The sequence below is a fragment of the Pseudomonas veronii genome, assembly GCF_002028325.1.
GTDB classification, from domain to species: Bacteria; Pseudomonadota; Gammaproteobacteria; order Pseudomonadales; family Pseudomonadaceae; genus Aquipseudomonas; species Aquipseudomonas veronii.
In genome coordinates, this window is record NZ_CP018420.1 from 3,711,207 (window position 1) to 3,826,549 (window position 115,343).

The following is a 115,343-nucleotide window of genomic DNA, read 5'->3' on the forward strand; positions in this document are numbered from 1 at the left end:
TGATCAAAGCGAGCAAGAAAGCCTTTGTGCGCGGCTTTGATCGTGGCGTCAACCTGGCCCGCGAGCAGCATGCCGCTTCGCCTGCCTGCACCATCGACGACCACGAACTGATGACGAGGATCACTACGTCACTGGGGCTTGCCGTGGAAACCTGGCAGGCATTCCCAGGCACAGAAATCATGGTTGCCCGGGTGAACAAACAACGTCGCCAGCTAACCGCCTTCGCCGCGAAGATGTGGTTAGCGGCCTACCCTGCACCACTCAGTGCGGAGGATGCAGCATGACCAGCGATCACATTGACGAAAAGAAACTTGAACGTGCTATCCGCAAAATCAAGCACTGTTTGGCCCTATCGCAAAGCGCCAATGAAAACGAAGCGGCTACTGCCCTTCGTCAGGCTCAGGCCCTGATGCGCGAATACCGCTTGACCGAGACGGACGTTAAGCTCAGCGACGTCGGGGAAGTCGAGTCTCAGTTTTCGCGCAACGAGCGTCGACCAGCGTGGGACCAACAACTAAGTGCGTCTGTTGCTGCGGCTTTTAACTGCTCCTCACTGCGCGTTAGAGATTGGTGCAAAACCAAGCATCGAGTGGTGGAGCGGGCTTCATTCATCGGAGTCACACCCTCTCAGCACATTGCCCTATACGCCTACGAAGCCCTGCTCACCAAGCTAAAGCTGGCGCGCAAGCAATACGTCGCCGGAGTCCGTTCAGGCAAGTACCGCAGCTCGTATTCCGCAGAAACAGCAGGTGACCATTTTGCCCTGGCATGGGTTGCCCAGGTCTACGGAAAGCTTCTGGCATTGGTCCCACAAAGCGATGACGACCCGGACGCAAAACCTGATGGGCGTGAGCTGGTGACAGTACAGTGCCAGGACAAGGCGCTGATAGCTGAATACCTATCAAACATTGTCATCGGAAAATCACGCAAATCCTCGGACATCGAACTCGACCTTGACGCCCAGATCGCGGGCATGTTGGCAGGCAGAGAAGTTGATTTACACGCTGGCATAGCGCCGACGGGTGACGAACTCCTATCGCTGCCCGCCACCGACAAAACCTATGCGGCGGAGGCGCGATGATGGAATTCCAAAGCGAAACCCTGACCGACGAAGAGCTGGCAACCATCACTGGCTATCAGATCCCATCCAAGCAAATCCAGTGGCTAACCTGCAACCACTGGGAGTTTGTTCTGACCGGTGCCCGCCGCCCGATAGTTGGTCGAGTGTATGCCCGAATGAAACTGGCGGGCGTCAAACCCTCCGCGTCGAATCCAGCGGCTGAAACCTGGACGCTCGACCTGGCGAACGTGAGCTAATCAATGCGCCAGAAATCACCAGCAAACCGGGATCTGCCACCGCGTATGATCCGACGGAGCCACAAACGTAAGAGCGGAAAGACCTGGGTCGCGTACTACTACAACGGAAGGGACGCCGACGGCAAACGCAAAGAGATTCCCCTGGGCGGTGACCTTGACCAGGCCAAAGTGGAATGGGCCAGGCTGGAACGGCGAGCGCCCCCAAAACCCAGCCATCTGCTCGGCTCTTTGTTCGACAGGTACGTGAAAGAAATCATTCCTACCAAGGGCTTGCGTACCCAGTCTGACAACATGAAGGAACTCAAGCAGCTCAGAAAAGCATTTGAGAAGGCACCCATTGATTCGATCACACCCCAAGTGGTCGCGCAGTACCGCGACGCAAGGACCGCAAAAGTCAGGGCCAACAGGGAAATCGCTCTGCTGTCGCACATGTTCACGATCGCGCGCGAGTGGGGCCTGACAAACAACGCCAACCCGTGCTTCGGTGTGCGCCGCAACAAGGAGACACCACGAGACTATTACGCCGGCGATATTGTGTGGAATGCAGTGTACGAGGCGGCCGTACAAGAGCTGAAGGACGCTATGGATCTGGCCTACCTGACTGGCCAGCGCCCCGCGGATGTGTTGAAAGTGGCTACCACAGATTTGAACGCCGAGTTCCTGATGGTCAATCAGGGCAAGACCGCGAAGAAGCTTCGCCTACGGCTGGAAGACGAAGGCGTTCAGTCAGGGCTGAGCGCCTTTATAAATGACCTCCAAGAGCGCCGAGCTCTCTGCGGCATAAAGACATCGAGGCTGATCACAAACACATCCGGTCTTCGGATGAGCCAGCAGATGCTGCGCAATCGCTGGGATGAAGCTCGCGAGAAAGCTGCTACGAAAGCCGGCACTGAGGGAGACTCTGCCTTGGCGGTGCTGATTCGCCAGTTTCAGTTTAAGGACATCCGTCCGAAGGCCGCCAGCGAGATTGAACTGGCACATGCCAGCCGCCTCCTTGGCCATTCGACAGAAGAGATCACAAAAAAGGTTTATCGACGAGTCGGCGAAATCGTTAAACCTACTAGATGAAATAGCTCAAACAGCCTCCATTCTACCGCCAAAGACACCGTATTAATTTGACAGGTGACGTGGCCCGCGGTGATTATTCGCCTATCAACTCGGCATGGATCAAACATGAAAGCTAGAGATATTTTCACTCCAGGACGGTTTCCAAGTCATACGTTCGTAGACGACCACCTGATTGCTAAGAAAACAACTCTCGAGAACGCCCTAGATACGGGTTCGATGTTGATTTCAATTTCCGGCCCATCCAAATCCGGCAAGACCGTATTCATAGAAGAGTCAATAGGCAAGGACAAAATAATTCAAGTTACCGGAGCGGGTATCACGTCTGTCGCCGGCCTGTGGCGAAGGGTATTTGACATCCTAGGCACAGATATACCTACTTCCAAGACTCAAACCGCCGGCACCACGAACGGTTTTGCAGGAAAGGCGACTGCTTCAGGCAGCGTTATATTAGCAAAAGCAAGTGCAGAATTATCCGCCAGCCATTTATCCACAGATGCAGAGGCTGTCACCACAGATACATCAACTGATTACTTGCAGCTACTTATATCCGAGCTTGCAGACAAAGAACTTACGGTATTTATTGACGACTTCCATTATATTTCACGCGAAACACAATCTGAAATTGCTAAACAAATAAAAGAAGCTATCCGCAGCAATGTAAAATTTATCGTTGCATCAGTCCCCTATCACGCCGATGACGTAATTAGAAGCAATCCAGATTTGCGCGGACGAATTGTTTCAATTGACTTTGGTTACTGGCATCAAGACCACCTCAAAAAAATCGCAGAGAAAGGATTCTTAGCTCTCGGCGTTACGTTTGATCATTCAATGATTCAAATGTTTGCAGAGCAAGCTGCTGGCTCACCGCAATTGATGCAGTATCTGTGCCTCAATGCATGTTATGCAATCGGAGTCAGAGAACGGACTTCCGGAGCTAATTCATTGCCGATGAATAAGCCTCTTCTCGAGACCATTTGTAAGAGCACAGTTTTGTCTACCGACTACAGTTCGGTGGTAGAGAAAATGATTGACGGCCCTCGTATTAGGGGCTCTGACCGGATAAGCCACTCACTCAAAGACGGCAGTAATGGGGACGTTTATACACTCTTGATCAGGTGTCTAGCCCTCGACCCCCCACAGCTCACTCTGCGTTATGATGACTTGGTTCTGAGGGTAAAGTCTCTATGCTCATCATCACCGCCAAGCGGCTCGAGCATCACAGGCGCTTGCAGTCATATGGCAAAAATCGCGAATGATTCCGCCGGAGAAAGTATTATTGAATGGGATGGAGAAAACGACGTTTTAGACGTTAGGGACCCGTACTTACTCTTTTATATTCGTTGGGCTGAGATCTTCCAGTAACGAACATTTTATTGCTCAGAGGGTGCGGCTACCGCCCCTCTTTTTTTGGGAAAAAAACCGGAACTAGCTATCTATCGCTCTTGCGTGAATAGCCCTTGAAGTAGATGTTTCGAGTATGGAGACCACTCCAGATCCCTTAACTCAAATTCGCTACACGACACACAGAAACCATGGGGTTGCGGAACGGATACCAAAAGTTGCGGAACGCTTCCTGAATCGCAGGCATAAAAAAACCCCGTAGACTATCGATCTACGGGGCTTTTAAGAGTGGAGGCCGAGGTCGGAATCGAACCGGCGTAGGCGGATTTGCAATCCGCTGCATAACCATTTTGCTACTCGGCCTCAAACGATCAGTACCCTGGTTGCTGGCACTCACCGCATACAAACTTGAGTGGGCTATGTGAAGCGTGCCTCTACTCTAACTCATTGAATACATTGAAGTTTTTAATGCTTCATTGCGTTCGATGGGCGCCATTATGTACTCATTTGCTTTTGCCTGCAACCCCTTGATTTCAAAAAATATTCTGCCCTGGCATCAAGGGGTTGCGTGCGCGCCCTACTCTTTGATGACCTGCGATTGGTACTGCGGATCGGCCTTGATCTGCGCTTCGCTGAAGGGCAGCGGGCGGAGGTTTTTTTCGGAGAATGCGTGTGTCTGGTCCTTTGCGTATTTCGATGCAGGGTTGCTGGACAGGGAGAATGTCAGTAAGCCTTGGGCGCGGGGGCCGTTGGCGTCGAAGGTGACGATTTGCAGGTAGCTGCTGCCGCTGACCACTTCGCGTTTGCCATCGGCGCGGGGCACAGTTTGCATGGCGTTGTAGATGCCAAGCTGTTGCGGGCCGCCGTGGATTGGGGTCTGGCCGGAGACTTGTAGGTCGCCCCAGCGGCTGTTGGCGGTGAGCCCGAGTTGGCCGGCCTCGACGGTCGAGGCCAGCATGGCTTCGCGCAGGGCCTTGGCGACGGGCGCTCGCTCGATGGCCAGGCCGCGAGGGGTGGTGAGGGGTTGGGCCGGGTCGAAGGCGACACGCCAGGCGTCAGGGCTGTGCTGCAGGTGTTGCATCAGGTTGATGAAATGCACCAGGCCCAGGCCGCTGTCGAGGTTGGCGCGCTGGTCCCAGGTTTGCAGGCTGGCGCACAGCGGTTGCAGCGTGGCGGTGTCGGCGCCGAGGTGCTTGGCGCAGAATTCGAGCAAATCGGGCATCACCTGGCTGGCGAGGTAGACCTGGTTGTCCATCACCATGTTTTGCAGGTCGGCAACGCTGATCGGCCGGTTGTCCAGCGACTGCAGGCGTTGCACGGCGAAACGCGCGCGGGGGCCGAGGCCGGTGCTGTCCTGGCTGATGACCGGGGAAAAACCGGTGAGGGGCGCCTTGGGGTTGACCATCCAGGCCGAATCGTTGGAATGCTGCACGTAGTCGGTACGTTCCAGTTGCGGCAACTGGTCGGCCGCGAAGATCCCGGCTTGGGCAGCGCGCGGGTCGACGTCCCAGGCGCAGGCGCTGCGGGCACCGTCGAGCACGATCAATTGCAGGCCGGCCCGTGGGTCACTGCATTGCGCGAGTTTGGCCGCGTTGACGTTGGGCACCACCGACAGGTTCATGAACAGGCTCTGCCCCTGGTCATCCGCAGCCAGGGTATTGACCCACGGGATGCCTTGCAGGGTGTGTACCGCGGCTTGCAGCTCCTTGACGCTGCCGGCGCGATTCATCGCGTACCACTGTTGCAGCACACGGTCGTTGCCCAGGTTGGCATCGCGCAGGCTGAAGGCGTAACGGTTGTCCCAATCGAGCTTGCCAGGCCATTGCACCACCGGGCCGAATTGCGAACGGTAGACGGTATGTGCCTGCTCTTTGAGGCTGCCATCGGCTTGTTTGACCTGCACCGTCAGCGTGGTTTTATCCAGCGGGATGGATTTACCGTCCAGCAGGTAGCGCGTGGCATCCTTGGGATCGAGGGTCAGGCGATACACGGTGAAATGCTTGGACGTGTCGACGGTATGGGTCCAGGCCACATGCTGGTTAAAGCCGATATTCACCAGCGGCAAGCCCGGCAGTGCAGCGCCCATCACATCCAGCTGGCCAGGGATGGTCAGGTGCATCTCATAAAAGCGCATGCCGCCGATCCAGGGGAAATGCGGATTGGCCAGTAGCATGCCGCGCCCGTTGAATGAGCGGTCACGGCCCACGGCGACGGCGTTGCTGCCTCGGTCCAGAGTGAAACGCTGTTGATGCGCAGCGGCCAGCTCAAAGGCCTTGGCGTCGCCCAGTCGATGGGCGGTGGTGTTGGGCGGCGTGGCGCCGACAAGGGCTTCGGCGAATTGGCCGACGCCGCCTTCCACCAGCAGCCTGCGCGTCAGCTTGATCACATCCTGCGGCGTGATCGGCCGTACCCACGCCGCCTGGCACTGGGCCGGAGCGCCCTGCTCTGTCAGATAACGGTTGTAGCCGGCGACGTACCCTTCGATACGCTGCTGGATCGGTGGGCTCTGCGCCGCCCAGAACGAGGCCACCGCCTCTGGCGTATTCAGCCAGGCAAAGAACACATCGCTGGTAACGTTGTTGCGCTCCTCCAGGGTCGATTGTTCAGGGCCAAAGAACCTGGCGCGCTCTCCGCTCACCGTAACCACCTCGTTGGCCAGCAGGCACAGATTGTCCTGGGCATAGGCGTAACCGATGCCGAAGCCCAGGCCGCGCTCATCACTGGCGCGGATATGGGGCACACCGAAACTGGTGCGTCGGATGTCCGCCACCGCCTGCACCACCGCCTCGCGCGCGGATGCGGCCAGGCTCACGCCCAGCAATAGCGCCGTCACACACACCCTGGACAACCCGTTACAAATAATCACGCAGACCCCACCGTCAGATTAAACCGCCTCACAGGGCAATCACCCCAACGTAAGAACGCAAAAGCCCGCGAATAATTTAGGTACGAATGCGGCCGCGTCATTTTCTGCGCTACGAGGGTGACCAGTCCAAATGCCGATGGCCTCCGTTACACATACTGACAACCCGCACCGCCCGCAAGCGGAACACAAGCACCTGCTTTCAACACCCAAACGAGCGCCTTCATTCAAAGGCGTTCGTCGGCAAGGACTGCCTCACCGTGTGAAAGAAGGTACTCAGCATGACATCCGTCACCCTAACCTCCGGCTCGTCCCAGCAACCTGTTTACCCGCTGCTGCCCACGGCTTTAGCGACCGACGACATGGCTCCGGTCGCAGACCCGCCTACAGAGCAAGAAGTCGACAGCAATGACAACCGCCAGGCCCTCAAAACCGCATTGGCGCACAGGCGCAACCTGCAAACGCTCGCCCGCCAACTCAAACAGGCCGCCCAGTCACTGGTACCGCAAGCCAGCGCCGAAGCAGTGCTGCGCGCACTGCAAGAAACCCTGATGGACGTCGATCCAGACTCGGCGCTTCAGCATCAATCGCCGCAGAAAATCAGCCTTGAGCGTTTCATCACACACCACGGCACGTACATTCCGGCCACGCGTGAAGACCTTTTCGACATGGCCGACGCACTGATCAATCATTCGTTGTCGCACCCATTGGGCAACTTGGGCGGCGGGCTCAGTTGGGCATTGCCGCTGAGCGTGGAACACCAGCGCGTGGTGCGCGACGTCGTTGCCGACAACACCGAGAAACTGCCGGGCCTGCCCCTTTTCGACCCTCGGCGCGGAGCATTGGGGTATCTGCTGGAAGGTAATCCGCTATCCGGTACCGAGCTACAGGACCCGGCCAAGGCGTTGGAGAAACTCCTCGATACCCCCAAGGCGCAGGAGCTGGGCCAGGCGATACAGGCCAAGGTCGGCGGCATCGCGACCGATACCAGCGCAAACGACTATGTACTGAGCGCGATCCACTTGGGGCTGGACCCCGAATCCATCGAACAGCCTGGCAGAAATACCGTCGCGGGCTTCAACCTCGCTGCCGACAGTCACTGGGGCATGTCGCCAGCCAGTGTGATCAGCGCACTGGCCAAACACCTGAGCGACAGCGGCAAGACTTCCCTCGCTAGCGCGGATCTCGGCGCCAGGTTGCTGCTGGCACGGGTGGCGCCGCAATATCTGGTCAAGGATATTCCCGCCACGGTGGTGTACGGCAGCCAGGCATGGGCCAACTTGTGCATCGCCGTGGCTGCGATTGAAGCCCAGGCACCCGGCAAGGCAATGCACATGGATTTTGCCGAAGTCATGCGCCATGCCGACTCAATAGCACCGGCGGGTGAAGCGGCGCAGAAGGCCGCCTTGATCGATTGGGGCGTGGTGAACGGTTTTCTCTACGCCAAAGACGATGCGGCGTACAACAACGCAGAAATCGAGTACACCCGCGAAGCCTTCAATACCCAACACAGCGAATTGAGCGCCGCGTCCAAAGAAGTCGGCGCGACACTGCCCAGCCGCAAACAGATGGCGCTGGATCTGCTGAAAGCCACCTTCGGCGAACGCGATGACTTTGAGGATCGCGTGTTGCACATCAACTATAAATCCAACGACCCCAAGGCCCCGCGCTTCAGCCAAGCCTATTCGATGCTCGACATCACTCAGCAGGGGCTGGAAATCGACACGCATAGCTGGCTGGTCAGAGGCGCGCGCGCCGACATCGATCTTGAGGCGTTTGCGCAGTTCACCCGAAGCCCGTCTTTCAATATCCCGCAGGCGTTCGACACGGCATTTACCGACGCGCTGGACACTATCAAACAGGTAAAAAAATACTCACTCATCAGTGCCATTGACCGCCTGCCGTTGGCAGATCGAACGCGCCTCAATTATGGAAAAATCAGTTTTTTCAAGGAAAACGACTACCGCACCAGCTTGATTCCTTTCGCCCAAGACAAGCTCTTCCACACCAGCCCAAAGATCCTCGTACACAGCGAATATCAAAACAGCCATCAGACATACGAATTCGATACCACAACCGGCAGCATCTCCAAGGTTGACCCGGGCAGGATCAGCCGGCCCCACCAATACGTGTCGGACGAAGTCAACAAAATCGAAGCGTTTCATCCCAATCGTTCAACCCACAACTACGACGCCGAAGAAAAGGAACCGCAATACCCCACCTTCAACACGTTCCAAAGTCCGCGAACCCACTACATCGCCGACGCACTGATCAAGGCGTTGGGGTTTGATGAGCCTGCCGTCAAGCAATACGCCGCAGGCGAAACCCCGGACGAGGCGCGACGCGAATGGGTGAGTTCAACAACGGACGCATTATTGAACCTGATCCCCCTCCGCTCGGCCATCACCCACTTGCGCAACGGTCACTACAAGGACGGCGCGATTGACCTGGCGCTGGATATATTTGGCTTTGTGACAGCCGGGTTGGGCGCTACCGCAAAACTCGGCAAGGCAGTGACAAACGCGGGTTCAACCCTGGGTGCCTTGGCACGCGGCGGCAAAATCCTCGGGGTCACCGCACTCAACGCCTTCAACCCGTTGCGTGGCAGCGTTGACCTGGCGGTGGGTGCGGGCAGACTTGTCACGGATGGCATCAGCGCCAGCGCGCAAGGCATCCGCAAGCTGCGCGGCACGGCCAACGGCCAGTCGCTGGTCATCGCCAGCCAACGTTACGAGGCCGCCGCAACAGGCGTTTTACAGGTGGGTACGCAGCAAGTGGAAGGCTCGGCCATACGCCAATACGGTAAATGGTATGCCTTCGATTCAGACGCCATGCAGCCTTATGGGCCCGCACTCGACGCATTCACCCCTGTCCATACGCTGATGCCGCCCTCACCCACTGCCCAACACCCGGGGCGATCGGCTCGCGATCATCGCTTCAACCCGCTGAGCCGACCGTCACGTCCGCCACTCAGTCAACCGCCGGCTGGGCTGCCAGTCGAGCCGGTGCGTAAAATCGACCATTTGCCCGACGCCGAGTACGTGAGCAGCATTCGTGGCCGCCCCATCGAGGGCCATTTCACCCCCAGCAGAAAGCAGGCAACCCATGAGAAATTCGCCCAGGAAATGCGCGATTTTTATACGCACATGGCCGCAAACGGGCTGCCCCCCCGCCCCGAGTTTCCAAACATTCCCGCGCCAAAGAAAACGAGCGATGTGATTGCCGATGCTTTTCGCACGGCGCCTGGCCTGGTATTCGGCGAATCCCACAGCAGCTTGGCGGCTTTCCGAACTTTGTATGACAACGTCGATGTGTTTGTTCAAAACAAGGTAAAAAAGCTATTCGTCGAAGGCCTGGTGTACGACAAAATCATGCGCTGGAAAGACGATGGCATGGGCCGGATCGGGCTCATATACCGCCCTCCCAACCAACGCCCGACCCTGGGCGAACTGTTGAAGAAATTCGAAGACAACGGGATCGAAATCGTACCGCTTGACCATTTTTACCTGACGCGGCATAACGACGAACGCCACCTGTTCGGCGGCCCCATCAAGACGCCTGCGCAGGCCAAACGACGACTCGAAGAGTTCAACTACTACGCCACCCGCACCATCGAGCAACACGCAGGCGAGGACAAGTGGGTTGCCCTGGTAGGGCGCCATCATCTCAATACCACCCAGAATGTTCTGGGCCTCTCCGAATTGACCGGCGCCACCGGCATCGCCGTGTATGGAAGAGCCGGACGCGTTAACTACGGCGTTCGCTCGGCGGACCCACGCCCCGGCCCCTCGGGCACCCTCACCCCTGCGGATGACTTGACCGGCGACCTGCAGATTTTCGCCGGCGAAGTGTGGCCGGTGTGACGGGAACAGCAGCCAGAAGACGTCTATCCAGAGCGATTGCAATGTGACAAAGCGGATACCGACAAATTTTCTACATCCGGCACTTCATGATTTGCATCGCTCGTTCGTCTTATTAGGTAACAGCGCCATCATTTTCCTGATCAGGCTCTGATAAGGAGTTTTTTGCATGTACAACTCGCAACTGCCCACGGACGGACATTCACCGACCGCCGAGGCCGCTCATGGCAGAGGCGCCCAAGCGTTCGGCAGCGCACCTGAACAGCACGGCAATCAGCGCATCCGCCATTTGCTCAAGTGTTTTGGTTTGCGCACCAGCCTGATCCGGCTGAAGGTCATCGACGCCCTCCTCACCGCCGCCGACAACCAGCGCACCCTTGGGGTACGCGGGGTACACAGCCATTTGCTGGAGCTGGGCATCCCGTTGTCGTTTCTCAGCGTGCGCGAGGTACTCAAGCGCCTGTGCAGCGAGGGCGTGATCACCCTCAATGCCGACAAAAGCTACAGCCTCCATGAAGAGGCTGCCAAAGTACTCGAAGGCCGCGCCTGACCCACGCAGCTGAATCAGAAGTTGGGCTTGACCTTGCGCCGCATCACACCGTTGATCACGACCACGGTGACCGCCACCGCAATGGCGATGTACTGGAACGTTTTTTCGCTGATAACCCCGGTGTTCTGCAAGTAGGACAGGCCAAACATCGTCCCCAGTACGACCAGGGAAATCAGAATCGAGTATTTCAAACGTTGCTTTTGCGTCATGACGGGTTCCTGAACCTTGAGAATGTATCCACTTTGTATCGCCGAACATGCCAAATACATACCCGCTGGCGGGGATGGAATCGGGTCGGCAGGGTCTCATGTTACAGGCGATGAAAAACTTTGGCTTGCCCGTCTCCTGATTCAATCTATGAGTACCCTAGAGGATTTTGAAATGTTCCGTCGAATCACACTGCTGATTCCCTTGTTGATCATCCTGAGCATGAGCGGCTGCATCATTTTCCCACACGGTGGTGGCTGGCATGACCACCGTTACTACGGTGGCGGCCCGGGTTACTACCACCGCTGATCACACGTGCGTCTCGCTCTCCCTGCGCAGAGCGAGACCGCTCAAGCCGTCGCTTATCCACCTGCCTTCAAAGGGCGCGTTTGGCCCGCCGATCACCGCCGGCACGAAACATTTTGCACCAAGCTTCTCGCCATCCTGCGGAACACTTTCAGCCAACCCACCACGGAATGGGCAGCCCTGATGCGCAATCAGATGCTCACCTCATTGAATGTGAAGGCCCCGCCGATGCTATTTCCTCTCGTTTATTTCGCAGCCACTCATACCCACACGCCACAACCTGCCCCTCGCGATAAACCCTCGCCTTACGATCCCCCATCCGATCTGACGCCAGACGGCAGTAACCGCAGAAAACACCCGCTGCACACTAACGGCGACGTGACAATCAGTCGACTCATTGACTGGGATACATCGACCCCTGAAAAGCCGGAGATTATGAACAATTGGCTTTTAGTGGAAAGCGGTAACCATTCGGACCGTATCCATGTACGCAGTTGGCCCGGCGACAAGCTGCAAATCCTGATCAACGACAAGCCCTATTTTTTCGACATCAAAGAAAAACAGGGCCCGGAGCAGCACCTCTGGATCGAAACCCAAGGGGGCGATGACACGGTAATAATCGACGATGACGTCAAGCTTCGTGTTGACGTTGAAGGGGGCGATGGCAACGACTACATCCGGGCAGGCGGAGGCCGGAGCAGACTCTATGGCGGGAACGGCAAGGACTTCCTGCAACTGGGCAGTGGTCTCGGCTATGCCGAGGGCAATGACGGCGACGACACCATCCTTGGGGGAAGCGGCCATGCCGTGATGTATGGCAATAAGGGCATGGACCTGCTCATTGCCGGCGACGGTCCCGCCACCAAGCAGAGTTATCTGGACGGTGGCGACAACGAAGATGTACTCGTCTCAGGCAGCGGGCATACGGTTTCACATGGCGGCAATGACGATGACCTTCTTATAGGGCGCGACCGTACCACCTTCTATACAGGGAAAGGCCACGACACCATTTTGAATAATCAGCGCAAGGACCGTATCTACGCCAACGCCAGTGATCATTTCGACCGTACCCAAGGCTCGGCTTTCACCGAGGTCAAACCCAGCAACGCCGGCGAGCAGGCGTTCATCGTGAAAGACGGGCACCTGGAGTTCAAACAACGGGTAACCGACGACCTCGAATTCCTGCGCAGTTCGCCGCTAGGCCAACAGACCCTTGCCAAAATGGATGAACTCGCCGTGCTGAACGGCGGCAAAGTCACCATCGAACGAGGTGACTCGGGCAACACGTCATACATTTTCTGGAGAACTGATCAGGACGAGCTGACACCTGAGGCATACGAAGCTCTCACCCCATCGGAGCAGGGAATCATCCAAAATGGTGTGGCCGGTTTGGGCGCCAATAGTGCCCACATTTTTTATGACCCCCAGTCTACCCGGGAGCGAGCTGACGGTACCTTTACAGGGTTTCCCGTAACCGGCCTCTTTCACGAGATTGGGCATGCCTACAATGGCGCCACCGGCACGTTCCTGGCGGGTGAGAGTACCCAACGTCGGGAATCAGGCAGAACGGACGTCGTCCCGCATTTAGAACACCAAGTCGTTGGCCTGCCCAGCGATGCAGAACCTTTTGACCTCGATAACGACCCCGCCACGCCACCAAGCACCATTAATCCAAAACCCTTCACTGAGAACGGTCTGCTCGAAGAAATGGGTAAACCGCTTAGGAAAAGTTACCGATTTGATCTCAGTGCTCAGGGGGACGGTCTCTAGTACACCCTTCACACGCCAGCCGGTCAGCCATATCAACAACCTCAGCACCCAGAACGCCACGGCTGCCGAGCAGCAAAGCGCTGTGACCGAGTGGATCAACCGCAGCATGGTCCATATCCGACATATGGTCGAAGAGCGGGTGCAAAGCGGCCATGCCACTGAAACCAATACGCAAAGCCTGCTCAACGCCAATGCCTGGGTGATCGCGCTGATGAGCCGCTTCAAGGTGCAGTGATAAATTAATGAGACACTCCCGTGCAATGCATGGGAGTAGGTCTATCCTGACAGCTCCGGGTGCAGAGTTTCACCACACAGGAGGTGTTCCATGCGCGCTGTCGAGCAGTCGGTCCGCCTGGAGCGGATCAGTCAGGAACGCTTTATCCAAGCGCCTATCGAGGCTGTCTACAACTATGTAACCCAGCCCGATCGCTGGCACGAATGGCACCCGACCTCCCTCAGTGCCGACACCGGCACCACCGGTTCACTCTCCGCCGGCACGCGCTTTACCGAGGTGATCGACCTGCTGGGCGTGCGGGTGCCGATGAGTTACCGCGTGCAGATCGCCCGGCCGCCGGAAGAATTCAAGGCGGTATTCACCTCCCTGGCCGTCGACGGCTCGATTCACTACAGCCTGCACGCCTGTCGTGACGGCACGCTGTTCAAGCGCGTGTTGACCTATGAAACCGAACTGCAACTGGCCGGCTTGCACGAGCGCATGGTGGAGCTGTCCACGGTTGCGCTGGACCAGCTCAAGCAACGCTTGGAAAACCCCGCCTTCGTCGAATGAGCCAACATACCGTCGAGCTTCCGCACGGCCGCGATGCGCCTTAGTCTCGACGGCGAGCCTATCGACCCAACGACCGGACAGCCTGCAAACATCTCCGGCAACATCTTGACAAGGCAAAAGCGTAACCTCTATTGTCTGACAACCTGACTACCAAGGTTTTTTCCATGCTTGAGCTCCAGCGCCCTGACTCGCTCGTTGTACGGGTCGTCAGCGCCATCCGCGCCGAAATCGATTCTGGCCAATTGGCGCCCGAGTCGCGTTTGCCCACTGAACAGCAACTGGCTGAACAACTGAACGTCAGCCGCTCGGTGGTGCGCGAAGCGATTGCCCAACTCAAGGCCGATGGTGTGCTGACAGCCAAGCGTGGCCTGGGCTCATTTATCTCGCAAACCCCTGCGGGTACGGTGTTTCGCTTCCCGGAAAAAAACGGTCGTCGTCCGGACCTGGCGCAGATGTTCGAAGTGCGCCTGTGGATCGAAACCCAGGCCGCCTCGATCGCCGCCCAACGCCGTGATGCCGACGACCTGCAGCGCATGCAGAAGGCGCTGCGGGAAATGCACGACCAGCGCGCCGACTTCGAGGCCGCCGCCCTCGCCGATGTCGAGTTTCATCGCGCCATCGCCGAAGCCAGCAAGAATGACTACTTTGTCGCCTTCCACGACTTTCTGCGCAGCCAGTTGGCCAGTGCGCGCAAAACCGCCTGGGAAAACTCGGCGTCGCGTTTTGCCAGTGGCTCGGCCGACGCCACCCAGGAACACCAGGCGCTTTACCAGGCCATCGCCGACGGGGATGCCCAAGCGGCCGCAGCCAATGCCGAAGCGCACCTGCGCGCAGCGGCCAAACGCCTGCAACTTGAGCTGCCTGCCACGAATTGAATGATCCAAGCTTTGTGCAGCGTGCCTCAGGCACGCCATTTTTTTAACAAAAACATTAGTCTGACAACCTGATAAGCAGACTGAAATGTGCAGCCCTTAGGTACTCCAAACCATGATTTACGACTTCTGCATCATCGGCGGTGGCATCGTCGGCCTGGCCACTGCGATGGAGCTGCTCAAACGCCAGCCCAACGCCTCACTGGTGATCCTGGAAAAAGAAGCCTCGCTGGCCAAGCACCAGACCGGGCATAACAGTGGGGTGATTCACGCTGGCATCTACTACGCCCCCGGCAGCCTCAAGGCCGATCTGTGTAAACGCGGCGCCGAGGCCACCAAACGGTTTTGCCGCGAACACGGGATCAAGTTCGAGGTGTGCGGCAAGTTGCTGGTGGCCTCCACGCCCCTGGAAATGCAGCGCATGGAGGCACTTTATGCGCGCTCGCAGTTGAATGAGCTGAAGGTCGAACGCCTGGACGCCGACCAACTGCGCCAGCGCGAGCCCAACATCATCGGTCTGGGCGGCTTGTTTCTCGATGCGACCGGCATTGTCGATTACCGCGAAGTCTGCGAAACCATGGCCCAGGTAATTCGCCGACAAGGCGGTGAGATCTGCCTGGAGCGCACCGTCACCGCCATTTCGGAAGACACCGACAAGGTCACCGTCAACACCCGCGGCGAAGCCTGGCAAGCCAGGCACCTGGTGGTCTGCGCCGGCCTGCAGTCGGATCGGCTGGCGACGATGGCCGGGGTCAAGATCGACCACCAGATCATCCCCTTTCGCGGCGAATACTTCCGCCTGCCGGCCTCGAAGAACAACCTCGTCAACCACCTGATCTACCCGATTCCAGACCCGGAACTGCCGTTCCTCGGCGTGCACCTGACGCGGATGATCGACGGCAGCATCACGGTCGGCCCCAACGCCGTGCTGGGCCTGGGCCGGGAGAACTACCGCAAGTTCTCGATCAACTGGCGCGACGTGGCGCAGTACGCCAGCTTCCCCGGTTTCTGGAAAACCCTCTGGCAGAACCTGGGTTCGGGCAGCGTCGAGATGAAAAACTCACTGTTCAAGTCCGGCTACCTGGAGCAATGCCGCAAGTACTGCCCGTCGTTGAACCGCGAAGATCTGCTGCCCTACGAAGCAGGCATCCGCGCCCAGGCCGTGATGCGCGACGGCAGCCTGGTCCACGACTTTCTGTTCGCCCAGACGCCCCGCATGCTCCATGTCTGCAACGCGCCCTCACCCGCCGCCACCTCGGCGATTCCCATCGGCGAAATGATCGCCGATCGCATGTTCACACCCGGCTGACACCGCATCCCCGGCCCTTCCCGGGCCATCGCCACAAGCGTCACTTTGACAATAAATATAATGACTCAGAAGGAAGTACAGAATGACGGCAACACCGCATACCGCTGCCCCGGAAACGCCGGCACAAAGCAAAAAACGCCTGCGCAAAGTCGCCGCCGCCACGATCTTCGGATCGATGCTGGAGTGGTACGACTTTTACCTGTACGCCACCATGGCGGCCATCGTGTTCTCGAAGATCTTCTTCGACAACAGTGACCCGAAAACCGCCTCGCTCATGGCCTTTTCCACCTTCGCCATCGGCTTTATCGCCCGACCCTTCGGCGGCATTCTGTTCGGCTACCTGGGGGACAAGTTCGGCCGTAAGCAGGTGCTGGTATTGACCTTCTGCATGATGGGCGTGTGTACCACGCTGATCGGCCTGATCCCCAGCTATGCCTCCATCGGCATCTGGGCGCCGATCATCCTGGTGTTCATCCGGATCATCCAGGGCCTGGGCGCCGGGGCCGAGTTGTCGGGCGCGGCGGTCACTTCCTACGAGCACGCGTCGGAAGGCAAGCGCGGTAGCCAGGGCGCCTGGCCGGCGTTGGGCCTGAACCTGGGTCTGCTCCTGTCGTCATTGACCGTGTACCTGCTGACCATCAATGGCAACGACTTCATGCTGGCAGGCGGCTGGCGTATCCCGTTCATCTGCAGTATCGCGTTGGTGGGCGTCGGCCTGTGGGTGCGCAACAGCATTCCGGAAACCCCGGAGTTCAAGGAGCTGAGCCAGGCACCCAAGGTCGCCAAGCCTTCGCCGCTCAAAGCGCTGTTCAAGAACGATCTCAAGGGGTTGGCGGTGGTGTTCTTCGTAGCCATTGGCTACAACGCCCTGAGCTATATCTTCAAGACGTTTTCCCTGGCCTACCTGACTCAATTCAAAGGCGTCGATGTGCACGTCACGTCGCTGTCGGTGACCATTGCCAGCCTGATCGCCATCGTCGCGGTGCCGTGCTTCGGCTGGCTGTGCGACAAATGGAGCAGCAAAAAAGTGCTGGTACTCGGCGGCGTCTGCTCGCTGTTGTTTGCCTACCCGTTCCTGGCCCTGCTCGACACTGGCGACAGCCTGATGATCTACATTGCCATCGGCGTCGGCACCGGCCTGCTCGCTCCCATGATGTTCGCGCCCCAGGGCTCGTTCTTAAGCCGTCAATTCCCGACCCAGACGCGTTCCTCGGGCTTCGGCACCGGCCGCGAAATCGGTACCGCTATCGCCGGCGGCCTGGCACCGCTGGGAGCCTTGTCCCTGGTGGCCGCGTCACCGACCCACGCCACAGGCGGGGTGGTGATTATCCTCGCGATTGCGGCACTGCTGGTGGTGGTGTTCGCCTTGTGCGACCAGGGCCGTAAACACTCGACCTTCAAGAACTGAGCGAAAAACCTCGGTCGACTTCAGCGCGGGGCCAGGCCATGGCCTGTGCCCTTGCGCATGACCGACGTCAAGGCCGCTCTTCACGTAACCGGGTAGCCTAAAAATGTGAGATGAGTATTCACTCCCCCGAAGAAACCCTAGGAGCACCCGTTGAAAACCCGTCACTGCCTCGTCGTCCTCTTCCTGATCACGACGTTGACGTTACTCATGGATATACCGGTCAAGACGTGGCTGACCTCAGCGACCCTCAGTTTGCTGCTCGGCACTTGCGCGCTGGTGTACATGGCGGCGTCCTGTGTACTGGCCAGTCGCTGGTCGGTGGTGGAGAACGTGTTTGGCGGCCTGGATCGCGTCTATGAAGTACACAAGTGGTTGGGCATCTGGGCGCTGGTGTTCGCCACGTATCACTTTGTGTTCAAAGCTAACCTGGATGTGTGGAACAGCGTGCCCATCCTGGAGCTGCCCAAATACTGGACGCGCCTCGTCCGTCAACTGAGCTACGTGGCGCTGGGCCTGATCGTGCTGTTGGCGTTGAACCGCAATATTCCTTACAACGTCTGGCGCTGGTGGCACAAGTTGTCTGGCCCGCTGTTCCTGATCGTGATCCTGCACGGGCTGAGTTTCAAATCGCCGATCACCCTGACCGCGCCATCGGGCGTCTGGTTGACCTTGTGCTGCAGCCTGGGCGTCATCGGAGCCCTCTATAAATTGGTGCTTTACCCCTGGGTTGGGCGTGCCGGCGAATACCGGGTGACGGCCGTCAACCGCGCCAACGGCGCGTTGCATTTGACACTGGCGCCAATTCACAAAGGGTTTGACTTCAAGGCCGGGCAATTCGCGTTCCTGGCCATGCAGGTCAAAGGGTTGCGCGAGCCGCACCCCTTCACGATCGCCAGCGCCAACCGTGAAAACGGGCAGATTGCGTTCATGATCAGAGGGTTGGGGGATTACACCAACGCCCTGGCAGACTGCGCCAAGGTCGGCATGCGCGCCGATCTGTATGCGCCTTACGGGCGCTTCAAGCGTGCCGTGCAGGCCGAACGGGAAATCTGGATCGGCGCCGGCGTGGGTATTTCGCCGTTTATTTCCTGGCTGCAAGACCCTGCCGCCAAAGACTTCGACAGAGCCACGCTGGTCTATTGCTTCACGCCCGCGCGCGCCTTCCCGCCGGCCGAACAGGTGCAGACCATGGCCCGCTTACGAGGTGCGCAATTCGTCAGTAATGCCGGCGGCCTCGAACGCTTGGCCGACACCCTGCGCCAAGCCGTGGCCGAGACCAACCCCGACAAAGTGCATATCAGCTTCTGCGGCCCCAAAGGCTTGCTGGTCAAGGTTCGCGAGCTGATGAACGCCCACCGGATTCCACCGGCCAACCTGCACAGCGAACGGTTCGAGTTTCGCTGAAACCACAGGACGCAGGTCAACCCAGCACCTGAAGGGGGTTTGGCGGTGGACGTAAACTGGCATGATAGCGCCCATCCCACAACCTTCTCTGACTTGCGAGACGCCCCATGAAAACCCCATTGCGACTGGCCCTGCTTTCAGCCCTGTTGACCACCGGCCTGGCCCAGGCGGCCGAGCTGATCCCCATCGACGTACACCGCGACGCCAACTGCGGTTGCTGCAAGCAATGGATCCGCCATCTGGAAAGCCACGGTTTCAAGGTCAATGATCACGTTGAAGCCGATATGAGCGCGGTCAAACAACGCCTCGGCGTCGCGCCGCGCCTGGGCTCGTGCCATACCGCCGTGATCGACGGCAAGTTCGTCGAAGGTCACGTACCCGCCGAGCACGTGTTGGCGCTGCGCAAGCGCGATGATCTGCTCGGTATCGCCGCGCCGGGCATGCCCATGGGTTCGCCCGGCATGGAAATGGACGGCCACGGCGACGCCTACCAAGTCATCGGCCTGACCCGCGACGGTAAAGATGTGGTGGTAGCCGACTACCCGGCACACTGATCGATGCTGACGGGTTACCTGGGGCTGTTTTTTGCGGCATTCGGCGCCGCCACCCTCCTGCCCTTGCAATCGGAAGCCGTGCTGGTGGGCCTGCTGCTCAGCGGGCATTACAGCCTGTGGTGGCTGCTGGGCATCGCGACGCTGGGCAACGTGCTCGGCTCGCTGGTCAATTGGCTGCTGGGGCGCTCGATCGAGCACTTCAAGGCGCGGCGCTGGTTTCCGGTCAACGCCCGGCAACTGGACAAGGCGCGCCGCCACTACGAACGCTGGGGGCATTGGACGTTATTGCTCAGTTGGGTGCCGATCATCGGCGACCCGCTGACCTTGATCGCCGGGGTGATGCGCGAGCCGCTGTGGCGATTCCTGCTCCTGGTGACCTTGGCGAAAGCCGCCCGGTATGGTGCGCTGACACTACTGATCGACACACAATGGGTAGACCTTTAGCGACATAACCGCTGGTCGCCACTGTCATTTCTCACAGCTAGACCCAGGCCCGCACCTGATGTCTGCTGACCTTGCACGGCACTTTAAAAATGAGCCTACAAGGAGCACTTCCATGTCCGACGAAACTAGCGACAGCCTCCCGGTTCTTTACGCCACGCGCATCGCGGACCTCGAACCCCCACCCTACAACGACAACACTGTGCGCCCCCTGATAGATCCTCCTGCTGATGTAGGAGCTGGCATCCGCAGTATCGAAAACCGTTTGCTGATTACCTTTGAACGCTGGACGTCGCTGAGTGCCCACGACGTCTTCGAATATTACATGGCGGATAGGCGATTCCCTGTCGCGTGGGGCGAAGTGGACGATAACCAGGTTGGCCAGAACCGCTTCCAGCTCTCGGTACCACGCGAACTTGTGCCGCTGGGTATTGTGTTCCCTTGCTTTGGATTGGTCAGGCGAATAGGGAGCAACACGGTCAGTACATCAGACGAGCAAACCTGGTTTATCAAAGCAACGCGCCCTGGAGGGGTCGATCAGGACCCAGGAGAGTTTTACCACTCAGCGTTGATTCTTCATCTGCCCGCCGACTTGAGTGGCCCGGGTGCCGTACTGCACCCTGACCGCGCAAATGAAGGCGTGCTCATTACCATCGAGCATTACCCTGAGGCATTAAAGGGCGACACCATCGAGCTCTACTGGAACGGGCATTTGGTGACACATGTGCTGAGCGAGGCCCAGGCGGACGGGCTCGCGCCTATTGAGGTATTTGTCCCACCGCAGATCATTCTACTGCCAGGTGGCAGCGGCCTAGTCATCATCAGGTTCAGGGTGTATGACGTCGTACTGAACTTCTCCGGGGAACTGCAGCAGTGGTCCCAAGCGGTGCGCCTGAAAAGTGACTTGAACCCGGACTTGCTCGAACAACCTTACTTCTTGGTGGATGGCGAGGACATTTCCGATGTCAACTTCGACACACAAGCAGAAAGCCATTTCCAGATCGAAGTGGTTGTGCCCACCCGGCTTCCCAATGGCTCCGCGATCCCCACAGGCGCTCAGATCCTGGTGACCCTGCCCGGCACGCGCTTCGACGGTACGGAGATCACGGTTCAGTTACCGCCATTTGCTGCACGACCCGGTCGGTCGGCAACAACCGACGTCAGTAACAGTATTCTCAAAGACCTGATCAACGGCTCGATGCAAATCACCTACCAGTTGCAATTCCCACTGGGCACCGTCATTGGTGAGTCCCGCCGTTCGACTATCACGATTTTTGGTACCGTTTCCACCATGCCGCCCGTTGATATCGAGGAAGATGAGGGGGGATTGATCGATCCGACCGTGCCCTACCTCAAAATCAACTTCCCGGTCTACACCCCCTATAACCCGAACTTCCCCGTTACGTTACGCATGGAGGCGCAGCAAGCGGGTGGCGGCGTAGTGTTTTATGAGCAAACCCAGCAAGCCGGCACACCGCCGCCGCCTACGCGCTTCAGGATTGTCACTGCGGCCAATTTTGCGCGGTTCATCGGCCTCGGTCCTGTTGCCGTGTTTTATCGCGTCAACGACGGCGTCAACACAGTGCTGGACGCCGGCGTGCTGACAGTCCGTGAGTCCGAGCACCGGGTGGTTGAGATTGGCGAACGTATCGCCGACCTGCCGGCACCGCTGATTGACGGAGTCGACGCGAATGGCAACATCGACCCGAACGATGTGATCTTTCAGGTCGATACCACGCTGCCCTTCACTCGCTTTGCACCGGGCGACAAAGTCGTTTGGCGCTGGGTAGGCTCGGGTGTGGGCGGCAGCACTGGAGGCGAAATTGATGTGGTGGTGGCGGGACAAATTTCGTTCCCGGTGGACCGCGAATTTATCGACCTGAACAACGATGGCACGATTCGGTTTAGCTATACGCTCATACGCGGTTCGACCACGCTACGCTCCGAAATCCTTGAAGTGACTGTTGGCAAGGCGATCGGCGAATTGCCAAGGCCGGAAGTCATCGAAGCGTCGAGGCACCCCGACGAACTGCGGCCGGAGTCCGCAACAACGGGGGCAACCATTGCAATATCGTTCCTGACGATGTCGCCCAATGACAGAATCATGGCCGTGTGGAGTGGCGTGCCCGGTATCGGCACCCACGAAGAAATCAAGAACGGCAACACGTCGAAAACGGTGCATTTCGACGTGCCGAGCGATACCGTTGGGGCCAATATTCTCCCCGAAGGCCGCCTGATTGAAGTGCAGTACTTTGTGCTGCGAGGCACACGAAGAATACCGTCACCAACTCTGTTTCTGCAGTTGCTGCCCTTGACCACGTTACCGGTCCCTACTATCGAAGGTCAGGACCGGCCGGTACTGAATATCTCCCAGCTCAACGGCGAGGAGCGCACGCTGATCAATCTGTGGGCATTTATTCACCAATTCCAGCAGATGTGGCTGGAATATAGCGGCACCTATACCGGTGGTGCGTCTTACTTTGAAGCCACCTACTCCGCGAACCTGGTCACCGAAGAGGGCGCGAGACTGGGCATTATGCCGCCGACGCCAGTGGACGAGTTGCGCAAACTCGAGGACGGCTCGCACCTGACGATCAGTTTCTGGGTCAGCTTTGATCGCAGCGCCGACAGGAGCCAGGCTACCCTGTTCCGCGTGCGCGAATATATAGTTCAAGCAGTTCCCGGCACCCTGCCACATCCGGTGATCAATGGCGCATCAGGCGTCGGGCCTGACGTAACGTATGACCCGTTGCGCAATGAACACAACGTCACCGTTAGCGTTAAATATGACGGTATGACAAGCCGTCACCGTATTACGCTGAAGTGGATCTTCGCCGATTCTAGCGAAGGAGAAAGAAGCCTGAACGGCCTGGACGGCGGAGAAGTGGTGTTCAACCTGACCAGCGCTGGATTTTTGAATTACAGCGTGAACACGACCATTCAACTGATGTATTGGGTGGAGAACCCGGACTTCCCCGACCCCATTCCGTCCGAGGTGCAGACGGTGAGGGTCGACACTATTCCCATCGCAGACTTGCCTGCACCGCGGATCAACAACATCGAGGAAGGCGGTGTGATCAATCTGCAAAACATCACCGGCAATCCACTGGCAAGCGTGGCGAAATGGGCCTTGAGTGCCAAGGATCAACAAGTCTGGATGTACTGCATAGCCGGTGAAAATTCGCTGACTGTGATCGATGGTGACCTTATCGACACAACGCAAGCAGCGAACGGCCTGGTTGGAATAGCGGTATTGCGGAGCTGGTTCGCGGCGCTGGCGGATAACACCCGGATCAGGGTGGTCTTCAGGGTAGCCTTCAGCGGGGCAAACAAGGAATCGCAGATTGTCAACTTCCCGGAGACGAACTACGTCGTCAGGACACTACCTGCAATAGGTCTCGATACCTCTACGATGTTTGTGGATCTCGGAGGATGGATACTGGAAGGCTTCGGGTTCACCGATGTCGCGTATACGGGCAATATCGGTCGTGGCGCCAGCGGGGGCGTGGGAGCCCTGACGTTTAGCTCCAGTAACACATCAGTGGCCATCGTTGATAATGCCAATCGCGGACGACTGACGTTCACGGGGCCTGGGATCACAACCATTACCGTTAGAGATCAGGCGAACCAGTCAAAAAGCTACAACATCCAGGTCACCGGCTCCGGCAGGAGATGTCGTTATGTTGGGGTTGGAGACTGGAACTATATGAACAGTGTCATCGCCAGTACCGGTGGCATAATGCTCAGATACGATACGGCCTCTAGCCTGAGGGGGCGATTCAGCAACCGATTCCCTCGCAGTGAGGAGGTTTGGGTTAACGAAGGTATTCCTCCAATATCTCCATCAAGTCATTACACGGTCAATGTCGCCACTGGCGGTGGCCTTCCTCCGTATCTTAATTGGGGTACCGGCCAATTTCCGGGTTACGCGATTATCTGACCCCCCAAACGGAGTCCGTTGAAAAAACGAAAGGCGAATTTATTAACCAATAAGTTCGCCTTTTTTTTGCGCCTACGTTTAACACAGCGTTAACCTGCGTTTAATCCATTTGCGCCAGCATCCGGCGACGTCTCCGGAGTCTTACTTATGCCGTCAATCCGCACCCTTTGCATGGCCAGCTTGTTGGTGAGCGGCCCCCCTCTCGCCCTTGCTTTCGACGAAAGCCCGGCCTACGGCCCCGAGCTGCAAGGTTTCCAATACCCCTACCCGGTTGAGCATTTCAACTTCCAGTCCCAGGGCAAATCCCTGCAAATGGGCTACATGGACATCCCGGCCAGCGGCACAGCCAACGGTCGCAGCGTGGTGCTGCTGCACGGCAAGAACTTCTGCGGCGCCACATGGGAGGGTTCGATCAAGGCGCTGAGCGACGCCGGTTACCGCGTGATCGCACCCGACCAGATCGGCTTCTGCACCTCGAGCAAGCCCGACAGCTACCAGTACAGCTTCCAGCAACTGGCGATCAATACCCACCAACTGCTGGAAAAACTCGGCATTCAGAAGGTCACCCTGCTCGGCCACTCCACCGGCGGCATGCTCGCCACCCGCTACGCGCTGCTGTACCCAGAGCAAACCGAGCAACTGGCGCTGGTCAACCCGATCGGCCTGGAAGACTGGAAAGCCCTCGGCGTGCCTTATCGCAGCGTCGACCAATGGTACGAACGCGAATTGCAGGTGAGCGCCGACGGCATCCGCAGCTACGAGCGCGACACCTACTACGCCGGCCACTGGAAGCCCGAATACGAGCGCTGGGTACAGATGCTCGCCGGCATGAACAAAGGCCCCGGCCACACCCAGGTGGCATGGAACTCGGCGCTGATTTACGACATGATCTTCACCCAGCCGGTGTACTACGAATTCAAGGACCTGCAGGTGCCCACGCTGCTGCTGATCGGCACCAGCGACACCACCGCCATCGGCAAAGACCTCGCGCCGCCGGCGGTGAAGGCAAAGATCGGGCACTACGCGGTGCTGGGCAAACAGGTAGCCAAGTTGATCCCCCGCGCCACCCTGGTGGAATTCCCCGGCCTGGGTCACGCACCGCAGATGGAAGAACCGGCGCAGTTCCACAAGGCCTTGCTGCAGGGGCTCGACCACCTTTAATCCAACGTTATAAGAGGCGCCCGCGTATGTCGCTACAGATTGCAGTCATTGATGATTGGCAGGACGTCGCCCGAGATGTGGTGGACTGGTCAGCCCTGGCGGCGCTCGGCCAAGTGCATTTTCTGCATGATTACCCGGCGGATACCGCCACGATGGTCGAGCGCCTGAAAGGCTTCGACGTGATCTGCGTGATGCGCGAACGTTCGACCTTCGATAGCCCGTTGCTGCAAGGCCTGCCCAACCTCAAGCTGCTGGTGACCGGTGGCATGCGCAACGCCGCCATCGACCTTGCCGCCGCCAAAGCCCTGGGTATCCAGGTGTGCGGCACCGACAGCTATAAACACGCGGCACCGGAGCTGACGTGGGCGTTGATCATGGCGTCCACGCGCAACCTGCTGGCCGAAGCCAATTCCCTGCGCGCCGGTCACTGGCAGGTGGGCCTGGGCGGCGACCTGCATGGCCAGACTCTGGGGATCCTGGGGCTGGGCAGCATTGGCCAGAAGGTCGCGCAATTTGCCCAGGTGTTCGGGATGCGGGTGATTGCCTGGAGTGAAAACCTTACACCGCAACGCGCGGCGGAATCCGGGGTGACGTGGGTCAGCAAGCGCGACTTGTTCGCACAGGCCGATATTCTCACCATCCACCTGGTCCTCAGCGAGCGTAGCCGTGGGCTGGTGGATGCCGAGGCGCTCGGCTGGATGAAGCCGACGGCACGCCTGGTCAATACGGCACGCGGGCCGATCGTGGACGAACCGGCGCTGCTGGAGGCCTTGAGCAACGGCCGCCTGGCGGGAGCCGCGCTGGATGTGTATGCCGAGGAGCCACTGCCGGTCGATCATCCGTTGCGCCGCTTGCCAAACGTACTGGCCACTCCCCACGTCGGGTATGTCAGCGAGCAGAATTACCGGCAGTTCTATCAGCAGATGATTGCCGATATCCAGTCTTGGGCCGCGGGCACGCCCATTCGCGTGCTCGGCTGACGCACCAATTCAGCGCGCGCGCACTGCTGTGACGAGGCGCCTGCTCCCGAAACGCCCCTGAAGCGGGGCGCCAGCCCACCAACCGGACCGCGCGCCCTCGCCACGCGCTATCCACCGATCGCCAGGCGCCCACACCGTTTTCTAACGTCGCATATCGTTACAAGTTTTTTGTCCTACAAAATTTCCACATAAACCCTACAGTCTTTAGGATTTGTCCTAGACTCAAGCTCGATGGGTCCGTTCAAAAACAAAAGCCCCGCAAAAAATCGAAACTTTCAAACTCTGCCGTAGGTCAGGTTTAGGGTAAGGCGTGCATAAGCGGTTCAGACCGAATGCCCGTCCATCCAATCTATTTCAGCTAACCGTGCAACTGGCACAAGCCTTGCCAGTTTGTATAGCGCTTGTGCGTCTGGCCGCAGGAAGCGGTCTTCGGAGCTAGTGGCAGCGGGCCACCAGCCAACCAACATGTGGGAGAGAACTATGATCAGTGCCGCAGTAGAAACTCAGGGAGAGCGTTTTAGTAAATCGGCAGGGGGGCCAACATCGTTGGTCGATCTGCCCAATGCTGTGCGGCCGGTCGTGAGTCATAACCCCAATCGAAAGAAAGTCTTGTTCGTCACTTCCGAATTTGCCGACCTGGTCAAGACCGGCGGCCTAGGCGATGTTTCCGCCGCCCTGCCCCGCGCCATGGGGCACTTGCACGATGTGCGCGTGCTGATCCCCGGTTACCCGCAGGTGATGGAAAGCGACAACCCGATCCATATCATCGGCGAACTGGGTGGCCACGCCGCGCTGCCGCCATGCAAGATCGGGCGCATGGACCTCAAGGATGGCCTGGTTATCTACGTACTGATCTGCCCCGAACTGTACGAGCGCGAAGGCACGCCCTATGGCGCCAACAACGGCCGCGACTGGCCGGATAACCACATCCGCTTCGCGCGCCTGGGCCTGGCCGCTGCCGACATGGCCGCCAACCTCGCCCAGATCCACTGGTGCCCGGACCTGGTGCATGCCCACGACTGGCCCGCCGGCCTGGCCCCCGCCTATATGCACTGGCGTGGGTCACGCACACCGACCCTGTTCACCATCCACAACCTGGCATACCAGGGCGTGGTCAGCCTGGCCTCCACGCCGGAGCTGGGCATTCCGCCCCATGCGCTGCAACAGGAAGGCATGGAGTTCTACGGCAAGATGTCGTTCCTCAAGGCGGGGATGGCCTACTCCAGCCACATCACCACCGTGAGCGCCACCTACGCCCAGGAAATCACCACCCCGGAATTCGGCTGCGGCCTGGACGGCTTCCTCGCCAGCAAGACCCAGCAAGGCTTGCTCAGCGGCATTCCCAACGGCATCGATGAAAGCTGGGAAGCCTCCACCGACACGCACCTGACCCACAACTTCAATATCGGCGATTGGGAAGGCAAGGCAGTCAACGCCGCCCACGTGCGCAACCTGTTTGGCCTGCATGACTCCACCGGCCCGCTGTTCGCCGTGGTCTCGCGGCTGGTCTATCAAAAAGGCCTGGACCTGACCGAAGCGGTCGCCAGCTTTATCGTCGAGAACGGCGGCCAGATCGCGATCATCGGTCGTGGCGAGCCGGAAGAAGAACAGGCCATGCGCGAACTGGCGCTGCGTTTCCCGGGCCAGGTCGGTGTACGCATCGGCTTCAACGAAACCGACGCCCGTCGCATGTTTGCCGGCAGCGACTTCCTGCTGATGCCGTCGCGCTATGAACCGTGCGGCTTGAGCCAGATGTACGCGCAGCGCTTCGGCTCGCTGCCGGTGGCGCGCAACACCGGCGGCCTGGCGGACACCATCGAAGACGGCGTCACCGGGTTTCTGTTCAACGAGTCCACCGTGGACAGCTACCGCGAAGCCCTGAACCGTGCGTTCAAAGTGTTCGCCTACCCAGGCCTGCTCAACGCCATGCGCTGCCGGGCGATGACCCAACCGTTCAACTGGTGCCAGGCGGTCGAACCCTATGCCGAACTGTATGAACAACTGGTGGCCAAGGCGCTGGGGAAATCGACTAAATAATCAAGGGAGGTCTTCATAGATGCCGTTACGGACTCTGGAAACCTGGCCCCACGGCGCAATCATGCTGGACGCGCAACACACGCGTTTCGCCTTGTGGGCGCCAGACGCGTTTTATGTCAGCGTTGAATTGCAAGATGGCCGCTCGGTCGCCATGCTGCCCCAGGCAAATGGCTGGTTCGAAACGGAGATAAAGTGCCCCGCAGGCACGCGCTACCGCTACAACATCGATGGGGAAACGGATGTCCCCGATCCCGCATCCAGGGCCCAGGCCTCGGACGTGCATGGCTGGAGCCTGGTGGTCGACCCGCTCGCCTATGAATGGCGACACCACCCATGGCAGGGCCGCCCCTGGCATGAAGCGGTGATCTACGAGCTGCATGTCGGCGCGCTGGGCGGCTTCGCAGCCGTCGAGCAGCACCTGCCACGCCTGGCCGAACTGGGCGTTACCGCGATTGAGTTGATGCCCCTGGCGCAATTCCCCGGCGAGCGCAATTGGGGCTACGACGGCGTGTTGCCCTACGCGCCGCACGCCGCCTACGGCAGCCCCGAACAGCTCAAGCATCTGATCGACAGCGCTCATGAACACGGGCTCGCGGTCTTGCTCGACGTGGTCTACAACCACTTCGGCCCCGATGGCAACTACCTGGGCCAGTACGCCAAAGACTTCTTCCAGCAAGATGTGCATACGCCATGGGGCGCCGGCATCGACTTCGAGCGGCGTGAAGTGCGGGACTTCTTTCTGGACAACGCCCTGATGTGGCTGCTCGACTACCGCTTCGACGGCCTGCGCCTGGACGCGGTACACGCCATCGACAACCCCGGTTTCCTGCGGGAACTGGCGCACCGGGTGCGCCAGCAGGTCGACATCGGCCGTCATGTTTGGCTGGTGCTGGAAAACGAACTGAACCAGGCCAGCCTGCTGAAACACGATTTCGATGCGCAATGGAACGACGACTTCCACAACGTATTGCATGTGCTGCTGACCGGCGAAACCGATGCCTACTACAGCGACTTTGCCCAAGCGCCTACCGCCAAACTCGCACGTTGCCTCAGCGACGGCTTTGTCTACCAGGGCCACACCACGCGCCACGGGCATGCACGCGGCGAACCCAGCAGCGGCTTGCCGCCCACCGCCTTCGTCGCGTTCTTGCAGAACCACGACCAGATCGGCAACCGCGCCCTCGGCGAACGCCTGCACCAACTGTGTTCGCCCCAGGCGCTGAAGGCGGCCACTACCTTGCTACTGATGTCGCCGATGATCCCGTTGCTATTCATGGGCGATGAAGTCAACGCCAGCGAGCCATTTCTGTTTTTCACTGACCACCATGGCGAACTGGCTGAAGCGGTACGCGAAGGTCGTCGCAATGAATTCGCCGATTTCGCCGCGTTCCACGACCCCGAGCGGCGCGAGCGGATTCCCGATCCCAACGCGCTGCCGACCTTCGAGCAATCGGCGCCGTCGTTCGCCGCCAACGAACACACCGAGTTCTATCGCCACCTGCTGCGCCTGCGCCACCAGCATATCGTGCCGCACCTGCCCGGCAGCGTGGCCCTCGGTGCGCAGGTGCTGGCAGACCGCGCCGTCAGTGCGCGTTGGCGCCTGGGCAATGGCAGCCTGTTACAGATCGACCTGAACCTGAGTGCCACGGCCCTGGATCAACCCGCTGCGCAGCATGTGCTGTTCCAAACGCCGGCGCATGACCACGCGCACCTGGCGCCCTTCAGCGCACGCGTTACCCTATCCCCTGTTGGAGAGCACCCTTGAGCGAAGCGAACCTGGAAATCCTCGCCGGCCGAGCGGGCCTGGCGGTCGATTGGATCGACGCAAACGGCCGCCCGCAACGTGTCAAACCGGACGCCCTGCGCGCCGTCCTCAAAGGCCTGGGCCACCCGGCCGACAGCGATGCCGAGATTGACGCCAGCCTGCGAGACCTGGAGCAAGTGCAACAGGACAAACACCTGCCGCCCTTGCTCACCGTCGACAGTGGCGAAGGCCTGGACCTGGCGCGCTACTTCGCGCCCGACACCGTCTGCCGGGTCAGCCTCGAGGAGGGCGAAGTCCTCGAATTACGCCTCGACGGCAACGCGGTACTGCCCGGCGTGATCGCCCTCGGCTACCACCAAGTGCATATCGCCGACCAGGCCTTCACCCTGGCCGTGGCCCCTCGTCACTGCTACAGCGTCGCCGATGCCGTCGACAGTCAAACCCCACGTGCCTGGGGCCTGAGCGCCCAGTTGTACGCCCTGCGCCGCCTCGGCGACGGCGGGTTCGGCGACACCCTGGCGCTGGAACACCTGGCCCGCTCGGCCGCCGAACGCGGTGCCGACGCCCTGGCGATCAGCCCGATGCACGCGATGTTCAGCGCCGACCCCGAGCGCTACAGCCCGTACTCGCCGTCGAGCCGCCTGTTTCTCAATAGCCTGTACGCATCGCCCGGCTGCATCCTGGGTGAGCGCCAGGTGCGCAATGCCATCGAGGCCTGCGGTCTGGCCGACGAGCTGCACACCCTCGAACAACACACCCTGATCGACTGGCCCACCGCAGCCAAGGCCAAACACCGCCTGTTGCGTGCCCTGTACGACGACTTCCGCCACGGTCAACACCCGCAACACGCCGACTTCCTCAGTTTCCGCCAAGCGGGCGGTGAAGCCCTGGAGAACCACTGCCGTTTCGAAGCGGTCCAGGCCGCGCGCGCCGCCGCGGGCGAAGACCTCGACTGGCGCCATTGGCCAGAGCAATGGCGCAGCCCGCAAAGCCCGGCACTCCTGCGCTTCGCCGAGGAAAACCGCGACGACATCGGCTTTTACGCCTTCGGCCAATGGCTGATCGCGCGCTGCCTGGAACGCGCCCAACAAGCCGCCCGAGGCAGTGGCATGAGCATCGGCCTGATCGCCGACCTGGCCGTCGGCGCCGACGGTGGCGGCAGCCAGGCCTGGAGCCGCCAGGATGAATTGCTCGCCGGCCTGACCGTCGGCGCGCCGCCGGACATTCTCAACCGCGCCGGCCAGGGCTGGGGCATCTCCGCCTTCGCCCCGGAAGGCCTCAAGCGCCACGGCTTCCGTGCGTTTATCGAGATGCTGCGGGCCAATTTCGCCCATGCCGGCGGCTTGCGTATCGACCATGTGATGGGCCTGCAACGCCTGTGGGTGATGCCCATGGATGCCTCGCCCCAGGACGGCGCCTACCTGTATTACCCGGTGGACGATCTGTTGCGTCTGCTGGCGCTGGAATCGCACCGCCACCAGGCCATCGTCCTCGGCGAAGACCTCGGCACCGTGCCCGACGGCCTGCGCGACAAACTCATCGGCCGCTCGATTCTGGGCATGCGCGTGCTGCTGTTCGAACAGGGTCATGATGGCCAATTCAAGCCGATCCTCGACTGGCCGGACAACGCCCTGGCCACCACCAGCACCCACGACCTGCCAACCCTCAATGGCTGGTGGCACAGCCGCGACATCGACTGGAACGTCCAGCTCGGCCTGATCGATGCGCCCACCACGGAGCAATGGCGCGAGCACCGCCTGCGCGAACGCCAGGCACTGCGCCAGGCCTTGAGCCAGGACCCGCAGAACTTCGTCGATGAAGTGCGCAATGAAACCGACCACATGATCGACGCCAGCGTGCGCTACCTCGGCCACACCCGCGCGCCGCTGGTGCTGCTGCCGCTGGAAGATGCCTTGGGCCTCGAAGAACAAGCCAACCTGCCCGGCACCATCGACACCCACCCCAATTGGCGCCGCCGCCTGCCAGGCGAGGCGGCGAGCCTGCTCGACAATGCGGGTGCCGCGCGCCGCCTGGAACTGCTGGCGGTGGCGCGCAATCAAGCCCATGAGCGTGACCGATGAAGGCTCTGCCCCTGCGCGCCAGCCAGCGCCTGCAGTTTCATAAAGGGTTCACCCTCGATGACGCGGTGGCTCTGGTGCCGTACTTTGCCCGGCTGGGCATCAGCCATTTGTATGCCTCACCGCTGCTCAGTGCCCGCGCAGGTTCCATGCATGGCTATGACGTGGTCGCCCCCACCACCGTCAACCCGGAGCTGGGCGGCGAAGCGGCGTTGCGCCGCCTGGTGGCCGCCCTGCGCCAACACGACATGGGGCTGATCCTCGATATCGTGTCCAACCACATGGCCGTGGGCGGCGCCGACAACCCCTGGTGGCTCGACCTGCTGGAATGGGGCCGGTTGAGTCCCTACTGCGAATTCTTCGACATTCAATGGCACTCGCCCGACCCGCTGCTCAAGGGCCAATTGCTCATGCCGTTCCTCGCCAGCGACTACGGCGAAGCCCTGCAAACCGGCACGTTGACCCTGCACTTCGACGCCGCGCACGGCAGTTTTTCCGTCGAGCACTACGAACACCGCTTCCCGATCTGCCCACAAGATTACGCGACGATTCTGGGCGCCGATGAACTGCTCAAGCCCCTCGCCGACCGCTTCAGCACCCTCGCCTACCAGAGCGATGCCTACGCCGAAGCGGCCTGGCTCAAACAAGCCCTGGCCGAACGCGCCACCGACAACGCCGTGCGGCAGGCCATCGAACAGCGGCTGGGCACCTTCGACGCACGCCAGCCCGACGGGTTCCAGCGCCTGCACGGGCTGTTGGAGCAACAGGCCTATCGCCTGGCCAGTTGGCGCACCGCGGCGGACGATATCAACTGGCGGCGCTTCTTCGATGTCAACGATCTGGGCGGCCTGCGCGTAGAACGCAGTGCCGTGTTCGAAGCCACCCACGGCAAGATCTTCGAGTTGATCAGCCAGGGGCTGGTCGATGGCCTGCGCATCGACCATATCGACGGGCTGGCCGACCCACGCGGGTATTGCCGCAAGCTGCGGCGGCGGGTCGATACGCTGTCGCCCGAGCGTCACCTGCCAATTTTCGTCGAAAAAATCCTCGGCGAAGGCGAAACCCTGCGCGAGGACTGGCAGGTGGACGGCACCACCGGCTACGAATTCATGAACCAGCTGTCGCTGCTGCAACACCGCCCGCAAGGCTTCGCAACGCTGGCCGAGCTGTGGACCCGGCACAGCGAACGGCCGTCGGCCTTTATCGAAGAAGCCTGGCTGGCGCGCCGGCAGATCCTCAACGGTTCTCTTGCCGGCGACTTCGAAAGCGTGGCCCAGGCCCTGCTGCAAGTGGCCCGCGACGACGTGATGAGCCGCGACCTGACCCTCGGCGCGATCCGCCGCGCCCTGCAGGAACTGATCGTGCATTTCCCGGTGTACCGCACCTACATCAGCGCCTGTGGCCGCAGCGAACGCGACGACACGTTTTTCCTGCAAGCCCTGGCGGGCGCGCGCAGCACCTTGAGCGAAGGCGACTGGCCGGTGCTGGACAACCTGGAAAAATGGTTGGGCGGCCAACCGTGGCGCAATCGCCCGCTCGGCCGCGAGCGCAAGCTGCTCAAGCACGCCTGCGTGCGCTTCCAGCAATTGACCTCGCCGGCCGCCGCCAAAGCCGTGGAAGACACCGCGTTCTATCGCTCGGCGGTGTTGCTGTCGCGCAACGACGTGGGCTTCAGTACCGAACAGTTCAGCGCACCGCTGGCCGATTTTCACGCGGCCAATCAGCACCGCTTGCAGGCGTTCCCCGACAACCTGCTGGCCACCGCCACCCACGACCACAAACGCGGTGAAGACAGCCGCGCCCGCCTCGCCGTGTTGAGTGAGTGCGCAGGGTGGTATGCCGAACAGGTGACGCATTGGCGCCGCCTCGCCGCGCCGTTGCGCAACGACGCCAGCAGCCCATCGGCAGGCGATGAGTTGATCCTCTATCAGGTACTGCTCGGCAGTTGGCCGCTGGACCTGCACCTGGACGACCGGCCGGCACTCGAAGCCTATCAACAACGCCTCTGGCAATGGCAACAAAAGGCCCTGCGCGAAGCCAAGTTGCAGAGCAGTTGGAGCGCGCCCAACGAGGCTTACGAACAGGGCGTGGAAACGTTTCTCACGCGCCTGCTGCTCAGCGACGCAGGCCGCGCACTGCGCACCGCCATCGGCGCCGCCGCCCAAGCGATTGCCCCCGCTGGCGCGCTCAATGGGCTGGCGCAATCCTTGCTTCGAGTCACAGTGCCGGGTGTGCCGGACCTGTACCAGGGCAATGAGTTCTGGGACTTCAGCCTGGTCGACCCGGACAACCGCCGCCCGGTGGATTTCAACGCACGGCAGCACGCGCTGGCTACCCCACCGGACATCGGCAAGCTGTTGTTCAACTGGCGGGACGGGCGTATCAAACAAGCCTTGATCGCCCAGGTGCTGGCCTTGCGCAAGGCCCATCCTGAACTGTTCCATCGGGGCAGCTACACGCCCCTGGACGTGGTCGGTCGACATGCCGAGCACGTGGTCGCGTTCTGCCGCGAATACCAGGGCAAACGCGCACTGGTGGTGGTGCCGCGCTGGCCCTATCGCCTGCTGGAAAACGGTGTGCATCCCCAGGTCAATGCGCGGGTTTGGGGCGATACCCGAGTGAAATTACCGTTCGCCGCGCCAACCGAAAACTGGAAGGGACTTTTTCATACACGCGCAGTCACACCAGACAAGGAGCTGTTGATCAGCACTGCGCTGGGGGATTTCCCGGTCAACGTCTTTATCGATCCTGATGATCAATCAAGCTGAAATTTTCTGCGAGGAACATTGTGATGAGTACTGAAGACAAACGTGTTCGCGAATTCGCGTATCAGATCTGGGAATCGGAGGGCAAGCCGCAAGGTCAGGATGCGCGCCATTGGGAAATGGCCCGCAAGTTGGCAGAAGCCGAAGCACTGACACCCAGCAAGCCCAAACCCGCCGCCAAACCGAAAACCGCGCCCAAGCCGGCAGCAAAAGCCAAGCCGCCGGCAGCGGCCGCAGGCAAACCGGCCGCGCCAGCGGCTAAAAAGCCGGCGGCCACAAAGAAGCCCAAGCCGTAAGCCCTGTGCCGTCATGAACCTCCGGCCGGCAACCCCGGCCGGAGGTCAGCCACTTGCCCGATTATTAGCTGACCCCTCGTCAGCAGGGCTACGTTCGGCCCAAAAAAAGACCCATGCAGGAGCAACACAATGAGCAAAGCCGATAAAAAACAGGCCCCCCCGGCCCACGAACCATCGCGGATTCGCGAAGGTTTGCCCTTCCCCCTGGGGGCGACCTGGGACGGCCTGGGTGTCAACTTTGCCCTGTTCTCGGCCAACGCTACCAAAGTCGAGTTATGCCTGTTCGACGACGCTGGCGTGGTCGAGCTGGAACGTATCGAACTCCCCGAATACACCGATGAAATCTTCCACGGCTACTTGCCCGACGCCCACCCCGGGCTGATTTACGGCTACCGTGTGTACGGCGCGTATGACCCGGCCAACGGCCACCGTTTCAACCACCACAAATTGCTGATCGACCCCTACGCCAAACAGCTGGTGGGCGAGCTCAAATGGTCCGAGGCGCTGTTTGGCTACACCATCGGCCACCCCGACGACGACCTCAGTTTCGACGAACGCGACAGTGCGCCCTTCGTGCCCAAGTGCAAGGTCATCGACCCGGCGCACACCTGGGGCGACGACCAACCGGTGCGCGTGCCATGGGACCGCACAATCATTTATGAAACCCACCTGCGCGGCATCAGCATGCGTCACCCCTCGGTCGGCGAGGCCGTGCGCGGCACCTGCGCCGGGCTGATGGAAGACGATCTGCTCAAGCACATCCGCCAGTTGGGTATTTCTTCCGTGGAACTGTTGCCGGTACACGCCTTTGTCAACGACCAGCATTTGCTGGAAAAAGGCATGACCAACTACTGGGGCTACAACAGCATCGCCTTCTTCGCCCCGGACCCGCGCTACCTGGCCAGCGGCAAGATCGCCGAGTTCAAGGAGATGGTCGCGCACCTGCACGAAGCCAAGCTGGAAGTGATTCTCGACGTGGTCTACAACCACACCGCCGAAGGCAACGAGCGCGGCCCGACCCTGTCCATGCGCGGCATCGACAACGCTTCCTACTACCGCCTGATGCCGGACGACAAGCGCTTCTATATCAACGACTCCGGCACCGGCAACACCCTCGACCTGAGCCACCCGTGCGTGCTGCAGATGGTCACCGACTCCCTGCGTTACTGGGCCACCGAGATGCACGTCGACGGTTTCCGCTTCGACCTGGCGACCATCCTCGGCCGTTATCGTGACGGGTTCGACGAGCGCCACAGTTTCCTCGTCGCCTGCCGTCAAGACCCGGTGCTGCGCCAGTTGAAACTCATCGCCGAACCCTGGGACTGCGGCCCCGGCGGCTATCAGGTGGGCAACTTCCCGCCGGGCTGGGTGGAATGGAACGACCGCTTCCGCGACACCGTGCGCGCCTTCTGGAAAGGCGATGACGGCCAGCTGGCGGACTTCGCCGGGCGCATGACCGCATCCGGCGAGATGTTCAACCACCGTGGCCGCCGGCCTTACAGCTCAGTGAACTTCATCACCGCCCACGACGGTTTCACCCTGCATGACCTGGTGTCGTACAACGACAAGCACAACGAAGCCAACGACGAAAACAATCAGGACGGCAGCAACAACAACCTGTCCTGGAACCATGGCGTCGAAGGCCCCACCGACGACCCGGAAATCAACGCCCTGCGCCTGCGCCAGATGCGCAACTTCTTCGCCACCCTGCTGCTCGCCCAAGGCACGCCGATGCTGGTGGCCGGGGATGAGTTCGCGCGCACCCAGCACGGCAACAACAACGCCTACTGCCAGGACAGCGAGATCGGCTGGGTCAACTGGGAGCTGGACGATGACGGCAAGGCGCTGCTCAAGTTCGTCAAGCGCGTGATCAAACTGCGCATGACGTACCCGATCCTGCGCCGTGGCCGCTTCCTGGTGGGCGACTACAACGAAGACATCGGCGTGAAGGACGTCACCTGGCTCGCGCCGGATGGCAACGAGATGAGCACCGAGCAGTGGGAAGACAGTCACGGCCGTTGCCTGGGCATGCTGATGGATGGCCGCGCCCAGGAGACCGGGATTCGCCGTCCGGGTGGCGATGCCACGTTGTTGCTGGTGGTCAACGCCCATCACGACTTGGTCAATTTCCGCCTGCCCCCCGTGCCGGAAGGCCAGTTCTGGACCTGCATGCTCGACACCCATGACACGACGATACGCGGGCAGGAACGCTTTGATTTCCACCATGAGTACGCGGTCACCGGGCGCTCGCTGCTGCTGTTTGAACTGCAGCACGACGAAGAGGTGTGACATGGGCCTGCATGGATTCCTTCAAGGCTACCAAGGCTATGCGGACACGCAGGCCCTGGGCGCGGCCTTGAAGGCGCTGCAGGCCGAGGGGCTGGACCGCCTGCCGCTCCCCGGCAGCGGCCAGACCCTCGAACGGTTCAGCCGCTTGGCCCAGGTCGCCGGACACGACCTGCGCTTGTGCAAGTTGTTCGAAGGTCACACCGATGCCTTGGCGATCATTGCCGAGCTGCGCAGCCCCTTGCCGCCGGAGGGCAGCCTCTGGGGCATGTGGGCGGCAGAACCGCCGACGGCCAGGGTGCGGGCGCGGCGCAACGGCCATCGTCTGGTGCTGCAGGGGCGTAAAGCCTGGTGTTCGGGAGCGACGGTGGTCAGCCATGGGTTGTTGACGGCCTGGGACGAGGAGGATCGCCAGCAATTGGTCGCAGTGGAGATGGGCCAGCCCGGCATCTGCGTGACCGATGAGGGGTGGCAGGCGGTAGGCATGGCGGCCACCGGCAGTGTCGATGTCCTGTTCGAGGCGGCCAGCGGGATTGGCATCGGCAGGCCCGGCGACTACCTCGCCCGCCCCGGCTTCTGGCAAGGCGCCGTCGGTATCGCAGCGTGCTGGTATGGCGCGGCGCAACGCCTGGCTGAAGTGCTGCGCGAGCAGTGCAACAGGCGTGCGGAACCGCATGCCCTGGCCCACCTCGGCGCGGTCGACAGCGCGTTGAACAGTGCCGCCTGCGTGCTGCGTGCCAGTGCGCGGCAGATCGACCGCGCCCCGCTGGCCGATGCCAGGCAACTGGCCCAACAGGTACGCGCGTCTCTCGAAGACACGGTTGAACAGGTCATGCGCCACGTCGGTCGCGCCGCCGGTGCGGGGCCTTTTTGCAAAGATCCGCACTTTGCCCAACTGATGGCGGACCTGCCGGTGTATGTACGTCAAAGCCATGCCGAGCGTGACCTGGCCGCCCTCGGTGAACAGGTTGCCGCCGAGCCACCTGGGAGGTGGCAGTTATGAAAGCCAATCCGATCGTGGGCCAGGGCACGTCGCTGCATCAGTGGCAGACCTCGTCCCACATGGCTGAACTGGCGCCGATCAGCGTCGAACAGTTGGTACCCGAAGGGCATCGCGCAGTGATCATCGCACCGCACCCGGACGATGAAGTGCTGGGCTGCGGCGGCCTGTTGCAAGGCTTGGCCGCGCTGGGTCGGGCGATCCAGTTGATCTCCGTCACCGATGGCAGCGCCAGTCACCCCGGTTCGCGGCGCTGGTCGGTGGAGCGCCTCAGCGTGGTGCGCCCGCAGGAGTCGGCCCAGGCCTTGCACCGCCTCGGCTTGCCGCTGCACCGGTTGAAGTGGCTGCGCGCCGGGTTTACCGACAGCCAGGTCGCCGCCCGCGAAGCGCAGTTGGCCGCGTTCATTGAGCGCCACCTCAAACCCAGGGACGTGGTGTTCACCACCTGGCGCGAAGACGGCCACTGCGACCATGAAGCCGTCGGCCGCGCCAGTGCCAGTGCCGCACTGGCGGTCGGCGCGACCCTGTACGAGTTGCCCGTGTGGACCTGGCACTGGGCAACCCCGGAAGACAGTCAGGTACCGTGGCATCGCGCGCGCAAACTCCCGCTGAGTTGCCAAGTCGTCGCGCGCAAGCGCCATGCCATCCACGCGTTCGCCAGCCAATTGGAGGGCGATCCGCAGATCGGCTTGCCGCCGGTGCTGGCACCGTATGTCGTCGAGCGTTTGCTGCAGCCTTTTGAAGTGGTGTTTGTATGAGCGTAGCGACACCGTATTTTGATCGGCTGTTCGCCGACAACGATGACCCCTGGGCCTTCCGTCAACGCTGGTACGAGCGGCGCAAGCGCGCGCTGACCTTGGCGCTGTTGACCCGCCCGCGTTACGCCGCGATTTTTGAGCCCGGCTGCGCCAATGGTGAACTGAGCGTCGAACTGGCGCCGCGTTGTGACCGCCTGGTGTGCTGCGATACCGCGGCCGCGGCAGTGGCCCTGGCCAAGACACGTCTGATGGGATTTCCCCATGCCCAGGTGCAGCAGAGTCGCCTGCCCGCACAGTGGCCTGACGGCCGCTTCGACCTGATCGTGCTGAGCGAGCTGTGTTACTACCTCGACGCCGATGACCTCACCCGCCTGATCGACTGCGCCCTCGCCGCGCTGAGCGACGACGGTCAACTGCTGGCCTGTCACTGGCGCGCGCCGATCGACGGCTGCCCGCAAACCGCCGCCCAAGTGCATGCGCTGCTCGAGCAACGGCTGGCCATGCCGTGTGTTGCGCGGCACCACGACAGTGACTTCCTGCTCGACCTCTGGAGCCGCGACGGTACATCGGTCGCCACCCATGAGGGCCTGCGTTGAGCGGCCTGAAACGGGCCCGTTAAAAAAAATCGAAGTTACAAGATGTGAAAGCAGCGAATCCTTGTCTATGCTGAGGACGCCTTGCCGGCAATCCAGGATTGAAATGCCGAGCAATCGCTGCAGCGGAGCCTGCGGCGACTAAAAAGAGCGTCGTCCCGTCCACGGGCTACGACCCAGCATCAATTGACAAGGACGTGCCCGCCATGAAACCCGCCTCCCTCAGCGAAAGCCGCCGCGGTCCAGCGCAGATCTGGAACAGTGCCCCGCAGTTGGCGCAAATCCCCGCCATTCATCCTCACTCGCTGGTGCCTGCGGGTGCGCGGGTGGTCATCATCGCGCCCCACCCCGGCGATGAAGTGTTGGCCTGTGGCGGTTTGCTGCAACGGCTGAGCACCCTCGAACACCCGATGCTGTTGATTTCCATCACCGACGGCAGCGCCAGCCACCCCGGCTCGAATGTCTGGCCGGCGAGGCGCTTGAGCGTGGTGCGGCCCCAGGAAAGCGTCGAAGCGCTGCGCCGGCTGGGCATGCCGCTGCACAGCCTGAAGTGGATTCGCGGCGGCTTTCGCGATGACGCGCTGGCCGCCAGCGAACACCCCATGAGCCAACTCATCGCCCGATATCTACAGCCCGGCGATGTGGTCTTCAGCACCTGGCGCAACGACGGCAACGCCGACCACGACGCCGTCGGCCGTGCCAGCGCCAAGGCATGCAGCCTGGTCGGGGCGCGTCTGTATGAGCTGCCGATCTGGGCCTGGCATTGGACGGCGCGGGAAGGTTCGATGATCCCCTGGCAGCGTGCGCGCAAGGTGCGCCTCGACACCTGGAGCGTGGCGCGCAAGCTGCATGCGGCCCATGCCTATGCCAGCCAACTGGCCGGAGACCCGGAGATCGGGCTCGCGCCGATGCTCGCCCAGGTGTTGCTGGAGCGGATGCGCGAGCCCTATGAGATCGTGTTCGTCTAGAAGCCCACTCGTCTATACCTGTTATTTCTGACAGTAGCGGCCCGTTTGATGTGCGACTAAGGTGCAAAAAACCTGCACTGCTTAAGGCGCAGTCGAGAAAGCCATGCCAACCCTTTGCATTGGCCGATGTTTTCAGAATCGGGTAACCGGTACTCCCTGATCCGTATCGTTCGTTGTTGCCATGGTCCGAACGCACCTGCTTGTCCAGGTGCCGGGAGATGTTCCCTTCGAACGAGGACGGGTCATGCGCGCACCAACATCTTCTTTGTTGTACCTGGGCATCAGCTCAATCATCGCCGTGACGGCGTGGCCACTCCCCTCTTATGGCGCATGCACGATCAACAACAGCGCCGGCGACGACATCTCCACCTGCGACAGTGCCTCGGCACCGGGGTTTACCGACACCGGTGGCAACAACACCCTGAATATCAGCGGCAGCGGCGCCATCAACGGCAATGTCACCTTTGGTGCGGGTAACGACCTGGTGGACGTGAACGGGCCGACGGCGGCGCTCAACGGTGCGCTGAACCAAGGCGACGGCGCGAATATTTTCCGCCTGAACCTGGGCACCGTCAGCGGTTCGGTCACCCAAGGCGCAGGCGCGGATGTGGTACAGATCACCGGTGGGCAGGCGGGTGCAATAAGCCAAGGCGGCGGCATCGACAGCTTTGCCATGAGCGGCGGCACCATCGCTTCCCTGGCCCAGGGCGATGGCCTGGACACCTTCAACATGAGCGGCGGGGTCATCACCGGGGCGTTTGAAGATGGCGACCAAGCCACGATGAGAAGCGGCACCATTGGCCGGGTCGATATGAAGCTCGATAACAACGTGTTCGACATGCAAGGCGGCACCATCCTGGGCAATCTGGTCACCGGGTTCGGCAATGACCATATTCTCGTCTCGGGCACCAGTTACATCGGCGGCAACATCAGCACCAGCGGCGGCGATGACTTGATTGAAGTCAGCGGCGGCACGGTCAACGGGCAAATCCTCGCCAGTTTCGGCAAGGACCAGTTGATCTGGCACGATGGCGGCAAGGTCAACGGTTTGATCGTCATGGGCGCCGACGACGACACCGCGCTGCTGAAAAACCTCAACGAAACGTCGCTGTCCTCCAACCCCTTGGTGGATGGTGGCCTGGGTAACGACACGCTCACATTCGACAACACCCAGACCGACGTCCCCGCACGCTATACCGGCTGGGAACAGGTGCTGCTGGATAACGGCTCGGACCTCAAGCTGGGCGGTGCCTTCGTGCTGGGCGACAGCGCAACCGGCAGCGGCATCATGAGCCTCGACGGTTCGAGCAAATTGACTGTCACCAACGGTTCGATCGACCCCTTTACCGCCGGCCAATCCGTCACCTTGAACAACGGCGGCCTGATCGACATGACCACCGGCAGTACCAGCGCCACCGACACCCTGACGGTGAACGGGAACTACAACGGCAACACTGGCCGACTCGCCTTGCAAAGCGTCTTGGGCAACGACGGCTCACCCAGCGATTTGCTGGTGATCGGCACGGGCCAGATCAGCGGCACTACCGCTATCAGCGTGACCAATCTCGCCGGGCCGGGGGCCGAAACCGTGCAGGACGGCATCCAGGTGGTCCGCGCAATCAACGGCGCCAGCGGCGCCGGCACCCAGTTCACCCTGGCAAACCGGGTTTCCGCAGGCGCCTTCGACTACTACCTGTTCAAAGGGGGCGACAACGCGGGCACGGGCGAAAACTACTACCTGCGCTCTTCAGTGCCGGTGGCGCCGCTGCCGGGCCCGGTGACGCCGCTCCCCGAACCGGTGGTGGGCACCCCTGAACTGCCGACCAATCCGGGCCTCACGCCGATCCCGATCTATCGCCCGGAAGTACCGATCTACGCGGTGTTGTTTCCTGCCGCGCAACAAATCGTACAGGCCATGCTCGGCACCTATCACGAACGCATGGGCGATCAGCGCCAACAACAGCAGACCGGTGCGTTTCCTGCCGGTTGGGGGCGTGTGTATGGCAACAGCAGCCGCCAGAGCTTTGCCGGCACGGTGAGCCCGACGCTGGACAGTTCGATCTCCGCCTTCCAGATCGGTACCGACGTGTACGCGAGCGCTACCGCCAACGGCGCGGTGCAGCGAGTCGGCTTCTTCGTCGGCCACAGCCGCTTGAAAGGTGACGTGAAAGGCTTCAACGGCGGCTGGCAAGACAAGGCCGCTGGCAACACCACCTTGCGCGGTGACAGCCTGGGCGTTTACTGGACACTGATCGGCGCCAACCAGGCCTACCTCGATCTGGTGCTGATGGGCACCCGTTTCGATGGCAATAACGAATCGGACCGTGGGGTGAAGATGAAAACCCGCGGGCATAACGTCGCCGCATCCGTCGAGGTCGGCAGGCCGTTCCAGATGACCGCCGATTGGGTGGTTGAGCCCCAGGCTCAACTGATCCTGAGCCGAACCAAACTGGACAGTCAGAACGATGGCATCTCCGACGTGGCCTACAACGCCGACACCAACGTCACCACGCGCCTGGGCATACGCCTGCGCGGCGACTATCAGGTCCGTGGCCTGCCGTTGCAGCCCTACGCGCGGGCCAATATCTGGCACACCGCCGCCGGGCAGAACACCGTCACCTTTAACCATGTGACAGACATCGACACCGAACAGAAATCCACCACCCTGGGCCTGAGTCTGGGCGCCACGCTGGAGGTGGCCAAGGGCGTCAGCCTGTACAGCGAAGTCGGCTATAACCGCAACCTGGACAGCCAGATGCTCAACGGCCGACAAGGCACCGTGGGCCTGCGAATGGAATTCTGACGGCGATTTTTTTCGCGGTGCCGTCGATTTGAGCGCCAGCCCATTGGCACCCGCTAGCCCACGCAGCGGCGGATGATTTCGCGCTGGGAGGGTGATCTGTCCCCCCGACAGATGTGAAAAATTTGTTAAGTAATTCTCCCCCAAGTCTTTTTTGCGCGGATTCAATCTGCCACACTCACGCGAATAATTATCAATACGTTTATTATTCGCCATGGATGGCGCTCGGGGGAGGCTCAGATTCATGTCCGCTCAACAACCTGTCGGTACGCGTTTTTCACCCAGTCTATTGGCATTGGCCATCTGCCTCGGCGGCACCCAGACAACGCTGGCGGCCGATACCGAAAAGGCCGCGGCACCGCTTGAACTGGGCGCCACCGAGATCAGCGGCCAGGCACTCGGCGAGACCACCGAAGGCACCCAGTCCTACACCACCGGTGCTATGGCCACAGCCACCAAGTTGCCGCTGACCATGCGCGAAACCCCGCAGGCCGTGACCGTGATCACCCGCCAGCGCATGGACGACCAGGCCATGACCAGCGTCAACGATGTGGTCAAGAACACCCCCGGCCTGTTCCTCAGCCAGTCCAGCGGCCCCGGCCGGCAGACCTACAGTTCGCGCGGCTTCGACATCGACAACATGATGTTCGATGGTCTACCCAGCGCCTACTCGGGCTACGCCAACAGCGTGCAGCCCAACCTGGCGATGTTCGACCGGGTCGAAGTGATCCGCGGCGCGACCGGCCTGGTCACCGGCGCCGGCAACCCTTCGGCGGCGATCAACTTCGTGCGCAAGCGCCCCACCGCTACGCCGCAGGTGTCGATCACCGGCGCGGCCGGCAGTTGGGATGACTATCGCATGGAGCTCGATGCTTCCAGCGCCTTGAACGACAGCGGCACCCTGCGCGGCCGCGTCGTCGGCTCGTACCGCGACGCCAACAGCTTCCGCGACAACGAAACCAGCGACCACGGCCTGTTCTACGCGATCAGCGAAGCCGACCTCAGCGAAGACACCACTGCCACCCTCGGTTTCTCCCGGCAGGAAGACCAGACCAACTTCTTCTGGGGCGGCCTGCCCATCGGCACCGATGGCCATCACCTGAACCTGCCCCGCTCCACCAACCCCGGCAGCGACTGGGAAAACAAGGAGCTGACGATCAACACTGTATTCGGCGACGTCCAGCACCGCTTCGACAATGGCTGGAAACTCAACGTCGCCGGCTCCGCGTCGCAGTTGGACGGCGTGTTCACCGGCAGTTACCAATCGCGCTACCAGACCGAGCTGGCGCGCACCGCCTACCAGTCGCATCAGGACGACAAACAGTACGCCTTCGACACCTTCGCCAGCGGCCCGGTCGACGCCTTCGGCCGCACCCACGAAGTGGTGGTCGGCACCAGCAAACGCATCTACGACGCCACCTCCAAGGAATACAGCCCTTACGACACCAATTACCCGCTCAACGGCGCCAAACCCGACTTCCAACGCAACGGCAAAACCCACACCCTCACCACCCAGGACGGCGTCTACCTGACCACGCGCCTCAACCTGGCCGACCCGCTCAAGGTGATCCTCGGCGCACGCTTGGACTGGTACGACTATGACGACCGCCAAAGCCAGGACGGCGACTACAAAGTCACCCGCAACCTGACGCGCTACGCCGGGGTGATCTACGACCTCGACGAGCACCACTCGGTCTACGCCAGCTACACCGACATCTTCAACCCGCAAAGCAGCAAGGACCTCTCGGGCAAGGTGCTGGAACCGATCGTGGGCGAAAACTACGAAGTCGGCATCAAGGGCGAATATTTCAACGGTGCGCTCAACGCCAGCCTGGCGGTGTTCCAGATCGACCAGAAAAACCGCGCCACCACCGCCGCCACCCAGGCCGGTTGCCCGGTGCTCACCTGCTACGCAGCCGCCGGCCTGGTGCGCAGCCAGGGCATCGACCTGGAACTGCAAGGCGCCCTCACCGAAAACTGGCAAGTCGGCGGCGGCTTCACCTACACCCGCGCGCATTTCATCAAGGACAGCGACCCGGCCAATGACAACCAGCGCTTCAGCTCCGATACACCGGAGCGCCTGTTCAAACTCACCACGTCCTACCGCTTCCAGGGCCCGCTGGAAAAACTGCGCATCGGTGGCAACGTCTACTGGCAGAGCCGCATGTACAACGACATCGCCCTCACCAACGGCAGCTATCGCCTGGAGCAAGGCAGCTACGCGGTGGCGGACGTGATGGCCGGTTACCAAGTGAACCAGCACCTGGACCTGCAAGTGAACGCCAACAACATCTTCGACCGCACCTACTACTCGGCGATCGGCAACAGCACGATCTGGGGCTCCACCGACACCTACGGCAACCCGCGCAGCTTTGGAGTAACGGCGAAGTACAGTTTCTGACGCTGATGAGGCCGCTCGGGTAGCCGTTCTCGATCTTCAGGCAGGCGCAAAAGACGCACGAACGCGGGTTTCATCCGTGCTCTGCGAACTGCTGAGCTGACCGGCTTCATTGAGCACCTTCAACGCGCCATCGGCCTCCACCGTAAAGCCGTATTTCGTGCCGGCCAAATCCGGATAAGTCGCCGCCAGCGTTGACTGGAATGTCTTGAACGTGGCGTTCAGCACGCTTTGCGCGCCTTTGGCGATCTCGATGATCCGAGGAAGCGCTCGTGATGCGGAGCGGCCGACCCACGTATCGATAGCCTCCAGCGACTGCATTGGTTCAGCGTCTGCGCTGGGATGGTAGACAGCCGCCGGGCCGGCGCTGGCCACGGCGTCCTTCGCGAGGTCCGTCAGAGGCTAGGCCACGAGTATCTGGTCGGCAGGCGTAAGGTGGTATTGGCGGGCGGGATATAGGTAGAACTGAGGGTAAGTACCATTTCATCGGTCCATGATTGAGTGGTTCACAGCGGTTATCGACGTCAAGGGGGCAAACTTTAGGACATGGATTGTCTTCCCCCCTCAAGCCCCTTTATCCTCGACCCTCCCCGCCAGAACCCGGAACCGCCATGGACCTCACCACCCTCGTCCTCTTCCTACCCGCCTGCTTCGCCCTGAACATGGCACCCGGTCCCAACAACCTGCTGTCCGTCAGCAACGCCACGCGCTACGGCTACCGCACTGCCTGCCTCGCCGGCATCGGCCGCCTGCTCGCCTTCGCCGGCATGATCGCCCTCGCCTCCGCCGGGTTGGCGGTGGTGCTGCAAACGTCGGAGTTGTTGTTCTACGCGATCAAGATCGTCGGTGCGGCGTATCTGTTCTATCTGGCGTTGCAACTGTGGCGGGCCGATCCGCAGGCGCAGAGCGAATCGATTACGGCCAAGGTAGGAACATGGGCGTTGGCGCGTCAGGAGTTTCTGGTAGCCGCGGGCAACCCGAAAGCCATCCTGATCTTCACCGCCTTTCTCCCGCAATTCGTGGTGCCCGGCCAGCCCATCACCCCACAGTTCGCCCTGCTCGGCGCACTGTTCCTGGTGCTGGAATGGATCGCCATCAGCCTCTACGCCTATATGGGCCTGCACATGCGCCGCTGGTTCGCCGAGCCACGGGGCAAGCGGTTGTTCAATCGCTGCTGCGCGGGGCTGTTGTCTGCGGCGGCGACGGTGTTGCTGATGGCGCGGCGGGCTTGAATGGCGTTCTCAAAGCGGCGGGATGCGCGCGGTGTTGCCTGTCGGCCTCATGGGTTGCTCTTCAAACACCAACACCGCGTTTTCGGGACGAATAAGCAGCAAGCCACGTTCAGGCCCTACTGAGTCGAGGTCTAGCCCCGCGCCTTTGTGCCTAAACATCCGTTTACAACAGCAATAGCCAAATGCCACCATTCGCTCATCTACGATTTGCTACAAGGACGTCGCGTGAGCCACAACTTCAAGTTCTTGACCCTGCCCCACCGCTCCGGCGAGGTCGCCAACATCTTTATCCACGGCTACTCAGCCGGCCACGATATAGAAGACCGGTGCGCGCTGAGCAAATGTATCCCGTCATCCCTCCACGAGTGCATCAACATCTTTGCGTTCTGGCCTTCCGGTCATTGGAGCCAGTTCGATAAGTTATCCAGCAGTAGCGTGGCGGCAATGGCTCGGTTGAACATCTTCGCGGGTACCGCGGCAGCAGTGGCCGATCGCGCCGTCCACTTCAACACCAGCCGCAAGCGCGCCACCGCCATGGGCAAGACACTGCTCTCGCAACTTGAGGGCTACCTGCTCAAACATCACCCCTACGTGTCGAAGGTCAATCTGGTCGGGCACTCGCTCGGCGGGCGGGTCGTCGTGAGTGCGCTACTCGATCTACTCGACAGGCCAACTGATCACGATCTTGAAATTGGCGATGTGTTGTTGATGGCGGCGGCGGCCGAATTGTCGGGAGACGAGGCTCGAGCCATCCGCAAGCGCACAAACTGCAGGCTGTACAATGCTTACTCAAAAGATGACGACGTTCTGCGGTTGAATATGGGCGAAAGCAGCGCGGGTCGCCAGCCAATCGGTAACTGCAAAAACGTTCGGATGGAGTCCTTCGGTCATACAGACTATTGGCCGCGTCTGGAGCAAGTACTCAGGGCATCAGGCTTCCATGGCTACAAAAGTGGCCTGCCGGCGTCGAATCAGCCCCAACTGATCATCAAGAATCCCGATCCGGTCGTGACCGACCATTTCATTTATGACCTGCTCGAACTGACCAGCGATCGAATCCGCAATCAAGTCGCCAAGCACCTGCGTAGCAGCAGTTGGACGACCCTTGAGACCGACCATTCACTGTATCTGCTGACCAAGGAATTCCAACTACTGGGCGGCCACTGCTTGGCCAACCTGGCGCGTAGACGCGGTCTCAAGTATCTACAGATCCTGCTCATGCTGACAGAACACTACGACTTGGTAGACGAGTTGCACGATTGTGCTCGGGTGATTGAGATGGAGGGGTTGCTCATCAGCAAATGCTTCCACTCTTCTTTCGGTGAGGGTCATGTACTCGCGTCAAAACACGACATTGCCCAGCATTTGGAGGTCATGTCCGAGAAAGCTTACTTTGAGCAGGTCGATGCGTTGGCGGCAAGCCTGACCGTTACGTCTTACTTCTCGACCCCTAGCGCACCGGCCCCTGTGTATCGCAAGGCGCACTCAACGCTGACCAGTAAGAACAAGGAGTTAACGCTGGCATCTGCAACGCGACTGCCCTCCCTCACTCATCTGGTTTCGACCGAGCGCATCAAGGCGGCGGTTACGAACCTGAAAAGTGCAGTCAAGCCCGGCTACTCGGCCTTGATTCCCGCGGTTGCGATTCTCTTCTATGCGCGCTTGAAGCTGAATAACGAAGGGCTGCTCTAACCCTAGCGTGCTCAATGGCTGTGCCTCGCCCTCGACACCTCAAACTGTTATTTGAGTACCGCGAAGTGCAGATCATTAATCATTGAGGGGATTGGGAATGACTGGCAGGGCATACGCGGTCAGGCAAGGAGGCCTTAAAACTAAAGAATGGTGGGCGACAGCCGACAACCTGAGCGTGCGAAGGGGGATTTTAGAAGCCCAACCAAGTATCAGACAAGCAAAGTACGCAGGATCGCGATGGGATTTCAAACTGGAAGATCAGCAACTCACGCGACGGACATGGATGCTCAATCGACGCTTTCCGGATCATTCCGGGGTACGGCCTTTAGTGCAGACCCGACAAACATATTCTAAAAACCAACACAACCCACATAAGGCCGCACATGATTATTGTCGTAATAGCCGGAATTATTTTAGCCGTCGTTATGTTCAAGCTATTGCTTCCACTTTTAGGGGAAATGGTAGGCGTGATAATCGGCGGGCTGCTGCTACTTGGCGCAATCGCTTTGTGCGTAGCTTTTCCACCGATCATTATTCTTTTTTTAATCATCGGGTTCATTATTGCCGGCAATAAAAAAACGAAGGACAAGCAATGAGCGTAACGACAGAGAAGGAACTAGCCGACGCGGTAAACCGCAATGAAGACACCATCGTGATTGAAGGCGATCTTGCAAAAAAAACCATTCGGATAAAGGCTACCGGCACGGTTGCATGGGCTGTGGCCATTGGTTCTATATGCATAGTCTTTTATGGCGTCATAGCCACCGTCGGTACGGGTGGTGTTGCCACACCGGTTGCTGGCTTCGCAGCGGTTGCCGGGTCAGGCGGAGCCCTCAGCGTTCTAGGGGCCGCAGCAACTTCGGCGGCTATATCCATGGCCGTTTCGGTGAGAAGCCTTAGTGTCTTAAAAAAGTTAAGAGGCAACTATAAGATAGTGAGTAAGTCGGACAACAAAGTCACGCTTAAGCGCAGCTAAAACAGTGCTTCGCGGTTAGCCCCGGCATCTCACCCAGAACGACCAATTCCGAGCCAATAAATTTATTGCTCGGCGGTCGAATACAATTCATGTTCGGTACTTCGCCAGCTGCTGCGCAGCATTCTATTAGCACTCGAATGAGTTTGGATTCGGGTGTTGCTCACTATTTGCTTAATGCAAACAGCATCGCGCGAGTACCCGCAAGGATCAGCTAACGCCAGCACCTACATCCGATGCTGTTCCAGCAGGAAGTCCACGAACAACCGCACCCGCGCCGGCATTGCCGAGCCACCCACGAACACCGCGTGAATCGGTTCCTCGTCGCCGGGGTTCCAGGCTTCCAGCAGCGGTATCAGATCGCCACGCTGCAGGTCCTCGCTCACGCTGAACTCACCGATACGCGCAATGCCGGCACCTACTCGCGCGAGTTGGGCCAGCGCTTCGCCACTGCTGCATTCGATGTTGCCGCTGACCTTCAGGGAAAACGCTTTTCCGTCGCGGATGAATGGCCAGTTGGGTTCGGCACGTCGGAAGTTGAAGCGTAGGCAGTTGTGCCGCAGTAGATCCTCCGGTTCCAGGGGGATGCCGTGGCGCTGCAGATACGCGGGCGATGCCACCACTACCTGGCCGGTGGCGCCGATCCTGCGTGCGGTCAGCGGGCTGTCGGGCAGATAACCAAAACGTACCGCCACATCGGCCTGGCCGCCGAGAATGTCGACCACTTCGTCGCCGAGGGTGAGGTCGACGACGATGTTCGGGTAGCGCGCGCTGAATGCCGCCACCAAGGGCACGATGGCCAGCCGCCCATGACCAAGCGCGGCGCTGACGCGCAATCGCCCCCTTGGGACGCCCTGGTCGGCGATGGCTTCTTCGACCTCGGCCATGTCGGCCAGGATGCGCCGGGCACCGCGCAGGAACGCCTCACCCTCGGCGGTGAAGGTGAGCGATCGGGTGGTGCGCAACAGCAGCCGAGTGCCAAGACGCTGTTCAGTACGGGCGATGATCCGACTGACCGCCGAGGGTGTCAGCCCCAATGTCCGCGCGGCGGCCGACAGGCTGCCTTCCTGCGCCACGCTGACGAACACGCCCATTTCACCCGATCTGCCGTTGAAGTCCATTTGTGCCCCTTACGCAAAGGTGATTGCCAAAAATGCTATCTACCGCCTGGAAAGACTGAATCGTAGCATTGGCGGCATAGATAAGGAGCCTTCCATGCGTATCAATCCACCACTTGTCGCACTCGCCATGGGTGCCTTTGGCATCGGCGTTACCGAGTTCGCCCCCATGGGCATGTTGCCGAGCATCGCGGCGGATCTCGGTGTTTCCATTCCCGCCGCAGGTCTGTTGGTCAGTGCATACGCCCTGGGCGTACTGCTCGGCGCGCCGCTGATGACCCTGACCACCGGCAGGATTCCACGGCGCTATCTGCTGATCGGACTCATGGCGATTTTCACCCTGGGGAATCTGATGTCAGCCCTGGCGACCGATTACTACAGCCTCATGGTCGCCAGGGTGGTGACCTCACTGAACCACGGCGCGTTCTTTGGCGTCGGCGCCATCGTCGCCGCCAGCGTGGTTGCCCCGCAGAAACGTGCCGGAGCGGTTGCGGCCATGTTCATGGGCCTGACCCTGGCGACCATCGGCGGTGTGCCACTGGCCGCCTGGTTCGGCGAACTGTTCGGCTGGCGCAGCGCATTCTGGGGTATTACCGGCCTCGGTGTGGTGGCCATGGCTGCGTTATGGTTCGCCCTGCCCAACCTGCCGGCGCCGCAAAGCGGCGGTGTACTGGCCGAAATTCGGGTATTGGGCCGTGGCCCGGTGCTGGGGGCGTTGGCCCTCACTGTCGTCGGCTCGGGGGCAATGTTTACCGTCTTCACCTACATCGCGCCGATCCTCAGCAGCGAGACCCACGCGTCCACCGCCTACATCACCGCCATGCTGGTGCTGTTCGGTGTGGGGTTGACGCTGGGCAACGTGTGGGGCGGCAAGGCCGCCGACCGCTCGATAGATCGCACCCTGATCGTTTCGCTGAGCGTGCTCATTCTCGTCTTGCTCGCGTTCACCGTACTGATGCGTTGGCCGCTGCCGGCCGCCGTTGCCATCCTGATATGGGGTATCGCCAGCTTCGCCCTGGTGCCGCCGCTGCAGATGCGCGTCATGGAAGCGGCCAAGGACGCGCCCAATCTGGCCTCGGCGGTGAACATCGGTGCCTTCAACTTAGGCAACGCGATTGGTGCGGCGCTGGGCGGAGCGGTGATCAATGCCGGGCTGGGTTATCCGGCGATTTCCCTGGCCGGAGCAGCAATGGCGGGGCTGGGGCTGCTGATGGTGTTGGCTTTTGCCTGGCGTTCCAGAACGCTCGCAACTGCGGTGGTGTGACGTGCGCGCTGTCACAGCCCAACGGTTCAGGATGAACCGCTTTCGGTACCGCGCCCTTGCGTAATCACTGGCCAGATCATCCCCCGGTGCCTTCCGGCAGCTTGGCAATCACCTTGATCTCGAACTGGTAACCATACAGCCACGTGACACCCACGCCGGTCAGCGTCGGGTGTGGCGCCCGGCCCCAGAACTCCGGCACAACCTTCCAGATCGTCTCGAACGTCGACTCGGGATCGACGATGAAGACGGTGACGTCAATCACATCGTCGAAGGTGCAACCGGCAGCGACCAGGATTGCATTCAGGTTGGTGAACGCGCGTCGGACCTGGGCCTCCAGATCGGGTTCGGGCGAGCCATCTTCGCGACTGCCGACTTGCCCCGACACGAATAAAAAACCATTGGACTTGATCGCCGGCGAATAGCGATTGCGCTCGTAAAGCGCCTGGCGTCCAGGTGGAAAAACAACATCACGCTGCGTCATAGGTGCCTCCATCAATGGGTCAAAGCCGACCCGGAACTAACGATGCAGAGACTGTATGGACTTGTACCTGGGCGATAAACACGCAACCTTAGCCAGCACTGTTTGTAAAATCCAAACAATCCAATCGAGAGCGGGGGTTAGCAATGGACCGTTTTGATGCGATGCAGGCGTTTGCTCGCGTGGTGGAAACTGGCAGCTTCACCAAAGCGGCCGAAACACTGCACATGAGCAAGACCACCGTGACACAACTGGTACAGCAGTTGGAGGCACGGTTGCGGGTTAAATTGCTTAACCGCACCACGCGCAAAGTCAACGTCACGGCCGACGGTGCAGTCTATTACGAGCGAGTGTTACGGCTGCTGGCCGACATGGACGACGCCGAGACCAGCCTGTCCGGCGCCTCGACACTGCCCAGGGGGCGATTGCGAGTGGATGTGCCAAGCCCGCTGGCCAGCATGATTCTAGTCCCCGCATTGCCCGAGTTTTACCTGCGCTACCCGGACATCCAGATCGACATGGGCGTCAGCGACCGGATCGTGGATATGATCGGTGAGAACATCGATTGCGTGGTGCGCGGCGGCGAGATAAAGGATCAGTCGCTGATGGCCCGGAAGGTTGGCGACCTCCAGCTTGGCGTTTTCGCCGCACCGAGCTACCTGGCCCGCGTCGGTATCCCCGCGCATCCGCGGGAGCTGGAAGATTCGCAACACCGTATCGTCGGCTTCTTGTGGGCGCGCACCGGTAAAGCCCTGCCCTACTCCATGCGCAACCACGCTGAGAGCCTCCAGGTCAAAGGCCGCTATGCGCTGGCAGTCGACGATGGCAACGCCTACCTCGCGGCCGGCCTGGCCGGGCTGGGTGTGCTTTGGCTGCCCAAGTACATGTCCACGACCTACGAAGCACGCGGCGAATTGGTGCCCCTGTTCAAGGACTGGCGTCTCGATCCGATGCCGATCTACGTGGCATTTCCACCGAACCGGCATATCAGCATCAAGGTGCGCGTGTTCATCGATTGGGTCGCGCAGCTGATGGCGCAGCATGCGCCTGTTGATGAGCGACGTGATTCGTGACTGTGGCGTTGGGGCAGACGTTTTGGTCATCTGCGTATTCTTCGTCCTTGGAGGTCTGCTTGAGAAAGTCGTAGGCATTCCTGGCCCCATCATGCTGATTCTGGCTGCTGTACCCTTTAAATACGTCCGCGTTCTGCCCAAAAAACTGGAAAAGGCGCAAACGCTTTCTACAAGTTGGTGTCCGCCGCCTTCATCTGACCGGTAATGATCGGCTTGGGCGTGCTATATGTTCCATTGGATAGCATCGTAAAAGTCTTTTCCATCGGCTATGTACTAGTCTGCGTATTCGCGATGATGAACCAACATTCTGCCCTACCAAGGTACGAGTTCTAGGATAACGCATCCATCCGTCCCGCTCTCCCCAGGGAGTCCAGGATCCGCCGGCAAACCTTTGATGATATCATGCGGATTGGACATGAGCCCCATTAAACCTCCTTTACCTCCTGCGCCCGCCCCTGTACACGCCTCCAAGAGACTACCCGCTGCGCCGGCGCCAGGTGTTCTCCACGTTCCAGTATCACCGGAAAGTCCAGGCGCCTCTGAGATTGGATTAGCGTCAGGAAATCGACATGCCACACTGAGCCCCCCTCCCGCGCCCCCCGTTCTTATTTCAGAGCGTTTTGAAAACTCAAAAGAAGTCCCTGTACCCCCTGAACCTCCAGCGGCCATCATACCGCTCTGACTGCCATATATTGGATTACGCGATGCGGTGGCTGTATCAGTGGTGGTAATACTGGTATCACCTCCATTTTCGCCTTTTTTTCCACCGGGATTACCGGTAGCACCTCCCATGCCTCCCTTACCTCCCGCACCAACATTAATCTTGATGGCCAGGACTTGGTTATCCATTGACGGCGGATAGAAGTTGCACGTTTTGACTGCACCACTCCCACCGCCGCCACCGGAGGACAAATTTGGTTCGAGCATATTGGCGTACATGCTCCCGGAATCGGTGCCAGTGCCAAAACCAGGGTCACCACCAGAACCACCACCTCCACCGCCAACCATCGTGACCTGTATGCTGTGAATCGTTCCAAAAGCAGGAGCGGTGTATTCGTAGGTGCCAGCCGTTTTGTAAACCATTTTTTCAAGCGCAAAAGCAGAGGTGGTAACACCAATCAAGATCACACCACAGAGGAGCACAGTTTTACCGTTTGACTTGACCATAAGAGTTATCACCTTTGATTAATAGCAAATACCCAACGATATTCATGGAGGTCAATTCACTAATAAACCGCCCATTTTCTCAGAAACTTCGTAATCCAGAGTAGGGTTAAACACCCGGCAGATAACCTGTGATAAATGACAGTTTTTAATACGAAATTGGAATAACTCGTAATCATCTGCGCGGTGTTCTGCTGCGGATTTCCCTCACCACAGGACAAGCGGATATCCACGTAGTGCTGCACGAGGCGGCGCCATCTCCCTGATCTAAACTCCACACACCCATTCACCGTGGAGACCGAACATGAACAACAAAAACACCCTGTGCCTCTGGTACAACGGCACCGCCCTGGACGCTGCGACGTTTTATGCCAAGACCTTCCCGGACAGTGCGGTGAAGGCGTTACACCGCGCGCCGGGGGATTATCCCGCAGGTAAACAGGGCGACATTCTGACCGTCGAGTTCACCGTGCTGGGCATCCCGTGTCTCGGCCTGAATGGCGGTCCGGCATTCCCGCACACCGAGGCGTTTTCCTTTCAGGTGGCTACCGATGACCAGGCCGAGACTGATCGGCTGTGGAACGCCATCATCGACAACGGTGGCCAGGCCAGTGCCTGCGGTTGGTGCAAGGACAAGTGGGGCCTGTCGTGGCAGATCACGCCGCGTGTGTTGTCGGCCGCCGTGACCCATGCCGACCCGGCGACGGCCAAGCGAGCCTTCGAGGCGATGATGACCATGACCAAGATCGACATTGCCGCGATTGAGGCCGCAGTGGCTAATCCCTGACCGACAACGATCGTTTCACCGCCCAGGCACTGTTCAAGTGCCTGGGCCGTGCAACCTGCCGGTAACTACGCAGGGCTTGACACATTTACTCACACCCCCTGAAGATGGAGCCCTCATTCAGGGTGTGTCAGCTCATGCTTGCAACGTCTTTCGTTAACCTTTCCGTCATTGGCTTGATCGCCAAGGCGCAAGGTTGCGTTGCGCGCGCCCTCAAATCGAAGAAACAGTCGCTCATGTGACCGGGGCGCGCTGTCCCGTCAGATGAGCTGACAGGACATTGAGCGCGACGGACACCCTGCCCTTGCACAATTCCTTCTGCCCTTCTGACGGTGACTTAATCGGTCAATCATCAGGAGAGAGTGCATGTCAGCGTTTCAAGGTATCTGGGTTCCCGTGGTCACGCCGTTTCAGGACGGCGCCATCGACTTTATCGGCTTGCGCCGGCTGGTTGAGCATCTGCTGGAAAAGCACGTGGCCGGGATCATGGTCTGCACCACCACGGGCGAAGCCGCGGCGTTGAGCCGCCAGGAACAACTGGCGGTGCTGGATGCGGTGTTGCAGTGGGTGCCGGCGCACCGCGTGGTGATGGGCCTGGCGGGATATAACCAGATTGAACTGTTGCAGTTCCAGGGCGAAATCCTCAAACGCCCGGTGGCCGGGCTGTTGGTGCCGGCGCCCAGCTATATCCGTCCGTCCCAGAGCGGCCTTGAAGCGTTCTTCCGCACGGTGGCCGATGCCTCCGGTGTGCCGATCATTCTCTATGACATTCCCTATCGCACCGGCGCGACCTTCGAACAGGCCACGCTGCTGAACATCGTCGCCCATCCACGCATCGTCGCGGTCAAGGACTGTGGCGGCAACCTGGGCAATACCCTGGCGCTGCTGGCCAGTGGGGCGGTGGATGTGCTGTGTGGCGAGGACATCCAGATCTTTAACGCGTTGTGCCTTGGCGCCAGTGGGGCGATCGCAGCGTCGGCACATGTACACACCGAGCGGTTCGTGGCGCTGTGGCAGCAGGTGCGGGATAACCAGTTGAGCGAGGCGCGGCAGACGTTTTTCCAGTTGCTGCCGTTGATCGATACGTTGTTTATGGAGCCCAACCCGGCACCGGTCAAGGCGGCGCTGGCCGTGCAGGGGCTGATCGGCAGTGAATTACGCGCACCGATGCAGCGGGCCGGCGATGCCACCGTCAGCCGTCTGCAAGCGTTGCTGTGAAGCCGGTTGATTGAGTGTCCCGCGCCACCTGCAACCGGTGTAACGTGATGTTGCGCACCTGCTGCTTGCTCAGTTCGATATGCCGCTTGAGCAGCTGCTGCGCCTCTTCACCGCGCCGTTGCAGGATAGCGTCGAGTATCTGCGCGTGTTCTTCGTAGGTCGCCGCGATCCGCGATGCCTGGGTAAAGTCGAGCCGGCGGATGATGCGGATTTTTTCCGTAATGGCGTAGTGCATGCGCGCCATTTCGCGGTTGCCGGTGGCTTCCACCAGGGCGCAGTGAAAGCGCTCGTCCAGCGCGGACACCTCCTGGGTGTCCTGCTGGCGTTCGCCCTCCTCCACCTGCCAGATCGCCTGTAACCCTTGCAACAGCGCAGGGCGCGGTTCATCCATCAGGCATAAACGGTTGACCGCCGCCAGTTCCAGAATGATCCGCAGGTCATACAGCTCTTCGAAGTAGGTGAAGTCGAACGGTTTCACCTGCCAGCCACTGCGGAAGTACACCTCCAGGTAACCTTCCTTCTCCAGACGATAGAGCGCCTGACGCACCGGGGTGCGGCTGACGTTCATGCGCTCGGCCACTTCGCCTTCGCTGAAGCGGTCGCCCGGCAGCAGGCGAAAGTCGAAGATATCCGCCTTGAGCTGCGCGTAGATGCGTTCGGCCAGGCTGTCGGGGCGCGCCTTGGGATTTTTCAGGGTTGAGCCCGGCATGCTTAGCCCCGGCTCGCGATAAAGGCGCGCCAGCCGCCGAATTCGGTGATGTCGAGCGCATCGGCCAGGGCCCAGGGTTCGCAGATAAAGCCTTTGACGCTGCGCCCGTCGGTCAGGCTCAGGTTGCCGATGCCCAGCGGTGCGGGGACTTCGGCGACGAACTCGCCAAAGCGGGCGATGGGCATGTCCCACAGCTCGACGATGATCGAGCGGCCACTGTCCGCCCTGGCCAGCCCCGGCTTGGGCGGCACGGTGCCCGGTAGCGCGTAGAGTCGATAGCTGTCGGCGGTCAGTGTTTGCTCCACCAGCACCGCATTGCGCGTGGTCAGTTGGAAATTCAGCGGCATGCCGCTCAGGTGCGCGCCGACCACCGCCAGGCGCACACTGCCGGGCGCGGGGGTTGGTGCGGCCGGTGCGGGCAACTCGCGCGCGGTGGCGCCCAGCGGCAGGCCGAGGCCGGCTTGCCAGCGCTTGCCCAAGTGGGCCAGGGCCGTGTCGTGCCAGGCCGGCGCCAACAAGGTGATGCCGCTGGGCAAGCCATCTGCGCGCAAGCCGGCGGGCAGCGCCAGCGCGCACAGGTCCGCCAGGTTGGTGAAGTTGGTGTAATAGCCGAATTGCGAGTTGTAGCGCACCGGCTCCAGCGCCATCTCGGCCTGGGTGCGAATCGTCGGCGAGGTCGGCACCAGCAATGCGTCGAAGCCTGCCAGCGTGTCGTTGATGCGCCGGCTCAGGTCGGCGCGCAGGTATTCGGCTTTGTAGGCGTCGCAGGCGCTGTACTCAAGCCCGTTTTCGACGATGCCGCGCACCACCGGGTTGATCGCGTCCGGCTGCTGTTCAAGCATGCTGTGCAGGGCGACCGTGCGCTCGGCGACCCATGGGCCGAAATACAACTGGTCCGCCAGCGCCTTGAACGGGCTGAAATCCACCGGGGTGATCTGCGCACCCAACGCCTTGAAGCGCTCGACGGCCTGCTCGAATACGGCCTGGTTCTGGGTATCGCCGAAGAACTCCAGGGTCGCCGGAATGGCGAGTTTGATCGCACGCCCCACCGCCACCGGCGCGGTATGGGGGTTGGCGCGGGAATAGGCGTCACTCGCGTCGTAGCCTTCGGCCACTTGCGCCACGGATTCGGCGTCTTCCACGGTCAGGGCAAACACCGAGATGCAATCCACCGTGCGGCACGCAGGCACCAGGCCGGTATTGGACAGGCGGCCTTTGCTGGGTTTTAACCCGACGATATTGTTGAACCCCGCCGGCACCCGACCGGAGCCGGCAGTGTCGGTACCCAGGGAGAACGCCACCAAACCCCGGGCGACCACCGAGGCGGAACCGGAGCTGGAACCGCCGCTGACATACGCCGGATTGAAGCTGTTGGCCACCGCGCCATACGGCGAGCGTGTGCCCACCAGGCCGGTGGCGAACTGATCGAGGTTGGTCTTGCCCATCAGGATCGCACCGGCCGCACGCAGCTTGGCGACGACGCTCGCATCCGACGCCGGGGCGTAGGCAAATTCCGGACACGCCGCCGTGGTCTCCCAACCGGCCGCGTCGATGTTGTCCTTGATCGCAAACGGCACGCCATACAACGGCAACTGGGTCATATCGCCACCGACCGCCGCCAGCCGCTCGCTCAATTGCGCCAACTGCGCCGTCAGTTGTTCAGGTCGCGCGCGGGCGATCCAGGCGTTGTCGGCGGCGGCGTGTTGCGCGGCCAGGGTCAGCACGATGTCCGGGGTGATCGTCCCGTTGCGATAGGCCTCACGCCATTCGCCGAGGGTCCAGCCGATAACGCTCTGCATAAGGGTCTCCATCTTGTATCCAAGTTTGGATTTGTTTCTAGCAAACCCCAGGCCAGCTGCGCACACCCAACGATTGCGCGGGTTCGCGCCCAGGCGGCGCGGCAAGACTGCCCACCGATGGCGCACCGAGCCTTCGCTCATGCGCCAAAAAAAGACAGCCGGCCGACCGCGCAGTTGCGACCCGTGCAATAGCGGCCTATGTTCCAAGCCACGCTTTGCCGTTTGCTGTCCCCCCACCCTACACCCAGGTGACGACATGCCCACGCTTGCCCGCCCCGCCGTGCTTGAACTGATCGGCAACACTCCGCTGGTGCGGATCAGCCGCTTCGACACCGGCCCCTGCACGCTGTTTCTCAAACTCGAATCGCAAAACCCCGGCGGCTCGATCAAGGATCGCATCGGCCTGGCCATGATCGACGCCGCCGAGCGCGACGGCCGCCTGCGCGTCGGCGGCACGATTGTCGAAGCCACCGCCGGCAACACCGGGCTGGGCCTGGCGCTGGTGGGCCGGGCGAAAGGCTACCGGGTGGTGCTGGTGGTGCCCGACAAGATGTCCACCGAAAAGGTGCTGCACCTCAAGGCCATGGGCGCCGAAGTGCATATCACCCGCTCCGATGTCGGCAAGGGCCACCCCGAGTACTATCAGGACGTCGCTGCGCGCCTGGCCAAGGACATCCCGGGCTCGTTCTTCGCCGACCAGTTCAATAACCCGGCCAACCCGCTCGCCCACGAAACCAGCACCGCGCCGGAGCTCTGGGCGCAGACCGAGCATGACCTCGACGCGATTGTGGTCGGCGTCGGTTCGGCCGGCACGCTCACCGGGCTGACGCGCTTCTTCAAGCGGGTGCAGCCGGCGCTGGAGATGGTGCTGGCCGACCCCGTCGGTTCGGTGATGGCCGAATACAGCCGCAGCGGCACCCTGGTCACCCCGGGTTCCTGGGCGGTGGAAGGCATCGGCGAAGACTTCGTCCCCTCGATTGCCGACCTGTCCAGCGTGCGCCACGCCTACTCCATCAGCGATGAAGAGAGCTTCGACCACGCCCGCCAGTTGCTCAAGGCCGAAGGCATTCTCGGCGGCTCGTCCACCGGCACCCTGCTCGCCGCAGCCTTGCGCTATTGCCGCGCACAGACCGCGCCCAAGCGCGTGGTCAGCTTCGTCTGCGACACTGGCACGCGTTACCTGTCGAAGGTCTACAACGACCAATGGATGAGCGACGCGGGCTTGCTGCACTACAAGCACTACGGCGACCTGCGCGACCTGATCGCCCGGCGCTTTGAAGACGGCCGCGTGATCAGCGTCAGCCCCGACGACACCCTGCTCACCGCCTTCCAGCGCATGCGCCTGGCCGATGTCTCGCAATTGCCGGTGCTGGTGAATGGCCAGGCACTGGTGGGTGTGATCGACGAATCCGACATCCTGCTGGGCCTGCACCACGACGCCGCGGACTTTTCCATGATCGTCGCCAGCGCCATGACCGAAACCCTGCACACCCTCGACCCCAGCGCCAGCCTCGCCGAGTTGCAGGCGGAGCTGGATCGCGGCCTGGTCGCCATCATCGCCGATGCGTCGGGCTTCCATGGCCTGATCACCCGTGTCGACCTGCTCAATCACCTGCGGAGATCCCTTGCATGAGTCAGCCCGATAAAAGCGCGTTTGCCACCCGTGTGATCCACGCCGGGCAATCGCCCGACCCGACCACCGGCGCGCTGATGCCGCCGATCTACGCCAATTCCACCTACCGGCAAGACAGCCCCGGCGTACACAAGGGCTTCGACTATGGCCGCTCCCACAACCCCACGCGGTTCGCCCTGGAGCGCTGCGTGGCCGACCTGGAAGGCGGCCGCCAGGCGTTTGCCTTTGCCTCGGGGCTGGCGGCGATTTCCACCGTGCTGGAGTTGCTGGATGCCGGCAGCCATGTCGTCTCCGGCAACGACCTGTATGGCGGCACCTTCCGCCTGTTCGACAAGGTGCGCCAACGCAGCGCCGGGCACCGTTTCAGTTTTGTCGATTTGAGCGATGTGCAAGCGTTTGAAGCCGCGTTGCAGGACGACACGCGCATGGTCTGGGTCGAGACGCCCAGCAACCCGCTGCTGAGCCTGACCGACCTCAGCGCCATCGCGCGCATCTGCCGCGCCCGCGGCATCCTCTGCGTGGCCGACAACACCTTCGCCAGCCCGTGGATTCAGCGCCCGCTGGAGCTGGGTTGCGACATCGTGGTGCATTCCACCACCAAATACCTCAATGGCCACTCCGACGTGATCGGCGGCATCGCAATTGTCGGTGACAACCCCGAACTGGCCGAGCGCCTGGGCTTCCTGCAGAACTCGGTCGGCGCCATCGCCGGGCCGTTCGACGCCTTCCTGACCCTGCGCGGCGTGAAAACCCTGGCCCTGCGCATGGAGCGCCATTGCAGCAATGCACTGGACCTGGCGAGCTGGCTCGAACACCAACCGCAGGTGGCGCGGGTTCACTACCCGGGCCTGGTCTCGCACCCCCAGCACGCCCTGGCACGCCGGCAGATGCGCGGGTTTGGCGGGATGATTTCGGTGGTATTGAACAGCGACCTGGCCGGCGCCAGGCGTTTCCTGGAACACGTCAAACTCTTCGCCCTGGCCGAAAGCCTCGGCGGCGTGGAAAGCCTGATCGAACACCCGGCGATCATGACCCATGCCAGCATCCCGGCAGCGACGCGGGCGCAATTGGGCATTGGCGATGGGTTGGTGCGGTTGTCGGTGGGGGTTGAAGATGTGGAGGACTTGCGCGCAGACCTCGCGCAAGCCTTGGCCTATATCTAATGTGGGAGGGGCGGTGCGACGATTCGACTTGCCCCCGATAGCGGTGGGCCAGTCTCCTGATTCAGTGACTGACAGATTGCTATCGGGGGCAAGTCGAATCGTCGCACCGCCCCTCCCACACTGGATGCTGCGTCAGGCAGACGTGACGTTGGCCCGCGCGCTGTGCAGTTTTTTATAGCTCTCGATCAAGCGCAGATGCCGGTCCAGCCCTTCCAGCTTCATGCTGGTCGGCGTCAATCCATAAAAGCGCACACTGCCGTTGACCGAGCCGATCACCGCATCCATCCGCTCGTTACCGAACATCCGCCGGAAGTTGGCCTCGTAGTCCGCCAATTCCAGGTCTTCATCCAGTTCCATCTCCAGCACCGCGTTCACCGCCTGGTAGAACAGGCCGCGCTCGACGGTGTTGTCGTTGTACTGCAGGAACATTTCCACCGCTTCCTTCGCTTCCTCGTATTGCTGCAGGGCGAGGTAGATCAGCAGCTTCAATTCGAGGATGGTCAGTTGGCCCCAGGCGGTGTTGTCGTCGAACTCGATACCGATCAAGGTGGTGATATCGGTGTAGTCGTCCAGTTCGCTTTCCACCAGGCGTTCGGCCAGGGCCTTGAGCTGCGCGTCATCCAGGCGATGCAGGTTGAGGATGTCGGCACGGAAAAACAGCGCTTTGTTGGTGTTGTCCCAGATCAGGTCGTCCACCGGATAGATTTCCGAGTAGTCCGGCACCAGGATGCGGCAGGCGGTGGCACCGAGGTGCTCATACACCGCCATGTACGATTCCTTGCCCATGTTCTCGAGAATGCCGAACAGCGTCGCGGCTTCTTCGGCGTTGGAGTTTTCGCCCTGGCCGGAGAAGTCCCACTCGACAAATTCGTAATCCGAGCGGGCACTGAAGAAGCGCCACGAGACCACGCCGCTGGAGTCGATAAAGTGCTCGACGAAGTTGTTCGGCTCGGTCACCGCGTGACCTTCGAACGTCGGCTGCGGCAGATCGTTCAGGCCTTCGAAACTGCGGCCTTGGAGCAATTCAGTCAGGCTGCGTTCCAGCGCCACTTCCAGGCTCGGGTGCGCGCCGAACGAGGCAAACACACCGCCGGTACGCGGGTTCATCAAGGTCACGCACATCACCGGGAACTCGCCGCCCAGCGAGGCATCCTTGACCAGCACCGGGAAGCCCTGGGCTTCCAGCCCCTGGATCCCGGCCAGAATACTCGGGTACTTGGCCAGCACGTCAGCCGGCACATCCGGCAGGGCGAATTCACCTTCGATGATTTCACGCTTGACCGCCCGCTCGAAGATCTCCGACAGGCACTGCACCTGGGCTTCGGCGAGGGTGTTGCCGGCGCTCATGCCATTGCTCAGGTACAGGTTTTCGATCAGGTTGGACGGAAAATACACCACCTCGCCGTCCGACTGGCGCACAAACGGCAGTGCCACAATCCCGCGGTCTTCATTGCCCGAGTTGGTGTCGAACAGGTGCGAGCCACGCAACTCGCCGTCGCGGTTGTAGATGTTCAGGCAGTAGGCGTCGAGGATTTCCGCTGGCAGTTCATCCTTGCGCCCAGGCTGGAACCAGCGCTCGTCCGGGTAATGCACGAACGGCGCATTGGCCAGTTCTTCGCCCCAGAACTGATCGTTATAGAAGAAGTTGCAGTTGAGGCGCTCGATGAACTCGCCCAACGCCGAGGCCAAAGCGCTTTCCTTGGTCGCGCCCTTGCCGTTGGTGAAGCACATCGGCGAATGGGCATCGCGGATATGCAGCGACCACACGTTCGGCACGATATTGCGCCACGAGGCGATCTCGATCTTCATGCCCAGGCCGGCCAGGATGCCCGACATGTTGGCGATGGTCTGCTCCAGCGGCAGGTCCTTGCCCACGATGTAGGTGCCCGCCTCGGAAGTGGAATTGGGCATCAACAGGGCCTGGGCGTCGGCGTCGAGGTTTTCCACCTCTTCGATCACGAACTCAGGGCCGGCCTGTACCACTTTCTTCACCGTGCAACGGTCAATAGAGCGCAAGATGCCTTGGCGATCCTTGTCGGAGATATCTGCCGGCAACTCCACCTGGATCTTGAAAATCTGGTTGTAGCGGTTTTCCGGGTCGACAATGTTGTTCTGCGACAACCGGATATTGTCCGTGGGGATATTGCGTGTCTCGCAGTACAACTTCACGAAGTACGCCGCACACAATGCCGACGAAGCCAGGAAGTAATCGAATGGCCCCGGCGCCGACCCGTCGCCTTTATAGCGAATCGGTTGATCGGCGATCACCGTGAAGTCATCGAACTTGGCTTCAAGTCGAAGGTTGTCGAGAAAGTTAACCTTAATTTCCATACGGGATTACCAAAATAGCGAACTTCAAATTGGCCGCCATTATCCGGTATTTGCGTTTGAAGTCTTGTGCTTTCGCGTTTCGGCCGCCGACTGACAGGACTGAATACCTGATTTAGACCGCTGCAATGTTGCTGTTTGAGATTGTCAGACAATCGGTCTTCAACTTATCTGAATACTTGCCGATGTCCTAAAGGCAATTCTGGGAGTAGTCGAATGCGCAATAACCAACCCGTGACACAGCGCGAGATTTCGCTCGCGCCTTCGCAGAAGCTCATCTCCGCAACCGATGTTAAAGGGATGATCACTTACTGCAACGATGCTTTTGTCGATATCAGCGGTTTTGAACGCGCCGAGCTGATCGGCGCCCCGCAGAATATCGTGCGCCATCCCGACGTCCCGTCAGCCGTTTTTTCCCATATGTGGTGCGCGCTCAAGCAAGGCCTGCCGTGGATGGGTATCGTCAAGAATCGCTCGAAAAACGGCGACCATTATTGGGTCAATGCTTACGTCACACCGATCTTCGAAGGCAGCCGCGTGGTGGGCTTCGAGTCGGTACGGGTCAAGCCGAGCGCCGATGAGATTCGACGTGCCCAGGCGCTTTACCGGCGTTTGAGCCAGGACAAATCGGCGGTTTCGCGCCGGGACAGTTGGCTGTCGACGTTATTCGACAGCGTGCCCTACGTCGCCACCGGGCTTGCCGGCGCCGTGGGCGGGCTGTTCCTCAGTGCGCCGCTGGCCATGGCCGTGGCGGTAGCCGTTGCGGTACCCGTGAGCATGATCGGCGCGCAGGTGCGTCGGCGTGCAACGTTACGCTTGCTTTCGGGCGTCGAACCGTCGACCTCGGATGCGCTGATTGCGCAGATGTACAGCGATGAACACGGCCCCCAGGGCCGCCTGGAAACCGCGTTCCTCAGCCAGAACGCCCGGTTGAAGACCTGCCTCACCCGCCTGCAGGACAGTGCCGAGCAGCTCAACGCGCTGGCCGGGCAATCCAACCGACTGGCCACGGCCAGCTCGACCGGCCTTGACCGTCAACGCGTCGAAACCGAGCAGGTCTCGGCCGCCGTCAACCAGATGGCCGCAACCACCCAGGAAGTCGCCAGCCATGTGCAGCGCACCGCGGATGCCACCCAGCAAGCCAACGTGCTGACCGGGCGTGGCCGCGAGGTGGCCCGCGATACCCGCGAAGCCATCGAGCGCCTCTCCGCCGTGGTCGGCGAAACCGGTGTCACCGTGGCGCAGTTGGCCCGCGACAGCGACGAAATCGGCACTGTCGTCGACGTGATCAAAGGCATCGCCGACCAGACCAACCTGCTCGCCCTCAACGCCGCGATCGAGGCGGCGCGTGCCGGGGATATGGGCCGCGGCTTTGCCGTAGTCGCCGACGAAGTCCGCCAATTGGCGCAACGCACGTCGCACTCCACCACCCAGATCCATGACTTGATCACCAAGCTCCAGGCGTCGTCCAGCAACGCTGTACAAAGCATGGAACACGGCCAGCGCCAGGCGCAGGAAGGCGTGGCCCGGGTACTTGAGGCCGACCAGGCGCTGGTCGGCATCAGCGAAGCGGTGTCCCACATCACCGAGATGACCACCCAGATCGCCGCCGCCACCGAAGAACAAAGCGCGGTGGCCGAAGAGATCAGTCGCAACATCACCACCATCGCCGAACTGGCCGACCAGACGTCGGTCCAGGCCCATCAATCCGCGGACCTGAGCAAGGAACTGACCCACACCGCGTCCACCCAATACGCACTGGTTGAACGTTTCAACCGCTGACGGCGGATAGGCACGCGCCCATTCTCCACATGCCGCAGGCAGCTGGAGGATGGGCGCCTTCGGCCGACCTCGCCTCAACTCACCCCCAACTCCACCACCCCCGCATTCAACCGCACCGGCCATACCCGCAAGCGCTGCTGCGGTGCCTCCAGGCATTGGCCGTCCGCCAGACGGTAATGCTGTTTGTAGATCGGCGCAGCCACCACCAGATCGCCCTTGATACTGCCGACCAGCCCGCGGCCGATCACGTTCGCGCCGGATTCCGGGTCATGGTTGTCGATGGCGTAGAGGGTCTGGTCCGGCGCGTCCGGCAGGTAGAACAGCGCGACTTGTGCGCCGTCGTACCACACCACCACGCCGGAATTGTTCACCAGGTCGCTTTCGCTGCACACGCTTTTCCAGGTGGCAAGGTTACGCAAAGTGTTGGACTGGCTCATCAGGCAAGCTCCTCGATGACGGGAATCAGGTTGAGTTCGGCGGCCATGATCGGCCGGCGCTGGCCGCGTTCGTGGACAAAATGGATGTCCGGATCCGGGCGTTTGTCGTTGACGAAGGTGCGGAAGCGTTTGAGTTTTTCCGGGTCTTTGAGGGCGTTGGCCCATTCGCATTCGTACCGGTCGACCACCAGTTGCATTTGCGCTTCGAGTTCGGCGCCCAGGCCCAGGCTGTCGTCGAGGATCACGTCCTTGAGGAAATCCAGGCCGCCTTCCAGGCTTTCACGCCACACCGAGGTGCGTTGCAATTTGTCGGCCGTGCGGATGTAGAACATCAGGAAGCGGTCGATGTAGCGGATCAGCGTGGCGTCATCCAGGTCGGTCGCGAACAGCTCGGCGTGGCGTGGGCGCATGCCGCCGTTACCGGCGATGTAGAGGTTCCAGCCCTTCTCGGTGGCGATCACACCGACGTCTTTGCTTTGCGCTTCGGCGCATTCGCGGGTGCAGCCGGACACCGCGAACTTGAGCTTGTGCGGCGAACGCAGGCCCTTGTAGCGGTCCTCGATCAGCAGCGCCATTTTCACGCTGTCCTGCACGCCGTAGCGGCACCAGGTACTGCCGACGCACGACTTCACCGTGCGCGTGGATTTGCCGTAGGCGTGCCCGGTTTCAAACCCGGCGTCGATCAGCTCGGCCCAGATGTCCGGCAACTCATGCAGTTGCGCGCCAAACAGGTCGATACGCTGGCCGCCGGTGATCTTGGTGTAGAGCTGGTATTTCTGCGCGACCACACCGATGGCGATGAGTTTTTCTGCGGTGATTTCGCCGCCCGGAATACGCGGCACCACCGAATAGGTGCCGTTCTTCTGCATATTGGCCATGAACGTGTCGTTGGTGTCCTGCAACGGCACCAGCGAGGCGTCCATGATCGGTTGGTTCCAGCACGACGCCAGGATCGAGCCCACCGCCGGTTTGCATACATCGCAACCGGTGTGGCCACGGCCGTGCTTGGCCAGCAACTCTTCGAAGGTGATCACCCCTTCCACGCGTACCAGCGCATACAACTCCTGACGGGTGTAGGCGAAGTGTTCGCACAGGCTCTTGTCGACGCTGACGCCACGGGCGACCAGTTCATGCTCGAACACCTGCTTGAGCAAACCGGCGCAGCCGCCGCAACCGGTGCAGGCCTTGGTCTGCGCCTTGAGCAGGCCGAGGTCGGCGCAACCGCTGTCGATGGCCGCGCAAATCGAACCTTTGGTGACGTTATGGCAGGAGCAGACGGTGGCCGACTCCGGCAACGCGCCAGGGCCGAGACTTGGTGCGCCGGCGGACGATGGCAAGATCAGGCCGGCCGGTTCGGACGGCAACGCAATGCCGTTCTGCATGTACTGCAGCAAGGTGTCGTAATAGCTGTTGTCGCCGACCAGCACCGCGCCGATCACCTGCTTGCCGCTGGCGTCCACCACCAGGCGCCGGTAGCTGGCGCTGGCCTCGTCGATGAACTGGTAGCTGCGCGCACCGGGGGTGTGTGCATGGGCGTCGCCGATGGACCCCACGTCCACCCCCAGCAGTTTGAGTTTGGTCGACATGTCCGCGCCGACAAAGGGCTCGGAGGTCTGCCCGCACAACAGGGCGGCCACCCCTCGGGCCATCTGGTAACCCGGCGCGACCAGGCCGAACAGGCTGCCGTTCCACGACGCACACTCGCCGATCGCGTAGATGTCCGGGTCGCTGCTCAGGCATTCATCGTTGATCACCACCCCGCCGCGCGGGCCGATCTCCAGGCCGGCCTGGCGGGCCAGTGCGTCCTGGGCGCGGATGCCAGCGGAGAACACGATCAGGTCGGTTTCCAGAAATTCGTCATTGGCAAAGTTCATGCGATAGCGGTACTGCTCGCCCGCGCTGATCGATTGAGTGGCGCGGGACAAATGCACGCCCACGCCCAGGCGCTCGATCTGCGCCTTGAGCGCCAGCCCGCCGAAGTCATCCAGTTGCACCGGCATCAAGCGCGGCGCGAACTCCACCACATGGGCTTCAAGGCCCAGGCTTTTCAGGGCGTTGGCGGCTTCCAGGCCGAGCAGGCCACCGCCGACCACCACGCCACGCCGCGCATTCGCGGCGGCGCCACGGATGGCATCGAGGTCTTCAAGGGTACGGTAGACCAGCCGCGAATCGCCTTGCGCGCCGTCGATCGGCGGCACAAACGGGTAAGAGCCGGTTGCCAGGACCAATTTGTCATACGCCACGCTGCCTGTGGCGGTGATCACCTCACGGCGGGCGCGGTCGATTTCCAGTACCGGCGCCCCCAGGTGCAGGGTCACGCCCGGCGTCTGGTACAGCGAAGCGTGCGACAACGCCAGCGACTCGGCATCACGGCCAGTGAAGTATTCGGACAAATGCACGCGGTCATAGGCACGCATCGGCTCTTCGCTGAACACATGCAGGCGATAGTGCTCCAGGGCGCCGCGCTCGATCAGTTGCGCCACACAATGATGGCCGACCATGCCATTGCCGACGACGATCAGGGTTTTCAGCTGTTTCAGACTGGCGAGAGTGGAATTCATATCAAGCACCCGACAAAGCTCATCACGGTTTAAAAAGCAAAAAAAAACGCCTGAAACCTTGCGGTTCCAGGCGCCTTTGCCTGTTCTGATGCGGGGTCGATCCGGACGTCTTCGCCGGTTCTACCGCTGGTGCCCATGACCTGTATGGCCTGTCGATCGTCGTTGACCGAGGTGGGTTGTACAGAGTGCTTGCAGGCTCTGTGCCAACCAGCCGCCATGCCCGTCGCAAAGGCTGCAAAGGGTGCTCAACCCTGCCAGACACCGCTGGTTGTGCCTCCAACTGGTGCGCTCCGGCGTCATAAAAGTGCATTTCTGCGCGTGACGGGCCCGCGCTGGGGGCAACCAGGCCCGTCACAGCGGCGTGTGAAAAACCTGGCGCGTGACTTGCTAGGAATACGCATACCAAGCAGTCAACGCAGACTGCCACTCACGACAAAGGCGCCGTGTAATCCCCGTTTCCAACGGAGGGTTGCAGGGCGTTTTTTTATGGGCGGCAGAAATGATCCGAGGGTTACCGATGGCAAACCAAAGTGTACGCAGCGTGTGTCCTTATTGTGGCGTGGGCTGCGGCATCGTCATGCAGGTCGAGCACAACCGCGTGGTCAAGGTGATCGGCGACAAGGCCCACCCCACCAACGCCGGCCGGCTCTGCACCAAAGGCACCACCTGCGGGCAAGCCATCGCCGAGTCCGGCCGCATGGAAAACGCCTACCTGCGCCAGGCGCGGGAGCATGACCCGGTGCGGATCGGCATGGACAAGGCCATCAGCGAGACCGCCGGCCGCTTGCGCGCCATCCTCGACCGCGATGGCCCGGACGCCCTGGCGTTCTACGTGTCCGGGCAGATGTCGCTGGAAGCCCAGTACCTGATCAACAAATTGGCCAAGGGCTTTGTGCGGACCGCGCATATCGAATCCAACTCACGCCTGTGCATGGCCAGCGCCGGCAGCGGCTACAAACTCTCCCTCGGTGCCGACGGGCCGCCCGGCTCGTATGAAGACTTCGACCGCGCCGACCTGTTCTTCGTGATCGGCGCCAACATGGCCGACTGTCACCCGATCCTGTTCCTGCGCATGATGGACCGGGTCAAGGCCGGCGCCAGACTGATCGTGGTCGACCCGCGGCGCAGCGCCACGGCCGACAAGGCCAACCTGTTCCTGCCGATCAAACCGGGCACCGACCTCGCGCTGCTCAACGGTTTGCTGCACCTGCTGGTGAAAAACGGGCACACCGACCCGGCCTTTATCGCCGCGTTCACCGAAGGCTGGGAGGCCATGCCCGGCTTTCTGGAAGACTACCCGCCGCAGCGGGTCGCCGAACTGACCGGCCTGGCCGAAGCCGACATCCGCCAAGCCGCCGACTGGATCGGCCAGGCCGCCGAGTGGATGAGCTGCTGGACCATGGGCCTCAACCAAAGCACCCACGGCACCTGGAACACCAACGCGCTGTGCAACCTGCACCTGGCCACCGGCGCGATCTGCCGCCCCGGCAGCGGGCCGTTCTCCCTGACCGGGCAACCCAACGCCATGGGCGGTCGTGAAATGGGCTACATGGGCCCCGGCCTGCCTGGGCAGCGCTCGGTGCTGGTCGACGCCGACCGCGCATTTATCGAAGCACTGTGGAACCTGCCCGTCGACAGCCTGCCGCGCCAGGCCGGCAGTGGCACCGTGGGCATGTTCGAACAAATGGCGGCCGGGCAGATCAAAGCCTGCTGGATCATCTGCACCAATCCGGTGGCCAGCGCGCCCAATCGCCAGACCGTGATCAAGGCGCTGCAAAGCGCCGAACTGGTGATCACCCAGGATGCGTTCCTCGATACCGAGACCAATCGCTACGCCGACATCCTCTTGCCCGGCGCGCTGTGGGCCGAAGCCGAAGGGGTGATGATCAACTCCGAGCGCAACCTGACCCTGATGCAAAAAGCCGTGGAGCCACCCGGCGAGTCGCTGGCCGACTGGCAGATCATCGCCAGGGTCGCGTGCGAAATGGGCTTCGCCGACGCCTTCACCTATGCGTCCGCCGCCGAGGTGTTCGACGAGATCAAGCGCGCCTGGAACCCCGCCACCGGCTACGACATCCGCGGCGCCAGCCATGCGCGCCTGCGCGAACGACCGCTGCAATGGCCGTGCGCGTCGATTGAGGCCGCAGAGCGCAACCCGATCCGCTACCTGAATAACGGCATCAACCAGCCCCTCAAGACCGACGCCGACGGCCGCCAGCCGACGATCGTTTTCGCCACCGAACACGGCAAAGCCCGGTTTTTCCCACGCCCGCACCTGTCCCCGGCGGAAATGCCCGATGAAGCGTTCCCGTTCGTGCTCAACACCGGCCGCCTGCAACACCAGTGGCACACCCTGACCAAGACCGGCAAGGTCGCCACGCTGAACAAACTCAACCCCGGCCCTTTCGTGGAAATCCACCCCGATGACGCCGCCAGCCTGGGCATCAAGCACAAAGACCCGGTCGAGGTGCGCTCACGACGCGGCCGCGCCGTGCTGCCCGCAGTGATCAGCGACCGTGTGCGGGCGGGCAACTGTTTTGCGCCGTTTCACTGGAACGATGTGTTCGGCGACAACCTGGCGATCAACGCCGTGACCCATGACGCGGTCGACCCGATTTCGCTGCAGCCCGAGTTCAAGTTCTGTGCGGTCGCCCTGCAACGGGTCGAACTGATCGAGCACCAGTTCCTCGATGTATCGGCACCGGCCGCCCACCCCGTATCCCCCTTAACAGAGGAACTCGCCATGTCGCGCCTCGACGCCTTCGCCGACCTGGTCGGCATCCGCAACCTGCCGTCGCCGTCATTGAGCGACAATGAGCGCACCTACCTCGCCGGTTTTCTCAGTGGCCTGCAATCCAGTGCTGCGCGCCAGGCCAGCGGTGTTCCGACGCTGCCGGCGAATGCGCCCGTGGCCAGGGACGCGCGGCTGTGGCTGGACGGCCTGTTGGGCGGTTTGTTCAGCCGCACCGAGGCCAGCGCCGTGGCACTGGCGCCCGCTGCCGACACCCCGGCCGTCACCTTGCTGTGGGCCTCGCAAACCGGCAACGCCGAAGCCTTGGCCGAGCGCTTTGCCCAACGCCTGCGCGCCGGCGGCATCGCGGTGGAACTGAGCGCAATGGCGGACTTCCCCGCGAGCAAACTGGCGCACACGCAGAACCTCGCGCTGATCAGCAGCACCTTCGGCGACGGCGACCCGCCGGACAACGGCGAAGGTTTCTGGCACAGCCTGACCCTCGCCGAAACCCGCCTGGAGTCGCTGCGCTTCGCGGTACTGGCGTTGGGCGATCCCAACTACGACCAGTTCTGCCAGCACGGCAAACAACTCGACCGGCGCCTGCTCGAATTGGGCGCCACGCGCTTGCTGGAGCGCGTCGACTGCGATACCGAATTCGAAGAGCGCGCCGATGCCTGGTTCACGCAGTTCCTACACACCCTCAACCCGGCAACGCCCGTCGCGCTCGCCACGCCGAGCGGCAAACCCAAGCCTCATGCGTCACGGTTGCTGCTCAACCTGCACCTGAACCAGCAAAGCCCGTACAAGGAAACCCGCCAGTTCTCCCTGGACCTGGCGGACTCCGCGCTGACCTACGAAGCCGGCGACGCCCTGGGAGTGATGCCACGCAACTGCCCGGAACTGGTCAGCGAGTTGCTCGAGCTGACGCGCCTGGGTTCCAGCACCTTCGTAAACATCGACAGACTCGGCGACGTGCCGCTGCACCAGGCCCTGACCGAGCACTTTGAAATTGCCCGGCCCAACAGCGAGACCCTGGCCTTCATTGCCGCACGCAGCGCCAAGCCAGGCCTGAAACACCTGCTCGAACCTGAGCGCAAAGCCGAACTGAAAGACTGGCTGTGGGGCCGGCAACTGGCGGACGTGCTGCACGAATACCCCATCGACTGCTCTGCGGACGAACTGCTCGGCACGCTCAAGCGCCTGCAACCGCGCTTGTATTCGATCGCGTCCAGCGCCAAGGCGTACCCGCGTGAAGTCCACCTCACCGTGGCGGCCGTGCGCTACGGCAAGCGCAAGGGCGTGTCGTCCACCTTCCTCGCCGACCGTGCCGGCAACGGCGAAGTGCCGGTGTTCGTGCAGCCCTCCAAGCACTTCCGGCTTCCCGCCGACGGTGATGTGCCGATCATCATGATCGGCCCCGGCACCGGCGTGGCGCCCTTCCGCGCGTTTTTGCAGGAACGTCGGGCCCTGGGGCATCAGGGCCGCAACTGGCTGTTTTTCGGTGAGCAACATGCGGCGAGCGATTTTTACTACCAGGATGAACTGCAGGGCATGCAGCGCGACGGTTTGCTCAGCCACCTGAGCCTGGCGTTTTCCCGCGACCAGGCGCAGAAGATCTACGTGCAGGATCGCATCCGCGAACACGGCGCCGAGCTGTGGCGCTGGCTGCAGGAAGGTGCGCAGTTGTATATCTGTGGGGATGCCAGCCACATGGCCAAGGATGTCGACCAGGCCCTGCGCCAGGTTGCCCATCGCCACGGCGGGCTGGGCGTCGAGAGCGCCGTCGATTACTGGCGGCGGATGAGTGAGCAGAAGCGTTACTTGCGCGATGTCTACTGAGCCGTGACAGAACGGTCACGCCGCGTCAGTGTCGGCGTGACCGATGACTTCAGCGCTGAAATCCCGCTGGCCATTCCATGCTCATGGGCGATGGACCTCAATGACCAAGCCCTCGTCCTCACTCGGCACACAGAAGTGGCGGGTGATCAGTTCGAACTCGGCATCGGTCGCGGCAAAGTCATGCTCACCCTGGGCATTGCGAGCATGCAGGCGGCTGCGGCAGGTGTCGTCATCCAGCTCCAGATAGTGCAGGCGATGTTCCACCTGTGCGGCCTGGGCCAGGCCACGCAACCACTCGCGACTGGCCAGGGTGTTCGCCGGGAAGTCCAGCACCACGTTGACGCCCGACTGCAGCAGATCGATCACCAGCGGCCCCAGGACCCCGCGAATGCGTTGGGCGCAGCGCACGTAATCGGCCACCGCGAGTATTTCACCGGGATAGAGTTGTGCCAGCCACAGGTCTTCGCTGAGCAAGATGGCGGCGTGTTCACTGACGAGCGCCTTGGCAAGCGTCGACTTGCCCGAGGCGATCTTGCCGCACAGCAGGTGCAGGGTGGGCATAAGGAAAGGCTCCGTTTTCGCTGTCGAAGGATGTTTGAAATACGCGTAGAACGCTTACATTGCCACATGGTTGGCGCAAGCGGTTTCGCTCCCGTCAGCCCTCATTCTGCAACTGCGCCTCAAGCCAGGCCAACAGCGCCATCACCTCGGGGCGGTTGCCGCCGCCCTGCTGTCGATAGACCGAGAGCGCCTGCGGTAAATGCACGCTCTCGACACACGGCCTTACCAGCGCCCCGCTTTCAATCAGCCGGCTCGCGGTGCGCCGCCAGCCCATGGCGATCCCATGCCCTTCGACAGCGGCCTGGAGCATCAGCGGGTAGCTGTCGAACGTGGCGCTGCGCGCGTCGCTGGCCAGCGTCTGACCTAACACCTGCAACCAGCTGTCCCACTCCATCAAATGGGGCGGCTCGGAGCTGTGGTGCAAAAACGTACAGGGCTGCAGCTCGCTGAGGTGCAGCGGTCGTTCCGCACTCAGGTAAGCCGGGCTGCACACCGGGAACACCTCGTCGGCGGCAGAGAACATCAACGCATGCGGCCCGCTGGCGCGCCGCGTGCTTTGCAGGGCCACATCGAAGTGGTCATTGAATTCGGCGAGTGGCCGGGTAGACGTCACCACTTGGATTTCGATGGCCGGGTATTGCTGGTGGAAGCTCGACAGCCGCGGCATCAGCCAGTAAAACGCTTCGCATAACTGACAGAGCAGGACCACACGGTTGCGCTGGGGCGTCGCACGCAGAGCGGCGGCCTTCTCGCTGATGCTGAGCAGTGCCTGGCTGACCACCTGCGCCAGTTCACGCCCCTCTTGCGTGAGAAACACCGCGCGATTGCGCCGGCAGAACAGCTTCACCCCGACGTTGTCCTCAAGCCCGCGGATCTGCCGACTGACGGCGGCCTGGGTGATGTGCAGCTCATCGGCGGCCCTGGAGAAACTCTCCAGGCGCGCCGCCGCCTCGAAGGGCAACAAGCTGGCGAGCGGCGGTAAGGTCTTGCCGAACATATTCATAATCTGAAGTTATGCGTTCAGGGCCGAGAACTCGTTTGTAGCACAGCATCGGGGTTATGCACCATGCAGGCACGGCCTCATGGATAAGCCTGATGACCGCTGCACACTCCTCAACATTCGCCGGTGTCGGGCGGCGTGTTCATAACCGTTCGCATCATCCTCACAGGAGATTCATCGATGACCATCGCGCGTGACGCCATTGCATTACCCGACACCTTTTATTTTCACGGCCAGGCCGTGCGCTGGGGGCACATCGGCACGGCGGGACCGGCGCTGGTGATGGTTCACGGCACGCCCCTCTCGTCCCAGGTCTGGCGGCGTATTGCGCCGTTGTTCGCGCAACGGTGTCGCGTGTTCTATTACGACCTGCTCGGCTACGGCCAGTCGGAAAAAGCCCCCGGCCAGGACGTCTCCCTCGGCATGCAAAACACCCTGCTCACGGCGCTGCTCAAGCATTGGCAGCTGGACCGCCCGCACGTGCTCGCCCACGATTTCGGCGGTGCCACGGCGCTGCGCGCCCATCTGCTGGATGGCTGCAACTACGCCAGCCTGACCTTGGTCGATCCCGTCGCGATGGCGCCCTGGGGCTCCCCGTTGATCTAGCACGTGCGCCTGCACGAATCGGCGTTCAGCGAAGCACCGGCATATATCCACGAGGCAATTGTGCGCGCCTACATCCAAGGTGCCGCCTTCAAGCCACTGCCAGCCGACGTACTGCAAACCTATGTCGCACCGTGGACCGGCGAAACAGGCCAGATGGCCTTTTATCGACAGATCGCACAGATGGATCAACGCTACACCGACGCGATCGAACAGCGACTCGCCGAGATCCGCTGCCCGGTGACGCTGCTGTGGGGCGAGGAAGATCAGTGGCTCGCCGTGGCGCAAGGCGATGCACTCGCGAGCCGGCTGGCGGAGCCGACCTGCATTCGCGTCCCGCACGCGGGGCATCTGGTGCAGGAAGACGCACCGGAAGCCATCGTTGCCGCGCTGATGAAGGTGCTGTTCGGCTGAATTAAACATATTGACATGATTGCCTAAGGCAACAATATAATTGCCCAAGGCAACTATTAGAGCGCACATCATGTCCACTCCCCTGCTTGTGCAGCGCGCCGGTATCGTGCGCGGCTTCAACCGTTTCTATACGCACCAGATCGGCGTGCTGCAGGAACACCTGCTGCAAAGCGACTTCTCCCTCACCGAAATCCGGGTGATGTACGAACTGTCCTCGCGTGGCGACCTGACCAGCGCCGACTTGTGTCAGATGCTCAGTCTCGACGCGGGTTATTTGAGCCGGTTGATCAGCGGGCTAGAGAAGAAGGGCTTGATCCAGAAAGTCCGCTCGATCACCGATGCGCGCGCGGTGCAACTGCACCTCAGCGACCTCGGCCGGTCAGTCCTGGCTCCGCTGGAAGAGAAAACCCAGCAAGAAGTCATGGCCTTATTGAGTGCCTTGCCCGAGCCGCAACAACAGCAATTGACCGCAGCCATGCAGCGCATTCAGACGTTGCTGCAAGGCAGCGCGCCGAGCTACGTATTGCGTGACCCACAACCCGGCGATATGGGCCTGGTGGTGCAGCAGCAATCGGCACTGTATGCGCGAGAATACCAATGGAATTGGGAGTTCGAAGCGTTGGTGGCGGAGATTGTCGCCAAGTACCTGCGCGAGTTCGACCCGACCCGTGAGCGCTGCTGGATCGCGGAGAAAGACGGCGCGGTGGTGGGCTCAGTGTTCGTCGTGCGCCATGACGACAGCACCGCTAAGTTGCGCATGCTCTACGTCGACGCGAGTGCGCGGGGCCTGGGCATCGGCCAGCGTCTGGTGGACGAATGCCTGCGCTTTGCCCGACATGCCGGGTACACGCGCATGATGCTGTGGACCATGAGCGCCCTCACCGACGCACGCAGGCTCTACCAGAAAGCCGGTTTTGAGCTGGTTGAAGAAGAGCCCACCCTCAGTTTCGGCAAGCCATTGGTCAGCCAGACCTGGGCGCGTGCGTTGTGATGCGGGGCTGGCACGACTCAAGCCCCGCCTGGTTTACAGATCGGTGATTTCCTTGTGGCGCGGCACGAGCGTCTTCATCACGCTCCAGGCCACCAGGTACGCCAGCGCACAGATCGCGAACATGATCATGTAGCCGGTGTGGATATCGCCGATGGACTTGTAATAATCGAACACCCAGCCGCCGACCTTGGTCATCACCACCCCGCCCAGGCCACCGGCCATGCCGCCGATACCGACCACCGAGGCCACGGTTTTCTGCGGGAACATGTCGGACACGGTAGTGAAGATATTGCACGACCACGCCTGGTGCGCCGACGCTCCCACGCCGATCAGCAACACCGGCACCCAGAAGCTGATGTAGCCCAACGGTTGCGCCAGCAGCACCACCAGCGGGAACAGCGCGATGACCAACATGGCTTTCATGCGGCCGTCGTAGGGCGCATCACCACGCGCCATGAAGTAGCTGGGGAACCAGCCGCCGCCGATGCTGCCGACCATGGTCATGCTGTACAGCACCGCCAGCGGCATGACGATATCGGCGCCTTTCATGCCGTACTGCGCCGACAGGTAAGTCGGCAGCCAGAACAGGAAAAACCACCACACGCCGTCAGTCATGAACTTGCCGAAGGCAAAGGCCCAGGTCTGGCGATAGGTCAGCAGCTTGAACCATGAGACTTTTTGCGACACCGCGCCTGCAGCCTGCGCGGTGAACGGCTGGACCGTCTGATCGCTGCGGATGTAGGCCAGCTCCTCGGCCGACAGGCGTTTTTGCTGATCGGGCTTTTCATACAGCGCGGCCCACACCGCGACCCAGATGAAGCCGAGCATGCCGATGATCATGAACGCCGCTTCCCAACCCCACACCCCGGCGATCAGCGGCACACAGATCGGCGCCAGGATCGCGCCGACGTTGGCGCCCGAGTTGAAAATGCCGGTGGCCAGCGAGCGTTCTTTCTTGGGGAAGTACTCGGCGGTGGCCTTGATCGCAATCGGGAAGTTGCCCGCCTCGCCGATCGCCAGTACCGCACGGGACAGCATAAAGCCCGCGATCGACACCGGAATCACCGCCAGGCCAATCGCGCCGCTCACGGCCGCGATCCCCTCACCCATCGGCACCGCGAACGCATGCATGATGGCGCCGGTGGACCAGATGCCGATTGCCACGACATAGGCCGCCTTGGTGCCGATCTTGTCGACGAACCGCCCGGCGAACAGCATGGAAATCGCATAAACAAACTGGAACACCGCCGCAATGTTCGCGTAATCGGTGTTGCTCCAGCCAAATTGCGTGGACAACTGTGGCGCCAACAGGCTGAGCACCTGGCGGTCGAGGTAGTTGACGGTGGTGGCGAAGAACAGCATCGCGCAGATGGTCCAGCGATAGTTGCCTACCGCTTGGCCCACGCGATGGGCGTTGATGGGCTCGTTCAAGTTCATGGCATCACTTTTTATTTTTGTTAGATAAGACATATGTAACGTCATATGTCGTCGTACAACTGTGACTTTTATAGCGGGCGCCCTCTGCGCTGTCAATCTGAAAGATTGCCGTTTATCTGGGGGTTATGCGGATACAGCGCTGGCCATGAAAACCCTAGTTGTAGGATGACACGCCAAATCGCCAAGTTCGGCGCCTCACTGAGGACGTCGTCGAGCACGCCGCATTCCCTGTGTGAGAGGGAGCGCAAAAACACGTTCAGGAAGTGGCTGTCTCGTAAAGGCGAATCTTCCGACATTAATCACCGAGACCAAATCTTTACTCTTCGGGCTTTCGCGCCTAGGAGTAAAAGGAATGGCTTCCAGCGTATTACCGAGCGTTTTCTTCGACCATCGTCGGCACACGCTCACTGTTTGCGATGTTGACGAGTCGCTCGACGTCCTGGCCTTCGAGGGCACAGAAGGCCTGAGCCAACCATTCAACTATGCTGTGGAATTCACCAGCACCGACGGCGACATTGCCGCTGAAAAGATGCTCGGCCAAAACGCCTGCTTCAGTCTGTACGGGGCGCCGCAGCCTCCGCCCTTTCGCGGCCTGAGCGTGCCCTCGAGCGAACCGCTGCGTGTCTTGCACGGCGTGGTTACCGGCTTCAAACGCCTGTCCGGCTCCGTTGATGAAGCCCGCTACGAAATCACTCTGCAACCGCGCCTGGCCCTGCTTGGGCGAGGCCGCCAGTTCCGCATTTATCAACACCAATCTGTCCCGCAGATCGTCGAAAGCATCCTGCGCAGCCGCCACGACTTTGAAGGCCAGGACTTCCTCTTCAAGCTGGTGCGCGAATACCCCAGGCGCGAACAGGTCATGCAATATGGCGAAAGCGACCTGGCCTTTATCTCGCACTTATTGGCCGATGTGGGCATCTGGTATCGCTTCACCCACGATGAGCGGTTGAACATCGACGTGGTGGAATTTCACGACGACCAGCGTCATTACACGTTCGATGTCGAGCTGGCCTACCGTCCGCAATCCGGGCTCAGCAGCGGCGGAAAAGACAGCACGTGGGGCCTGCAATCGAGCCACCACGTGGTGGAAAAACGCGTCAACATCCGCACCTACCATCACCGCGTGGCCAACGCTCACCTGAATGGCGAGATCGACCAAACGCGTGGCGCCAGCGGTACCTACGGCGAGGCTTATCACTACGCCGAAGCGTACACGGGGATAGGCGACCGATACGCCCATGACGAAGACCTGCAAAGCGAAAGTGGCTACTTCTATGCTCGCCTGCGTCACGAGCGTTACCTCAACGGCCAGACCCGACTCAGCGGCGTCAGCAGTAGCGCCGCCCTGGCGCCCGGCCAGGTCCTGAACATCTCCGGCGGCGCGCCGCAGGCCTTTGCTCCCGGCGCGGTGATCACGCAACTGACCACCCACGCCGCCCGCGATCGCAGTTTTGAAATCAACTTTGAAGCCATTCCCTACTCGGAAACCGTGTGCTTTCGCCCAGCACTGCCGCCAAAACCTCGGATCGCCGGCACCGTCCCGGCCCGCGTCACCAGCCCGCAGGAGCACGACCCCTACGGCCACATCGACATCGAAGGCCGCTACAAGGTCAATTTCCTGTTCGACCGCGACACCTGGAAACCCGGCGAAGAAAGCCTCTGGCTCCGCCTGGCCAGGCCCTACGCCGGCGACACCCACGGCTTGCACCTGCCGTTGATCCCCGGCACCGAAGTGGCGATCGCCTTTGAACAAGGCGACCCCGACCGGCCCTACATCGCCCATGCCCTGCACGACAGCCAGCATCCTGACCATGTGACCTTGCGCAACTACAAACGCAACGTCTTGCGCACCCCCGCCAATAACAAATTGCGCATGGACGACACGCGAGGGCAAGAGCACGTGAAGCTCAGTACTGAGCACAGCGGTAAGAGCCAGCTCAACCTGGGGCATTTGGTTGATGCCAAGCGCGAACCGCGAGGCCAGGGCGCGGAGTTGCGGACCGATGGGCATGCCGCCATTCGTGCCGGCAGTGGGATCTTGATCAGTGCCGACGCACAACCCAAGGCTCAGGGACACATGCTGGAAATGAGCGCCGCGCTGGGCCGGTTGCAACAGGCGAGTGACCAGTTGGAAGGATTATCGACCGATGCCCAGGCCGCCAACGCAGGTCCAGCGGATGTGCAAGCGCAACTAAAATTGATGCGAGACCAGCTCGATCAACTCAAGGCCTCGGTCGTATTGCTCAGCGCCCCCCAAGGCGTTGCCGTCACCAGCGGCCAACACCTGCAATTGGCCGCTCAGGACAACCTGATGATCAACGCCGGAGCCGAGGCGGATATCAGTGTGGTCAAGCGCCTGTTCATCGGCGTGGGACAAGGGGTAAGCCTGTTCGTGCGCAAGCTGGGCATCCAATTGATCGCCAACCAGGGCCCGGTAAAGATCCAGGCACAAAACGACGCGCTGCAACTGATGGCCCGCCATGGTTTGGAGATCATCAGCAGCGAAGATGAAATCCGTATCGTCGCGAAGCAGAAAATCACCCTCAATGCCGGCGGCAGCTACATCACCCTCGATGCGAGCAGCATCGAGTCAGGGACCCTGGGCGACTACCTGATCAAATCGGCGTACTTCGAAGCCCTCGGTCCAGCCAGCCAGAAAGCCGCAGATCCGGAGTACCCACAAAGCCTGTTCAAACAAGCGTTGCGGTTCAACGTGCCGCAAACCCCCAATGCCCCTGATCAAGGCTGGGCAGGCATGCCCTACACGCTCTACGCCGATGGTGCAGTGCTCAATCACGGCGTATTGGACAAGTCCGGGCAAGTGTCGATCGACCACGCGGTCGTGACGCAGCAGTACCGAATGGTGTTGGCCAACGGGGTGAGCTACCAGATCCCGGTGCCTACTGACTATCGCAATGCCGAACAAGCACACCTGGCCAATGGCGGCATGCACAACCACCTCTCGCGAGCCGACACCGAGGTGAGCCAACCCACATCGCACACGGATCACCGTGCCCTGTATGCCGCCGTGATCAATGACCAGGAAGGGAAAACTTCATGACTGAACCCGATATCGTCGCCCCCGTCGCCCTGCAACACACACAGCAGGTGACCTGCTCCGCGCCCTGGTACGTGCCGAACACCGAGTACCCTCCTGCGAAAGCCACCTATAAGCCGCTGATCAACGGTGAAGAAGCCTTCGAGGCCGTGCATCTGGCTATCGCCCAAGCCACTAAAACCATCGACATCATCTGCTGGGGGTTTCAACCGTCGATGTACTTTATCCGCGATGGCAGTGCCCCAAGCATTGGCGAACTGCTGATGACCAAAGCCGGGAAAGGGATCGAGGTTCGGGTGCTCGGTTGGGAGATGCCGTTCAATGCTGCGGGCGCAGGGGGCGAGGCCAACCTTCCCGGTAAAGGACCGCTTCGTATCAAGGATCGGGCGATGCAGAGCTCCACCGCTGACCAATATACCGAAGATCGGAAATGGTTTTCCCGATGTGCATTCGCCGATCACTTAGCGCCCGCGATCCGAGTGGCTCGTAATGTGCCGGTGTTTGTCGGCCGCGGTTTCAGCATGTATGAACGGGCTGAAATTGCCTATCAGGCCAAATACAAAAGCCTCGACCCACAGCTCAGCCTCAGCACGTTGGGCGTGCTGGCCAGCACTGCGACCCACCATCAGAAGACCGTCCTGATCGACTATGAACAGACAGACCGCGCCGTTGGTTTTGTCATGGGCCACAACATGCTCGACGAGTACTGGGACACCGACAAGCACTCAGCACTGAACCGCACCGAGGGCAGCAAGCCTGCACCCAATCGCGGGCCGCGTGGCAACACACCACGCCAGGATATTTCCAGCCAGATCAGCGGGCCGATTCTAGAGCACCTGCACCATAACTTCGCCACTGCCTGGCGCAAGGAAACCGGTGAAGACCTGCTCGCATCGCGCAAAGCGATGGCGGTGGCCCCCCAACTGCAATGCGCCCCCGGCGTCACCCGCCAGCTGGCCCAAATCGTGCGTACCCAGGCACAAGACGGCAAGCGCGATATCGAAAAGATCTACCTGAAGGCGGTCAACAACGCGACCCAATTCATCTACATCGAGAACCAGTACTTTCGCTGGCCGCCATTGGCCGAGGCGATCAAAGCGGCGGCCGAAGTCCAAACCGGCGCTGGGCGTGATCCGGGTCTGCATGGAAATTTACACCTGTTTGTAATCACCAATGCCAGCCCAGACGGCGTGGGGCCGGGGAGCTTGAACACCCAGCGCATGCTCGAAAGCCTCGGACGCGGCGATACCATTCCTGAAATCACCAAGTTGCAGCGCATTGAACAGGCCAAAGCCCAAGCCAACGCGCAGACGCCGACCTTGGCTGAACTGCTTGAGCGACAAGCCTTGCTCACGTTGACCAGCCTGACCGACGCACTGGGGGGTGGCGAGATAAGCGATAAGGCCGGTGAAGCCCAACGGGACGCCGCCAGAAACAATGCGTCTCGACAGACAGCTCTCAAAGCCCAGATCGCGGCGATTGAGCAAAGCACGCTTGAACCAGAGTCGCGCCCAGGCCTGAAAATCCACGTGTGCTCACTGGTCGCGCCTGATTCGCCGGCGGGGCAGCAGTGGATGCCGGTGTACATCCATTCCAAGCTGATGATCGTCAATGACGTGTTCACCACCCACGGCTCGGCGAATATCAACACGCGCAGCATGCAGGTGGATAGCGAGCTGAACATTGCGCATGAATGGATGAGTGTGACGCGGGCGTTGCGGCGCAGGTTGTGGGATCTGCATACGAATGGGAGGGGGGCGCAGGATGATGTCGCGAAAGCATTCAAGGCTTGGCAGAAGATCATCAATAAGAACAAAGATCGCCAATCGCAAAAACTGACGCCATACGCTCCGATCGTCGAGTTTTACTACGACGAAAAGACCCTTCAGGACCTCGACTGATGCGCGGATTCCTATTGCTGACAAGCCTGCTGCTGGCCGCCTGCGATAACGGCAGCGCCCCTACTCACCCGACCCAGGACACTTTCGTGAACCCACTGACCGAGATCAAAGCCAAGCTGGCCTTTACCTGTGTACACGAGCAAATTCCTTCGCCGTCCGCCGAGGCCGATGAGCTGTTCCAATACGCTCGCTGGCTCCAGAAAAACAACCTGCTCAAGCAGGACAAAAGCGTCGACGCCGAGATCGAGCGCCTGTACCGGATTGCTGCCGAGAATGGCCATTACAAAGCCAACATCAACCTGCAAAACGGCACCATGCGCGGCCACTTCACGCTCAGTGGCGACGAACACCTGCGCCTGAGTCAGCAACTGATCGACGCGAATGTGGCGACGGGGTACTACTTTATCGGCCTCTTTCTGAAAAGCGGCTCGGCTGGGCTGAAGCAGGATACGGCCATGTCATTGCGTTACTTTCGTAAGGCCGCCGATCAGGGCAGCGCGCAAGCCCAATACGAAGTGGGGGACATACTGGCGCCGATTGACATCGCGCCGGACGTTGCTCGGCAAATGCGCCGCTGTGCAGCAGAACAGGGCAATGGTAAGGCCGCTGGCGCTCTGGGCGTAAACCTTCAAAGCAATGATCAGTACCAGGAGGCACTTGAGGCATTTCAATTGGGCGTGATGGCGGGTGATGAAACCTCTGCGGGTTGGTTGGAAGATGGCTTCCGTGGTCCTCCTCCCTCCGATAAATTGGACTACCTCGGCCAGCAGGAGGACCTTGAGCGCGCCGAACGCTATGAAAAAATCTGGCGAATTCTCGCAAACTACTCCTATGCCGCCCCCAAAGTCCCCGAAATCAACGACATCCTCCCCTTACCTCCCGCCAAACTCCCCACCTGGGACGGCAAGCTGCAATGGCTGGAAGCACGCCTGGCCAATGTCCCACCAGAAAAGCCCAGCGAAGCACTGATCCAGCAGTTGGCCAAAGCCAAACTCCTTGAACCGGCAACCGGCAGACCCACGCCCGACTCCCCCGCGTTCATCAAGGCCGACTACCCCGAACCGACCTGCACCAGCGGCCAGGCCTGCCCCCAGACTGGCTATTGGCGGGCATTCAGCCTGAGTCGCGATGTTTACGCGCGGTTCAACGATGGCGTGATCCGCCGTTTCGAGAAGAACGAGATCATGCCCACCCTGCAGGTTGAGAGTCACAAGCCGCGTTTTTTGCTGCCCGACATCATCACAGTCAATGAGGAAAGCATCGAATGGCGGCTGTTGGGGTGAGGCATCTTTCGCGTCGGCGACAAGACAACCGGCGGCGGTATAGCTCTATCGGTCGCGTCGACATTATTAGGGTGGAAAGATCGTGAAGGACCTTGACTGATGCGCAGACGCCTATTGCTGACAAGCCTGCTGCTGGCTGCCTGCGATAACGGCAGCGCCCCTACTCACCCTACTCAGGACCCTGCCGTGAACCCACTGACCGAGATTAAAGCCAAGCTGGCCTTTACCTGTGTACACGAGCAAATTCCTTCGCCGTCCGCCGAGGCCGATGAGCTGTTCCAATACGCTCGCTGGCTCCAGAAAAACAACCTGCTCAAGCAGGACAAAAGCGTCGACGCCGAGATCGAGCGCCTGTACCGGATTGCTGCTGAGAATGGCCATTACAAAGCCAACATCAACCTGCAAAACGGCACCATGCGCGGCCACTTCACGCTCAGTGGTGCCGAACACCTGCGCCTGAGTCAGCAACTGATCGACGTGAATGTGGCAACGGGGTACTACTTTATCGGCCTCTTTCTGAAAAGCGGTTCGGCTGGGCTAAAACAGGACCCGGAAATGGCTCTGCGCTACTTCCGCAAGGCTTCTGATCAGGGGAGTGCCCTGGCCCAAGCCTTTGTAGGCGACAAGCTGGCACCCATTAATATCGCCCCTGACATTGCTCGACAAATGCGGCGCTGTGCCGCTGAGCAGGGGCACGGTGATGCAGCTGGCGCCCTCGGCATCAACCTAAAAAATATGGGGCTCTTCCAGCAGGCACTCGAAGTGTTACAGATGGGGGTGGCTGCCGGCGACGAAAGTTCGGCCTCTCGTTTGGGCAAAGGCTTTCGTGGCCCTCAGCCTGATGACCAGTTGTACTACATTGGTCAACAGGAAGACCTTGAGCGCGCCGAACGCTATGAGAAAATCTGGCGAATTCTCGCAAACTACTCCTATGCTGCCCCCAAAGTCCCCGAAATCAACGACATCCTCCCCTTACCTCCCGCCAAACTCCCCACCTGGGACGGCAAACTGCAATGGCTGGAAGCACGCCTGGCCAACGTCCCACCAGAAAAGCCCAGCGAAGCGCTGATCCAGCAGTTGGCCAAAGCCAAACTCCTTGAACCTGCAACCGGCAGACCCACGCCCGCCTCTCCCGCGGCCGTTAAGCCGCGGTTTTTGCCGCCCGACATCATCACAGTCAATGAGCAAAACATCGAATGGCGGCTGTTGGGATGAGGTTCCATGCCTCGAATCAACTAAGGGCACCCGCCCACACTTGAGCCAGGTACCGGGAGAATGGGCGCGCCGCGCCTCAAACGCTCATTTTCTGCGTAAGGCTGCCGATAGCCTGTCATCACCCTGACAAGCGGCGACGCCCTGCGGGAATCAATGCCAAATACCTTCGCCCCGATCATTCGTAACCTTTCCCAACGCACCAGCCTGTCGATGGCGCGCACGTCGTTGTTCCAGTGCGTGGTGCTGCTCGCCTGTGTGTTTGCTGCGGCCAGCTATTCGCTGGTGTACCTCGCCCAGGAACTGAACCGATTCGAAGACAGCGAAAGCGCCTTCTACACGCGCAAGGCGGTGCAGTCCCTGGAAAAATCCCAGCGCCTGACCGTCAAGGATTACGCATTCTGGGGCGATGCCTACAAACACCTGCACGTTTCCGTGGACACGGATTGGGCCTATACCCGCGAAAACGTCGGGCCCACGCTGTTTCATGATTTCGGTTTCCAAGGCGTGTTTGTCGTCAACGACCTGGACCGCACGGTATACGCGTTGGTCGAGGGCAAGCTGCAACCGATTGAGCTGACCGAATGGCTCGACCAGCCCGTCGCGGCGCTACTCGAACAAGCGCGCGCAGGCGCCGCGACGGACACACCGGTCACGACGTTCATTAACGTGCGCGGCAACCCCACGCTGGTGGCGGCAGCGGCAATAACGCCCGGCACGGACCCCAGCGTGATCGCCGATGACCGAAAAGCCTCGGTATTGCTCTTCATCAACATCCTCGACAGCGCCAAGCTGACCGAAATCGGCAACGACTTTGGCGTCGATCACCTGCACATCGCCACACCCGATGAAATCGGCAAGACCTTGTTGTTCGCCCTTGGTGAGAACGGTGCCGCCGGCAGCCTGCACTGGCACCCCGAGCGGCCCGGTATGCGTTTGATGGCTGTCGGTTTGCCGCTGCTGGGCCTGGCGGCGTTGCTGGTGTGCCTGATGACCTGGCTGATTGTGCGCCGCACCACGGCGGACGCCCAGGCCCTCGACAGCAGCCACACCTCGCTGCAAGACAGTCAAAACGCGCTGGCCACCAGCGAAGCACGCTTTCGCGATGTGGTGGAAGCCAGTTCGGACTGGGTCTGGGAAATCGACGGCGAGTGGCGTTTCACCTACCTGTCGGAGCGCTTCGAAAGCGTCACCGGCCTGGACCGCCAGGCCTGGATCGGCGCCACGCTGTACGACCTGCTGGACACCGATGCCGGCGCCCTTTCTCAGTGGCTGACCACGCCCGGGCGGCTCGCGGATATCAGCCTGCAGTGTCGCTACGTCGACGCCCGGGGACGGGAGCGCACCACCCGGCTGTCGGCGCGCGAGATGCCCTGCGGCGGGTTTCGCGGCACGGCCACTGACGTCACCGAAGAAGTCGAGGCGCGTCGCCGCATCGAGTTCCTGTCCCAGCACGACGCCCTCACCGGGCTGCCCAATCGCACGCGCCTGCAAGCGTTTCTGGACGGTAAACTCAAAGCCTTGCCCACCCTCACCCACCCTTTGGTCATGCTCAGCCTGGACCTGGATCGGTTCAAACCGGTCAATGACTTGCTCGGGCATGCCGCCGGCGACCGGGTGCTCAATGAGGTATCGAGCCGCCTCTCTGATTGCGTGCGCCACGGTGACCTGGTCGCTCGGGTCGGCGGCGATGAATTTGTACTGATCCTGATCGATGCCGGCGCCCAGGACGAAGTCGAAGCCCTGTGCCGGCGCTTGATCGAGTCCGTCGAGCGGGTGATCAGGGTCGACGAGCAGGACGTGTTCATCAGCGCGAGTATCGGCATCGCCCTCGCGCCCAATGACGCCAACGGCGTCACCGAGTTACTGCGCTACGCCGATATTGCCTTGTACGAAGCCAAGGCCGCCGGGCGCAATACCTGGCGTTTTTACTCCGGCGAAATGAACGCGCGGATCATCGAACGGCGCCGCCTGGAAAGCGACCTGCGGTTTGCGATCAAGCACGCAGAGCTGCGTCTGCACTTTCAACCGCGCTACCGCATCAGCGACGGGCAAATGGTCGGCGCCGAAGCGCTGGTGCGCTGGCAACACCCGGAGCGTGGCCTGATCGCACCGGACACGTTCATCCCGATTGCCGAGGAATCGGGGTTGATCCTCTCGCTGAGCGACTGGGTGCTGGAAACCGCCTGCGCGTGCGCCGCGCAGTGGCCGGATGAGCTGTTTGTGTCGGTAAACCTGTCACCCACCGAATTCAAGCGCGGCAACCTGGTGGAGCGCGTGCGGTACGCCCTGAATAAGTCCGGCATCGAGCCAACGCGCATGGAGCTGGAAATCACCGAGAGCGTGATGCTTGAAGATGCCGTCGGCGCGCTTGAAGTCATGCACACCCTCAAGCACCTGGGTATCCGCATCGCCATGGATGACTTCGGCACCGGCTACTCGTCACTGAGCTATTTGCGCGCGTTCCCGTTCGACGGGTTGAAAATCGACCGCAGTTTCTTGAACCGGCTGGAGGACAGCGCCGATGACAAGGCCATTGTGCAGGCGATTGTCGGCCTGGGACGCGCCCTGTCGCTGACAGTCACCGCGGAAGGAATCGAAACCGCCGAACACCTGGCACTGCTCAAGGCGGTGGCCTGTGACGAAGGCCAAGGCTACTTCCTCAGCCGACCGCTGGACATCGACGCCTTCAACGGCCTGCTGGACGTGTGCGCGAGCACCCCGCCGTGTTAGCGCTCGACAGCGCCTTGCGCTAGCGGAAGAAATGACTCGGCGTCTTGCCGAACTGTTTCTTGAACATACTGGTAAAGGCGCTCGGGCTTTCATAGCCCAGCTCAAATGCCACATCGATGATCTTCTCGCCCACGGCTATGCGCTCCAGCGCCAGCAGCAACCGCGCTTGCTGGCGCCACTGGCCGAAGGTCAGGCCGGTTTCCCGGCGGAACAGGCGCTGGATGGTGGTCTGGTCCAGACCCAGGCGCTCGCTCCAATCCGCCACGGTCGAGGCATCGCCCGGGTCGTCCTGCAACGCCAGGCAAATCCGGCGGATGCGCGGGTCTGCAGGCTGGGGCAAGGACAACGGCAAGGCCGGCAATAGCGCCAGTTCGTCGAGGATCAGGTGCATGATCCGCGCGTCGCGCGAATCCTCGGCATACGGCGGCTTCAAGCTGACCGATGCCTTGATCAGTTCGCTGAGCAGCGGTGAAATGCTGACGGCCTTGGTTTCGCTCGGCAGGTTCGGAAAACTCGCGGGGCGAACAAACACACTGCGCATTTTCAACGCCCCGACGCAGCGCAGCGAATGCACATGCCCACTGGGCATCCAGAAGCCGCGATTGGGTGGCACCGTCCACTGATTCTGCGCCGAATGCACCACCATCACGCCTTCGGTGGCGTACAGCAGTTGATGCTTCTCGTGGCTATGGTCGGGGATCACCCAGCTCTCCGGATAGTCGGTGGCCGAGCTGATGACGGCCCACTCGCCCTCATCGATATCCCGCAGAAATTTATCCAGTGTTTTGATGGCTTCGCCTCTTTTGCGATGTTTGCTGCCCGAATTTCGCGAGACAGGCGTTTTCGACAAATCTAGCATAAACGCCGAGTTCATCCATGGAGCGGCGGTTTAAATCATCGCTGCCCGTCCCCGTCGTTCACTGCCTTGTATGGAATGCCTGCATGTCGACCTTGACCGCGTCTCCCGCTGCCACCTCCAGCCCGCCCCAAGTCAGCCCCTTGGTCATGCGCGTCCTCGGCGCCTGCGCCCTGGCGCATTTGATCAATGACCTGATCCAGGCCGTGCTGCCCTCGATCTACCCAATGCTCAAGGCCAACTATGGGCTGAGCTTCACCCAGGTCGGCCTGATCACCCTGACCTTCCAACTGACCGCCTCCCTGCTGCAACCGTGGATCGGCTACCACACCGACCGCCACCCCAAACCCTGGCTGTTGCCGGCGGGCATGGTGTGTACTTTGATCGGCATCCTGATGCTGGCGTTTGTCGGCACGTTCCCGGCGATCCTGCTGGCGTCGGCGCTGATCGGCGTCGGCTCCTCGACCTTCCACCCGGAAACGTCGCGGGTGGCCCGCCTGGCTTCCGGCGGGCGCTACGGCCTGGCGCAATCGACCTTCCAGGTCGGCGGTAACGCTGGCAGCGCGTTCGGCCCACTGCTGGCGGCGGCGATCGTCATTCCCTACGGCCAGGGGCATATCGCCTGGTTCGGCCTGTTTGCGGTGTTCGCGATCCTGGTGCTGTATGGCTTGAGCCGCTGGTACCGCAACCACCTCAATTTGTTCAAGCTCAAGCAAGGCAGCAAAGCCACCCACGGCCTGTCGAAAGGCCGCGTGACCTTTGCCTTGGTGGTGCTGGCCTTGCTGGTGTTTTCCAAGTACTTCTACATGTCCAGCCTGACCAGCTATTTCACCTTCTATCTGATCGAGAAATTCAACCTGTCGGTCGCCAGTTCCCAGCTTTACCTGTTCCTGTTCCTCGGCGCCGTGGCTGCAGGCACCTTCTTTGGCGGGCCGATCGGCGACCGGATCGGACGCAAGACCGTCATCTGGTTCTCCATCCTCGGCGCGGCGCCGTTCACCCTGGCCCTGCCGTATGTCGACCTGTTCTGGACCGCGATGCTCAGCGTGGTGATCGGTTTCATCCTGGCGTCGGCGTTCTCCGCCATCGTCGTCTTCGCCCAGGAGCTGGTGCCAGGCAATGTCGGGATGATCGCCGGCGTGTTCTTTGGCCTGATGTTCGGCTTCAGCGGTATCGGCGCGGCATTGCTGGGGTTGCTCGCGGACAGCCATGGCATCGAGTACGTTTACACGCTGTGCTCGTTCCTGCCGTTGCTGGGGGTTCTGACGATTCTGTTGCCGTCGACCAAAGGCGTTTGATCGGTTGAGCCTGCCGGGGCATCCGGCGGCTCGATCGCACGGGGCCGGCGCCTACAGCTAGCGCTTGAGGACGCCGGTGCCCTTCATATCATTTTCAACACGAGCATCGCGCCCAACCCGATCAGACACGCCACGCCCACCCCATAGGCCAGCGTGCGCCAGGGCTGGCACGCCATCAGGTACATGAGCGTGTGTGCCACCCGCGCCAGGGTAAAAACCCCGAACAGCACTCCCGTGGCTACCGAAGCGGTGCCCGCCACGACACACAGCCCGCCGAGGACAAAAAACAGCGGAATGTTTTCCTGGTCATTGGCCCACGCCCTGGCGGCACGGCCGACTTGCGGCAGTTCGTCTGGCTGCGGCGCACGGTTGAAGAAAGCCGCATCTTCGGGATTAGTGAATGCCCGCGCGCGCAGGCGGAAGAAGCCCTGATAGCAGGAAATCGCCAGCATCTTCAGGCACAGCATCAACACGCACAGTGCGTAGACACGCAATAGCTCATTCATCCCGCAACCCCGTGATGACGATATAGAGCAGCGGCCCCACCGAAACGAACAGCGCCGTCAGCACCCAGTAAGGCAGCACCGACGCCACCGACCGCCCTCGCCGCCGGGCGTCGCGGTACATCCACACACAAGCCAGCAGCGCCATCAGGTACAGGTCGATCACCACTTGCGCGGTGTCCGGGCGTGACAGCAATTGCCGGCCAAACGCCAGCAGCGACTGCTCCGCGGTCAGCATCGTTATCAGCGTATACAGCGAAAACCCGAGCAAACCGGCCAGGGCGATAAAGGGTCTGTGCATGGTCTCTTCCTTGAAGTGATCGAGGCCCACGATAGTGATAAGGTTCAGCCCCTCGCAATGACCTCGGAGGTCATGGTCACGCCATGGACAATCCTGCTACCGCCAGCGAACACTTGCGCCGGCTACGCCGCCAGGCACAGTTGAGCCAGCTCGACCTGGCCCTGATCACCGGAGTCTCGCAGCGTCATCTCAGTTGCCTGGAAACCGGCCGCGCCAAGCCGAGCCCCGGCACCCTGCACAATCTGCTGAGCGCGCTGCAGGTGCCCCTCGACCAGTGCAACCGCGTATTCCTCGCCGCCGGCTTTGCCCCGCGTTATGCCGCCACCCCCCTCGCCTCGCCGGCCATGGCGGCCATTCGCGAAGCGGTCAGCCATGTGCTGCACGCCAACAACCCCGCCCCGGCGATTCTGCTCGGCAGTGAGTGGCAGGTGCTGACGGCCAACACCAGCACTGCCGTGCTCTTTGGCTTGGTCGGGATCGACCCGGGCGCCGCCGATGGCGTGAACCTGCTGAGCACCCTGCTGCAATCGGGCGGCCTGGGCGATCACCTGATCAACGCCGAAGAGATCCGCACCCTCGCCTGGCAACGGGCAACCCGCGAGGCCTTGACCAACCCATCGTTGGCGGCGCTGCTGGCCAGCCTGCCGGTGCCCGCCCACACCGAACTGCCCAGCGACATGCCGCCACTGGTGTTGACCCGCGTGCGCTCGACCCAGGGCGAGCTGAACTTTCTATCGACCTTCACCACCTTCGGCATGCCCCAGGACATTACCCTCACCTCGCTGCGGATCGAGCATCTGATTCCCGCCGACGACTTCACATGGCAGGTCATGCGCAGCGCTTTCGAAGGTTATGCGGCGCTGGTTTTGTGAAATATCTGTCCGTAGACTGCCGCCATACCCCCACTTGAAGGCGGCGAAAAAAACCTGATGCAAGTTACCGAAGTCTCCATTGCCCAATTGCGCGCGGCGCTTGAGTCCGGCCAGACCACGGCCGTCGAACTGGTCCAGGCTTATCTGGCGCGGATCGACGCCTACGACGGCGCGCAGACCGCGACCGCGCTGAATGCCGTGGTGGTGCGCAACCCCGCGGCCCTGGACGAAGCCGAGGCGTCCGATGCGCGCCGGGCCAAGGGCGCAACGCTGGGACCGCTCGACGGCATTCCCTATACCGCCAAGGACAGTTACCTGATCAAGGGCCTCACGGCGGCGTCCGGCAGTCCGGCGTTCGCCAAACTGGTTGCCCAGCGCGACGCCTTCAGCATCGAACGGCTGCGGGCCGGAGGTGCCATCTGCCTGGGCAAGACCAACATGCCGCCGATGGCCAATGGCGGCATGCAGCGTGGCGTGTATGGCCGCGCGGAAAGCCCGTATAACGCCGCCTACCTGACGGCACCGTTTGCCTCCGGCTCGTCCAACGGCGCCGGCACCGCGACTGCCGCGAGCTTCGCGGCATTCGGTCTGGCGGAAGAAACCTGGTCGAGCGGGCGTGGCCCGGCGTCCAACAACGGCCTGTGTGCCTATACCCCGTCCCGTGGGGTGATTTCGGTGCGCGGCAACTGGCCGCTGACCCCCACCATGGACGTGGTGGTGCCTTATGCGCGCACCATGGCCGACCTGCTGGAAGTACTCGACGTGGTGGTCGCCGAAGACCCCGACACCCGCGGCGACCTGTGGCGCCTGCAACCTTGGGTGCCCATCCCCAGCGTCGCTTCGGTGCGCCCGGCGGCTTACGCTGAACTGGCCGCGACCGCCGCATCCCTCGCCGGCAAACGCTTTGGCGTACCGCGCATGTACATCAACGCCGACCCCGACGCCGGCACCAGCGAGAAACCCGGCATCGGTGGCCCGACCGGGCAAAAGATCATCACCCGCGCCAGCGTCATCGCCCTGTGGCAAGCCGCGCGCCAGGCCCTCGAAGCGGCCGGCGCCGAAGTCATCGAAGTGGACTTCCCCCTGGTGTCCAACTGCGAAGGCGACCGCCCGGGCGCACCGACGGTGTTTACCCGTGGCCTGGTGTCCAAGGAGTTCCTCCACGATGAGTTGTGGGAACTGTCCGCATGGGCCTTCGATGACTTCCTGCGCGCCAATAACGACCCGAACCTGAACCGCCTGGCGGATGTCGACGGGCCGAAGATTTTCCCCCATGACCCCGGCACCTTGCCCAACCGTGAAGACGAACTGGCCGCCGGCATGGACGAATACGTGCGGATGGCCCAACGCGGGATCACCCCGTGGAACCAGATCAGCACCCTGCCCGACGGCCTGCGCGGCCTCGAACAGACCCGACGCATCGACCTCGAAGACTGGATGGATAAGCTCGGCCTCGATGCCGTGATCTTCCCCACCGTCGCCGACGTCGGCCCTGCCGATGCCGATGTGAACGAAGCGTCCGCCGACATCGCCTGGAGCAATGGCGTGTGGGTGGCCAACGGCAACCTTGCCATCCGCCACTTGGGCGTGCCGACCGTTACCGTGCCGATGGGCGTGATGGCGGATATCGGCATGCCGGTCGGGCTGACCTTTGCCGGGCGCGCCTACGATGACTCCAGGTTGCTGCAGCTGGCGTCAGCGTATGAAGCCACCGGCAGCAAACGCCTGATTCCGCCGCGCACGCCGGCGCTCACGCCACGCTGACGCGCGGTCCAACGGTGGGAGCCACCGCTCCCACCTGGTTGCGCTGCTCACTCAGGCAACGAGAGGCACGGCAATCAACAGGATCGCCGTGCCATGGGCGAGCGTCGCGGCCAACACACCATGACGCATGCGCAACAACGCGCAGGCCAGCCCTTCGATCAGGGTAAACAGCAACACCGGCCAGCCCAATTGAGTGACGCTCAGGGCCAGGAACGCATGACAGGCCGCGAACGCCACGCCGCTGATCAAGGCCGCCCGCAGCGGCGTCAGTTGTTGTTCCAGATACCCCTGCAGATAACCGCGAAACAACACCTCTTCCAACGCATTGGCGCCATAGGCCAATACCACCATGCCTGGCAGCCACACCCAGTAATCGTGGATCGCTTGCGTATCCACGCCCTGGTAAAGCCGCAGCGGTACGCCGATCAGGCAGCCCACCGCCAGGCCCCTCGCCAGTCCGACGGCGCAATTGCCCTTGGACCACAAGACCAGCCGCGACAAGTCCGGCGCTACCCACGCGAGCCCGGCAACCAGCAACAGCGATAGACCGCCCAGCGCCGCCAGCACAAAGGTGTTGGCGGTGAATGCAATCTGCACATCGTCACTGAGCGCCCACATGCGCAACGGCGTCATCGCATCGCGCATCAGCACAAACGCCGCCAACAGAATCAGGATGCGGACCGCCGTCATCGACCTGGGTGTGAGCGCGAACCACGCGCCGAACAGCAGCAGGCCTGGCGTCAAATGGATGCTGTAGTTAACCAGTGCCACCATGCCTTGAGTAATCATAAGCCGGCGTTTCGACGCTGCCACTCATCCACCATATCGCCCAGGGTTTTGGCCGTATCGTTGCGAATCCAGGCCATGAATGCGCGGTCGAACTTAAACCCCGGGCCGCAGTGTTCGAGCATGAAACGGCGCACGTTCTGGGTGTTTTTGTAGCGCGGGGTGATCGGGGTGCTGCGGGTGATGGGGTCGCTGTGCCAATTAAAGTCCATGTTTTCTCACAAGGCGGTTTGTTGTTTTCGCCGTAGCATAGCGATGTGCCATTTAAGCAGGAAGTGCCGGATAGCGTCACCACGCCACCACCTTGCGTACCGCCAGCAAGGCCTCGCGCAGCGCCGTCATGTCCACCGAGCCCAACGCCAGGCGCAGCGCATGCGGTACATGGGCCGATACGGCAAACGGTTCGGCGGTGGACACGGCGATATTTTCGCGCTGCAAGGTCATGGCGATCTGATCGGCGCGGGCCTCTTCCGCCAGGGGCAACCAGAGAAAATACGACGAAGGATGGCTGATGTACGTCAGCCCCTTCAGCACCTGCGCCGCCAATGCCTGGCGTGCCCGGGCATCCTGGCGTTTCTGTGCTTCCAGTTGAGCCACCGTGCCGTCGTCGAGCCAGGCCACGGCAATCGCGCTCATTACCCCCGGCACATTCCAGGTCGTGGCCATGATGCTGCGTTCCAGGGCCTTCACCCACGCCGCCGGGGCTGACACAAAGCCGACCCGCAGGCCGGTGGCGACGCTTTTCGAAAAGCCGCCGACATACACCGTGCGTTCCGGCGCGAGGGTCGCCAACGGCGGTGGCGCGTGTTCTGCCAGAAATGCGTAGGCCGCGTCCTCGACGATCATCAGGTTGTGCTGACGGGCGATGGCTACCAACTGCTCGCGCTGCTCCAGGCTCATCACCCAACCCAGCGGGTTATGCACGGTCGGCATGCTATACACCGCGCGGACCGGATGCTTGCGACACAGGCTGTGCAGATGATCGAGGTCGGGGCCGCTGGCGGTGAGCGGGATCGCCAGCATTTCCAGGTGCAGGGTCTCGGCCAGCACCTTGAAGCCTGAATAGGTCAGCGCGTCGACGGCAATCACATCCCCCGGTTTGAGCAGCGCCATCAGCGTCACGGCCAACCCATGTTGCGCGCCGCTGACCAGCAGCACCTGATCGGCCTCGACCGTCAGCCCTCGACTCAGCAGATGGCGCGCCACCGCCGCGCGTTCATGCTGGCGCCCGGCGTGGGGCTGGTAACGCAGTAACGCTTGCAGATCGCCCGACAGCGCCAGTTGACGCAATGCCGTGCGCAGCAGCTCGGCCTGGCCCGGCAATGACGGGTAATTGAAATTCAGATCCAGCATGCCCGGTGCCACGCTCATCTGCCCACTGCCCTGCCCCGGCGGCAGCGAGATCTCGCGCACGAAGGTGCCGCGACCGGTTTCACCGCTGACCAGGCCCATCGCCGCCAGCTCGCTGTACACGCGGCTCGCGGTGACCAGCGCGAGGCCGTGGCGCGCGGCCAATTGCCGATGGGTGGGCAGACGCTCGCCGGGCGACAGCCTGCCGCTGCGGATGTCCTCGGCGAAGGTGTCGACCAGGTTTTTGTAACGGGCGCGGGGCATGGGCGATGTATCCATGACAATTTTTTGATTGTCTTAATCTTCCTGCCTAGCATGGCCCGCACGCAACCTCTCCTTTTTTCGGGCCCCCTTCATGGAACAGACCTCACCGCTCAATCCCCTGGCCAACAGCACCCAGGGTTGGATCAATGGCTTTATCGGCGTGGTGATTTTCAGCGGTTCGTTGCCGGCGACGCGTCTGGCGGTGATGGAATTCGAACCGGTGTTCCTCACCCTGCTGCGCGCCACCCTGGCCGGCGTGTTGGCGTTGTGCCTGTTGGTTTTTTTCAAGGAAAAACGCCCAACACGCGCGCAATGGCTGCCCCTGGTAATCGTCGCCCTCGGCGTGGTCATCGGCTTCCCCTTGCTGACGGCGCTGGCCCTGCAATACGTGACGTCCGCGCACTCCATCGTGTTTATCGGCCTGTTGCCGCTGGCCACGGCGCTCTTTGGCGTACTGCGCGGCGGTGAGCGGCCACGCCCGGTGTTCTGGTTGTTTTCGATCCTGGGCAGCGCGCTGGTGATGGGGTATGCCGTCGCCCAGGGCCTGAGCGCCGCCCCGGCCGGTGACCTGCTGATGCTGTTGGCGGTGCTGGTGTGCGGCCTGGGTTACGCCGAGGGCGCCAAGCTGTCGCGCAGCCTGGGCGGCTGGCAAGTGATCTGCTGGGCGCTGGTGGTGTCGTTGCCGGTGGCGCTGCCGTTGAGCCTGATGCTCGCGCCGCCGACCTTCACCGGCATCAGCCTGCCGGCGTGGCTGAGCCTGGGCTATGTGGCGCTGTTCAGCATGTTGATCGGGTTTGTGTTCTGGTACCGCGGGCTGGCCCAAGGCGGCATCGCCGCGGTCGGCCAGTTGCAGTTGCTGCAACCGTTCTTCGGCCTGGCGCTGGCGGCGGGCCTGCTGCATGAGCAGGTCAGCCTGGGCATGGTGCTGGTGACAGTCGCGGTGATCGGCTGTGTGGCCGGAGCCAAGCGGTTTGCGCGCTAGCGTCTGCGGCGATGGCATTATTCCCATCCGGCGCGCGTCCTGTTAAACAGGACAGTCCCCTCCCAGAACAATAAGGACTTGGCATGCACACCCCGTCACTGCAAGACACCACCGCCCCCGAAGGCATCTGCTACGGCTGCGGCGGCAGCAACCCCCACGGCCTGCATATCAAGAGCCGCTGGGATGCCGACGGCGTTCACGTGGTCGCCGAGCACCAACCGGAAGCGAAATACAGCGGCTGGCCGGATCTGGTCTACGGCGGCCTGATCGCCATGCTGGTGGACTGCCACTCGAACTGGACCGCCATGGCCTACCACTACCGCGCCGAACAACGCGAACCCGGCAGCCTGCCGCGTATCGACTGCGTGACCGGGCATCTCGGGATCAAATTCATCAAGCCCACGCCCCTGGGTGTCACGCTGACCTTGCGTGCCCGGGTCGAGGGCGATGTGGGGCGTAAAAGCCGCGTGGTCTGCGAGGTATACGCCGGCGATGTGCTCACGGCGATCGGCGATTCGGTGTTCGTGCGCGTCGATACCGGGCAACTGGCCGCCGCCGCCCACGCTCGCAACGCGTGATCCTGGTCTACATTGACTGGCACCGCTAATCGAGGACTGCACCGATGACTCGTCTCACCGCGAAAGACTTCGCCCCCGAACTGCTGGAGCTCTACGACGGCTACGCCCACGGCAAGATCAACCGCCGCGAGTTTCTCGACCGCGCCGCACTGTTCACCTTCGGCGGGCTCACCGCGTCGGCGCTGCTCGCCGCCCTGAGCCCCAACTATGCGCTGGCCGAGCAAGTGAAATTCACCGACCCGGACATCGTCGCGGACTACATCACCTACCCTTCGCCCAAGGGCAACGGCACGGTGCGCGGCTATCTGGTGCGCCCGGCCAAGACCACCGGCAAAGTCCCCGCCGTGGTCGTGGTGCATGAAAACCGCGGCCTCAACCCGTATATCGAAGACGTCGCCCGCCGCCTGGCCAAGGCCGGCTTTATCGCCCTCGCGCCGGATGGCCTGACATCCGTGGGTGGCTACCCCGGCAACGATGAAAAAGGCGTAGCGCTGCAACAAAAAGTCGACCCGACCAAGCTGATGAACGACTTCTTCGCCGCCATCGAGTGGCTGATGCACCACGACAACAGCACCGGCAAAGTCGGGATTACCGGCTTCTGCTATGGCGGCGGCGTGGTCAATGCAGCAGCCGTGGCCTACCCGGAACTGGGCGCCGCCGTGTCATTTTACGGGCGGCAGCCAGAGGCCAAGGACGTGCCGCGCATCAAGGCACCGATCATGCTGCATTACGGCGAACTGGATACGCGGATCAACGAAGGCTGGCCGGCCTATGAAAAGGCCCTGAAGGCCGCGGGCACTACCTATCAAGCGTATATCTACAAGGGCGCCAACCACGGTTTTCACAACGACTCGACGCCGCGTTATGACGAGGCGGCGGCGAACCTGGCGTGGCAGCGCACGCTGGGGTGGTTCAACAAATACCTGGCCTGACCGCCTCTGAATGTGTAGAGGTTAGCCGCCGACAACTGTTTCATTTTGCTTCTTGATGAAAATTTCAGCCCTGCGCCGCCATCACCGTCAGCCAGGCCTTGAACGCCAGCATCGCCGAGGTTTCGGCGCGTGACTGCAGGCGCGTCAACCAATAGCTGCCGGTGCTGATGCCCACGTTGAAGGGCTGGCGGATCGCATCACTTTCCAGTTGTCGCGAGAACATCAGCGCCGGGGCCAACGCCACGCCGACGCCCTGCAGCGCTGCTTCCATCATCGCCAACGATGAGTCAAACACGATGCTGCGCGGCACCAGGGTGTCGGCAGGCAGCCCGGCGGCCTGGAACCACAGGTTCCACTCATCGGCGCGATAGGAGCGTAGCACTGTGTGCTTCAACAGCTCGGCCGGCGTGTGTAACTGCTCGGCGATTGACGGCACGCAGAGCACCGTCAGCGGCGCTTCGAACAATGGGCAGGCGTCGGTGCCATGCCAGGCCCCGGCGCCGAAACGGATCGCGTAATCCAGGCCTTCGGCGGCGACATCGACACGGTTGTTGTGCGTCGACAGGCGCAGGTCGATAAACGGGTAGCGGTGCTGGAAGTCCGCCAGCCGCGGCAGCAGCCAGCCCACCGCAAAAGTGCCGACCGCGCCGACGCTGAGCACTTCGCGGTAGTGCCCGCCTTCGAACTGGCCCAGGGTGTGGGCAATGCGGTCGAAGGATTCGCGCAGCACCGGCAACAACGTCTCGCCTTCGCGGGTCAGCATCAGGCCACGCGGCAGGCGTTTGAACAGGGTGACGTTCAGTTGCGCCTCCAGGCTCTTGACCTGGTGGCTGACCGCCGCCTGGGTGACACATAACTCAATGGCGGCCCGCGTAAAACTCAGGTGCCGGGCGGAGGCCTCGAATGCGCGCAGGGCATTGAGAGGCAGATGGGAACGCAGCATGCTTGCCCCTAATTTTTCTAATGGCTGGTGCGAAATATCATCGTTTGCCCAGGCCCGGCGAACTGTCTACCTTTGGCACGCCCGCGCAGGCTGTTCATTCAATCGATCATACTCATGGAAGCGATATCATGCCCCAACAAGCGGTATTTGGAGTGCGTCATTTAACGGCGCTGGCAATGTTTCTCGGCGCAGGCCAGTGCCTGGCCGCCACCGACCTGCAGGCCGTGGTAGACGCCAGCGTCAAACCGCTGATGCAGCAACAGGCCATTCCCGGCCTGGCGGTGGCGGTGGTGCAGAACGGCAAGGTGCAATACTTTAACTACGGCATGGCATCGAAAGAAGCGCAGCAACCGGTCAACCAAAACACCTTGTTCGAAATCGGCTCAGTGAGCAAAACCTTCACCGCAACCTTGGGCGGTTACGCCCAGGCCATCGGCAAGCTCACGCTGTCGGACAAGGCCAGCCAATACTGGCCTGCGTTGGCCGGCAGCGCCTTTGACCGCATCAGCCTGCTGCAACTGGCGACCTACACCCCCGGCGGCCTGCCGCTGCAGTTTCCGGATGCCGCCGACAACGCCGACGCCATGCTCGGCTACTTCCAGCGCTGGAAACCCAGCTACGCCCCAGGCGCGCAACGTCTCTATTCCAACCCGAGCATCGGCCTGTTTGGCTACCTCGCGGCGCGAAGCCTGGGCCAGCCGTTCAATGTCGCCATGGAGCACACCCTGCTGCCCAAGCTGGGGTTGAGCAACACCCACCTCAGCGTGCCCACCGCGCAATCCGGCGAGTACGCCCAAGGCTACGACAAGCAGCAGAAACCCGTCCGTGTAAGCCCTGGCGCACTGGACAACGAAGCCTACGGCATCAAGACCAGCACCCACGACCTGGCGCGCTATGTGATCGCCAACCTGCACCCGCAAACCCTGGAAAAGCCGCTGCAACAAGCCATCGCCAGTACCCACGCCGGTTATTACCGCGTGAACGGCATGACCCAGGGCCTGGGCTGGGAGTACTACCCCTACCCCATCGCCCTGCAAGCGCTGATTGACGGCAACTCGACACCGATGGCCATGGAACCTAACCGCCCCGATTGGCTGGCGACGCCGCAAGCGCAACCGGCCAACGTGCTGTACAACAAAACCGGCTCAACCGCAGGTTTTGGCGCGTATGTGGCGTATGTGCCAAGCAAGGACATGGGCGTGGTGATCCTGGCGAACAAGAACTATCCGAATGCCGAGCGGGTCAAGGTCGCCCATGCGATCCTGAGCGCGCTGGATCACTGAGCAAGGTGGGAGCCAGGCTCCCACATCGTGAGGTCTACATCCCCAGCCAGTGCGGCAGCGCCAGCGAGATGAACGGCAGGTAGGTGACCATGATCAGGAACACCAACAGGATCATCAGCCACGGCATCGCCGCACGAATGGTCTGCCCCAGCGTCAAGCCGGTCACCGCCGAGGTCACGAACAGGTTCAAGCCCACCGGCGGGTGGACCAGGCCGATTTCCATATTCACCACCATCACGATCCCCAAGTGAATCGGATCGATGCCCAGCTTCATCGCGATCGGAAAGAAGATCGGCGCCAGGATCAACACGATCGCCGACGGCTCCATGAAACTGCCGGCGATCAGCAAGACCACGTTGACCATGATCAGGAAGCCAATCGGCGTGAGCCCTTCGGACAGCACCCAGGCGGTGATTTCCTGGGGGATCTGTTCGGTGGTCAACACATGGGCGAAGAGCATCGCATTGGCGATGATAAACATCAGCATGATCGCCAGCCGCCCGGACTCCAGCAGCACCTTGGGACAGTCGCGCAGACTCATGTCCTTGTAGACGAACAGCGCGACAAACGCCGAGTACACCGCTGCCACCGCCGCGGCTTCGGTCGGGGTGAACATCCCGCTGTAGATGCCGCCGAGGATGATCACCAGCAGCAGCAAGCCCCAGAACGCACGGCGCGCGCAGGCCAGCCACTCGCGAAAGCTCGCCCGTGGCTGCGCCGGCAGCTTCTTGATGCGCGCCACGATATAGATCGCGACCATCAGCATCAGGCCCAGCAGCAGCCCCGGGATCACCCCGGCCATGAACAACTTGCCGACCGACGTTTCCGTGGCGGCCGAATACACCACCATCACGATCGACGGCGGAATCAGGATGCCCAGGGTGCCGGCGTTGCAGATGATGCCCGCGCCGAACGCCTTCGGGTAACCGGAGCGCACCATCCCGGCCACCGCAATCGAACCGACGGCCGCCACCGTGGCCGGTGACGAACCGGACAGCGCGGCAAACAACATGCACGCCAACACCGCCGCAATCGCCAGGCCGCCACGGATATGTCCGACACACGCATTGGCGAAGTCGATCAGCCGCTGCGCCACGCCGCCGGTGGTCATGAACGCACCGGACAGCAGGAAGAACGGAATCGCCAGGAAGGTATAGGCATCCGAGGTTTCGAACAGCTTGATCGCCAGGGAACTCACCGAGTCCTGGCTGAACATCAGGATCGACACCGCGCCAGACAATCCGAGGGAAATCGCGACGGGCACGCCGAGGAACATGAACACAAACAACAGCAGAAACAGACAGAGCACGGCCATCAGTGACGCTCCTCATGGCCGCCGGCCAATTTGCTCGCCTCACCGGCCTCGTCGGCCAGCCCCAACCCGACCTGGCGGTGGGTGAACAGGCGATAGAAAATTTCCAGGTAGCGGATAAACACCAGGGCAAAACCGACCGGCACGATGAGCACGATGTCGCCGACATCGATGCCGAACTGGTCGAGGTCTTCGGCGCCGATGTGTGCTGTCATCACCGCACTCACCCACCTGTAACTGGCGACCATGAACAGCCCGGCGTAGGCCAGGCAGCACAGGCAGGCAAGCATCCCAAGCAAGCGCTGCACCCGGCGTCCGGTCAGCTTGACCAGCGCATCCACCCCAAGGTGGCCGGCGGTACGCACGCCGTAGGAAATGCCGAAGAAAATCAGCCAGCCGAACATGGCCTTGGTCAGCGCCACGCTCCAGGTCATGTCCTGGGCCCAAGTCATGGCGCCGTCGCCCAGGGCGTTGAAAAAATGGCTGCTCCAGGCCCACTGGTCGGCCAGGGCAAAGAACAGCGTGTAGATGTTGTTGAGCATGACGTAGACGAATGTCACCAGGGTCATGGCGGCCAGCAGGAAGGCAATGACGCCTTCCTCCAGGTGCTCCCAGACGCGCCTGAGCGTTTGCATGGCAAAACCTCGCGAAGCGGGAATAGGTTTCAGAGTGGAAACCGGATCAACCTGTGGGAGGGATCTCGGTATGCCCCGGCATTACAGGTTGGACGCATCCGCCGCCTTGATCAGGTCAGCCCCGATCTCGCCTTCGAACATCTGCCAGACCGGGCGCATGGCTTCGCGCCATTGCTGGCGTTGCGCGGGGGTCAGTTCGATGATTTCGCTGGTCTTGGCGTCGACGATCTTCTGTTTGGCCGACTGGTTCAGCGCCTCGGCCTGCTTGTTCACCTCAACGGTGACCTCGGCCATGATCTGCTCCAGGGTGCTGCGCACATCCGCTGGCAGGCCGTTCCAGAACTTCGCGTTGGTGATCACCATGTAGTCGATCAGGCCATGGTTGGACTCGGTGAAGTACTTCTGCACCTCGTTGACCTTCTGGCTTTCATAGTTCGACCAGGTGTTTTCGGTGCCGTTGACCGTACCGGTCTGCAAGCCCTGGTAGACCTCGGCAAAGCTCATCTTGCGCGGGTTGGCGCGGATCGCCTTGAACTGTTCTTCAAGCACGCTGGAGGCTTGCACGCGGAACTTCAGGCCACGGGCGTCCTTGGGTTCGTGCAGGGCTTTGTTGGCCGACAACTGCTTGAGACCGTTGTGCCAATAGGCCAGGCCGAGGATGTTCTTGTTCTGCATCGAGGTCAGTAACTGCTTGCCTTGGGCGGCCTGGAAGCGGTCGACGGCGGCCAGGTCGTTGAACAGGAACGGCAGGTCATAGATCTGCACCTGTCTGGTGTATTGCTCGAACTTGGCCAGGGACGGCGCGAGCATCTGCACATCGCCCAACAGCAGCGCTTCCATTTCCTTGCCATCGCCGAACAGCGACGAGTTCGGGTACACCTCGACCTTGACCACGCCCGGCAGGCGTTCTTCGGCAAGTTTCTTGAACAGCAACGCGCCCTGGCCTTTGGGCGTGTTTTCGGCGACCACATGGGCGAACTTGATCACAATCGGGTCCGCCGCCTGGGCCAGGCCCACGACGAACAAGGTGGCGGCGCAGAACAGCGCCCGGGAGAGCTTGAGCATGGGAAATCACCTTCTTATTGTTGTGTTGTAGGGCAAGGTGCCTGATATGGCGCGTGTAGTGAATTTCGAATTTTTGATACCTGCGTTCGGCCTAGATGAACGCCAACCCGAACGAAAATGCAGATCCTCTCTCGCCTCTGGCTTCGGCTGCGGTCAGCGCTGGGCGGCGAGCAGCCGTTGTGCGCGCAACAGAACCGGGGCATCCACCATCTGCCCATCGATCTGATACGCGCCTGCCCCGTGGGCTCCGCCCGCCACCACGCGCTTGGCCCAGGCAAGGTCTGCGGCGCTGGGTGCCAAGGCCGCATGGATCACCGCCACCTGCCGGGGATGGATGCACAGCGCGCCGGCAAAGCCCATTTCATAGGCATGCCGGATCGAGCGACGCAGGCCTTCGGGGTCGTCGATGGACGGGTGGACGCCGTCCAGCGGGGCCACCAGGCCGGCGGCGCGGGAATGCACGATCAGCGCTAGGCGCGCCTGGTCCAGGGCAAAGTCAGCCGCTGGCGAAGGGCTGCTCAAATTCAAGTCGAGCGCCAGGTCCAGGCCGCCGAACGACAGGCGCTCCACCTGCCGCGCATGGGCAATCGCGGCCACCGCCAGCAGGCCCTTGGCGCTTTCGATAATCGGCCAGATCCGTTTGCCGGCGGCGGCCACCACCGCGACCTGGGCGGCACTTTCGACTTTCGGCAGCAGCACGCCCGCCACGTTTGCATGGGCGTTGCAGAACGCCACATCGTCAGCGTGTTCGGCGTGCTCCGGCGCGTTGATCCGCACCCACACCCGGGCGTCGGAGTGGGCGCGCAAAAACGCGCCAAGGTTCTCCCGCGCCTGCCGCTTGAGCGGCTCTTCCACTGCGTCTTCAAAATCCACAATCACCGCGTCGGCACCGCTGGCCAGCGCTTTGGAAAACCGCTCCGGGCGGCTGCCGGGAACGAACAGGGCTGAACGAACTACAGGCGTTGGCATCACCACACTCCTTGTCAGATAACGCCGCGCGCGCGCAGGTCGTCGATGGTTTCGCCCGAATAACCGAGCTGATCGAGAATGCCCTGGCTGTGCTCGCCTAACGCGGGCACCGCATCCATGCGCGGGCTGAATGCCGTATTGCGCGCTGGCGGCAACAGCGCTGGCAGCGGACCGGCCGGGCTCGCGACTTCGCGCCAGCTGTCACGAGCCTTGAGTTGCGGGTGGTCCCACACGCCGTGCATATCGTTGACGCGGGCACTGGCGATCTGCGCATGTTCCAGGCGCTGGATGACGGCCTCGGCGTCGAGTCGGGCGAAGCTGTCGACGATGATCCGGCGCAGCGCCTCGCGGTTGGCCGAGCGCTTGAAGTTGGCGCAGAAGCGCTCGTCCGTGGCCAACGCCGGGGTGAGCAGCACCTTGTCGCAGAACGCCGCCCATTCGCGCTCGTTCTGCAAGCCGAGCATCACCGTACCGCCGTCGCCGGTGGGAAACGGTCCGTAGGGATAAATCGTCGAATGCGCCGCCCCGGCACGCGGCGGTGGCGGTGCTCCGTCGAAGGCGTAGTACATCGGGTAGCCCATCCACTCCACCAGGCTTTCCAGCATGCTCACGTCGATACGGCTGCCCTCGCCGGTCTTGCCGCGCAACAACAGCGCCGAGAGGATGCCGCTGTAGGCGTACATGCCGGCGGCGATGTCGGCGATGGAGCAACCGGCCTTGGCCATCTGGTCGTCAGCGGGCCCGCCGGTCACCGACAGAAAGCCGCCCTCGCTCTGGATCAACAGGTCATAAGCCTTCTTTTGCGCGTAGGGCCCGCCTTCGCCATAGCCGGAAATATCGCAGACGATCAAGCGCGGGAAGCGCGCATGCAGTGTCTCGAACGACAGGCCCATGCGCGCCGCCGCACCGGGTGCGAGGTTCTGCACCAGTACATCGGCGTCGGCGAGCAAGCTGTCGAGAATGGCGCCCGCCGCGTCTTGCTTGAGGTCCAGGGTCAGGCTTTCCTTGGAGCGGTTGGTCCACACGAAATGCGACGCCAGGCCGCGCACGCGTTCGTCATAGCCACGGGCGAAGTCACCGCTGCCGGGGCGTTCGATCTTGATCACACGCGCGCCGAGATCGGCCAATTGGCGTGTGCAAAAGGGTGCGGCAATCGCATGTTCCAGGCTGACAACGGTGATACCGTCCAGCGGTCGTTGATTAGCAGTCATGACGATTCCTCAAAGCCAGTGGGCCATGGACGGGGTGTTGCGCAACTGCCAGACCTTGGCGATCAACGCGTCGGCCTCGACCGGGGTGCGTGCGCCGCTGAACTGGCTGAGGCGCAGGAATTTATCCGCCAGCTCGGCGCGGCTGAGGCTGTTGCCGGGGTCGCCCTTGGGCTCGTCAATAGCGCCGTGCAGCGTGCGGCCATCCTCGGTGGTGACGGTGACGCGGCCCAGCCAACGCTGCGGATAGGCGTCGTCGACTTCGCGATCGAGGGTCATGCTGACCTTGTCGCGAAAGGCCGAGACGGCGGGATCGCTCAGTGCCAACGTGTGGAACTCAACCAGCCCGGCCTTGCCATGCACGGCGATCAGGCCCAGCACGGTGCCCATGGAGAACTTGGCCTGGTGAACAGTGGCTGGCGTAGTGACGCGCCCCAGCACATCGATGGCGCCCTGATGCACGCGGGTCTGCACCTTGGCGATCGCGGCGGCATCGAGGCCTTCACGCTGCATCAACTGCAGCAGCGCATCGGCGGCAGGATGGGTGTGGCGACACGAGGCATGGAACTTGAACGAGGTTTCCAGCAGCGCCCAGCGCCGGCCGAGGTCGGCGGACAGCTTGTGCGGTTTGGCATCGCTGGACATTCCGGCTGCCAGGCCCTGGTCGCCTTCGAGGATATTGCGCGCGCCCGTCAGCCCGTCCGCCGTCAGGTACGCGGCGAGCAAGCCATCCGCCGCCGCCTTGGCCGTGTGCAATTGCTTGGAGTCGGCGGCATCGCGCAAAAACTCCCACAGCCCGGCAGCCTGGGTGCCGGCGCTGCCGAGCAGGTTGATGAATTGCTCCTGATCGAACCCCAGCAATTTGCCCACGGCCACCGCCGCCGCCAAGGTGCCGACGGTCGCGGTGGTGTGGAAGATGCGGTAGTGGGAGCGGCCCATGAATTCGCCGATGCGAATTCCGGCTTCATAACCGGCCACCGCGGCCAGCAGCAGTTCACGGCCGGATTTGCCGAGGTCCTGGGCCGCCGCCAGGGCCGCGGGAAAGACCACCGTCGCCGGGTGCAGCACCGAGCTGTTGTGCAGGTCATCCTGCTCCACCAGGTGCGACGAGGCGCCGTTGACCAACGCGGCGAAATACGCGCTGCTGCTGCGGCCATTGACGATCACCTGCGCCGGGCCGCTGCTCGGCCCCATTTTCCGCGCGTAGCGTTCAAATAGCGGGATCGGGTGCGCGCCCTGGCTGGCCAGCGCCGACGCCAGCCAATCGAGAAAAAGGTCTTCGGTGCGCGCCAGCACCGGTTCGGGCAACTGCGCATAGGTCAATTCGGCGAGGAACCGACACAGGGCTTGGGTATGGCTCATGTTCAGGCCCTCAGAAACTGCGTGGCAGCTCGAGCAAGTGCTCGGCCACGTAGGACAGGATCAGGTTGGTGGAGATCGGCGCCACCTGGTACAGGCGGGTCTCGCGGAATTTGCGTTCCACGTCGTACTCGCAGGCAAAACCAAAGCCGCCGTGGGTTTGCAGGCACGCATTGGCCGCCTCCCAGGACGCCTTGGCCGCCAGGTACTTGGCCATGTTCGCGCTGGCCCCGGCAGGCGCGCCACGGTCGTATTCCTCGCAGGCACGCCAGCGCATCAGGTCGGCCGCTTCGATTTCGATATGCGCTTCGGCAATCGGGAACTGCACGCCCTGGTTCTGCCCGATGGGCCGGCCGAACACCACACGGTCGCGGGCATAGGCGCTGGCCTTTTCGATAAACCAGCGGCCATCGCCGATACACTCGGCGGCGATCAGGGTGCGCTCGGCATTCAGGCCGTCGAGGATGTACTTGAAGCCCTTGCCCTCTTCGCCGATCAGGCTGTCCAGAGGCAGCTCGAGGTTGTCGAAGAACAGCTCGTTGGTTTCGTGGTTGACCATGTTGGCGATGGGTTGCACGGTCAGGCCGTTGCCGATCGCCTCGCGCAGGTCCACGAGGAAGATCGACATGCCTTCGGACTTTTTCTTCACGTCGGCCAGCGGCGTGGTGCGCGCCAGCAGGATCATCAGGTCGGAATGCTGCACCCGCGAGATCCAGACTTTCTGGCCGTTGATTACGTACTTGTCGCCGCGCTTGATCGCGGTGGTCTTGATCCTGGTGGTGTCGGTGCCGGTGCTGGGCTCGGTGACGCCCATCGATTGCAGTCGCAATTCGCCGCTGGCCAGTTTGGGCAGGTAGAAGCGTTTTTGCGCGGCGCTGCCGTGGCGCAGCAGGGTGAACATGTTGTACATCTGGCCGTGGACGGTGCCGGAGTTACCGCCGCAACGGTTGACCTCTTCAAGGATCACCGACGCTTCAGCCAGGCCGAGGCCGGAGCCGCCGTACTCTTCCGGGATCATCGCCGACAGCCAGCCGGCAGCGGTCAAGGCCTTGACGAAGGCATCGGGGAACGCTTTTTCTTCGTCGATCCGACGCCAGTACGCCGCATCGAATTCGGCGCACAAGGCGCGCACGCCCGCGCGGATGGCATTGAGTGCTTCATTGTCATTCGGGTTCATTAACGGCTCTCCGCCTGTTGTTCTGGTGTTATTCGAAATGCACACGGGCCTGCTGGGCCACGCCATCGTGATTACCGGCCCACAGTTCTGCCACGCCGGCTTGGCTGATACGCCCGGCGACTTCAAACGGTTGCGCAGCGATCAGCGGGCGCACGCCGCGATAGTCGAAACGGCGCACCGTGGCGCTGGGATGGGCCCGACAAAAGGCGCGCAGGCTCAACGTGGCAATCAACGGCCCATGCACCACCAGGCCCGAATAGCCTTCCGTGCCGGTGACGTAGGGATAGTCGTAGTGAATGCGGTGGCCGTTGAAAGTCACGGCGCTGTAGCGGAACAGCAGGGTCGGCGTCGGCTCGATCACTTCGCACCACTCACCCGCCGCCAGCGCCGCGCCGTTGCCCGGCTTGGGTGGGGTCGGTTCGCGGTAGACGATGTCTTGTTCTTCGCGGATCGCCAGGCGGCCGTCCTGGGTGTAGTCATGGCGCACGGTGACAAACAGCAACGCACCGGTGCGGCCGGTCTTTTCTTCGACCTGGGTGATGGTCGACACACGGCTGGCCGCCTCGCCGGCGCGCAGCGGATGCAAGAACTCGAGACGCCCACCGGCCCACATGCGATTGCGGTTATCCGCCGGCGGCAGGAAGCCGCCACGGGCCGGGTGGCCGTCGGTGCCCAGGGCCGATTCCGGCAGCGGGTCCTGGAAGAAACACCATTGCCACAACAGCGGCACCGCCGCGCCGTGTTCGGGCACGGGCTCGCCGAATGTCGCGGCGATGCGTGTGAGCAGGTTGTGGCTCAGGTGGTCGTGGGCCGTTTCGTTTCGGCCGATCCAATCAGTGGCGCTCATCGGGTGCAGGTCCTCGGGCTGTGAATGTGTGCCCCGGATCATGCAAGCGCCCGACCGTTCTGAGAATTTGCATTTCAATAAGCCAGCGTTCGGCTATGCTGAACGCCACGCATTGATGGGCAACGGGCTTGCTTCGGTTGGTTGGCATTTTCATCGCCGGCACACTGTCAGCGCAGGCAAGCCCCGCACCGCCGTTGCACCGAACAGCCCTGTCCACCCCGGAGCCGCCATGCACTTCGATCTCGCCGACCTGCGCCTGTTTATCCATATCGCCGAATCACCCAGCCTGACCCAGGGCGCCAAGCGCGCCTTCCTCTCGCCGGCGGCTGCGAGTGCGCGCATCAAGGCCCTGGAAGGCCAGTTGGAAACACGTCTGTTGTACCGCGACAGCCGCGGCGTGGAGATCACCCCGGCAGGCGAGCGGCTGCTGCACCATGCGCGGCTGATCATGCGTCAGGTGGACTACCTGAAAAGTGAGTTCACCCAATACGGCGTCGACTCTGCCGGACATATCCGCATCTTCGCCAACACCACGGCGGTCACTGAGTTTCTTCCCGAAGTGTTGGCCGGTTTCCTCTCCCAGCGGCCCGGTGTCACTGTCGACCTGCAGGAGCGCCTGTCCCGCGATATCGTGCGCGGCGTGCTCGATGGCACCAGCGACATGGGCATCATCGCCGGTCCCGTGGAAGCCGCGGGCCTGCAGGTGCTGCACTTCAGCACCGATAAACTGGTATTGATGGTGCCCGTGGGCCACCCCTTGGCGGACCAACCCTCGGTGACGCTGGAACAGACCCTCGCCTACCAGCACATCGGCCTGCACGAAGGCAGCACCTTGCTGAGCTTCCTGCGCGAGCACGTCGAGCGGGTCGGCAAGCAGTTGTCGCTGCGCATCCAAATGTCGAGTTTCGAGGCGATCTGCCGGATGGTCGAGGCGGGCGTGGGCATTGGCATCATCCCGGAATCCGCCGCCTTGCGGCACAGCCGGACCATGCAGTTGGTGGCGGTGAAACTGAATGAGCCATGGGCGATTCGCGAGCGCAGTATCCTGGTGCGCGAGCTGGAAGCGCTGCCGGGGACCATTCGTGCCCTGATCGCGACCTTGATGCCACAAAGCGCCTAGACTCCAGAGTCACCTTGCCAGAGGAGACTGCCCATGCAACTCGAAGGTTCCTGCCATTGCGGCGCTGTGACGTTCAGCCTGACCAGTGCCCACCCCTACCCTTACCAGCGCTGCTATTGCTCGATTTGCCGCAAGACCCAGGGTGGCGGCGGTTACGCGATCAACCTCGCGGGCGACAGCAACAGCCTGAAAGTGCGCGGGCGCAAGCTGATCTCGATCTACCACGCCAGGCTCAAGCCCGAAGGCGCCAGCCGCGCCCATGCCAGCAGCGCCGAGCGGCATTTCTGTTCACAATGCGGCAGCGCGCTATGGCTGTTCAGCCCGCAATGGCCGGAGTTGATCCATCCGTTTGCCTCAGCCATCGACACACCGTTGCCGGTGCCGCCGCAGCACACGCACCTGATGCTCGGTTCCAAGGCGCCCTGGGTCGAAGTCAGCGTGCGCAAGGGCGACCTGCAGTTCGATGAATACCCGGAGGAATCGATCGCGCAATGGCATGAGCGGTTGGGGTTGGTGCGTTAACAGTCTTTGACAGTTTTCCGACAAAGCTTGCAAAGATTGTCGGACAGCCCTTCCCTAGCATTCGAGCATCCAAACAGCCATCTGGGTGCTCTTCATGTTTCGCACATTGCGCGGTATTCCGCTGCTGGGCTGCCTGCTCGGCAGTATCGGTTGCCATGGCCAACCGCCTGCCCCGCCGCCGATCCCCAAGGGCGACTACAACGCGATCATTCGCTATCTACAAACCCGCATTCCGTGGGAGATGGCCCGGGAGCAGGTGCCCGGGCTGTCCATCGCCCTGGTCAATGGCCAGGAGTTGATCTGGGCCAGTGGTTTCGGCGTGGCCGACAAGGCCCGGGGCGTACCGGTGACGCCGAATACGGCGTTTCGCGCTGGCGCGATCTCCAAGCTCCTCACCGCCGCCGCCGCGCTGCAGCTGGTGGAACAACAGCAACTGGCGCTTGACGCACCGATCCAGCAAACCTTGCGCGAGTTCTATGTGCGCTCGCGCTTCCATGACGAGCAGGCCGACGCCGACCGCGCCATCACCCTGCGCCGCTTGCTCAGTCATCAGTCGGGCTTGCCCAGCGAACACCTGCGCGGCCTGCGCAACACCTTCGCCATGGGCCAGATGCCAATGCGTATGTCGGGCGTGTGGCTGAGCACCCCGCCGGGTTCGCAGGTGGCCTACTCGAATCTCGGCTATGCGCTGGTGGGCGCGGCTATCGAACGCAGTAGCGGCAAGGCATTCGAGACCCAGTTGCAAAACAGCCTGTTCAAACCGTTGAAGATGAACCAATCGAGTTTTGTCGGCGTCGGCGCACACGTTGCCCACCGCGCGCTCGGCTATCAGGACGGCAGCGCCAGCACCGACGCCCAGGTGCGCGACCTCGCCGCCAGCGGCTTGTGGACCAGCCCCAAGGACCTCAGCCGCTACGTACAGATGCTGTTCGCCCAAGGCCTCTACAACGACACCCGCGTAATGGACCGCGCCTCCATCGAGCAGATGTTTACCCAACAAAATATCGGCAACGTGCTGGACTTCGACTGCCAGATGGGCCTGGGCTGGTTTCTCTCGCCCTGTGGCGACAAGCCGGTCAGCCCCGGCATACGCACGTTCCAGCACAGCGGCGGGGGCGACGATTTTGCCGCGCAGGTGACGGTGCTGCCGGACCAGCAGTTGGCAGTGATCATCATGGCCAACGACAGCAACGCCGAAGACATGGTGGTCGCGCTGAGCACCGACACCCTGCGCCTGATGCTCCAGGCGCAAACCGGCGCGCCGGTATGCGCCGACGACTGCCAGGCGCCCAAGCACGGGGGTAAGTTGCGCCAGGTGCCCGCCGCCATCGACCGTAAGCGCCTGGCCGGGTTCTACGCCACGGCCTGGGGCGTATTCCGGATCAGGGATACCCCTACGCGATTGTCCGGTGAGTTGGCCGGATACACCTTCGAACTGCTGCGCGATGAAGACGGCTGGTTGCGCGCGCAGCAAAAAGTCCTGGGGTTCTGGCTCAAGGATCTCGGCGGGCTGGGCCGCGTGCAACTGGACGTGGTGACGGTGCAAGGCCGGCAGATACTCACCGCGCGCAGTCACGGCCAGCGGGTGGCCGTGGGCGAACGCATCGACCCACCGCCCCTGCCACTGGCCTGGGCCGACACCGTCGGCACCTATCAAGTGCTCAGCACCCACGAACCCGACGCGCCACTCAGCGGCATCAGCGTGCGCCTGGAAGAAGGCTTCCTGGTGATTCGCGGCCAACTGCACGACGAGCCGCTGACCGATTACATCCTGCTGCCCGTGGACAACGCCCATGCCGTGCTTGCCGGCAACGGCTATGGCCTGGGCGACACCGTCAGCCGCCAGGTCAACGGCCTCAGTGCCTCGGGCTACGCCTTCAAACGCACGCACGCGCCCCGTAAACCCTTGATTTTATAACCACGGATGAACCTCCTTATGCGCTCGAAACACCTTTGCCTGTCCATCACCTCAGTGTGCCTGTTGGCAGGCGCCGACACGGTGCTGGCACAGGACTGGGCATACAGCTTGAAAGCCGGCGTAGCCAGCATGCCCCGGTATAGCGGCAGCGATGAACGCAGGACCGAACCGCTGCTCGGCGGCGCCATCGTCAGCCCCTGGGGGATTTTCCTCGACTCCGACAAGGGCCTGGGCTGGCGTTATAAAGACGATGCCCTGAGCTTCAGCGCATACGTCGGCGCGAGCGCCTCACGCATGGACAAAAACGAACGCCTGCGCGCCGGCTCGAAACGGCTCAAGGGCATGGGCGAAATCAAATCACGCACGCAATTGGGCGTGAGTGCCAGCTATAACTTGGGCGGCGTGATTGTCGGCGCCACCTTGGAACATGCACTCAAGGAAGATGATCACAAAGACAGCGGCAAGGCATTTACCCATCTGGAACTGAGCGTTGGCACCAACCTGTATGACGGGCGCTATGGCGTGATCGACGCCAGCCTCAGCAGCCACTTTGGAGACCGTGACTACCTGCAGACCTGGTATGGCGTGACCACCGGCCAGGCGGCACAGAGCCGCTTCAAGGCCTACAACGCGGACGGGGGCAATATCAGCAACGGCATGAGCCTGACATGGAGCGTGCCGATCAGTGAGCACACCCAGTTCTCGACCTTGCTGGATGTGCAGTACCTGGCGAATGAAGCGGGCAACAGCCCGATCGTGGAGCGGCGGTTGCAGACATCGGTGATGGGTTCGCTGAAGTACAGCTTCTGATCCGACAACCCGATTGAAACGACAGAAGGAGCCAACCGTGGCGAGGGCGCTTGCTGCGGTTGACTGCACAGCGGTCTCCGGTTTTTTAACCATTACCCCCAAAAAGCCTTATTCGGTATACGCCCAACTCATCCGAAACGACGCCCCGCCCCACTCCGAATCGAATACCTGGACCTGCCCGCCATGCCATTGGCAAACCCGCTGCACCAGCGCCAGGCCGAGGCCGAAGCCGCCGGTGCGGCGGTCGCGGCTGGCGTCGAGGCGAATGAACGGCTGGAAGATCTTCGCCCGGCCTTCCTCGGGGATGCCGGGGCCGTCATCGCACACCCGCACTTCATAACCACTGCCGAACTTGACCAGCGACACTTCCACGCGGCGCTCGGCGTAACGAATGGCGTTGCGCAGCAGGTTGATCACCGCACGGGCCATGAAGCGCGGTTCGATCTGGATAAAATCGACTTCACAGGTACGCAAGGACAACTGCACGCCTTCCGCCTCGGCCTCCAGGGCCACGCTGCCGATCACACTGTCGAGCCAGCTGTGGGCCTCGATATTTTCCTGCGTGACCTGGGTGGCGCCGCGCTCCAGGCTGGCGTAGGTCAACAATTCCGAGACCATTTCCTCCAACTCGCC

At 61.7% G+C, this 115,343-nt stretch carries 91 protein-coding genes, 1 tRNA gene and 3 pseudogenes (2 of these 95 cut by a window edge); 64 read left to right on the top strand and 31 right to left on the bottom strand.

Annotated features, from left to right (window positions below; genetic code table 11):
* The 5 genes from PverR02_RS16910 to PverR02_RS16930 form a co-directional block, all read left to right on the top strand.
* Positions 1 to 284, top strand: the 3' portion of a protein-coding gene (locus PverR02_RS16910) for a hypothetical protein (protein ID WP_065908170.1). 67 nt of this gene lie to the left of the window's left edge; the window shows 284 of its 351 coding nt (coding positions 68-351); its start codon lies beyond the left edge, outside the window; the stop codon is at positions 282 to 284.
* Complete coding sequence (locus PverR02_RS16915; RefSeq protein WP_079443957.1) at positions 281 to 1,081, top strand: DUF2786 domain-containing protein; 801 nt, start codon at positions 281 to 283, stop codon at positions 1,079 to 1,081. The genes PverR02_RS16910 and PverR02_RS16915 overlap by 4 nt, the downstream gene beginning before the upstream one ends.
* On the top strand, positions 1,081 to 1,317 hold the full coding sequence (locus tag PverR02_RS16920) for a DUF4224 domain-containing protein (protein WP_079443958.1): 237 nt from the start codon (positions 1,081 to 1,083) through the stop codon (positions 1,315 to 1,317). Before PverR02_RS16915 ends, PverR02_RS16920 begins: the two co-directional genes overlap by 1 nt.
* Positions 1,318 to 1,320: 3 nt before the next feature.
* On the top strand, positions 1,321 to 2,385 hold the full coding sequence (locus tag PverR02_RS16925) for a tyrosine-type recombinase/integrase (protein ID WP_079443959.1): 1,065 nt from the start codon (positions 1,321 to 1,323) through the stop codon (positions 2,383 to 2,385).
* Positions 2,386 to 2,490: 105 nt separating this feature from the next.
* Positions 2,491 to 3,747 carry an ATP-binding protein gene (locus PverR02_RS16930; protein ID WP_079443960.1) on the top strand — a complete coding sequence of 419 codons (1,257 nt, stop codon included), beginning with the start codon at positions 2,491 to 2,493 and terminating at the stop codon, positions 3,745 to 3,747.
* A 268-nt stretch (positions 3,748 to 4,015) separates the two neighbouring features.
* Here PverR02_RS16930 and PverR02_RS16935 read toward each other — a convergent pair.
* Positions 4,016 to 4,089: transfer RNA gene (locus PverR02_RS16935), tRNA-Cys, on the bottom strand.
* A gap of 214 nt (positions 4,090 to 4,303) precedes the next feature.
* Entirely contained in the window at positions 4,304 to 6,592 is a 2,289-nt protein-coding gene (pvdQ, locus tag PverR02_RS16940; RefSeq protein ID WP_079443961.1) for a bifunctional acylase PvdQ, read from the bottom strand.
* Between the two features lie 278 nt (positions 6,593 to 6,870).
* Between pvdQ and PverR02_RS16945 the strand changes: the two genes are divergently transcribed.
* Both PverR02_RS16945 and PverR02_RS16950 read left to right on the top strand, forming a co-directional pair.
* Positions 6,871 to 10,452, top strand: coding sequence for a membrane-targeted effector domain-containing toxin (locus PverR02_RS16945; protein ID WP_079443962.1), 3,582 nt, complete (start codon positions 6,871 to 6,873; stop codon positions 10,450 to 10,452).
* 166 nt (positions 10,453 to 10,618) lie between these two features.
* Complete coding sequence (locus tag PverR02_RS16950; protein ID WP_017846378.1) at positions 10,619 to 10,999, top strand: hypothetical protein; 381 nt, start codon at positions 10,619 to 10,621, stop codon at positions 10,997 to 10,999.
* Positions 11,000 to 11,013: 14 nt separating this feature from the next.
* Here PverR02_RS16950 and PverR02_RS16955 read toward each other — a convergent pair whose 3' ends face one another.
* Complete coding sequence (locus PverR02_RS16955; protein WP_017846379.1) at positions 11,014 to 11,208, bottom strand: hypothetical protein; 195 nt, start codon at positions 11,206 to 11,208, stop codon at positions 11,014 to 11,016.
* 172 nt (positions 11,209 to 11,380) lie between these two features.
* Between PverR02_RS16955 and PverR02_RS32895 the strand changes: the two genes are divergently transcribed.
* The 25 genes and pseudogenes from PverR02_RS32895 to PverR02_RS17075 all read left to right on the top strand — a co-directional run bounded on the left by PverR02_RS32895 (position 11,381) and on the right by PverR02_RS17075 (position 45,885).
* Complete coding sequence (locus PverR02_RS32895) at positions 11,381 to 11,515, top strand: hypothetical protein (protein ID WP_017846380.1); 135 nt, start codon at positions 11,381 to 11,383, stop codon at positions 11,513 to 11,515.
* A 6-nt stretch (positions 11,516 to 11,521) separates the two neighbouring features.
* Entirely contained in the window at positions 11,522 to 13,282 is a 1,761-nt protein-coding gene (locus tag PverR02_RS16960) for a M91 family zinc metallopeptidase (protein WP_227778663.1), read from the top strand.
* Positions 13,283 to 13,304: 22 nt separating this feature from the next.
* Positions 13,305 to 13,517 (top strand): annotated as a pseudogene (locus PverR02_RS16965) (methyl-accepting chemotaxis protein); the annotation flags it as partial.
* A gap of 90 nt (positions 13,518 to 13,607) precedes the next feature.
* On the top strand, positions 13,608 to 14,069 hold the full coding sequence (locus tag PverR02_RS16970) for an SRPBCC family protein (RefSeq protein WP_017846383.1): 462 nt from the start codon (positions 13,608 to 13,610) through the stop codon (positions 14,067 to 14,069).
* A gap of 164 nt (positions 14,070 to 14,233) precedes the next feature.
* A complete protein-coding gene (locus PverR02_RS16975) occupies positions 14,234 to 14,944 on the top strand; it encodes a FadR/GntR family transcriptional regulator (RefSeq protein ID WP_046383587.1) in 711 nt (236 codons plus the stop codon).
* Positions 14,945 to 15,056: 112 nt separating this feature from the next.
* Positions 15,057 to 16,250, top strand: a complete 1,194-nt coding sequence (gene lhgO / locus PverR02_RS16980) for an L-2-hydroxyglutarate oxidase (protein WP_017846385.1) — start codon at positions 15,057 to 15,059, stop codon at positions 16,248 to 16,250.
* A gap of 82 nt (positions 16,251 to 16,332) precedes the next feature.
* Entirely contained in the window at positions 16,333 to 17,658 is a 1,326-nt protein-coding gene (locus tag PverR02_RS16985) for an MFS transporter (RefSeq protein ID WP_046383588.1), read from the top strand.
* 150 nt (positions 17,659 to 17,808) lie between these two features.
* Positions 17,809 to 19,062 carry a ferredoxin reductase family protein gene (locus PverR02_RS16990; RefSeq protein ID WP_079443964.1) on the top strand — a complete coding sequence of 418 codons (1,254 nt, stop codon included), beginning with the start codon at positions 17,809 to 17,811 and terminating at the stop codon, positions 19,060 to 19,062.
* A 107-nt stretch (positions 19,063 to 19,169) separates the two neighbouring features.
* Entirely contained in the window at positions 19,170 to 19,616 is a 447-nt protein-coding gene (locus PverR02_RS16995; protein WP_046383590.1) for a DUF411 domain-containing protein, read from the top strand.
* Positions 19,617 to 19,619: 3 nt separating this feature from the next.
* On the top strand, positions 19,620 to 20,060 hold the full coding sequence (locus PverR02_RS17000) for a YqaA family protein (RefSeq protein ID WP_079443965.1): 441 nt from the start codon (positions 19,620 to 19,622) through the stop codon (positions 20,058 to 20,060).
* 112 nt (positions 20,061 to 20,172) lie between these two features.
* A complete protein-coding gene (locus tag PverR02_RS17005; protein ID WP_079443966.1) occupies positions 20,173 to 23,997 on the top strand; it encodes an Ig-like domain-containing protein in 3,825 nt (1,274 codons plus the stop codon).
* 147 nt (positions 23,998 to 24,144) lie between these two features.
* Positions 24,145 to 25,158, top strand: coding sequence for an alpha/beta fold hydrolase (locus PverR02_RS17010; protein WP_079443967.1), 1,014 nt, complete (start codon positions 24,145 to 24,147; stop codon positions 25,156 to 25,158).
* 26 nt (positions 25,159 to 25,184) lie between these two features.
* Entirely contained in the window at positions 25,185 to 26,138 is a 954-nt protein-coding gene (locus PverR02_RS17015) for a D-2-hydroxyacid dehydrogenase family protein (RefSeq protein ID WP_079443968.1), read from the top strand.
* 480 nt (positions 26,139 to 26,618) lie between these two features.
* A complete protein-coding gene (glgA, locus tag PverR02_RS17020) occupies positions 26,619 to 28,175 on the top strand; it encodes a glycogen synthase GlgA (protein ID WP_079443969.1) in 1,557 nt (518 codons plus the stop codon).
* A gap of 19 nt (positions 28,176 to 28,194) precedes the next feature.
* The gene (gene treZ, locus PverR02_RS17025; RefSeq protein WP_079443970.1) at positions 28,195 to 29,940 is read left to right on the top strand and encodes a malto-oligosyltrehalose trehalohydrolase; all 1,746 of its coding nucleotides are present in this window, start codon (positions 28,195 to 28,197) and stop codon (positions 29,938 to 29,940) included.
* Positions 29,937 to 32,021 (top strand): 4-alpha-glucanotransferase, encoded by a 2,085-nt coding sequence (gene malQ / locus PverR02_RS17030; RefSeq protein WP_057004598.1) that lies wholly within the window; start codon positions 29,937 to 29,939, stop codon positions 32,019 to 32,021. Before treZ ends, malQ begins: the two co-directional genes overlap by 4 nt.
* Positions 32,018 to 34,786 carry a malto-oligosyltrehalose synthase gene (locus PverR02_RS17035; RefSeq protein ID WP_079443971.1) on the top strand — a complete coding sequence of 923 codons (2,769 nt, stop codon included), beginning with the start codon at positions 32,018 to 32,020 and terminating at the stop codon, positions 34,784 to 34,786. Before malQ ends, PverR02_RS17035 begins: the two co-directional genes overlap by 4 nt.
* A 23-nt stretch (positions 34,787 to 34,809) precedes the next feature.
* Positions 34,810 to 35,079 (top strand): DUF2934 domain-containing protein, encoded by a 270-nt coding sequence (locus PverR02_RS17040; protein WP_079443972.1) that lies wholly within the window; start codon positions 34,810 to 34,812, stop codon positions 35,077 to 35,079.
* A 129-nt stretch (positions 35,080 to 35,208) separates the two neighbouring features.
* Entirely contained in the window at positions 35,209 to 37,368 is a 2,160-nt protein-coding gene (gene glgX, locus PverR02_RS17045; RefSeq protein WP_046383598.1) for a glycogen debranching protein GlgX, read from the top strand.
* 1 nt (position 37,369) lies between these two features.
* Entirely contained in the window at positions 37,370 to 38,368 is a 999-nt protein-coding gene (locus PverR02_RS17050; RefSeq protein WP_079443973.1) for an acyl-CoA dehydrogenase family protein, read from the top strand.
* Positions 38,365 to 39,123: a PIG-L deacetylase family protein gene (locus PverR02_RS17055; protein ID WP_017846399.1), complete on the top strand. Its 759-nt coding sequence runs from the start codon at positions 38,365 to 38,367 to the stop codon at positions 39,121 to 39,123. The genes PverR02_RS17050 and PverR02_RS17055 overlap by 4 nt, the downstream gene beginning before the upstream one ends.
* Positions 39,120 to 39,719, top strand: a complete 600-nt coding sequence (locus PverR02_RS17060; RefSeq protein WP_046383600.1) for an SAM-dependent methyltransferase — start codon at positions 39,120 to 39,122, stop codon at positions 39,717 to 39,719. The genes PverR02_RS17055 and PverR02_RS17060 overlap by 4 nt, the downstream gene beginning before the upstream one ends.
* Before the next feature lie 203 nt (positions 39,720 to 39,922).
* Positions 39,923 to 40,684, top strand: a complete 762-nt coding sequence (locus tag PverR02_RS17065; protein ID WP_017846401.1) for a PIG-L deacetylase family protein — start codon at positions 39,923 to 39,925, stop codon at positions 40,682 to 40,684.
* 244 nt (positions 40,685 to 40,928) lie between these two features.
* Positions 40,929 to 43,487: an autotransporter family protein gene (locus PverR02_RS17070; protein WP_079443974.1), complete on the top strand. Its 2,559-nt coding sequence runs from the start codon at positions 40,929 to 40,931 to the stop codon at positions 43,485 to 43,487.
* A gap of 241 nt (positions 43,488 to 43,728) precedes the next feature.
* Positions 43,729 to 45,885, top strand: coding sequence for a TonB-dependent siderophore receptor (locus tag PverR02_RS17075; protein WP_079443975.1), 2,157 nt, complete (start codon positions 43,729 to 43,731; stop codon positions 45,883 to 45,885).
* Positions 45,886 to 45,921: 36 nt separating this feature from the next.
* Here PverR02_RS17075 and PverR02_RS17080 read toward each other — a convergent pair whose 3' ends face one another.
* Entirely contained in the window at positions 45,922 to 46,203 is a 282-nt protein-coding gene (locus tag PverR02_RS17080; RefSeq protein ID WP_152032022.1) for a hypothetical protein, read from the bottom strand.
* Positions 46,204 to 46,493: 290 nt separating this feature from the next.
* On the opposite strand from PverR02_RS17080, the gene PverR02_RS17085 reads away from it, so the two are divergent.
* From PverR02_RS17085 to PverR02_RS17100, 4 genes are all read left to right on the top strand, one after another.
* Positions 46,494 to 47,114, top strand: coding sequence for a LysE family translocator (locus tag PverR02_RS17085; protein WP_079443977.1), 621 nt, complete (start codon positions 46,494 to 46,496; stop codon positions 47,112 to 47,114).
* Positions 47,115 to 47,339: 225 nt separating this feature from the next.
* Positions 47,340 to 48,806 carry a DUF726 domain-containing protein gene (locus PverR02_RS17090; protein ID WP_057004607.1) on the top strand — a complete coding sequence of 489 codons (1,467 nt, stop codon included), beginning with the start codon at positions 47,340 to 47,342 and terminating at the stop codon, positions 48,804 to 48,806.
* Positions 48,807 to 49,189: 383 nt separating this feature from the next.
* Positions 49,190 to 49,402 (top strand): hypothetical protein, encoded by a 213-nt coding sequence (locus tag PverR02_RS17095; RefSeq protein ID WP_046486048.1) that lies wholly within the window; start codon positions 49,190 to 49,192, stop codon positions 49,400 to 49,402.
* Positions 49,399 to 49,782, top strand: a complete 384-nt coding sequence (locus tag PverR02_RS17100; protein WP_017846408.1) for a hypothetical protein — start codon at positions 49,399 to 49,401, stop codon at positions 49,780 to 49,782. The genes PverR02_RS17095 and PverR02_RS17100 overlap by 4 nt, the downstream gene beginning before the upstream one ends.
* A 224-nt stretch (positions 49,783 to 50,006) precedes the next feature.
* On the opposite strand, the gene PverR02_RS17105 is transcribed toward PverR02_RS17100, so the two are convergent.
* The gene (locus PverR02_RS17105; protein ID WP_017846409.1) at positions 50,007 to 50,900 is read right to left on the bottom strand and encodes a LysR family transcriptional regulator; all 894 of its coding nucleotides are present in this window, start codon (positions 50,898 to 50,900) and stop codon (positions 50,007 to 50,009) included.
* A gap of 94 nt (positions 50,901 to 50,994) precedes the next feature.
* On the opposite strand from PverR02_RS17105, the gene PverR02_RS17110 reads away from it, so the two are divergent.
* On the top strand, positions 50,995 to 52,161 hold the full coding sequence (locus tag PverR02_RS17110) for an MFS transporter (protein WP_079443978.1): 1,167 nt from the start codon (positions 50,995 to 50,997) through the stop codon (positions 52,159 to 52,161).
* Between the two features lie 76 nt (positions 52,162 to 52,237).
* On the opposite strand, the gene PverR02_RS17115 is transcribed toward PverR02_RS17110, so the two are convergent.
* On the bottom strand, positions 52,238 to 52,642 hold the full coding sequence (locus PverR02_RS17115; RefSeq protein ID WP_079443979.1) for a RidA family protein: 405 nt from the start codon (positions 52,640 to 52,642) through the stop codon (positions 52,238 to 52,240).
* Between the two features lie 143 nt (positions 52,643 to 52,785).
* Here PverR02_RS17115 and PverR02_RS17120 point away from each other — a divergent pair, with 143 nt between their 5' ends.
* A complete protein-coding gene (locus PverR02_RS17120) occupies positions 52,786 to 53,712 on the top strand; it encodes a LysR family transcriptional regulator (protein ID WP_079443980.1) in 927 nt (308 codons plus the stop codon).
* Positions 53,693 to 53,917, top strand: a complete 225-nt coding sequence (locus PverR02_RS17125) for a 2-hydroxycarboxylate transporter family protein (RefSeq protein WP_227778665.1) — start codon at positions 53,693 to 53,695, stop codon at positions 53,915 to 53,917. The genes PverR02_RS17120 and PverR02_RS17125 overlap by 20 nt, the downstream gene beginning before the upstream one ends.
* A gap of 107 nt (positions 53,918 to 54,024) precedes the next feature.
* On the opposite strand, the gene PverR02_RS31885 is transcribed toward PverR02_RS17125, so the two are convergent.
* On the bottom strand, positions 54,025 to 54,879 hold the full coding sequence (locus PverR02_RS31885; protein ID WP_128191365.1) for a hypothetical protein: 855 nt from the start codon (positions 54,877 to 54,879) through the stop codon (positions 54,025 to 54,027).
* A 301-nt stretch (positions 54,880 to 55,180) separates the two neighbouring features.
* Here PverR02_RS31885 and PverR02_RS17130 point away from each other — a divergent pair, with 301 nt between their 5' ends.
* Together PverR02_RS17130 and dapA are read left to right on the top strand one after the other, a co-directional pair.
* Entirely contained in the window at positions 55,181 to 55,663 is a 483-nt protein-coding gene (locus PverR02_RS17130) for a VOC family protein (protein WP_017846413.1), read from the top strand.
* Positions 55,664 to 56,026: 363 nt separating this feature from the next.
* Positions 56,027 to 56,878 (top strand): 4-hydroxy-tetrahydrodipicolinate synthase, encoded by an 852-nt coding sequence (gene dapA / locus PverR02_RS17135; protein ID WP_079443981.1) that lies wholly within the window; start codon positions 56,027 to 56,029, stop codon positions 56,876 to 56,878.
* Here dapA and PverR02_RS17140 read toward each other — a convergent pair.
* On the bottom strand, positions 56,853 to 57,587 hold the full coding sequence (locus tag PverR02_RS17140; protein WP_057004611.1) for a GntR family transcriptional regulator: 735 nt from the start codon (positions 57,585 to 57,587) through the stop codon (positions 56,853 to 56,855). The genes dapA and PverR02_RS17140 overlap by 26 nt on opposite strands.
* A 2-nt stretch (positions 57,588 to 57,589) precedes the next feature.
* Complete coding sequence (gene atzF / locus PverR02_RS17145) at positions 57,590 to 59,386, bottom strand: allophanate hydrolase (RefSeq protein ID WP_079443982.1); 1,797 nt, start codon at positions 59,384 to 59,386, stop codon at positions 57,590 to 57,592.
* A 256-nt stretch (positions 59,387 to 59,642) separates the two neighbouring features.
* Here atzF and PverR02_RS17150 point away from each other — a divergent pair, with 256 nt between their 5' ends.
* On the top strand, positions 59,643 to 61,019 hold the full coding sequence (locus PverR02_RS17150) for a pyridoxal-phosphate dependent enzyme (RefSeq protein WP_057004613.1): 1,377 nt from the start codon (positions 59,643 to 59,645) through the stop codon (positions 61,017 to 61,019).
* Complete coding sequence (locus PverR02_RS17155; RefSeq protein ID WP_079443983.1) at positions 61,016 to 62,182, top strand: cystathionine gamma-synthase; 1,167 nt, start codon at positions 61,016 to 61,018, stop codon at positions 62,180 to 62,182. Before PverR02_RS17150 ends, PverR02_RS17155 begins: the two co-directional genes overlap by 4 nt.
* A gap of 132 nt (positions 62,183 to 62,314) precedes the next feature.
* On the opposite strand, the gene PverR02_RS17160 is transcribed toward PverR02_RS17155, so the two are convergent.
* The gene (locus tag PverR02_RS17160; protein ID WP_046491033.1) at positions 62,315 to 64,513 is read right to left on the bottom strand and encodes an OsmC domain/YcaO domain-containing protein; all 2,199 of its coding nucleotides are present in this window, start codon (positions 64,511 to 64,513) and stop codon (positions 62,315 to 62,317) included.
* A gap of 297 nt (positions 64,514 to 64,810) precedes the next feature.
* On the opposite strand from PverR02_RS17160, the pseudogene PverR02_RS33245 reads away from it, so the two are divergent.
* Positions 64,811 to 64,999 (top strand): annotated as a pseudogene (locus PverR02_RS33245) (PAS domain-containing protein); the annotation flags it as partial.
* A gap of 252 nt (positions 65,000 to 65,251) precedes the next feature.
* Positions 65,252 to 66,292, top strand: a complete 1,041-nt coding sequence (locus tag PverR02_RS17165) for a methyl-accepting chemotaxis protein (protein WP_411221045.1) — start codon at positions 65,252 to 65,254, stop codon at positions 66,290 to 66,292.
* Positions 66,293 to 66,366: 74 nt separating this feature from the next.
* Here PverR02_RS17165 and nirD read toward each other — a convergent pair whose 3' ends face one another.
* Positions 66,367 to 66,729: a nitrite reductase small subunit NirD gene (gene nirD / locus PverR02_RS17170; RefSeq protein ID WP_017846422.1), complete on the bottom strand. Its 363-nt coding sequence runs from the start codon at positions 66,727 to 66,729 to the stop codon at positions 66,367 to 66,369.
* The gene (nirB, locus tag PverR02_RS17175; protein ID WP_079443984.1) at positions 66,729 to 69,290 is read right to left on the bottom strand and encodes a nitrite reductase large subunit NirB; all 2,562 of its coding nucleotides are present in this window, start codon (positions 69,288 to 69,290) and stop codon (positions 66,729 to 66,731) included. The genes nirD and nirB overlap by 1 nt, the downstream gene beginning before the upstream one ends.
* A 517-nt stretch (positions 69,291 to 69,807) precedes the next feature.
* Here nirB and PverR02_RS17180 point away from each other — a divergent pair.
* Positions 69,808 to 73,863, top strand: a complete 4,056-nt coding sequence (locus PverR02_RS17180) for a bifunctional nitrate reductase/sulfite reductase flavoprotein subunit alpha (protein WP_079443985.1) — start codon at positions 69,808 to 69,810, stop codon at positions 73,861 to 73,863.
* Positions 73,864 to 73,944: 81 nt separating this feature from the next.
* Here PverR02_RS17180 and PverR02_RS17185 read toward each other — a convergent pair whose 3' ends face one another.
* Positions 73,945 to 74,424, bottom strand: coding sequence for an AAA family ATPase (locus PverR02_RS17185; RefSeq protein ID WP_046383619.1), 480 nt, complete (start codon positions 74,422 to 74,424; stop codon positions 73,945 to 73,947).
* 94 nt (positions 74,425 to 74,518) lie between these two features.
* Entirely contained in the window at positions 74,519 to 75,427 is a 909-nt protein-coding gene (locus tag PverR02_RS17190; protein ID WP_079443986.1) for a LysR substrate-binding domain-containing protein, read from the bottom strand.
* Between the two features lie 177 nt (positions 75,428 to 75,604).
* Here PverR02_RS17190 and PverR02_RS17195 point away from each other — a divergent pair.
* Together PverR02_RS17195 and PverR02_RS17200 are read left to right on the top strand one after the other, a co-directional pair.
* Positions 75,605 to 76,441, top strand: a pseudogene (locus tag PverR02_RS17195) (alpha/beta fold hydrolase).
* A gap of 70 nt (positions 76,442 to 76,511) precedes the next feature.
* Complete coding sequence (locus PverR02_RS17200) at positions 76,512 to 77,432, top strand: bifunctional helix-turn-helix transcriptional regulator/GNAT family N-acetyltransferase (protein ID WP_079443987.1); 921 nt, start codon at positions 76,512 to 76,514, stop codon at positions 77,430 to 77,432.
* Between the two features lie 33 nt (positions 77,433 to 77,465).
* Here the strand turns inward: PverR02_RS17200 and PverR02_RS17205 are convergent, their stop codons facing one another.
* Positions 77,466 to 78,869 carry an MFS transporter gene (locus PverR02_RS17205; RefSeq protein WP_079443988.1) on the bottom strand — a complete coding sequence of 468 codons (1,404 nt, stop codon included), beginning with the start codon at positions 78,867 to 78,869 and terminating at the stop codon, positions 77,466 to 77,468.
* A 352-nt stretch (positions 78,870 to 79,221) separates the two neighbouring features.
* Between PverR02_RS17205 and PverR02_RS17210 the strand changes: the two genes are divergently transcribed.
* The 5 genes from PverR02_RS17210 (at position 79,222) to PverR02_RS17230 (ending at position 89,056) form a co-directional block, all read left to right on the top strand.
* Positions 79,222 to 81,930 (top strand): type VI secretion system Vgr family protein, encoded by a 2,709-nt coding sequence (locus tag PverR02_RS17210; RefSeq protein ID WP_079443989.1) that lies wholly within the window; start codon positions 79,222 to 79,224, stop codon positions 81,928 to 81,930.
* Entirely contained in the window at positions 81,927 to 83,828 is a 1,902-nt protein-coding gene (locus PverR02_RS17215) for a phospholipase D-like domain-containing protein (RefSeq protein ID WP_079443990.1), read from the top strand. Before PverR02_RS17210 ends, PverR02_RS17215 begins: the two co-directional genes overlap by 4 nt.
* Before the next feature lie 86 nt (positions 83,829 to 83,914).
* Positions 83,915 to 85,111, top strand: a complete 1,197-nt coding sequence (locus tag PverR02_RS17220) for an SEL1-like repeat protein (RefSeq protein ID WP_321572479.1) — start codon at positions 83,915 to 83,917, stop codon at positions 85,109 to 85,111.
* Between the two features lie 99 nt (positions 85,112 to 85,210).
* Positions 85,211 to 86,326: an SEL1-like repeat protein gene (locus PverR02_RS17225; RefSeq protein WP_079443992.1), complete on the top strand. Its 1,116-nt coding sequence runs from the start codon at positions 85,211 to 85,213 to the stop codon at positions 86,324 to 86,326.
* A 153-nt stretch (positions 86,327 to 86,479) separates the two neighbouring features.
* Complete coding sequence (locus PverR02_RS17230; RefSeq protein WP_079443993.1) at positions 86,480 to 89,056, top strand: bifunctional diguanylate cyclase/phosphodiesterase; 2,577 nt, start codon at positions 86,480 to 86,482, stop codon at positions 89,054 to 89,056.
* Positions 89,057 to 89,075: 19 nt separating this feature from the next.
* On the opposite strand, the gene PverR02_RS17235 is transcribed toward PverR02_RS17230, so the two are convergent.
* Entirely contained in the window at positions 89,076 to 89,915 is an 840-nt protein-coding gene (locus PverR02_RS17235) for an AraC family transcriptional regulator (RefSeq protein WP_017846438.1), read from the bottom strand.
* 83 nt (positions 89,916 to 89,998) lie between these two features.
* On the opposite strand from PverR02_RS17235, the gene PverR02_RS17240 reads away from it, so the two are divergent.
* Entirely contained in the window at positions 89,999 to 91,210 is a 1,212-nt protein-coding gene (locus PverR02_RS17240; protein WP_046383630.1) for an MFS transporter, read from the top strand.
* Positions 91,211 to 91,293: 83 nt separating this feature from the next.
* On the opposite strand, the gene PverR02_RS17245 is transcribed toward PverR02_RS17240, so the two are convergent.
* Both PverR02_RS17245 and PverR02_RS17250 read right to left on the bottom strand, forming a co-directional pair.
* On the bottom strand, positions 91,294 to 91,716 hold the full coding sequence (locus PverR02_RS17245) for an MAPEG family protein (protein WP_079443994.1): 423 nt from the start codon (positions 91,714 to 91,716) through the stop codon (positions 91,294 to 91,296).
* Positions 91,709 to 92,014, bottom strand: a complete 306-nt coding sequence (locus PverR02_RS17250; RefSeq protein ID WP_017846441.1) for a DUF2834 domain-containing protein — start codon at positions 92,012 to 92,014, stop codon at positions 91,709 to 91,711. The genes PverR02_RS17245 and PverR02_RS17250 overlap by 8 nt, the downstream gene beginning before the upstream one ends.
* A gap of 83 nt (positions 92,015 to 92,097) precedes the next feature.
* On the opposite strand from PverR02_RS17250, the gene PverR02_RS17255 reads away from it, so the two are divergent.
* Positions 92,098 to 92,886 carry a helix-turn-helix domain-containing protein gene (locus PverR02_RS17255; protein ID WP_079443995.1) on the top strand — a complete coding sequence of 263 codons (789 nt, stop codon included), beginning with the start codon at positions 92,098 to 92,100 and terminating at the stop codon, positions 92,884 to 92,886.
* Positions 92,887 to 92,940: 54 nt separating this feature from the next.
* Positions 92,941 to 94,650 carry an amidase gene (locus PverR02_RS17260; RefSeq protein ID WP_162231536.1) on the top strand — a complete coding sequence of 570 codons (1,710 nt, stop codon included), beginning with the start codon at positions 92,941 to 92,943 and terminating at the stop codon, positions 94,648 to 94,650.
* Between the two features lie 51 nt (positions 94,651 to 94,701).
* Here PverR02_RS17260 and PverR02_RS17265 read toward each other — a convergent pair whose 3' ends face one another.
* The 3 genes from PverR02_RS17265 to PverR02_RS17275 all read right to left on the bottom strand — a co-directional run bounded on the left by PverR02_RS17265 (position 94,702) and on the right by PverR02_RS17275 (position 97,050).
* Positions 94,702 to 95,439, bottom strand: coding sequence for a CPBP family intramembrane glutamic endopeptidase (locus PverR02_RS17265; protein ID WP_079443996.1), 738 nt, complete (start codon positions 95,437 to 95,439; stop codon positions 94,702 to 94,704).
* Positions 95,436 to 95,648 carry a DUF6434 domain-containing protein gene (locus tag PverR02_RS17270; protein WP_046383635.1) on the bottom strand — a complete coding sequence of 71 codons (213 nt, stop codon included), beginning with the start codon at positions 95,646 to 95,648 and terminating at the stop codon, positions 95,436 to 95,438. The genes PverR02_RS17265 and PverR02_RS17270 overlap by 4 nt, the downstream gene beginning before the upstream one ends.
* A 76-nt stretch (positions 95,649 to 95,724) precedes the next feature.
* A complete protein-coding gene (locus PverR02_RS17275) occupies positions 95,725 to 97,050 on the bottom strand; it encodes an aminotransferase-like domain-containing protein (protein WP_079443997.1) in 1,326 nt (441 codons plus the stop codon).
* A gap of 91 nt (positions 97,051 to 97,141) precedes the next feature.
* Here PverR02_RS17275 and PverR02_RS17280 point away from each other — a divergent pair, with 91 nt between their 5' ends.
* From PverR02_RS17280 to yghX, 3 genes are all read left to right on the top strand, one after another.
* Positions 97,142 to 98,032 carry a DMT family transporter gene (locus PverR02_RS17280; RefSeq protein WP_079443998.1) on the top strand — a complete coding sequence of 297 codons (891 nt, stop codon included), beginning with the start codon at positions 97,142 to 97,144 and terminating at the stop codon, positions 98,030 to 98,032.
* An 83-nt stretch (positions 98,033 to 98,115) separates the two neighbouring features.
* Entirely contained in the window at positions 98,116 to 98,610 is a 495-nt protein-coding gene (locus PverR02_RS17285; RefSeq protein ID WP_079443999.1) for a PaaI family thioesterase, read from the top strand.
* A 44-nt stretch (positions 98,611 to 98,654) separates the two neighbouring features.
* Positions 98,655 to 99,542, top strand: a complete 888-nt coding sequence (yghX, locus tag PverR02_RS17290; protein ID WP_079444000.1) for a YghX family hydrolase — start codon at positions 98,655 to 98,657, stop codon at positions 99,540 to 99,542.
* A 64-nt stretch (positions 99,543 to 99,606) separates the two neighbouring features.
* Here the strand turns inward: yghX and PverR02_RS17295 are convergent, their stop codons facing one another.
* Positions 99,607 to 100,485, bottom strand: a complete 879-nt coding sequence (locus PverR02_RS17295) for a LysR family transcriptional regulator (protein ID WP_046383640.1) — start codon at positions 100,483 to 100,485, stop codon at positions 99,607 to 99,609.
* A gap of 128 nt (positions 100,486 to 100,613) precedes the next feature.
* On the opposite strand from PverR02_RS17295, the gene ampC reads away from it, so the two are divergent.
* The gene (ampC, locus tag PverR02_RS17300) at positions 100,614 to 101,768 is read left to right on the top strand and encodes a class C beta-lactamase (protein ID WP_079444001.1); all 1,155 of its coding nucleotides are present in this window, start codon (positions 100,614 to 100,616) and stop codon (positions 101,766 to 101,768) included.
* A gap of 34 nt (positions 101,769 to 101,802) precedes the next feature.
* Here ampC and dctM read toward each other — a convergent pair whose 3' ends face one another.
* The 8 genes from dctM to PverR02_RS17340 form a co-directional block, all read right to left on the bottom strand.
* Entirely contained in the window at positions 101,803 to 103,083 is a 1,281-nt protein-coding gene (dctM, locus tag PverR02_RS17305) for a C4-dicarboxylate TRAP transporter large permease protein DctM (RefSeq protein ID WP_017846452.1), read from the bottom strand.
* Positions 103,083 to 103,715 (bottom strand): TRAP transporter small permease, encoded by a 633-nt coding sequence (locus tag PverR02_RS17310; protein WP_079444002.1) that lies wholly within the window; start codon positions 103,713 to 103,715, stop codon positions 103,083 to 103,085. The genes dctM and PverR02_RS17310 overlap by 1 nt, the downstream gene beginning before the upstream one ends.
* Before the next feature lie 81 nt (positions 103,716 to 103,796).
* On the bottom strand, positions 103,797 to 104,780 hold the full coding sequence (locus PverR02_RS17315) for a TRAP transporter substrate-binding protein (RefSeq protein ID WP_079444003.1): 984 nt from the start codon (positions 104,778 to 104,780) through the stop codon (positions 103,797 to 103,799).
* 153 nt (positions 104,781 to 104,933) lie between these two features.
* Entirely contained in the window at positions 104,934 to 105,749 is an 816-nt protein-coding gene (locus tag PverR02_RS17320) for an HpcH/HpaI aldolase/citrate lyase family protein (protein ID WP_079444004.1), read from the bottom strand.
* 14 nt (positions 105,750 to 105,763) lie between these two features.
* A complete protein-coding gene (locus PverR02_RS17325; protein ID WP_079444005.1) occupies positions 105,764 to 106,960 on the bottom strand; it encodes a CaiB/BaiF CoA transferase family protein in 1,197 nt (398 codons plus the stop codon).
* Positions 106,961 to 106,969: 9 nt separating this feature from the next.
* On the bottom strand, positions 106,970 to 108,319 hold the full coding sequence (locus tag PverR02_RS17330) for an MmgE/PrpD family protein (protein ID WP_079444006.1): 1,350 nt from the start codon (positions 108,317 to 108,319) through the stop codon (positions 106,970 to 106,972).
* A 10-nt stretch (positions 108,320 to 108,329) separates the two neighbouring features.
* The gene (locus PverR02_RS17335; protein WP_057004641.1) at positions 108,330 to 109,493 is read right to left on the bottom strand and encodes an acyl-CoA dehydrogenase family protein; all 1,164 of its coding nucleotides are present in this window, start codon (positions 109,491 to 109,493) and stop codon (positions 108,330 to 108,332) included.
* 28 nt (positions 109,494 to 109,521) lie between these two features.
* The gene (locus PverR02_RS17340; protein WP_079444007.1) at positions 109,522 to 110,340 is read right to left on the bottom strand and encodes an FAS1-like dehydratase domain-containing protein; all 819 of its coding nucleotides are present in this window, start codon (positions 110,338 to 110,340) and stop codon (positions 109,522 to 109,524) included.
* Between the two features lie 229 nt (positions 110,341 to 110,569).
* On the opposite strand from PverR02_RS17340, the gene PverR02_RS17345 reads away from it, so the two are divergent.
* The 4 genes from PverR02_RS17345 to PverR02_RS17360 all read left to right on the top strand — a co-directional run bounded on the left by PverR02_RS17345 (position 110,570) and on the right by PverR02_RS17360 (position 114,710).
* A complete protein-coding gene (locus tag PverR02_RS17345) occupies positions 110,570 to 111,460 on the top strand; it encodes a LysR family transcriptional regulator (RefSeq protein ID WP_079444008.1) in 891 nt (296 codons plus the stop codon).
* A 33-nt stretch (positions 111,461 to 111,493) separates the two neighbouring features.
* Positions 111,494 to 111,982: a GFA family protein gene (locus tag PverR02_RS17350; RefSeq protein ID WP_079444009.1), complete on the top strand. Its 489-nt coding sequence runs from the start codon at positions 111,494 to 111,496 to the stop codon at positions 111,980 to 111,982.
* A 94-nt stretch (positions 111,983 to 112,076) separates the two neighbouring features.
* A complete protein-coding gene (locus tag PverR02_RS17355) occupies positions 112,077 to 113,900 on the top strand; it encodes a serine hydrolase domain-containing protein (protein ID WP_079444010.1) in 1,824 nt (607 codons plus the stop codon).
* An 18-nt stretch (positions 113,901 to 113,918) separates the two neighbouring features.
* Positions 113,919 to 114,710, top strand: a complete 792-nt coding sequence (locus tag PverR02_RS17360; RefSeq protein WP_079444011.1) for a MipA/OmpV family protein — start codon at positions 113,919 to 113,921, stop codon at positions 114,708 to 114,710.
* A 108-nt stretch (positions 114,711 to 114,818) separates the two neighbouring features.
* Here the strand turns inward: PverR02_RS17360 and PverR02_RS17365 are convergent, their stop codons facing one another.
* Positions 114,819 to 115,343, bottom strand: the end of a protein-coding gene (locus PverR02_RS17365; protein ID WP_079444012.1) for an ATP-binding protein. Its footprint extends 750 nt past the window's final position; the window shows 525 of its 1,275 coding nt (coding positions 751-1,275); the start codon falls outside the window, past its right edge — the gene reads right to left on this strand; the stop codon is at positions 114,819 to 114,821.

Coding starts and splice junctions, on each gene's coding strand:
- PverR02_RS17325 (WP_079444005.1), bottom strand. CDS start 106,960: ATGACTGCTAATCAACGACCGCTGGACGGTATCACCGTTGTCAGCCTG.
- treZ (WP_079443970.1), top strand. CDS start 28,195: ATGCCGTTACGGACTCTGGAAACCTGGCCCCACGGCGCAATCATGCTG.
- PverR02_RS17100 (WP_017846408.1), top strand. CDS start 49,399: ATGAGCGTAACGACAGAGAAGGAACTAGCCGACGCGGTAAACCGCAAT.
- ampC (WP_079444001.1), top strand. CDS start 100,614: ATGCCCCAACAAGCGGTATTTGGAGTGCGTCATTTAACGGCGCTGGCA.
- PverR02_RS17070 (WP_079443974.1), top strand. CDS start 40,929: ATGCGCGCACCAACATCTTCTTTGTTGTACCTGGGCATCAGCTCAATC.
- PverR02_RS17240 (WP_046383630.1), top strand. CDS start 89,999: ATGTCGACCTTGACCGCGTCTCCCGCTGCCACCTCCAGCCCGCCCCAA.
- PverR02_RS17210 (WP_079443989.1), top strand. CDS start 79,222: ATGGCTTCCAGCGTATTACCGAGCGTTTTCTTCGACCATCGTCGGCAC.
- PverR02_RS16985 (WP_046383588.1), top strand. CDS start 16,333: ATGACGGCAACACCGCATACCGCTGCCCCGGAAACGCCGGCACAAAGC.
- PverR02_RS17040 (WP_079443972.1), top strand. CDS start 34,810: ATGAGTACTGAAGACAAACGTGTTCGCGAATTCGCGTATCAGATCTGG.
- nirD (WP_017846422.1), bottom strand. CDS start 66,729: ATGAGCCAGTCCAACACTTTGCGTAACCTTGCCACCTGGAAAAGCGTG.
- PverR02_RS17250 (WP_017846441.1), bottom strand. CDS start 92,014: ATGCACAGACCCTTTATCGCCCTGGCCGGTTTGCTCGGGTTTTCGCTG.
- PverR02_RS17050 (WP_079443973.1), top strand. CDS start 37,370: ATGGGCCTGCATGGATTCCTTCAAGGCTACCAAGGCTATGCGGACACG.
- PverR02_RS17110 (WP_079443978.1), top strand. CDS start 50,995: ATGCGTATCAATCCACCACTTGTCGCACTCGCCATGGGTGCCTTTGGC.
- PverR02_RS17165 (WP_411221045.1), top strand. CDS start 65,252: ATGGCCGTGGCGGTAGCCGTTGCGGTACCCGTGAGCATGATCGGCGCG.
- PverR02_RS17230 (WP_079443993.1), top strand. CDS start 86,480: ATGCCAAATACCTTCGCCCCGATCATTCGTAACCTTTCCCAACGCACC.
- PverR02_RS17125 (WP_227778665.1), top strand. CDS start 53,693: ATGAGCGACGTGATTCGTGACTGTGGCGTTGGGGCAGACGTTTTGGTC.
- PverR02_RS17080 (WP_152032022.1), bottom strand. CDS start 46,203: ATGCAGTCGCTGGAGGCTATCGATACGTGGGTCGGCCGCTCCGCATCA.
- dctM (WP_017846452.1), bottom strand. CDS start 103,083: ATGGCCGTGCTCTGTCTGTTTCTGCTGTTGTTTGTGTTCATGTTCCTC.
- dapA (WP_079443981.1), top strand. CDS start 56,027: ATGTCAGCGTTTCAAGGTATCTGGGTTCCCGTGGTCACGCCGTTTCAG.
- PverR02_RS17355 (WP_079444010.1), top strand. CDS start 112,077: ATGTTTCGCACATTGCGCGGTATTCCGCTGCTGGGCTGCCTGCTCGGC.
- PverR02_RS17085 (WP_079443977.1), top strand. CDS start 46,494: ATGGACCTCACCACCCTCGTCCTCTTCCTACCCGCCTGCTTCGCCCTG.
- PverR02_RS16975 (WP_046383587.1), top strand. CDS start 14,234: ATGCTTGAGCTCCAGCGCCCTGACTCGCTCGTTGTACGGGTCGTCAGC.
- atzF (WP_079443982.1), bottom strand. CDS start 59,386: ATGCAGAGCGTTATCGGCTGGACCCTCGGCGAATGGCGTGAGGCCTAT.
- nirB (WP_079443984.1), bottom strand. CDS start 69,290: ATGAATTCCACTCTCGCCAGTCTGAAACAGCTGAAAACCCTGATCGTC.
- PverR02_RS17035 (WP_079443971.1), top strand. CDS start 32,018: ATGAAGGCTCTGCCCCTGCGCGCCAGCCAGCGCCTGCAGTTTCATAAA.
- PverR02_RS17270 (WP_046383635.1), bottom strand. CDS start 95,648: ATGGACTTTAATTGGCACAGCGACCCCATCACCCGCAGCACCCCGATC.
- PverR02_RS17245 (WP_079443994.1), bottom strand. CDS start 91,716: ATGAATGAGCTATTGCGTGTCTACGCACTGTGCGTGTTGATGCTGTGC.
- PverR02_RS17330 (WP_079444006.1), bottom strand. CDS start 108,319: ATGAGCCATACCCAAGCCCTGTGTCGGTTCCTCGCCGAATTGACCTAT.
- PverR02_RS17055 (WP_017846399.1), top strand. CDS start 38,365: ATGAAAGCCAATCCGATCGTGGGCCAGGGCACGTCGCTGCATCAGTGG.
- PverR02_RS17075 (WP_079443975.1), top strand. CDS start 43,729: ATGTCCGCTCAACAACCTGTCGGTACGCGTTTTTCACCCAGTCTATTG.
- PverR02_RS17345 (WP_079444008.1), top strand. CDS start 110,570: ATGCACTTCGATCTCGCCGACCTGCGCCTGTTTATCCATATCGCCGAA.
- PverR02_RS17295 (WP_046383640.1), bottom strand. CDS start 100,485: ATGCTGCGTTCCCATCTGCCTCTCAATGCCCTGCGCGCATTCGAGGCC.
- PverR02_RS17160 (WP_046491033.1), bottom strand. CDS start 64,513: ATGGAAATTAAGGTTAACTTTCTCGACAACCTTCGACTTGAAGCCAAG.
- PverR02_RS17200 (WP_079443987.1), top strand. CDS start 76,512: ATGTCCACTCCCCTGCTTGTGCAGCGCGCCGGTATCGTGCGCGGCTTC.
- PverR02_RS17315 (WP_079444003.1), bottom strand. CDS start 104,780: ATGCTCAAGCTCTCCCGGGCGCTGTTCTGCGCCGCCACCTTGTTCGTC.
- PverR02_RS17275 (WP_079443997.1), bottom strand. CDS start 97,050: ATGCCCCGCGCCCGTTACAAAAACCTGGTCGACACCTTCGCCGAGGAC.
- PverR02_RS17095 (WP_046486048.1), top strand. CDS start 49,190: ATGATTATTGTCGTAATAGCCGGAATTATTTTAGCCGTCGTTATGTTC.
- PverR02_RS16995 (WP_046383590.1), top strand. CDS start 19,170: ATGAAAACCCCATTGCGACTGGCCCTGCTTTCAGCCCTGTTGACCACC.
- PverR02_RS17225 (WP_079443992.1), top strand. CDS start 85,211: ATGCGCAGACGCCTATTGCTGACAAGCCTGCTGCTGGCTGCCTGCGAT.
- PverR02_RS17185 (WP_046383619.1), bottom strand. CDS start 74,424: ATGCCCACCCTGCACCTGCTGTGCGGCAAGATCGCCTCGGGCAAGTCG.
- PverR02_RS16970 (WP_017846383.1), top strand. CDS start 13,608: ATGCGCGCTGTCGAGCAGTCGGTCCGCCTGGAGCGGATCAGTCAGGAA.
- PverR02_RS17015 (WP_079443968.1), top strand. CDS start 25,185: ATGTCGCTACAGATTGCAGTCATTGATGATTGGCAGGACGTCGCCCGA.
- PverR02_RS17000 (WP_079443965.1), top strand. CDS start 19,620: ATGCTGACGGGTTACCTGGGGCTGTTTTTTGCGGCATTCGGCGCCGCC.
- PverR02_RS17010 (WP_079443967.1), top strand. CDS start 24,145: ATGCCGTCAATCCGCACCCTTTGCATGGCCAGCTTGTTGGTGAGCGGC.
- lhgO (WP_017846385.1), top strand. CDS start 15,057: ATGATTTACGACTTCTGCATCATCGGCGGTGGCATCGTCGGCCTGGCC.
- PverR02_RS17120 (WP_079443980.1), top strand. CDS start 52,786: ATGGACCGTTTTGATGCGATGCAGGCGTTTGCTCGCGTGGTGGAAACT.
- PverR02_RS16925 (WP_079443959.1), top strand. CDS start 1,321: ATGCGCCAGAAATCACCAGCAAACCGGGATCTGCCACCGCGTATGATC.
- PverR02_RS17340 (WP_079444007.1), bottom strand. CDS start 110,340: ATGAGCGCCACTGATTGGATCGGCCGAAACGAAACGGCCCACGACCAC.
- PverR02_RS17235 (WP_017846438.1), bottom strand. CDS start 89,915: ATGCTAGATTTGTCGAAAACGCCTGTCTCGCGAAATTCGGGCAGCAAA.
- PverR02_RS17335 (WP_057004641.1), bottom strand. CDS start 109,493: ATGAACCCGAATGACAATGAAGCACTCAATGCCATCCGCGCGGGCGTG.
- PverR02_RS17005 (WP_079443966.1), top strand. CDS start 20,173: ATGTCCGACGAAACTAGCGACAGCCTCCCGGTTCTTTACGCCACGCGC.
- PverR02_RS17285 (WP_079443999.1), top strand. CDS start 98,116: ATGCACACCCCGTCACTGCAAGACACCACCGCCCCCGAAGGCATCTGC.
- PverR02_RS32895 (WP_017846380.1), top strand. CDS start 11,381: ATGTTCCGTCGAATCACACTGCTGATTCCCTTGTTGATCATCCTGAGC.
- PverR02_RS17150 (WP_057004613.1), top strand. CDS start 59,643: ATGCCCACGCTTGCCCGCCCCGCCGTGCTTGAACTGATCGGCAACACT.
- PverR02_RS17320 (WP_079444004.1), bottom strand. CDS start 105,749: ATGCCAACGCCTGTAGTTCGTTCAGCCCTGTTCGTTCCCGGCAGCCGC.
- PverR02_RS17115 (WP_079443979.1), bottom strand. CDS start 52,642: ATGACGCAGCGTGATGTTGTTTTTCCACCTGGACGCCAGGCGCTTTAC.
- glgX (WP_046383598.1), top strand. CDS start 35,209: ATGAGCAAAGCCGATAAAAAACAGGCCCCCCCGGCCCACGAACCATCG.
- PverR02_RS16955 (WP_017846379.1), bottom strand. CDS start 11,208: ATGACGCAAAAGCAACGTTTGAAATACTCGATTCTGATTTCCCTGGTC.
- PverR02_RS16915 (WP_079443957.1), top strand. CDS start 281: ATGACCAGCGATCACATTGACGAAAAGAAACTTGAACGTGCTATCCGC.
- PverR02_RS17130 (WP_017846413.1), top strand. CDS start 55,181: ATGAACAACAAAAACACCCTGTGCCTCTGGTACAACGGCACCGCCCTG.
- PverR02_RS17310 (WP_079444002.1), bottom strand. CDS start 103,715: ATGCAAACGCTCAGGCGCGTCTGGGAGCACCTGGAGGAAGGCGTCATT.
- PverR02_RS16930 (WP_079443960.1), top strand. CDS start 2,491: ATGAAAGCTAGAGATATTTTCACTCCAGGACGGTTTCCAAGTCATACG.
- PverR02_RS16920 (WP_079443958.1), top strand. CDS start 1,081: ATGGAATTCCAAAGCGAAACCCTGACCGACGAAGAGCTGGCAACCATC.
- glgA (WP_079443969.1), top strand. CDS start 26,619: ATGATCAGTGCCGCAGTAGAAACTCAGGGAGAGCGTTTTAGTAAATCG.
- PverR02_RS17105 (WP_017846409.1), bottom strand. CDS start 50,900: ATGGACTTCAACGGCAGATCGGGTGAAATGGGCGTGTTCGTCAGCGTG.
- PverR02_RS17155 (WP_079443983.1), top strand. CDS start 61,016: ATGAGTCAGCCCGATAAAAGCGCGTTTGCCACCCGTGTGATCCACGCC.
- PverR02_RS16950 (WP_017846378.1), top strand. CDS start 10,619: ATGTACAACTCGCAACTGCCCACGGACGGACATTCACCGACCGCCGAG.
- PverR02_RS31885 (WP_128191365.1), bottom strand. CDS start 54,879: ATGGTCAAGTCAAACGGTAAAACTGTGCTCCTCTGTGGTGTGATCTTG.
- PverR02_RS17180 (WP_079443985.1), top strand. CDS start 69,808: ATGGCAAACCAAAGTGTACGCAGCGTGTGTCCTTATTGTGGCGTGGGC.
- PverR02_RS17190 (WP_079443986.1), bottom strand. CDS start 75,427: ATGAATATGTTCGGCAAGACCTTACCGCCGCTCGCCAGCTTGTTGCCC.
- PverR02_RS17060 (WP_046383600.1), top strand. CDS start 39,120: ATGAGCGTAGCGACACCGTATTTTGATCGGCTGTTCGCCGACAACGAT.
- PverR02_RS17265 (WP_079443996.1), bottom strand. CDS start 95,439: ATGATTACTCAAGGCATGGTGGCACTGGTTAACTACAGCATCCATTTG.
- PverR02_RS17255 (WP_079443995.1), top strand. CDS start 92,098: ATGGACAATCCTGCTACCGCCAGCGAACACTTGCGCCGGCTACGCCGC.
- PverR02_RS17360 (WP_079444011.1), top strand. CDS start 113,919: ATGCGCTCGAAACACCTTTGCCTGTCCATCACCTCAGTGTGCCTGTTG.
- PverR02_RS17215 (WP_079443990.1), top strand. CDS start 81,927: ATGACTGAACCCGATATCGTCGCCCCCGTCGCCCTGCAACACACACAG.
- PverR02_RS17350 (WP_079444009.1), top strand. CDS start 111,494: ATGCAACTCGAAGGTTCCTGCCATTGCGGCGCTGTGACGTTCAGCCTG.
- yghX (WP_079444000.1), top strand. CDS start 98,655: ATGACTCGTCTCACCGCGAAAGACTTCGCCCCCGAACTGCTGGAGCTC.
- PverR02_RS16945 (WP_079443962.1), top strand. CDS start 6,871: ATGACATCCGTCACCCTAACCTCCGGCTCGTCCCAGCAACCTGTTTAC.
- PverR02_RS17140 (WP_057004611.1), bottom strand. CDS start 57,587: ATGCCGGGCTCAACCCTGAAAAATCCCAAGGCGCGCCCCGACAGCCTG.
- PverR02_RS17205 (WP_079443988.1), bottom strand. CDS start 78,869: ATGAACTTGAACGAGCCCATCAACGCCCATCGCGTGGGCCAAGCGGTA.
- PverR02_RS17280 (WP_079443998.1), top strand. CDS start 97,142: ATGGAACAGACCTCACCGCTCAATCCCCTGGCCAACAGCACCCAGGGT.
- PverR02_RS17065 (WP_017846401.1), top strand. CDS start 39,923: ATGAAACCCGCCTCCCTCAGCGAAAGCCGCCGCGGTCCAGCGCAGATC.